The organism is Nonomuraea turcica, from assembly GCF_030718205.1.
Classification (GTDB): domain Bacteria; phylum Actinomycetota; class Actinomycetes; order Streptosporangiales; family Streptosporangiaceae; genus Nonomuraea.
This window is the reverse complement of the sequence record NZ_JAUZQF010000009.1, coordinates 165,566-277,304: the sequence shown is the minus strand read 5'-3', so window position 1 is coordinate 277,304 and position 111,739 is coordinate 165,566. Positions and strand designations below refer to the sequence as shown.

Genomic DNA, 111,739 nt, shown 5'->3' with positions numbered 1-111,739 from the left:
GCAGCAGGTCGATCACCTTGCGCCGGGTCGGGTCGGCGAGCGCCGCCAGGGTGGCGTCCAGATCGTTAACGTCGTTGTTAATATTTGCCTGCTTCCGTTAGGCTGTTGATGCTTAACGATAGCGGCAATTATTGCGGAGGTTCGTACATGAATGTCGAGCTCGGCTACTACACGCTGTCCGTGGTGGACCTGGACCGGGCGGCCGCCTTCTACGGGCCCCTGTTCGGCTGGGAGTTCACCCGCGAGCACGAGACGTACCTGCACGTCACCAACACGGCCGTGCCGATGGGCTTCGTCAGCGGCGGGCCGTCCACGCAGCCGAACCTCTACTTCCACGTGAGCGACATCGACGCGGCCGTCGAGCAGGTGCGCAAGCTGGGCGGCAGCACCGGCGAGGTGTTCGCGAGCAAGTCGGGCCGCGGTTGCTCCTGCACCGACGACCAGGGGACCCAGATCAGCCTCTGGGAGCCCGGCCCCGGCTTCGCGTAGTGCTGGTGGGCTAGGCGGTTGTCGGCCGCTTGGCGTAGTCGGACATGCCACCCGCGAAGTCGTAGACGATGCACTGCTCGTCGCCCACCACCCAGGCGTCGTGTCCCGGCGGGCAGACAAACACCTCTCCCGGGCCGACCTCGGCTTCGCCGCCGTCGTTCATCCGGAGGCGCAGCCGTCCCTGGACCACGAACCCGTTGTGGTGGACCTCGCAGGAGTCCGTGCCCACGATCGGTTTGACCGACTCCGACCAGCGCCAGCCGGGGTCGAACGTGGCCACCCCGAAGGTGAGCCCGCTGAGGTTGCACACTTCCAGGTGGCCCCGCGGGAAGTCGCGGCGTTCGTCGGGCTTGTCGATGCTCTTGACCTCGATCATGACTCCCCCTTCCGTCAGATCCAGTCTTCCACCGCGAATATGCCGCTACAAGGAGCTGACCTGCGCAAACCTCTGATGGCGAGCCCGCCGAGGTTTGCGGTGGACGGTGATGCGCGGGCCGGCGGCGGCCATGATGGAGGCATGGCTTCATGGCAGGAGTTCGAGCGGCAGGCGCCGGAACTGGCGGCGGTGGCGCGCAGGCTGATGGACGGTTACCGGCACAAGGTGCTGGCGACGCTGCGCAAGGACGGATCGCCGCGGGTCAGCGGCATCGAGACGAGCTTCAAGGACGGCGAGCTGTGGACGGGGTCGATGTCGGGCGCGGTCAAGGCGGCCGACCTGCGGCGCGATCCGCGGATGGCGCTGCACGTCACCTCCCGCGACCCGGAGGGCTCCGATCCTTCGACGTGGGAGGGCGACGTCAAACTGGCCGGGCGGGCGGTGGAGATCGCCCGCGCGGACGTGCCGGCGTCGTTCGAGACGCCGGAGCCGGGCTCGCACCTGTTCAGGATCGAGCTGACGGAGGTGGTGTGGACCAGGGTCGAGGCGGACGAGCTCGTCCTGGACACCTGGCGTGAGGGGGTGGGAGTGCGGCAGATCCGCCGCAAGTGATCTACACTGTAAAGGCGTCGGGGCTAGTGCACGGAGAAGCCGCCGTCGACGAAGAGCATCTGGCCGGTGACGAAGGCGCTGGCGTCGCCGGCGAGGAACACCGCCGCTCCGGCGAAGTCCTGCGGCACGCCGTTGCGGCCGACCATGTGGCGGGCGGCGAGGGCTTCGACGCGGCCGGGGATGGCCTGGGCGGGCTCGGTCAGCGGGGTGAGCACGAATCCGGGGATGATCGTGTTGACGCAGACGCCGCGTGCCGACCACGCCTCGGCCTGGGAGCGGGTCAGGCCGGCGAGGGCGGCCTTGGCGGCGCCGTAGACGCCGCTGTCGCCGAAGGCGCTGATGGTCTGCTGGGAGCCGACGTTGATGATGCGGCCCCAGCCGCGTGCGGCCATCTTCGGCCCGAAGTGCTGGCCGAGGAGGTAGGGGGCGGTGAGGTTGACGGCGATGGTCTGCTCGTAGTCGTCGGCGGTGAGCTCGGCCATCGGCTTGCGGATGTTGTTGGCGGCGTCGTTGACGAGGATGTCGATGTCGCCGGCGGTGTCGCAGACCCGCTGGACGTCGTCGCGCTCGCCGAGGTCGGCGCTGATGCGGGTGGCGCTGACGCCGTGTGCGCGCAGCCGGGCGGCGGCCTGGTCGAGCTCGTGCGCTCTGCGGGCGACCAGCACGACCTCGGCGCCGGCCCGGCCGATCGCCTCGGCCATGGCGTAGCCGATGCCGGAGCTGCCGCCGGTGACCAGGGCACGGCGGCCGTGGAGGGAGAACAGCTCCCGTAGGTAGTCGGACACGATCGGAGAAGCTAGCACCCTGCGTGGCCCCGGGAGCGGCCGGGGCTGCGCGGGGTGTGCCGGGTGGTGGTGCGCTGTGCCGCGGGCCGGGCGGGCGCTCGTACAATCGGCACGTCCGAGGGAGAGGCGGGGGGATGGCCACGCGCGAGCGGCCGCGGCGGGTGACGATCGCCGATGTGGCGCGCCACGCCGGGGTGTCCACGACGGCGGTGTCGAAGGTGCTGCGCAGCGCCTATGGGGTCAGCCCGGGCATGCGCGACCGGGTCAAGGCCGCGATCGAGGAGCTCGGTTACCGGCCGCAGGCGGCGGCGCGGGCGATGCGGGGTCGCACGTTCACGATCGGGGTGCTGCTGCCGGATCTGCGTAACCCGTTCTTCCCCGACATTCTGGATGGATTGTCGGAGCAGCTCGCGGGCACCGACTATCAGGCGATCATGGTGCAGGGCGGGCCGGGGACGCAGGCGGAGACGCGGGCGATCGAGGCTCTGGTGGACCGGCAGGTGGACGGCATCCTCATGATCGCGCCGGGGGTGGGGCGGGCGCGGCTGGAGGAGGTGGCCGCGCAGATGCCGATGGTGGTGCTGGGCCCGCACGAGAAGTCGGCGGTGTACGACGCGGTCTACGACGATGACGAGCTGGGCGCGGAGCTGGTCGTGCGACATCTGATCGGGCTGGGGCACCGGCGGATCGCGCACATCGGGAACAAGCCCGCCGCCCGGGGGCGTGGCCGGGTGGCGTTGGAGTCGATCAGGGCGGCGACGTACGAGCGGGTGATGCGTGAGCACGGGCTGGACGCTGAGATCGCGATGGCGCTGACCTCCTATACCGAGGAGGGCGGTTATGAGGGGGCGCGTGAGCTGCTCGGCCGTTCCCCACGCCCGACGGCGATCTTCGCGGGGATGGACCTGGCGGCGTTGGGGGCGCTGCGGGCGTTGCACGAGGCGGGGTTGTCGGTGCCGGCGGATGTGTCGCTGGCCGGTTACGACAACACGCGGCTGGCGGCGGTGTCGACCATCTCGCTGACGAGTGTGGATCAGGATGGGGCGGTCATGGGGCGGACGGCGGGGCGGCTGCTGCTCGAACGCATCGAGGGCCGGACATCGTCGGTGCGTTTCTCGGTGACGCCGACTCTGGTGCCCCGTCGCTCCACGGCCCCTCCTACCCCGGAGGCATAAGGCAGCCGCGCTGTCGCATCTGGCGGGGCGTGTGGCCGCGTGGCGAGGTTTGCGCGCGGGCGCGGGTGGGGAGTATGCTCCAATGCCCACATTGGGCACGAGCTCCACAATCCTCCGGTTAGGAGTATACCACCGAATGGCTAATCGTCAAGATGGTCGCGCGGAAGCTCTTGACACCGAGCAGCGGCGTGTGTCGTGGCTGTACGGGCTGCTCGACGTCACCCGGCAGCGGGCGCAGGCGGCGCTGCGCGAGGTGTACGGCAGGGGCGGCGGCACCCGCCAGGCGATGGTCGAGCGCGAGGCGCTGGCCTCGGAGCAGGCGCGCAGGCTGGCGCAGCTGAACGCGGTCGAGCGGGGGCTGTGTTTCGGCCGCATCGACGACGGCTCGGGCGGCAGCGTCTACATCGGCAGGATCGGGTTGCGTGACGAGCGGCACGAGTCGGTGCTGATCGACTGGCGGGCGCCGGCGGCGCGGCCGTTCTACGTGGCCACGGCCACCGATCCGCGGGGGCTGGTGCGGCGCAGGCACCTGCATCTGAAGGATCGGGTGGTGGTCGGCATCGACGATGAGGTGTTCGACCTGGAGGGGATGAGCGAGGGGGAGCGGCGCACGCTGGTGGGCGAGGCGGCGCTGCTGGCGGCGCTGCGCCGGGGGCGGACGGGCCGGATGGGCGACGTGGTGGCCACCATCCAGACCGAGCAGGACCGGGTGATCCGCGCCTCGTGGCAGGGCGCGCTGGTGGTGCAGGGCGGCCCGGGCACCGGCAAGACGGTGGCGGCGCTGCACCGGGCGGCGTTCCTGCTCTACACCCACCGCGACACGCTGGAGCGGCGCGGCGTGCTGGTGGTGGGCCCCAACGCGATGTTCCTGCGCTACATCGGGCAGGTGCTGCCGGCGCTGGGGGAGACACAGGTCGTGATGACGACGGTCGGGGAGATGTTCCCGGGGGTGCGGGCGGTGGCGGCCGACGGCCCGGCCGCGGCGGTGGTCAAGGGCGACGTGCGGATGGCCGGGGTGGTGGCGCGGGCGCTGGAGCTGCGCCAGCGGGTGCCGGAGGGTGACCTGGTGGTGGAGCTGGACGGGCTGGCGCTGCGGGTGCCGCACGCGGTGTGCGTGCGGCTGCGCCATCGGGCGCGGGCGGTGCGGCTGCCGCACAACATGGCGCGCAAGCTGTACGTCACCGAGATGCTCAAGGAGCTGGCCAGGGCCGAGGCGCGGGCGTTGGAGGAGTCGCTGCACCTGGAGGAGCTGGCCAACGGCGATCCGGAGATGGAGGAGCTAGCCGAGCCCCTCGACCTGGAAGGCGATCTGGACGAGGTGGATCTGGACCTGGCCGCGCGGCGGCTGTGGCAGGAGCCGCAGGTGCGGCGCGCGGTCGACGACCTGTGGCCGGAGCTGACGCCGCAGCGGCTGATCGGCGAGCTGCTGTGCTCGCCGGAGGCGCTGTGGTCGGTGGCGCCGCCGGGCCTGGACTGGCAGACGCTGGTGCGGCCGGCCGGCGCGCCGTGGACGGCCGGGGACGTGCCGTTGCTGGACGAGGCGGCCGAGCTGCTGGGCGAGGACGACTCGGCGCGGCGGGTGGCGGCCAGGCGGGAGGAGGAGGAGCAGGCCGAGCGGCTGCTGTACGCCGATGAGGTGCTGCACAGCACGGGCGTGCTGGAGGAGGGCATCTTCGAGCGGGCCGACGTGCTGGCCGAGCGGCACGCCGACGACGGGGCGGAGCTGACCACGGCGGATCGGGCGGCGGCCGACCGCTCGTGGGCCTATGGGCACGTGATCGTGGACGAGGCGCAGGAGTTGTCGGCGATGGCCTGGCGGATGGTGATGCGGCGGGTGCCGGCCAAGTCGCTGACGGTGGTGGGCGACCTCGCGCAGACGGGATCGGCGGCGGGGGCGCGCTCGTGGGCCGAGGTGCTGGACCCCTACCTGGAGGGCCGGTGGCGGGTGGAGCACCTGAAGGTCAACTACCGCACGCCGGCGGAGATCATGGAGGTCGCGGCGCACGTGCTGCGGGCCTTCGATCCGGGGCAGGAGCCGCCGGAGTCGGTGCGGTCCGGCGAGGCGCGGCCGCGGGCGGTGCGTGTGCCGGTCTCGGGCCTGCCGGCGCTGGTGAAGGAGGAGCTGGCCGCGATCGGCGAGGGCCGGGTCGGCGTGGTGACCTCCGACGCGGTCCATCAGGAGGCGGCGCGGCTGTGGCCGGGCGGGGGCCTGGACGCGCCGGTGGCGGTGCTGACGGTGGAGCAGGCCAAGGGGCTGGAGTTCGACGCGGTCGTGGTGGTGGATCCGGCGGGGATCCTGGCGCAGTCGCCGATGGGCGGGCGGGACCTGTACGTGGCGGTGACGCGGGCGACGCGGCGGCTGACGGTGGCCTATGAGGGCGAGCTGCCGGACGTCCTGTCCCGCCTGGCGTAGAAATCTACAACGTAAAGGCGGTGGGCCGGGCGGCGTTGACCGATCCCTCTGAAACACCCGGCAGCGATGGAGGGGGTTACTGGTCCGGCTCGCTGTCGAGTTTGCCGGCGACGGCCCGGATGGCGCGGGTGGCCTGGTCGAGGTTGCGCAGGGTCTCGGTGTCGAGGTGCTCCATGATGCGGCGCAGCTGGCCGGCGCCGGTGTCGTTGATGTCGGCGACGAGGCTGGTGCCGGCGGTGGTGAGCTCGACGCGGCGGACGCGGCGGTCGTGGGGGTCTTCGCGGCGGCTGACGAGGCCTTGGGCGATGAGCCGGTCAACGATGCCGGTGACGGTGCCGAGACCGACGCCAAGGCCGGCGGCGAGCTCCTGGCCGGAGGCGGAGCCTTCGGCGGACAGCAGCATGATGACCCTGAACTGGCGCATGGTGAGGTTGGAGTCGAAGAGGGACGATCGCTGCTGGGCGAACAGTCGTCCCAGGTCACGTTGTGTTTCGGTGATCCGCCGGATCAGGTCTTCGCGTTCGTCGTTCACTGCCGCCCTCTCGTTCCTGAGAAGGTTATCAGGAATGCTCGGTTGATCTAAATATTCGTACGAGGCGAAGTGTTAGTCTGGGGCGAAACTCTGGAGGGGGAGCCCCTATGACCGCTTTCGCCAGGTTGAGCCTGGTCAACCGGACTCTTGTCGTCTTGGTGGCGTTGGTGGTGAGCGCGTTCGGCGTGTTCACGATTCCGCAGTTGAAGCAGCAGTTGCTTCCGTCGTTGTCGTTCCCCGGCGCTTTCGTGGTGGCGCCGTATCCCGGCGCGTCGCCCGAGATCGTGGAGGAGCAGGTCACCAAGCCGATCGAGGACTCCTTCCAGGGGCTGGAGGGGATGGAGCAGATGACCTCCACCTCCCGGGAGGGCATGGCGTCGATCCAGGTCGCTTTTGCCTACGGCACCGATGTGGAGTCGTCGCTGAACAAGATGCAGCAGGCCGTCAGCAGGGTGACGCTGCCCGACGGGGTGGAGCCGCAGGTGACGGCGGGCAGCACCGACGACCTGCCGGTGCTGGTGCTGGCGGTGGGCGACGGCGGCGATTCGCGGGCGATGGCCGACAAGCTGCGCCGGATCATGGTTCCGGAGTTGCAGGGCGTGGAGGGCGTGCGGGAGGCGGCGGTCACCGGCACCCGCGACGAGGTGGTGACGATCGAGCCGGACGCCGACAAGATGAAGGACAAGGGCGTGTCGGCGGCGCAGATCCCCGACGTGCTGAAGGCGAACGGCACTCCGATCCCGGCGGGCACGCTGACCGACGCGGGCAAGACGCTGACGGTGCAGGTGGGTGCGCGGGTCGACTCGGTGGAGAAGCTGAAGGGCCTCTACCTGACGCCCGCCCAGCCTCAGCAGACGCCGGCCCAGGGTCAGCCTCAGCAGGGTCAGCCTCAGCAGGGTCAGCCTCAGCAGGGTCAGCCTCAGCAGGGCCAAGCGCAGGGTCAGGGCGGGTTGCCGCAGCAGGTGGCGAAGCCCAAGCCGCTCAAGCCGGTCAAACTGGGCGACGTCGCGGAGATCAAGCGGGGGCTGGCCGACGCGACGACGATCACCCGTACGGACGGCACGTCGAGCCTGGGCGTGTCGGTGACGATGATGCCGGACGGCAACGCGGTGACGATCTCGCACGAGATCCGGGAGAAGCTGCCGGAGCTGACCCGGGCGCTGGGCGACAGCTCGGACACGCAGGTGTCGGTGGTGTTCGACCAGGCGCCGTATGTGGAGCAGTCGATCGAGAGCCTGACCACCGAGGGCCTGCTGGGGCTGGCGTTCGCGGTGCTGGTCATCTTGGTGTTCCTGCTGTCGGTGCGCTCGACGCTGGTGACGGCGGTGTCGATTCCGCTGTCGGTGGTGATCGCGCTGATCGTGCTGTGGGCGGGCGACTATTCGCTGAACATGCTGACGCTGGGCGCGCTGACGATCGCGGTGGGCCGGGTCGTGGACGACTCGATCGTGGTGCTGGAGAACATCAAGCGGCATCTCGGCTACGGCGAGGCGCGACTACAGGCGATCTTGACGGCGGTGCGTGAGGTGTCGGGCGCGGTGACGGCCTCGACGCTGACGACGGTGGCGGTGTTCGCGCCGATCGCGATCGTGGGCGGCATGGTGGGCGAGCTGTTCGGCCCGTTCTCGATCACGGTGGCGGTGGCGTTGCTGGCCTCGCTGGTGGTGTCGCTGACGGTGGTGCCGGTGCTGGCGTACTGGTTCCTCAAGACGCCGGAGCTGACGCCCGAGCAGGCGCGTAAGCAGCGGGAGGAGGCCGAGGCCAAGGAGCTGCGCTCGCCGTTGCAGCGGGCCTATCTGCCGGTGTTGCGGTTCGCCACCCGGTTCAAGCTGGTGACGGTGCTCATCGGGGTGGCGGTGTTCGTCGGCACGATGGGGCTGGCCGGGGGCCTGCGGACGAACTTCCTGGACTCCTCGGGGCAGAACACGATCTCGTTGTCGCAGCGGATGCCGGTCGGCACGGACCTGGCCACCACCGACAAGGCCGCCCAGCGGGTCGAGGACGTGCTGGCGGACGTGGAGGCGGTGGAGACGTACCAGGTGAACGTCGGCGGGGGCGGCGGCGGTTTCGGTGGAGGCGGCGGTTTCGGCGGGGGCGGCAGCAGCGCGGACTCGGCCTCGTACTCGGTCACCCTCAAGGACGGCGCCGACACGCCGAAGGTCGAGCAGGAGCTGCGCGACAAGATCGCGGGCCTGTCCGGCGTCGGTGAGGTGACCGTGGGCGGGGGCGGCGGCGGGTTCAACTCCGACACGGTCAGCGTGATCGTGCGCGCGCCCGACATCGAGACGTTGCGTACGGCGAGTGACGAGGTCACGCGGGCGATGGGCGAGGTGTCCGGGCTGCGGGACGTGTCGTCGAACCTGGAGGCCGGGGCGCCGCGGGTCGAGGTCGTGGTCGACCGTGCGGAGGCCGCCGAGCGCGGCCTGTCGGAGGCGCAGATCGGGCAGGCGGTGGCGCAGGCGTTCCGCGGCGCGCCGCTGGGTCAGATCACGCTGGACGGCCGTGCCAGCGATCTGGTGCTGCGGGGCGCGGACGCGCCGGAGGACGTCGAGGCGGTCGAGGATCTGGAGCTGGCCACGGCGGCCGGGACGGTGAAGCTGTCGACGGTGGCCGACGTCAAGGAAGTGGCCGGTCCGACGCAGGTGACCAGGATCGACGGTGAGCGTTCGGCCACCGTCTCGGCCAAGGTCGCCGACGCCGGGAACCTGGGCGCGGTGACGCAGACGCTGACGACGACGCTGGACGGGCTGCAGCTGGGCTCGGGCGCCTCCTATGAGATGGGCGGCGCGTCGGCCGATCAGGCGGACGCGTTCGCCGATCTGGGGCTGGCGATGCTGGCGGCGATCGCGATCGTGTTCATGATCATGGTGGCGACGTTCCGCAGCTTCATCCAGCCGGTGATCCTGCTGGTGTCGATCCCGTTCGCGGCGACGGGCGCGGTCGGGCTGCTGGTGGCCACCGACACGGCGCTGGGCGTGCCGGCGCTGATCGGCATGCTGATGCTGATCGGGATCGTGGTGACGAACGCGATCGTGCTGATCGACCTGATCAACCAGTATCGCGAGCAGGGCATGGGCGTGGTCGAGGCGGTGATCGAGGGCGGCCGGCGGCGGTTGCGTCCGATCCTGATGACGGCGGTGGCCACGATCTGCGCGCTGACGCCGATGGCGCTGGGCGTGACCGGGTCGGGCGGGTTCATCTCGCAGCCGCTGGCGATCGTGGTGATCGGCGGGCTGATCTCCTCGACGCTGCTGACCCTGGTCCTGGTGCCGACGCTGTACACGGTGGTGGAGCGGACGAAGGAGCGGATGCGGCGCACGCCGGCCGCGCCTGCGACCGAGGAGCCGGAGGAGAAGGTTCTCACGCCGGCCACGTGAGTCGTCTCGCGCGCGCCCGCACGGCCTGGTGCCGTGCGGGCGCGCCGCTGACCGTGCTCTGAACGGTCTCTTACCTGGCCGTTCGTAGCGTGGGGCGCATGGATGAGCTCCAGGATCCGGCCGTGACGAGGCGGCGCGCGGTGGCCCGGCTGCGGGTGTGGGCCGCCGCGCGCCGCCCCTATGGGGCGCTGGCGCTGGTAGCCGTCTGCTCCACGGTGGTTCAGCTGGTGTTCACGGCGCGGATCGGGCTGGGCTGGGACGAGAGCGTTTACCTCAGCCAGGTGGCCCGCGGCGTGCCCGCCGCCGAGTTCACCGCGCCGCGCGCCCGCGGGGTTCAGCTGCTGGCCGCGCCCGTCGCCCTCCTCACGCCGTCGGTGACGGCCATCCGCGGGTATCTGAGTGTGCTGTCCGGGATCGCGCTGTTCCTGGCCTACGCGCCGTGGGTCCGGCTGCGGCCGGGGCCGCTCGCGCCGCTGGCCGCCGCGCTGTTCGCCGGGCTGTGGCTGTCGGTGCTGTACGGCAACGAGGCCATGCCGAACATGTGGCTCGCCTACTGCGCTGTCGCCGGGGTGGGCCTGGCCTGCCTGGCCGGCAGGCGCCCCCGGTCCCGGCTGGTCGCGGCCGGGGTGGTGGCGGCGTTCGCCCTGGCGTCACTGCTGCGCCCTTCGGATGCGACCTGGCTGGCGGCGCCGCTGCTCGGGTACGGGATCGTGCGGCGGCGGGCGCGGCTGCTCGCGGCCGTGGCGGCGGGGCTGGCGATCGGCTGGGCGCAATGGATAGGCGAGGCGCTCGTGCGGTTCGGCGGGCCGGTGGCGCGGCTGCGCGCGGCGGGGGCGGAGAACGCGACGGGGTTGCACTTCAGCCTGCCCGATCATCTGCGCGCGCTGAACGGGCCGCTGCTGTGCCGTTTCGGCGTCGAGTGCGGGGGTTACCCACTGGCGCAGATCGCCTGGTTCGCGGCCGTGCCGGTCGTGGCGGGGCTGGGCGTGTGGGCGGCGCGGCGCCGCTCACTCCTGGCGGCCGCGGCCTGCGGCCTGTCGCTCGCTTTCGTCTACCTCTTCACCGTCGGCTATGCCGCTCCGCGTTTCCTGCTGCCCGCCTACGCCCTGCTGGCCCTCCCGGTCGCCGCGGGGGTCGTGTGGTTGTGCCGGCGGCGCGGCACCGCGGTGCTCGCCGTCGCCGCCATGGTGTGCTACTTCGTCCTGCAGGCGAGGTCCGTCGTCGTCCACGGTGGCGCCGTCCACACCGCCCGTGCCGTGAATCCGGCGGTCGCGGCCCGGCTGCAGCAGCTGGGCATGCGCCCGCCGTGTTTCCTGTACGGTCACGACGCCGTGCAGATCGCCTTCCTGGCGCGGTGTGCCGCGCATGGGGTCTTCCGTCATTACGGTGGCCGGTCGTCGGTGCCGTCGTCGATCAGGGCCGCGCTGGCGCGGGGCGACTGGGTGGGCGTCATCACGACCTCCCGCCGGCCGCCGGCCCCGTTCCTGGCGTCCTGGACGGCGGTGGAGCTGCGGCTGGACGGCGGCAAGCGGCGGTACGTGTTCGTGCCGCCGGGACGCTGAGCCTGCGCGCGAGGCGTCGCGGGAGGGTGCATAGACTTGTGCGACGTGACGTCGAAGCCGCGTATCCCGAATGTCCTGGCCACCCGCTATGCCTCGCCGGAGCTGACCCGCCTGTGGTCGCCCGAATACAAGATCGTCGCGGAGCGGCGGTTGTGGCTGGCGGTGCTGCGGGCGCAGGCCGAGCTGGGGATCGCGGTCCCGGAGGGCGCGATCGCCGACTACGACAAGGTGGTCGAGCAGGTCGATCTGGACTCGATCGCGGCGCGGGAGCGCGTCACCCGGCACGACGTCAAGGCCCGCATCGAGGAGTTCAACGCGCTGGCCGGGCACGAGCAGGTGCACAAGGGCATGACCTCGCGGGACCTGACCGAGAACGTCGAGCAGCTGCAGATCCGCGACAGCCTGCTGCTGGTGCGCGACCGGACGGTGGCGCTGCTGGCGCGGCTGGCGACGCTGGCCGAGGAGCACGAGGCGAGCGTGATGGCGGGCCGCTCGCACAACGTGGCGGCGCAGGCCACCACGCTGGGCAAGCGGTTCGCGACGGCCGCCGATGAGCTGCTGGTGGCCTACCGGCGGCTGGAGGAGCTGATCGGCCGCTACCCGCTGCGCGGCATCAAGGGCCCGGTCGGCACCGCCCAGGACATGCTGGACCTGCTGGGCGGTGACCGCGGCAAGCTGGCCGAGCTGGAGGGCCGGGTGGCCGCGCATCTGGGGTTCGCCTCCCGTTTCACCAGCGTCGGGCAGGTCTATCCGCGGTCGCTGGACTTCGAGGTGGTGACCGCGCTGGTGCAGCTGGCGGCGGCGCCGTCGTCGCTGGCCAAGACGATCCGGCTGATGGCCGGGCATGAGCTGGTCACCGAGGGGTTCGCCGAGGGGCAGGTCGGCTCGTCGGCGATGCCGCACAAGATGAACACGCGCTCGTGCGAACGGGTCAACGGCCTGGCCGTGGTGCTGCGCGGCTACGCCTCCATGACGGGGGAGCTGGCGGGCGACCAGTGGAACGAGGGCGACGTGTCGTGCTCGGTGGTGCGGCGGGTGGCGTTGCCGGATGCGTTCTTCGCCTTCGACGGGCTGGTGGAGACGATGCTGACGGTGCTGGAGGAGTTCGGCGCCTTCCCGGCGGTGATCGCCGCCGAGCTGGGCCGCTACCTGCCGTTCCTGGCCACGACGAAGATGCTGATGGCGTCGGTGCGGGCGGGGATGGGCCGCGAGCAGGCGCACGAGCTGATCAAGGAGCACGCGGTGGCGGCGGCGCTGGCGATGCGCTCGCGCGGCGCCGGTAACGCGCTGCTGGACCTGCTGGCCGGCGATGAGCGCTTCCCGCTCGATCGTGCGCAGCTGGAGGCGTTGCTGGCCGACCGGGTGTCGTTCACCGGCGCGGCGGCCGATCAGGTGGAGGCGGTCTCGCAGCAGGTGGGCCAGGTCGTGGCGGCGCATCCTGAGGCGGCGCTCTACCGGCCGGGCGCGATCTTGTGACGCGCGCTTGCGCGGCGTGAGGGCCGGGCGTGTGCCCGCCTGACCCGGCCTCCTGACCTGCCGGTCGCCGCGGGGAAAACCGGGTGTGGTTCGGGCGGCGCTCGTGCACAGTTGTCGGGGTGATGTCCAACTTTGTGCCTGGTATTGAGTTGTCGCGGGACTTCTACCACGAGGTCGTGGCCCCGTTGGTGCCCCGGGTGCCGCACAGTGCGGCATTGATCGGTCCGGGGTCGGAGGTGCTGGCGTTCGACACCGCGCGGTCGGCCGATCATGACTGGGGGCCGCGGGTGCTGGTGTTCACGGCGGCGGCGGACGTGGCCGAGGTGGAGGCCAAGGTCGTGGCGGGCCTGCCGGAGCGTTTCCGCGGGTTGCCGACGGTGTTCGGCTACCACGGCGAGGTGCGGCCCGGGGTGACGGTGACGGAGCCGGGCGCGTGGCTGACGGACATGCTCGGCTTCGACCCGCGGGCCGGGGTGTCGCTGCTGGACTGGTTGTCGGTGCCGTGGCAGCGCCTGGCCGAGGTGACGTGCGGGGAGGTGTTCCACGACGGGCTGGGCGCGCTGGAGGCGGCCAGGGCGGCGTTGCGCTGGTATCCGCAGGACGTGTGGCGGTATGTCCTGGCGTGTCAGTGGCGGCGGATCGCAGAGGAGGAGCCGTTTCCCGGCCGGTGCGGCGAGGTCGGCGATGAGCTGGGCTCGGCCGTGGAGGGGGCGCGGCTGGCGCGGGAGGTGATGCGGTTGGCGCTGCTGCTGCGCCGGCGGTACCCGCCGTATCCCAAATGGCTGGGCAGTGCGCTGGCGCGGCTGCCGGGCTCGGCGGAGCTGGGGGAGTGCCTGGGGGCCGCCGTGGCGGCGCGATCGTGGCGCCAGCGCGAGGAGGGCCTGACGGGGGCGTACGAGCGGGTGGCGGCGTTGCAGAACCGGGTGGCGCTGGCCGAGCGGCTGGATGAGGGGGTGCGGGGGTTTTTCGACCGGCCGTTCCGGGTGATCGGGGGAGACCGGTTCGCCGAGGCGCTGATGGCGTCGGTGTCGGATGCGACCATCAAGGGGTTGCCGGCGGTGGGGTGCGTGGATCAGCTGTCGGATTCGACGGATCTGCTGATGGCCCCCGGGCGTGCCAGGGCGGCGACGGCGGCCGCCCTTGGGCTCACGGCCTAGTGATCTACATTGTAAAGGACCTCGGGCTGGTACGGCATACCGTGAGCTTCTAACAAATCAGCCCACGAGGGCAGCGGCCAGTTCTTCGACGCGGACGCGCCAGGCGGGCAGGGTGGCCGGGTCGCCGGTGCAGGTGAGGATCAGGCGCGCGCCGTGGCCGGTGCCCTGGGTCAGTTCCCAGCGGACGGTGCCGCTCGGGGTGTCGTATTCGAGGATCTTGCCGGTTTCGGTGCGGGTGACGGGGCCTGCCGGGACGCCGGTGGCGGTGAAGGGCGCGGGGGGCGGGTCGCCGAGGGTGGCCTGGTCGCCGTCGAGGTGGTGCCAGACGTCGTCGGCGGGGCGGGTGAGCTGGCGTTCCAGGCGCAGGGTGTCGCCGTCGACGGTGGCGGGGTCGAGGCCGAGGATGTGGATGTAGTCCTCGTGTAGGCGGGCCATGGCGGCGGGGTCGTGCGGGAAGGGGCGGCCGTCGAGGTGGGCGCGCAGGGCGGCGATGCAGGTGTGCCAGCCGGTGGTGAAGCTGGCGGCGCCGTGGCGGTCGGTGAAGGTGTGGGTGAAGGTGAGCAGGGTGCCGGGGCCGTCGGGCTCGAGCTCCCAGCGGAGGTGGTCGTCGCCCCAGGTGTGGGCGAAGACGTGGGGTGGGTCGTGGTGGGTGATGCGGCCGTCGGGGCCGAAGCTGTAGGTGATGCGGTCGCCGTCGATGGTGACCTCGGCGGGAAACCAGGCGGCGAGGTGTTCGGGCTGGGTGATGGCGCGCCAGACCTTGTCGGGTGGGTGGGGGAGGCGGCGTTGCATGCGGACGGTGGTGCGGCCGTCGGGGTGCAGGGTGAGGGTTTCGTTCACTGGTCGTCCTCCATGGTGTCGAGGTGGGCTTCGAGGCGGTCGAGGGTGTGGGTCCAGAGGCGGCGGTAGGGGGTGAGCCAGGCGTCGATTTCGGCGAGGGGGGCGGGGCGGAGTTCGTACCAGCGGCGTTGGGCGTCTTTGCGGACGGTGACGAGGCCGGCTTCGCGCAGGGCGCGCAGGTGTTTGGAGGTGCCGGGCTGGGTGAGGCCGAGGTGGGCGGTGAGTTCGCCGACGAGGCGGGGGCGTTCGAGGAGCAGGTCGAGGATGTGGCGTCGGGCGGGTTCTGCGAGCACGTCGAAGCGCATACCCCGAATATACTCACCGGGTTATATGCCTGCAAGGGCATGTATTAGGGGTGGCGGCGGGCGTTGGCGTGGATGGCCTGGCGCAGGTAGCCGGCCAGGCCGGGGGCGAGGGCGTCGTAGGCGGCGGTGAAGCGAGGGTCGTCGACGTACAGGTCGCCCAGGCGGCGGTGCATGTCGTGGCTGCAGTCGTAGAACCAGCGGGTGATGTGGCCGCGGTGGCGTTCGGCCAGGTCCATGGCGAGCTCGCCGTCGGCGGGCAGTCCGGCCTTGAAGGCGGCGACGAGGTCGCCGCCGATGGCGGCGGCCTCGGCCTTGAGCTCGAGCCAGTCGGCCTTGGTGTAGCCGGCGACGCGGCGGCGGCTTTCGGCGTACTGGGCGGTGTCGCCCCAGCGGCGTTCGACTTCGGCGTCGTGGTCTTCGGGGCGGAAGCCGCCGAAGATCTCGAAACGTTCCTCGGGCGTGAGGGGGAGGTCGAGGGTGCGGGCCTGCATGGCGCGTTCGACGGCGGCGATGACGTGCTGCAGGTGCTGGGCGCGGCGGGTGAGCAGTTCGTGCTGGCGGCGCAGGTGGGTGAGCTCGTCGGTGGCGGGTTCGTCGAGGATGACGGCGATCTCCTCCAGGGGGAAGCCGAGTTCGCGGTAGAGGAGGATGTGCTGCAGGCGGACGAGGTCGGCGTCGGTGTAGCGGCGGTAGCCGGCGCGGGTGCGCTCGCCGGGGGTGAGCAGGCCGATCTCGTCGTAGTGGTGCAGGGTGCGGACGGTGATGCCGGCAAGCCGGGCGACCTGCCCTACGGAGAAGCTCATGTCTCCACTGTGCGGTCTGCCGTTGCGTGAGGGTCAAGCCGGCTGGACTCTCCCTTGGTGGGAGGCCCCATGCTGGGGGTGTGGAAGAGGATCTGCTGCCGATCGGGCAGTTCGCCCGGCTGGGCCGGTTGAGCGTCAAGCAGTTGCGGCACTACGACGAGCTGGGGTTGTTGCGGCCGGCGTATGTGGACGCGGGGACGGGTTACCGGTATTACCGGGCGGCGCAGGCGCGGGAGGCGCTGGCGATCGGGTTGCTGCGGTCGATGGACGTGCCGTTGGCGGTGGTGGCGCAGGTGCTGGCGGGCGGGCCGCAGGCGCTGGCGCCGGTGCGTGCGGAGCTGGAGGCGGAGCTGGCGCGGCGGCGGCGGATGCTGGCGGCGCTGGAGCGGGTGATGGCCGAGGGGTTGCCGTCGGCGCGGGTGCGGCTGGTGGCGGAGCCGCCGCGGCGGGCGGCGGTGGTGCGGGAGGTGGCGCGGGGCCCGGAGGACATCGGGCGGGCCACGTCGGCGGCGGTGCGCCGGGTGCTGCGGTGCCTGCCGGCGGGCAGGGCGGAGGTGCGGCTGATCGGGTTGTTCCCGGTGGAGCTGGGCGAGGTGGTGGAGGTGTCGGTCGCGCTGGTGCTGGGCGATGAGGTGGGCGGATCGGTGGGTGAGGAGCTGGGCGGGGGAGCGGAGGTGCAGGTTCTATTCGGTGGTGTGTTCGCCTGTGCGACGCATGTCGGGCCTTATGAGCAGATTTCGTTGACGGCGCATGCCGTGCTGGCGTGGTGTGCCGAGCGGCGGCATGCGGTGGCTGGTCCGATCCGCGAGGTGTACGTGTCGGATCCGGCGCTCACCTCGCCGGAGGAGCTGACGACGGACGTGATGGTCGCGATGGAGGAGGAGCAATGATCCCTGATCTGGTGACGCATGGTGCGGTGACGCGGTTGTGCGTGTCGGGCGTGGGGGAGCCGGGCGGTGCCGAGCATGGCGCGGCGATCCGGGCGCTGTATGCGGTGGCCGGGCCGATGGGCGGGCCGGGTGGGCCGCTGGAGGGCCTGTGGTGGGTGGAGGACGAGCGGCCGGGGCTGGAGGTGGAGCGGGAGTCGTGGCGCTGGCACCTGCTGCTGCCGCCGGCGGGGCCGGTGGAGGCGGGGGCGCTGGAGCGGGCGCGGGAGGAGGCTCGGGGCTCGGGGGCGGCGGTGGATCGGGTGCAGGTGGTGACGTTCACGGAGGGGTTGTGTGTGGAGGTGGTTCACGAGGGGCCGTTCAGTGAGGAGCATGTGTCGCTGGCGGTGATGGAGGAGTTCATGGCCGGGAAGGGCTTGGTGCCTCACGGGATGCATCACGAGGTGTATCTGACGGCGTTCGACGCTCCGCTTCCGCGGACGGTGTTGCGCCAGCCGGTGCGCGCAGCCGGCTGACGCCGGCGGGTGGAGGGTCGTCTCGGGGTGGGGGCGGCCCTCCACTTACGTACGTGACATAGGTACCTATATGGGGATTTATCACCTCTTTCTGGGGGTGGGTGCGGAGGCACTCTGATGGTGTGACCCGCGAGAAGGCGGGGAGCGAGGGAACCGGAAAGTTCGAGGATTCGCGTCATGTGCCAGCATCTGCCTCCATGCCCGCCCGCCGACGCCGCCGGCCGCGAGGCCGCGCGTCTGGTCGCCTACCACCCCGAGCAGGGATGGGGTCTGCTGTGCAACGGGGTGGTGTTCTTCGACGACACCGGCGAGCTGCTGCCCGATGGGCGCAGCGTCGTGCCCGTACCGGTGCTGACCGCGGCATGAGGCCGCCCACCTCGTCCGGGGCGCCGCTGGCGTCCTGGACGTTGTCCTCCACGGCGCTTTCGGCGCCCGCGGCTCTGGACGCGTGAGGTTCCCCTGCTCACGCGCACAGGGCGGCCCGGTGCGCCGCGCACCGGGCGCACGCGCGCGGCACGGATCCTCCCTCGCGATCCGTGCCGCGCGCCCTGCGGAGGCTGGTCAAGGCGGGGTCGCGGCATGCCCATGGGAGGCAAAAACTTCCTGTGGGTTTTTAGCGTGAACTGCCCCGGAAAACGGCCGGGACATAACCTGGGGGCGACGACGGGGTCACGGCGCCATGGTGACCCGCCAGGCCGCGTCGTGAAAGGCGCCATGACAACGGTGACGAACAGCGCCTCCCGGGGGCAGCACAGCGGCAGCCTCCCGGCCGAGGTGACGAGTTTCGTGGGACGTCGGCAGGAGGTGGCCGAGGTCCGGCAGCTGCTGTCCGTCTCGCGGGCGGTCACGCTGACCGGCGTCGGCGGGGTCGGCAAGACACGCCTGGCGCTGCGCGTCGCCCACGAGGTGCGGCGCGCCTTCCGCGACGGTGTGTGGCTGGTGGAACTGGCCGCGCTGGAGAAGCCGGACATGCTGACCCGGGCCGTGGCCGAGGCACTGGAGATCCTCGACCACAGCACCACGCCGCCGATGCGGGTCCTGACCGACCACCTGCGCGACAAGCAGGCCCTGATGATCCTGGACAACTGCGAGCACGTCGTGGGCGAGTGCGCCGTGCTGGCCGACACCCTGCTGCGCGCCGCACCCGAGCTGCGCATCCTGGCCACCAGCCGGCACGTGCTCGGCATCGCCAGCGAGCACGCGGTGCCGGTGGCGCCGCTGCCGCTGCCCAACGGCAACGGCAACACGCCGCTGGAGACGCTGACGCAGACGGACGCGGTGCAGCTGTTCACCGAGCGGGCCCGTGCCGTGGTGCCCTCGTTCGCCGTCACCGACGACAACCGCGACATCGTCTCCGGCATCATCCGCCGCCTGGACGGCCTGCCCCTGGGCATCGAGCTGGCCGCCGTGCGGCTGCGCGCCCTGTCGGCCAAGCAGCTGCTGGAGCGGCTGGACGACCGGTTCCGGCTGCTGACCGGCGGGTCGCGGGCGGTGCTGCCGCGCCACCAGACGCTGCGCGCCCTGATCGACTGGAGTCACGCCCTATGTTCGGAGGAGGAACGGCTGCTATGGCATCGAGCCTCGGTGTTCGCCGGGAGCCTGGACCTGGAGGGGGCCGAGACGGTCTGCTGCGGGAGCGGCATCGACCGCGAGGACGTCCTCGACCTGGTGATCGGCCTGGTGGACAAGTCCGTCCTGATTCGAGAAGACCATCCGGGCGGCGTCCGCTACCGGATGCTGGAGACACTGCGCCAGTACGGCCACGAGCGGTTGCGCGAGCGCGGCGAGGAGACGCGGCTGCGGCGGCGGCATCGCGCTTATTATCGCGACCTGGCCGGCCGTGCCCGTGCGGAGGTGTTCGGGCCGGAGCAGGTGGCCTGGTTCACCCGGCTGCAGCTGGAGCACGCCAACCTGCGCAGCGCCCTGGACGGCTGGCTGACGACGCCGGCCGATGCCACGACCGGGCTGAGCATGGCCGCCGATCTGCTGTATCACTGGATCACCAGTTATTACCTAGGTGAGGGACGGGCCTGGCTGGAGCGGGGACTGGCCACCGTTTCCTCACCTGACGACGTACGCGGCCGCGCGTTGTGGGCCGGCGGCTGGCTGGCCGTCATCCAGGCCGACCTGCCGGCCGCGCAGGCCATGCTGGAGGAGTGCCGGCGCATCGGCGAGCGCCTGAATGACGAGGCGCTGCTGGGGTACGCCGAGCTGTTCTCCGGCATGGTCGCCATGTGCCAGGAGCGCCCCCGGGACGCGATCGGCTGCTACGAGCGGGCCCTGCACCGCCATCGCGCCACCGGCGACCCGGTCGGGCTGGCCCTGTCGCTCATCCGGCTGTCGCTGGCCCGCTCGTTCCTGGGCCAGTCGCAGGCGGCCATCGCCACGGCCGAGCAGGCCCTGGCGGTGTGCGAGGCCCATGGGGAGGGCTGGCACAAGGCGTACACGATGATGGCGCTGGGGGTGGAGGTGTGGCGTCAGGGGGACCTGCCGCGCGCCACCGAACTGGAGCGCCAGAGCCTGGCGTTCAACCGGTCGCTCGGCGACCAGCTGGGTGTGGGGATCACGATCGAGGTGCTGGCCTGGATCGCCGCCACGCAGGGCCTGTTCGAGCGGGCCGCGCGGCTGCTGGGCGTGCTGGAGAGCGTGTGGAGCCTGGTCGGGGCGCCGCTGTCGGGGTACGGGCATCTGGCCGGTTACCACGACGAGTGCCGGGCGCGTACGCGTCAGGCGCTGGGGGAGGGGGCTTTCGCGGCGGCGGTGCGGCGGGGCGCCCGGCTGCCGTATGAGGAGGCGGTGGCGTACGCGCTGGCCGAGGACAAGCCCGGCGGCGCGGAGGCCAAGGAGGCGCCGGAGGCCAAGGGGGAGCAGGCGCCGCTGACGCGCCGCGAGCGGGAGATCGCTCAGCTGGTGGCGCAGGGGATGACGAACAAGGAGATCGCGGCCTCCCTGGTGATCGCCCAGCGGACCGCGGAGGGCCACATCGAGCACATCCTGACCAAGCTCGGGTTCAGCTCCCGCGCCCAGATCGCGGTATGGGTGGGCGAGCAGGCCCGCGCCGACGACGACGCGGCGTCGTGATCAGGCACCGGTTCCGGCCTGGTGGCAGCATAGGGGGCCGGAACCGGCCATCGGGCGTGCTTGTGGCCCGGGCCGGCTGCCGATCAGTACGGCAGTGCCCGCCCTGACGGGGTCCGCAGGTCCAGGCCGAGCCGGATACGGGGTTTCTTGGTGGTGCGGATCTGAATTCTGCGCACGGTGCGGGTGACTCCCTTTCAACGGTCAGTGCTGCGGCGTCAGGCGCAGCTCGAACCAGACGACGGCGCCGGCGGCGCCCCAGCAGCACGCCAGCCGGTCCAGGTCGGCGCAGGCGGCGCGGGAGGGCCGGACGACGGCGTGGGAGGCGCGCTGCTCGTCGACCTCGCAGCGCAGCAGGCCGTCCTCGGCCGACAACGTCAGCTTGATCTTCTCGGCGCCGCGGGCGAGGGCGTCGGCGACGAGCCGCTCGACCAGCTGCACCGCGGTCCCCGTGGCGGTTTCAGCGGCGGGCACAGCGGCGGGCCCAGTGGTGGGCTCGGCCAGCTGCCAGGCCGACAGCCGGGCGGCGCTCAGGCGGCGCGCGGTGCGCACGGCCGAAGGCCGGGCCGACAGCGTCCAGGTGACGGTGCGCTCCTGTCCGGCCCATCCGGCGCGCAGCGCCAGGTCATGTCCTACGGCCAGCAGGCCGTTCCAGGAGGGCAGACGCCACGCGGGTTTTTCCCGCGACAGGTCGCCTTGAGTGAAGTGCGGCTCGCACATGGTCTCCACGCTGATCCTTTCCCCCGGTTGCGTGAGCATGTGTCCAGCATGCGCACCGCCCCGAAGCAGCCGATACGGGACAAATCCCCATATGGGTACCTAGATGCGGTACGTACGTAGCCCGACCGCGCAAAAACCCCGGCGAGAGCGATGATCCGCCCCCGGCGCCGTCTCTCCCACGCCGAAGGGAAGACCCGGACCTGCGCCGGCTCATCGGGTGCACCATCGTCTCGCTCGAACGGCCACGGCGAAGGACCCGGCGGCGACGTCATGGCGCTGCCGTTCGAGGAGGCGTTCGACGACTACACCGCCGCGCGACTGCGTGCTGCATCGACAAGGTCGCCGTGTCCGGCGCCCTCACCCCGAGCAAGACCGCGCCGTGGCACAACACCCGCATCGTCGCCTCAAGGCCCACACGGCGACCAACGAGCTCAACAGCGGCCCCGGCCAGGGCGACATCCTCATGTTCGGCGGCCACGTGCTCTGGAACGACCCGCCGGCCGGCGGCCTGGTCGACGAACCGCACCTCATGATCGGCGCCGGCGTGCTCGGCGGCCTCTACACGATAACAATACCGGTATTGATATCCCTGGGGTGTAGACTGAGAGCATGGTACGACCTCCACTCACCCCCGAGGAACGCCTGCGCGGCGAGCACCTCGGCCACCTGCTGCGCCAAGCCCGGGGCGAGCGCAGCATCGTCGAGGTCGCCGCCGCCGCCAGCATGTCCGCCGAGACGCTCCGCAAGATCGAAACCGGCCGGATCGCCACCCCCGCGTTCTTCACCATCGCGGCGCTGGCCGACGTGCTCGGCGTGTCCCTCGACCAGCTCGCCACCCGCTCCACCCCCGCACCCACCTGACAACCCGGGGGAGCGGCGGGCACACGGGTGATCCGCCCCCCGCAACGTCCGGGCTCGAGGGATCTACACCAGCGCCAGCTGCGCCACCAGCGGCTCACGCCGCTGCGCCACCACCGGACCGCACCCCATCCCGTACACCCGGCACAACTGGGCGATCTGCCCCGTGATGCGCTGCTCGTAATCGGCCGAGGGCAACCCCGACCGGTCGTACAACTCCTCGTAACGGGCCACCAGCTGCGGATGCGCCTGCCCCAGCCACTCCAGATACCACCCACGCGTGCCCGGCGGCAGCCTGAGCACCACCGGCTCCACCGCCCGCGCCCCCGTCCCCGCGATCCGCCGCACCGTCGCCGCCAGCTGATCGGCCGCGTCACTCAGCAGCGGCAAGACCGGCGCCATCAGCACCCGGCACGCCACCCCGGCCTCCACCAGCGCCGACACCAGCTCCAGCCGGGCCTGCGCCGTCGGCGCGCCCGGCTCCACCGCCCGCCGGATCCGCTCGTCCACGAACGCGATCGACACCGCCACCTGCGCCCCCGCCTGCGCCAGCAGATCGGCGTCACGCAACACCAGGGGCCCCTTGGTGTAGACGGTGAACGGCACCCCCGCCTCGGCCAGCGCCCCGATCACCCCCGGCATCAACCGGTAGGTCTCCTCCGCCGCCTGATAACAGTCACCGCTGACCCCGGCCGCCAGCTCCTCACCGCCCCAGCGCGCCAGATCCGCCCGCAACCGCGTCACCGCGTTCGGCTTCACCACGATCCGCGTCTCGAAATCCCGCCCCGCGTCCAAACCCAGCCGGCGATGCCCCGCGCGGGCGCCACAGCCGCGGCAGGCATGGGCGCATCCACGGTAGGGGGAGACCGCCCACCGCTGCGCGATGCCCGCGACGTGCGGCACCCGCTCGATCATCGTGCGGGCCTGCATCTCCAGGAAATCACCGCGCACCACCGCGCGCCGCTCGATCAGCGGACGATCGTCGGCGGCGTCAACAAGCGAAAGCGCGTCCCAAGCCACACCCTCCAGTGGAACACGTATTCGACTGCGTTTTCAAGCAGTTCGGCTCACCACGCGCCCCAAGGGTGCTGATGCACCGGCGCCGGCCCACCCGCTGCCCACCCGGCGCCCAAGGCCGCGATAAACTGGCACACTCGTACCACTTTCAGTCTGGGGGACACCCATGGCCTGGCTCCTGCTCGCCCTCGCCATCGCCACCGAAGTCCTGGCCACCTCCGCACTCAAACTCAGCAACGGCTTCGCCCACCTCGGCTGGACCCTCCTCGTCGCCGCCGGCTACATCACCTCCTTCACCCTCCTGGCCCACGTACTCAAACTCCACCTCGACATGGGCACCGCCTACGCCGTCTGGTCAGGCGCGGGCACCGCCGCCATCGCCCTCATCGGCGCCGCCTTCATGGGTGAGGCCCTCACCCCCCTCAAGATCGGCGGTATCCTGCTCATCATCGGTGGCGTCGTCGTCCTCAACCTCGCAGGTGGCCATTGAACCCGCAGCCCGACCACCCCGGCCCCGCATCCCACCACGCCACCGGCCAGGCCCGCGGCCGCCGCCGCCGCGCCGCTCTCCTGGCCGCTGCCGTCGACCTGCTCACCGACGGCGGATTCGCCGCCGTCACCCACCGCGCCGTCGCCGAACGCGCCCACCTGCCCCTGGCCGCCACCACCTACTACTTCGCCTCACGCGACCAGCTCCTGGCCGAAGCCTTCGCCCAGCTCGTCACCACCGAACTGGACACCACCCGCGCCTGGATCGCCGACCACGGCCTCCTCGGCCTGCCCGCCCAGGTCGCCGCCGCCGACCGCACCCGCCAGCTCGGCCTGTGGGAGCTGTACGTCCACGCCGGCCGCGACCCCGTCCTCCAGCAGATCGCCCGCCGCTGGAGCGACGGCTGCATCCACCTCATCGCCGACGCCCTCCACCTGCCCGGCACCGACCCCCGCGTCCGCCTCGTCTACACCACCCTCTCGACCCTCTGGCTCGAACACGTCGTCGGACAACGCCCCCTCGACGACGCCGGCACCCTGCTCACCCTCACCATCGAAAACGCCTTGCACCCCCGATGACCCCTCCCTACACTGCCTGCGTGTTCCAGCCCCGCTACCCGATCACCACCGAACGCCTCCTCCTGCGGCCCTTCACCCCAGCCGACCTCGACGCCGTCCACGCCTACGAATCCCGCCCCGACGTCGCCCGCTACCTCTACTGGGAGCCCCGCGACCGCGACAGCTCCCGCACCTTCCTCGACAAGAAGATCACCCGCACCGCTGTGCGCGAGGAAGGCGACGCCCTCGACCTGGCCGTCACCCTGCCCCGCACCGGCGACGTCATCGGCTCGGTCCTGCTCATCTGGACCAGCAAGCAGCACCGCCAAGGCGAGATCGGCTACATCCTCCACCCCGACCACCACGGCCACGGCTACGCCGCAGAAGCCGCCTGCGCCATGCTCCACCTCGGCTTCACCGGCCTCGGCCTGCACCGCATCACCGGCCGCCTCGACGCGCGCAACACCGCCTCCGCCCGCGTCCTGGAAAAACTCCGCATGCGCCGCGAAGCCACCCTCATCGACAACGAATACGTCAAAGGCGAATGGGCCAGCGAAGCCATCTACGCCATCCTCGACACCGAATGGACCGCACAGGCCACATGACCCTCCACCACCTCGCCCTGGCCGCCGACTGGCACGCCGCCCAGCCCGCGGGGGAGTACCGCGTCTCCACCCTCGGCCGCACCCTCGAGCAAGAAGGCTTCATCCACTGCAGCCGCGACCTGGCCCAGCTGCGCGACGTGCACACCGCCCACTACCGCCACGTCACCGCACCGCTGCTCATCCTCGACATCGACCCCACCGGCCTCGACGTCCGCACCGAAAACGGCTACCCCCACCTGTACGGGCCCCTGCCCGTTACGGCCGTCACCGCCGTCCGCCCCTACACCGGCTGAAAACGGGGCACCGCATCACGCGCATCGGCCACAATGACCGGTATGGACACCCGAGCGGCCGCCCAGCGTTTCGCCGACACCTGGCAGCACGCCTGGACCCACCACGACGTCGCCGCCATCACCGCCCTCTACCACGACGACGCCGTGCACACCAGCATGCCGTTCCGGCCCCCGCACCACGGCAAACAGGCCATCGCCGACTACATCGCCTGGTCCTTCACCGGCGAAAGCGAACCCACCGTCACTTTCGCCATCCCCCTCGTCGACGGAGACCGGGCCGCGATCGAATTCCGCGTCCACGCCCGCGACAACGGCCGCCCCACCACCCTGGCCGGCTGCGTCTTCGCCCGCTTCGACCCCGACGGGCTCGCGCTGGAAACCCGCGACTACTGGCACACCACCGACGGCCACGCCTGACCAGGCCCGGCACCGGGGGAGCGGCTCAGTACACCAGCGGTCTTACACACCAGCGGTTTCAGCACATCAAGGGCTCAGCGCACCACCCGCAACGGCGCACCACCAGGCCGCCCACCGGCCACGGCCGGCCGCATCGGCGCAGCCTCCGCACCGGGCACCGGCTCCGGACGCGCCACCTGCCGCGTCTGCTCAGCCGTCTCCGCACGCCGCTCGGCACACCCGCCGGGGCAGTACCCATTGGTCACGATCAGACGGCCCCTCAGTGCCGTATACGACTCCTTACCCGAAGCGGGCACAACCCCTTGACACACCGGGCACAATACCGACTGGCTCCCCACGTGCTGCTCCTCTCGCGGCGCGGATAGCAGAAGCTCCACCTTAAGTCCACAACCGGTGCGAAGGACAGCGAATCAACACAAGGTCAAACCCGCCGTCAGACCAGCCGACCGGCCCCGGCAGTGGCGGCGCGGTGGCGGCGCATGCGGCGAAAGCGCCGCTCAGCACGCCGATCCCGCCCCGCGCCGCCTTCCGTCGGGCCTCGGATCCGGGCGCCCGGGTGTGACGGAAACAACTGTCCCATCAGACGCTGCACCCTCATCCTCCCAGGGAAGCCCCGTCCGGCGCCGACCGCGTCTACTTGACATAATGTCCATTATCAAGCAACGAACGAACCGCCGCATAAACCCCCGAACCGCGGGAAGACGCAGCCCCATGTCACCCCTGGAGATCGCGACCCCGAGCATCATCGCGCTCACGGCCGTCATCACCGCAACCGCGATCTGGCTCATCATCGTCGCCGCACGCCTGACCCAGCGGCCCCGCAACCGCCCCAACCCCAGCGTCGATCTGGTCGATCAGGCCCGCGAGCTCAAAGCCCTCGGCCAGATCCAGGAAGCCGTCTTCCTGGTGCGCGGCGAAACCGGCATGAGCCAGAGCGCCGCCGCGCGCTTCGTCAACCGCCTGTGACGGTCACGGGACGCCCCGTCGCAGGCCTGCTTCCCCGCGGCCCGGGCCGCGGATGTGCTGCGCCCTCGCGCGGTGAGTTCACTCGATGATGGACATTTAGTGCGATACCAGACAGAACGCGGATTCTGTTTGGTATCGCACATATGTAACTTGCTGCCCTCTTTGAGAGGTCCGTCCGCAAGGTTATGGTCCGTGATGAACGGCATCGCCGTGCGGGATCGGGAAACGTACGAGGGCGTCGTGAACGGTCTCGCTCATCATCGGGTCTCCTGCCGCGACAGGTGTGCTGCGGCAAGGGCTCACCCCTCCCCCACGAAAAGTGTCAGGCGAGGCTCCTGACGATGCCAGTGAACAGGCCGGGCAGGCGGCGGGCGGCGGGCACCACCAGCCGGGCCGTGCCGGGGCGGCGCGTGGCCTGCACCAGCGCGCCCGTCAGCAGCCGGTGCGTGCGAGACAGCCGCAGCCACGCGCCGTCGTAGTCCTCGGGCCGGTCCTCGGCCAGGCACCTGACCAGCAGTTCGGCCGAGCGTACGGCCAGGGAGACGCCCTCGCCGGTGAGCGCGTCCACGTAGCCGGCGGCGTCCCCGACGAGCAGGACGCGGCGGGCGCGGCGGGTGCGCACGGCCTGGCGTAGCGGGCCTGCGCCGCGCACGGGGGTGACGGCGGGGCCGCGCAGGCGGCGGTTCAGGGCGGGGAAGCCGCACAGGTGCTCGTCGTAGCCGCGCCGCGCCGAGCTGAGTATGGCGACGCCGATCAGGTCCTCGGCGACGGGGGTGACGTATGCTTCGCCGGCGCTGGACCAGTGGACCTCGACGAAGTCGGTCCATGGTTCGATCCTGTAGTGCCGGCGCTGGCCGTATCTGCGGGGTCCGCGTGCGGGGAGGTCGAGGCCGAGGGAGCGGCGCAGCGGGGAGTGCAGTCCGTCGGCGGCCACCAGCCAGCGGGCTCGCAGCCCTGCGGCCTGTACGCCGTCTTGGTTCTGCTCGACGTGGGTGATCTTGCCGGTGATGGTCTTGACGCCCAGTTCGGCGGCTCGGCGGGCGAGTGCGGCATGGAGCTGCGTGCGGCGTACGCCTAGTCCGGGAGCGGTGGAGAAGGTGGCTCGCACGTCTCGGCGGCCGTCGAGGTAGTGGATGCCGCGGAACGTGCGTCCTTCGATCTGCACTCCCATCGCCTCGAGTGCCGTCACCCCGCCGGGCATGATGCCCTCGCCGCACGCTTTGTCCACGGGGCAGGCGCGGGGTTCGACGATGACCGCCTCCATCCCGGCCAGGGCCGCGTGTACGGCTGTCGCCAGCCCGGCCGGGCCGCCGCCGGCGACGAGCACGTCGATCACGCCGTCACCGCCCCGAGGCGAGGGTGAGAGCCGCGTTCTCACATCGGATCCGCACCACCATCAGCGCGGCGTTGAGCACGGTGAACGCCAGCGCGGTCACCCAGGCCGTGTGCACCAGCGGCAGCGCGAGCCCTTCTGCCGCCACCGCCACGTAATTGGGATGCCGCAGCCACCGGAACCGGTAGGGGCCGCGCGTCACCAGCGGCAGGCCGGGCACCACGATCACCTGCGTGTTCCAGCGCGGCCCGAGCGTGGTGATGCACCACCACCGCAAGGCCTGGGCCGCCACGACGAGGGCGAGCATGGGCCAGCCGATGACGGGAAGGAAGGGCCGCTCCCCCAGCGCCACCTCCAGCGGCGCGCAGACGAGCAGCCCGGTGTGCAGGGCCACCATCCACGGATAGTGGCCCTGGCCGGTCACGACGCCGCCGCGGGCCATGCTCCATGCGGCGTTGCGGCGGGCGAGGACCAGTTCGGCCACGCGTTCCAGGCCGACCAGCACGATGAGCAGCAGATACCAGGTCATGAGTCGGTCACCAGCGGATCAGGACGAGTTCCGAGCAGAAGCCGGGCCCCATGGCGATGATCAGTCCCCAGGTTCCCGGTTCGGGTGGCCGGGTGGTGAGGGTGTCGGCGAGCACGTGCAGGACTGAGGAGGAGGACAGGTTGCCGTGGGCCGCCAGGGAGCGCCAGGTGATGTCGAGTGCGTGCGCGGGCAGGCTGAGCTCGTCGGATACGGCTTGGAGCACTTTCGGCCCGCCGGGATGGCATACCCAGGCCGTCACGTCGCCGGCTGTCACGCCGTGGTCGGCCAGGAAGTGGTGCACGTCGTGGGCCAGGTGCCGCCGGACGAGTGCCGGGACGCTTGCGTCCAGCATCACCCGGAATCCGGTGTCGCCGACCTGCCATCCCATGAGGTGCTCGGAGCCTGGATACAGGTGGCTGCGGGTGGCCACGACGGTGGGACCGGCTGCTCGGCGTGCGCTGCCGCAGGCCACGACGGCGGCGGCGCCGTCGCCGAACAGGGCGCTGGCGACGAGGTTCGCGGGTGAGGAGTCGCCTCGCTGGAGGGTGAGTGAGCATAACTCCACCGATAGCAGCACGGCCACGTGGTCGGGCCAGCCGTGGAGGTAGTCGTGGATTCTGGCGATGCCCGCCGCTCCGGCGACGCAGCCCAGGCCGAAGATGGGGATTCGTTTGACGTCGGGCCGCAGGCCGAGTGCCGCCGCCAGGCGGGCGTCGACGGAGGGTGCGGCGATGCCGGTCACGGACGTGAACATGATCATGTCGACGTCGGTCGGTTTCAGTGCGGCGGCGTCCAGGGCGGCCTTCACACTCTGGAGTCCCAGTTCTTCGGCGACGGAGATGAAGGCGTCGTTGGCTGCGCCGAAGCCGTTGAGCTTGTGGTACTGGTCGATGGGCAGGGCGAGGTTGCGGTAGTCCACCTGGGCGTTGCGGTGCAGGCGGTCGAGGAGGCGCCGGTCGGCGTTGTCGGGCAGGCAGAGGCGGGCGGCCATGTCGGTGAGGTCGGCTTGTGGGTATCGGTGGGGAGGGAAGGCGCAACGGACTGCGGCGATACGGGTCATGCAGTTCTCCCTCGGCTGCCGACAACTCTCGCTCCCCGCACTTTCCCGTCTACATGGTCATTTAAGCCACGCGTGGGGCGTGGGAATTCTCGGCGGCGATCGCCCGGTCTACGATCACTGTGTGACCGACCCTGACCCCGGCCCCGGGGCCGCCGCCGTGGTGGGGCCGGGGCGGCTGGCCGCCGGGCTGGTGCGCGCGTGCCATCCCGGCCCGACCGCGGCCGTGACGGCTCTGGTCACCGCGCTGGCCGTGGCTTCGGGGCGCGACGTGGGCGGGTGTGTGCTGGCGGGTGCGGCCGTGCTGGCGGGGCAGTTGTCGATCGGCTGGTGCAATGACGCGATCGACGCCGGGCGGGACGCGGCGGCCGGGCGGGCGGGCAAGCCTGTCGCGAGTGGCGCGGTGAGCGTGCGTGCCGTCTGGATCGCCGCTGTTGTGGCCCTGGCCTGCTGTGTGCCGTTGTCGCTGGCCTCCGGCTGGTGGGCGGGCGGGCTGCACCTCGTGGGGGTGCTGGCGGCCTGGGGGTACGACGTCGGGCTGAAGGCGACTGTCCTGTCGTGGGCGCCGTACGCCGTGGGGTTCGGTGTGCTGCCGGCCTTCGTGACGCTGGGCCTGCCTGGTGAGCTGTGGCCGGCGTGGTGGGCGGTCGCGGCGGCCGCGCTGCTCGGTGTGGGCGCGCACCTGGCCAACGTGCTGCCGGATATCGCGGGCGACCTGGACAGCGGTGTGCGCGGCTGGCCGCAGCGCATGGGCGCGGCCCGCGTGCGGCTCCTGGTGCCGGTGCCGCTGCTGGCCGCCACGTGCCTGCTCGTTTTCGGGCCCGCAGGTGCCGCCGCCGGCGTGGCGGGCTGGCTGGCCGTGGCCGCCGCCTCGGCTCTGGCGGCCATGGGGTTGCTGCTGGCCGCCAGGTCCGCGCGGGTGCCGTTCGTCACGGCCGTCGCCGTGGCGGGCGTGGATGTGATCCTGCTGGTCGCCGGGGGCGCCTCGCTCACCGCGTGACCCGCATGGCCTCACGCCCCGTTCACCGCCCGGGGCGCAGGGATCGGTGCAGCCACCGCATCCCCACGGCCAGCGCGAGCGGCGCTGGCACGGTCCCGGCCCCGAGCCCCACGTCGACGAGCAGGTCGAACACCTCTTTGCGGCGCGCGGCGGTCTCGATGGCCGCGTCGATGAAACCGGGGTACTGGGCCAGTCTGGCCAGCGCGTCGGTGGTGTGCAGGTGCCGTCCGAGTGCCCCGCGCAGCTTGTCCCGGTACAGGGTCAGCGGATCGCCCGGCGACTCCACGGCCGCCTCGGCCGCCAGCCGCCCGGACAGCAGCGCGTAGTAGATGCCCTCGCCGGTGAGCGGGTTGATCAGCCCGGCGGCGTCGCCGGCGAGCAGGACGCGGCCGGCTCCGGGCGCCGGCCGGCCGGTCGAGAGTGGCAGGTGGTGGGCGCGCAGGTCGCGGGCGGGCCGGTCGGGCAGCAGTTCGGCGAGCCTGCCGTGCAGCACCTGACGTCCGGGTGCCCCTGCCGCGCGCAGCCGGGGCAGGAGCATGCCGAAGCCGACGTTCGCGGTGCCGTCGCCGATGGGGAACGACCACGCGTACGCCGGCCAGCCCGCCTTTTGCATGGCGATGAGCTGGACATCGTCTTCCTCGGGCACGTCGGCGTAGCCGCGTACGGCGATGGCGGTGTGCTTGTCGGCGGGGGCGGCCAGGCCGATCAGGCGGCGCACGACCGAGCCGGCTCCGTCGGCGGCCACCACCGTACGGGCGCGCAGCCGCCCGTCGATGACCACGCCGGACCCGTCGAAGGTGAGATCCTTGACGCGGTGGCGGCGTACCTCGACTCCCCTGGCCTGTGCGGCGGCCACCAGGCGGGCGTCGAACACCCGGCGCGGCACCACGTGATTGGGTCGTGCGGCCTCGGCGGAGACCCGCACCCCGCCTGGCGAGACCACGGTCAGGCGGGGAGTGGGCCGGTAGTCGTCGATGAGCGCGGGCAGCCCGAGCAGGGCCAGTTCGTCGCGTCCGTGGGCGGCGATGCCGTCGCCGCACGGCTTGTCGCGGGGGAAGTCGGCTCTGTCCAGCAGGAGCACGCGCAGTTCCGGGCGTAGTTGCGTGGCCCGCAGCGCCGCCGCCGAGCCTGCCGGTCCCGCTCCCACGATCGCCACGTCCCACATGTCGTCCATGCGAGGTCTGTCCCCATCGGACGTACCGTCGGAAACTGTGGCGAGGGCGGCGGTGGCGGCCAAGGCGACGGTGAGGGCGCCTCGAACAGCTGTGGTGACCATGCCGGCCTTGCGTCGTGTACGGACTCGTGCAGGTGGCGGGATCAGGCGGACTTGGCGGCCCAGGCCAGGGCCAGGCCGCCGAGGAGGGCGGCGGGCTGGTGCGGCGGGAGCAGCACGGCGGCCAGCGCGGCGAGGATGAGCAGGACGCACGCCCCTCGCGAGATGCCGCGGCCTTTCCAGCCGGCGACGGCGAGCGCGGCGAAGCCGAGCCCGCAGAGCACCATCTTGGGGATCAGGCCCGCGAGGGCCAGCAGACCGGGGCTGTCCCACTGGGCGTCGGTGACCGTGCCGGCGACGTCGGCGCCGAACGTCGCCATCGCCCACGCGGCCGCGGCGAGGAACGCGCAGCCCAGACCCGCGGTGACCGTGACCCAGCGGGGCATCGTGGCGGGGCGGGTGAGCGCGGGCAGGGCGAGGGCCAGCGTGACGAAGCCGATCGTGATCAGCACGTTGGCGGTCACGCACAGCGGGCTGCGGACGGCCTCGCGGCCGCTGAGGTCGGACAGCAGGAAGAAGCTGGAGATGTAGGCGGCCGCGCCGGTCGCGCCGATGAGGCCGCCGGCGATGACGGCGAAGTGGGGGGTGAGGACGCGGCTTGATGGGGCTTGCGGGTCGTGCGAGGTCGTGGACATCGGCTTCCTCCGGGAGGGTTGGTGGCGTCGTCAGCCAGAGTGCGCTTCTGCGGCGTGCCGGTCAGCGGCCTGCCGGCTGATCGGGGGGTTCCCCCGGGCGGCGGATCTGCGGGGCGCCTACCGTCGTGCGGGGGAAGGAGGCGCGTCCCCCGCTCGGCGGTATCGTGGCCGGGCTGCCGGGCCGTACCCTGCGATCATGAGTGCGGCGGCGGCGGGCGTGCGGCAGGCGGAGGCGCTGCCGCTGCGGGAGCGGTTGCTGGACCTGCTGCTCGCGCTGGCCCTGGCCGCCTTGACCGTCAGCGATGTCTTCACCTTCGATCCGGCGTCGGCTTTCCCGCAGCCCGAGCCGGATGCCGCGATGGTGGTGACGGCACTGGCGGCGGGGCTGGTGCTCGCGGTGCGCAGGCGGTGGCCGGTGGCCGTGTACGCCGTCACGCTCGCGGCCAACACCTTCGTCGAGTGGCAAGGGCTGGATCCGGGGCTGATCGGCGTGTGCGTGTTGTTCGCCCTGTACGCGGTGGCCGCCTGGCGTCCCGTGCCGGTGTCGCTTGCGTGCCTGGTGGCCGCCTACGCCGCGGCGATCGGGGTCATGGTGGTACGGTCGCCGGACCTGTGGTCGGCGGCGACCGTGCCCGAGTCCGGGTTTTTCGTGGTGGCCTGGGCGCTGGGGTTGTCCGTGCGCCGCTGGCGGCTCGGCCGGCAGGAGGCGCTGGCGCAGGCGGTGGAGGCCGAGCGGAGCCGGGCGCTGGCGGTGGAGCAGGCGGTCTTCGCCGAACGGTTGCGGATCGTCGGCGACCTGCACGACATCGTCTCCCACACGCTGTCGGTCATCACCGTGCAGTCCGCCGTCGCCCGGCACCTGGCCGGCGAGCGGCCGGATCAGGCGGGGCCGGCGCTGTCGGCGATCGAGGAGGCCGGCCGGGCCGCGCTGGAGGATCTGCGGCGCATGCTGGGCCTGCTGCGCGTGCCGTCCCCCGAACTGGACGGGCCGGCCCGTCCCCGTCACGATGGCGCTGCCGTTCCCGGTCGGCGGGAGCGGCTGCTCGACCTGCTGCTCGGGCTGGGGGTGGCCGCGGTGGCGGTGGCCGGCGTGCTCACGAAGGACCCGACCGACACCTACACCTACCGCGAGCCCGACGCGTGGCTGGTGCTGCTCGCACTGGGCGCGGGGCTGCCGCTGACGCTGCGGCGCCGCTTCCCGATGGGCGTGCTGGGCGTGGTGGTGGTGTCGGCCTTCACGATCGCGGCGCTCGGCTGGAACGGCGGGCTGACCCCGTTGTGCATGCTGATCGCGCTGTACACGGTCGCGACCGGACGGCGACGCCCGGTCGCGGTGGCGGGCCTGGCCCTGGTCTACGCCGGGATGGGCGTGCTGGCCCTGCTGCGTGCCCCGTACTTCGACCATCCGCTCGCCCTGGTCACCGTGGCCGCCGTCACCGTCGTGTGGGCGCTCGGCCGGTATGCCAGGCACCGGCGGCTGGCCATGGACCACGCGGTCGAGCTGGCGCTGGAGGCCGAGTGGCGGCAGGCCCGGGAGGCCGAACGGGCGGTCGTGGAGGAGCGGCTGCGCATCGCGCGGGAGCTGCACGACGTGGTCTCGCACACGTTGTCGGTCATCGCCGTCCAGTCCGGTGTCGCCGGGCACCTCATCACCTCCCATCCGGAGCGGGTGGCGCCTGCGCTCACGGCCATCGAGGATGCGGCGCATACCGCCATGGACGATCTGCGCCGCATGCTGCACCTGCTGCAGCCGGACCCGGCGGCGGCCAGCCTCGCGCCGGCGCCGGGGCTGGCGGAGCTGGAGCTGCTGGCCTCGGTGCACCGGGCCTCCCACGGCCCGATCACGCTGGAGATCGACCCGTCGGTGGCGGACGCGCCGCAGAGCCTGCGGCTGACCGTCTACCGGGTGGTGCAGGAAGCACTCACCAATGCCCGTAAGCACGCGCCGGGCAGCGCGGTGACGGTCGGCGTGCGGGCGGCTGAGGGACTCATCGACATTCGGGTCGACGACGACGGACCGGGTTCACCGGTGGGCCGGGGCGGGTTCGGACTGGTGGGGATGGGGGAACGCGTGGCACTGTTCGACGGGACGTTGGAGACGGGGCCGCGGCCGGGCGGCGGCTTCAGCGTCCGTGCCACGCTGTCCGCCGGCAGGGAACGGGTGAGCCCATGACGACGTCGCTGCGGGTCGCGGTGGTCGACGACCAGGAGCTGGTACGGGCCGGATTTGTCGCCCTTCTGGCGGCCACTCCCGATCTGGAGGTCGTCGGCGAGGCAGGGCAGGGTGAGGAGGCGGTTCGGCTGGTCCGGGCCACCCGGCCGGACGTGGTGCTGATGGACGTGCGGATGCCGGTGCTGGACGGCATCGAGGCGACCCGCCGGATCACCGGTGATCCGGCGTGCGCACTGACGAAGATCGTGGTGCTGACGACGTTCGGGCTGGACGAATACGTCTTCGGGGCGTTGCGGGCGGGGGCCGTGGGGTTCCTGCTGAAGGACACGCCGCCGGCCGAGCTGCTGCGGGCGGTGCGGGTGGCTGCTGAGGGGGACGCGCTGCTGTCGCCGTCGATCGCGCGCCGGCTCATCGAGGCGTTCGCGGTCACGCCGCCCGTCGTGGCCGCCGGCCGGGACCTGCCCGGGCTGACCGACAGGGAGGCCGACGTGTTGCGACTCGTCGCTCAGGGGTTGTCCAATGGGGACATCGCCGAGCGGCTGTTCATCGGGGCGGCGACGGTCAAGACGTACGTCAGCAGGCTGCTCACCAAGCTCGATGTCACCACGCGGGTCCATCTGGTGATCCACGCGTACGAGTCCGGACTGGTGACGCCGGGAGACGGACACCGGTCATGACCGAGAGGCGAACCCAGGGCCCCGGCAACCCCGACGACGTGGGGAACGCTGAACGGCGGCCACGGGTCCCCGGTGGCGCCGCCTTGATCGTGCGAGCGTGCTTCATCGCCTTGGCGAGCTCTGGCCGCACCGTGACGACGGGCGTGCCCGACCCGGGTCGGTCTGGCGCCACCCGCCGGCACCGCGTCTGATCACCATGACCGGTGCCCTCGCCACAGGGCGGGCGGCACCGCCGCTTGCCGGCCGGGCCGTTTGCTCCTGCGATCTCATCGGCCATCGGTTTCTGCGGCTGCGGCTATCGGGCCTGCCGGATCGTCCCGGAGCGGCCGGGCGCGTGGGGCGATGATGCCGGCCCTCCTCAGGGGATCTTTTGGGCAAAGCGGGTCAAGTGGGGCTGATCGGGCGGGCTTTTTGCGGTGAAGTGTCAGCAGCAGTGTGTTTTTCGTGTCAGCATCGATGCATGTATGGGCCTTATGGGACTGCCGTAAATGGCCGGGGCCGGTGGGACCGGCCTGCGGCGGCAGGTTAGACCCGTGTGCGTGCCCGTGATCATTGCCCCTCTCCCCCGCTCTCCTGGAAAGAAGTCTGGCGTTGCGTATCTTGCTGCTGTGCTCCTCCTTCAACGGCCTGACTCAGCGCGCGTGGCTGGAGCTGCGCCGGGCCGGTCATGACGTGAGCGTCGAACTGGCCGTCTCGCAGGAGGTGATGGCCGAGGCGGTGGAGCTGGCCAAGCCGGATCTGGTGATCTGCCCGTTCTTGAAGGAGCGGGTGCCGTCGCGGGTGTGGCGGAACGTCCGCACGGTGATCATTCATCCGGGGCCGCCCGGGGATCGAGGTCCGTCGTCGCTGGATTGGGCGATCGCCGAGGCCGAGCCGGAGTGGGGGGTGACGGCGTTGCAGGCGGTGGAGGAGATGGACGCGGGCCCGCTGTGGGGGTATCGGATGTTCGCGATGCCGGCCGGCGACTCCTCGGGGGTGCCGCGCAAGTCGGCGTTGTACAACGGGCCGGTGTCGGATGCGGCGGTGGAGCTGGTCGCGGAGGTGGCGATCAAGGCGGCTGATCCGTCGTTTCGGCCGGCGCCGCTGGATTACCGCTCCCCCGAGGTCCGGGGGCGGTTGCGGCGGGCGATGCGGCATGGCGACCGGGAGTTCGCCTGGGAGGAGCCGGGTGAGGACATCGTGCGGCGGGTGCGGGCGGCCGATGGGTCTCCGGGCGGCCGGGCGGTGTTGTGTGATCTGCCGGTGCGGGTGTTCGACGTGTACCGGGGTCCGGAGCTGGCCGGGGAGCCGGGGCGGGTGGCGGCGCGGCGTGAGGGCGCGGTGCTCGTGCACACCGGGGATGGCACGGTGTGGGTGGGGCACGTGCGGCTGGAGCGGGAGGGCGCGGTGAAGTTGCCGGCCGCGATGGCGCTGGGTGAGCTGGTGGCCGGGGTGCCGGAGCGGCCGGGGTACAGCGAGATCACCTATGACCGCAGTGACGGTGTGGGGGTGGTGAGTTTCGACTTCTACAACGGGGCGATGTCGACGGAGCAGTGCCGGCGGCTGGCGGCGGCGCTGCGGTATGCGGCGGCGCAGGATACGCGGGTGCTGGTGGTGCGGGGTGGGGAGGTGTTCTCCAACGGCGTTCATCTGAACGTGATCGAGGCGGCGCGGCATCCGGAGCTGGAGGCGTGGATGAACATCAACGCGATCAACGCGGTGTGCCGGGAGATCGTGGGGTGTACGCGGCAGCTGGTGGTGACGTCGATCGGCGGTAACGCGGGTGCCGGCGGGGTGATGATGGGGCTGGGCGCCGATCGGGTGGTGGTGCGGGATGCGGTGGTGCTGAACCCGCATTACCGGACGATGGGGTTGTTCGGCAGTGAGTTGTGGACGTATGTGCTGCCGCGGCGGGTGGGGGCCGAGCAGGCGCTGCGGTTGACGCAGGAGGCATTGCCGATTGGGGCGGCGGAGGCGGTGGAGCTGGGGCTGGCCGATCGGATGCTGGGCGGGTCGCGGTTGGAGTTCGAGCGGCGGGTGCTGGAGTATGCCGAGCGGCTGGCGGTGGATCCGTCGTATGATCGGCTGCTGGCGGGGCGCCGGCAGGCGCGGGAGGCTGATGAGCGGCGTAAGCCGCTGGATGCCTACCGGGCTGAGGAGCTGGCGGAGATGAGCCGGGACATGTTCGACGACCGCAGCGGGTTCCGGGCGGCACGGCGGGCGTTCGTGCACAAGGAGCGGCCGGTAGCGACTCCGGCGCATCTGGCGCGTCATCGGGAGTTGTCCGGCGCGTCGGCCCCCGCGGTCGCGGGTGAATCTCATATGTGAGATATGGTCTGCTGTTGTGGCAGATGATTATCTTGTGCGGATCGGCCGGCTGATTCGGGACGCGCGGCAGCATCGGGGTTGGACACAGCTGCAGCTGGCGGATGCGCTGGCGACGTCGCAGAGTGCGGTGAACCGGATCGAGCGCGGTAACCAGAACATCAGTCTTGAGATGATCGCCCGGATCGGTGAGGCGCTCGACAGTGAGATCGTGTCGCTGGGTTATGCCGGTCCGATGCATCTGCGGGTGGTGGGCGGGCGCCGGCTGTCGGGCAGCATCGATGTGAAGACGTCGAAGAACGCGTGCGTGGCGTTGCTGTGCGCGTCGCTGCTGAACTCAGGGCGGACGATCTTGCGGAAGGTGGCGCGGATCGAGGAGGTGTACCGGATCCTGGAGGTGCTCGCGTCGATCGGGGTGCGGGCGCGGTGGATCAACGAGGGCAGCGATCTGGAGATCGTGCCTCCGGCGAGGCTGGAGCTGGAGGCGATGGACACCGAGGCGGCGCGCCGTACCCGGAGCGTGATCATGTTTCTGGGGCCGCTGATGCACCGCACGGAGCGGTTCCAGATCCCGTACGCGGGCGGGTGCGATCTGGGGACGCGGACGGTGCAGCCGCACATGTCGGCGTTGAAGCATTTCGGGCTGGACATCACGGCGACCGGGGGGTTCTATCACGCGCGGGTGGATCGGGGGGTGTCGCCGTCGCGGCCGATCGTGTTGACCGAGCGGGGTGACACGGTGACGGAGAACGCGTTGCTGGCGGCGGCGCGGCATGACGGGGTGACGGTGATCCGCAACGCCTCGTCCAATTACATGGTGCAGGATCTGTGTTTCTTCCTGGAGCAGCTCGGGGTGCGGGTCGAAGGGATCGGCACGACGACGCTGACGGTGCACGGGCAGCCGGTGATCGAGCGGGATGTGGACTACTCCCCCTCTGAGGATCCGGTGGAGGCGATGAGTCTGCTGGCGGCGGCGGTGGTGACGTCGTCGGAGCTGACGATCTGCCGGGTGCCGGTGGAGTTCCTGGAGATCGAGCTGGCGGTTTTGGAGGAGATGGGGCTCGATCACGACCGGGGGCGGGAGTACGCGGCGGCGAACGGGCGTACCCGGCTGGTGGATTTGACGGTGCGGCCGTCGAAGCTGGTCTCCCCCATCGACAAGATTCATCCGATGCCGTTCCCCGGGCTGAACATCGACAATGTGCCGTTCTTCGCGGCGATCGCGGCGGCGGCACAGGGGTCGACGTTGATCCACGACTGGGTGTATGACAACCGGGCGATCTATCTGACGGAGCTGACGCGGCTGGGGGCGTCGGTGAAGTTGCTGGATCCGCATCGGGTGCTGGTGGAGGGGCCGACGCGGTGGCGCAGTGCGGAGATGATGTGCCCGCCGGCGCTGCGGCCGGCGGTGGTGGTGCTGCTGGCGATGATGGCGGGCGAGGGCACGTCGGTGCTGCGGAACGTGTATGTGATCAACCGGGGGTATGAGGATCTGGCGGAGCGGCTGAACGCGTTGGGGGCGCGGATCGAGACGTTCCGCGACATCTGACCCTGCTCCTCCGAGGACATCGCCTGCCCGAGGACGCCGCTCACTCGAGGACGCTGCCTGCCCGAGCACGCTGCCTGCCCGAGCACGCTGCCTACCGGGGTGAGGTTGCTTGCTTGCCGGGGTGGCGTTTTTGTCGGTGCAGGCCGCTACCGTCGTGGCCGGGTTGGTGGCAAGGCGGAGGGGGTGGCCGGGGGTGCGGCCTGCGGAGCTCGAGCGGCTGACGGTGGCCGAGGCGGCGGATCGTTATGTGGAGCTGGTGCGGGCCAGGACGTTGACGGGAGCGCTGTCGCCGTCAACGGCGGAGGTCTATGCGCGGGATGTGGCGACGCTGGTGGAGCTGGCCGGTGCCGGGGTCGTGCTGGACGATCTGACGGGCGAGGACGTGGACGCGGTGTTGCTGGCGTTCGCGCGTAAGCCGGACGGGCGCTCGGCGCGTGCGCGGTCGGCGGGCGGTCCGGCGGCGGGCGGGCGCGCCGGATCCCGGTCCGGGCCGGGATCCGGCGGGGACCCGCAGGCGGAGGGGACCGCCAGGCAAGCGGCGGCAGGACAGTCGGCCTCGGGACAGTCCGCCTCGGGGCAGTCGGCGTCGTCGCAGGCGCGGTTCCGGCGGTCGATCTCGGCGTTGTTCCAGCATGCGACGCTGGCCGGGTGGGTGCAGATCAACCCGATGACGGCCTCGACGGTGACGGCCAAGGAACGGGGCGGGTTGCGGCCGCATCGGCGGGCGTTGACGCGGGAGCAGGCGCAGGGGCTGATCGGGGCGGCGCGTGCGTTGCCGGAGGAGCCGCCGGCGGCGGGCAAACGGCGTGATCAGCGCACGGAGTGGCGTGACGGGCTGATCGTGTTGTTGTTGTCGACGGTGGGGCCGCGGGTGTCGGAGCTGGTGCGGGCCAACGTGGAGGACTTCTTCACCAACGACGGGGTGCGCTATTGGCGGATCTTCGGCAAGGGCGGGCGTACGCGGGATGTGCCGTTGCCGGATGACGTGGCGCGGGTCCTGCAGGTGTATCTGGAGCGGGGGCGGCCAGCGGTGCAGGACAAGGCCTTGTTGTTGTCGTGGCGGGGGCGGCGGCTGGCGCGGGGCGACGTGCAGGCGGTGATCGATCGGGTGCAGGCGCGGGTGGATGCGGATCGGCGGCGGTCGGTGACGCCGCATGGGTTGCGGCATACGACGGCGACGCATTTGCTGGCCGATGCGGTGGACATGGACGCGGTGCGGCGGGTGCTGGGGCACAGCGATCTGTCGACGCTGGGGCGTTACCGTGACGAGCTGCCCGGCGAGCTGGAGGTGGCGATGCGGTCGCATCCGCTGCTGCGCGGTAAGCCGCCGCGCTGACGGCTTCGGCCACGGCGATCACCGCTCCTTACCCGGAGCGAGGTCCTGGCCGGCCTGGACGCTGCCCGGGACTGGATCACTCTCCCGCCCTGTCCGGTCCGGCGGTCTTCGCCGGGCCGGCATCCGAGGTGCTGGCTCAACCCCTGCCGGCCGACCCGGTCAGGGCCAGGCCGGCAACGTGGACCGGCAACGTGGACCGGCAACGTGGACCGGCAACGTGGACCGGCAACGTGGACCGGCAACGTGGACCGGCAACGTGGACCGGCAACGTGGACCGGCAACGTGGACCGGCAACGTGGTCATGGACGGCGGTGCAGGAGCATGCCGGGCCACTCCCCCACGGTGAAGGGTTCGGCACGGGTGAAGCCGCAGCTTTCGTAGTAGGCGACGAGACGGCCGTCATCGCCGGCGTAGCAGTCGACGCGCAGCAGGCCGACACCGAGGCTGCGGGCGTGCTGCGCGGCCCAGTCCAGCAGGGTGCGCCCGACCTGGCGGCCGGCGTGGCGGCGGTCGGTGACCAGGGCCTGGACGTAGAGCTCGGGTTCGGCGGCGGGGGTGACGTAGTCGTGCGCGGAGCCGACGACGACGCAGCCGGCGGGGGTGGCGTCGATGTCGGCGATGCGCATGCCGCCGCTTTCGGCCCAGCTGGTGATCTGCCGGGTGCGGCGCGGGTCGCCGGTGAAGGGCCGGCTGCCCCACTGGCCGGTGCGTCCCCGGGCGGTCAGCCAGGCGACGGCGCCGTCGAACATGGCCAGCACGGCGGGGATGTCGTCGGGTGTGCCTTGACGGATCTTCACGCCGCCACTGTAAGGGGTGGTGCCAGGGCGGACGTGCCGGGGCTCAAGGCCGGCCTGCTCCTGAGAGGCGGACGGAGGGTGAGTGACGCCGCGCCTGGCGGTCACAAACAACAGCGCCCTGACGGGCATGGTGGCGATCGCGATCAGGGCGACTCAGCGGTGCAGGGCAGTCTCATGCTGGACCCGCGACAGTTTCTCGGGATTGCGCACGGCGTAGAGCCCGGTGATGAGGCCGTCGTCGATGCGCACCGCCATGACGGTGTCGGTCTCGCCGCCCCGCCGGAGGAGCAGCGCCGGGTAGCCGTTGACCTGGGCCGGTTGCAGCGACGCCGTGCCGGCGATCCTGCCCAGCACGCCGGCCACCTGATCGGCCCCCACGACGGGCGCCAGCGCGGCCTGCACGACTCCACCGCCGTCGGTCAACAGGACGACGTCGGGGGCGAGGATGTCGAGCAGGCTCTGCAGGTCGCCGGTTTCGACCGCGCGCTGGAACGCCTGCAGCGCATCGCGGGTCTGGGCCGGGGTGACGCTCCCGCGGGGTCGGCGCGCGGCGACGTGGGTCCGTGCCCGGTGGGCGATCTGGCGGACCGCGGCTGGGCTCTTGCCGACGGCGTCGGCGATCTCGTCGTAGTCCAGGTCGAACACCTCGCGCAGCACGAACACCGCCCGCTCGGTCGGGGTGAGCGTCTCCAGCACCAGCAGCATCGCCATCGAGACGCTGTCGGCCAGCTCCACATCCTCGGCCACGTCCGGGGCGGTCAGCAGCGGCTCGGGCAGCCAGGGGCCGACGTAGGACTCCTTGCGCCGGCCGAGCGTGCGCAGCCGTTTCAGCGCCTGCCGGGTGGTGATCTTGACCATGTAGGCGCGCCGGTCCAGCACGGTGGCGTGGTCGATGCCCGCCCACCGCAGCCAGGTCTCCTGCAGGACGTCCTCGGCGTCGGCGGCCGAGCCGAGCAGCTCGTAGGCCACCGTGAACAGCAGGTTGCGGTGGGCGAGGAACACCTCGGTGGCCGCGTCCACAGCGGAGTCGATGCGGATGCTGCCACGAGCGAGGGGCCCGGCTGTGTTCGTCGGTTGCTCGCTGCGTTCGCTCATTGCTGCTTCCTGCCTGTTCGTTCTCGACCGTGCATGCATACGATCCCGGTCCCCTCCGCTTTGTGACACCCGTGATCGGTGATGCACGTCACAGCGCCGCGCTGTCACAGGGCTCGGGTCGCCGGGATCTCTTGCTCGTCAGGACGCCGCGCGAACGACCGCGCGGCAGGCAACTCCACGAAACAGACCGTCCCCGACAGGAGTTTGGTCATGAACGAGCACACCACACAGAAGGTGGCGATGGTCACCGGGGCGAACAAGGGGATCGGCCGCGCGATCGCCGAGCGGCTTGCGGCGATGGGCATGACGGTGGTGATCGGCGCGAGAGATCCGCGGCGCGGCCAGGAGGCCGCTGCGGCGGTGCGCGCGGCGGGCGGTGACGCGCACGCGGTCGCCCTGGACGTCACCGACCTGACCAGCGTGCAGGAGGCCGCCAGGTGGGTCGAGGAGCGCGTGGGCCGCCTTGACGTGCTGGTCAACAACGCGGGTATCACCGGCTCCGGGACGGTCTCGCCGCAAGACGCCTACGATCAGGTCCCCAGCTCGGTCGACCTGGACATGGTCCGGGCGGTGTTCGAGACCAACGTTTTCGGGGTGATCGCGGTGATCAACGCGATGCTGCCGCTGCTGCGGCGCTCGCCGGCGGCGCGCATCGTCAACGTCAGCAGTCACGCCGGGTCGCTGACCCTCACCAGCGACCCGGACGGCCCGTTCGCAGCCCTGCTGCCGTCGGCCGCGTACACGCCGTCGAAGTCCGCGCTGAACGCGCTGACCGTGCAGTACGCCAATGAGCTGCGCAAGGACGGCATCCTCGTCAACGCCGCCGCCCCGGGCTTCGTCGCCACCGACAGCAACAACCACAGCGGGTCCCTCACCCCCGCGCAGGGCGCTGCGGTCGTGGTGCGCTTGGCCACGCTCGGCACCGACGGACCCGCCGCGGGGTTCTTCAGCGAAGACGGCCTGCTGCCCTGGTAGCCTTGCGCAGTCGCACCGCTGCAGCGGCCCTGATCCACGCAGGCCGGCCCCATGAGCCGCGCCTGCGACCTCCACAAGAACCCCGCCTCCCCCACGAGCCGCACTACGTGCACATCGACCTGGGCTCGAGCGACGCCGGGTCAGCCGCTCGGCATCAGGACGCAGGTCAGGTCTGTCGTGGATGAGCAGCGCCGAGGAGGGCGGCGGCGCGGTCGATGGTCTCGCGCGTGTTGGCCTCTGTGGTCAGCTCCCGTGCTTCAGCGAGCGAGAGCCAGCGCAGCGGCGAGTCGGGTTTCTCGGGCCGCACCGCGTCCGGCGTGTCGGTGACCAGCAGGAAGCGCAGGTCGGCATGCTCGTGGGCAGGCTCGTGCGGCGCCGCCGGTACGGGGACGATCACCAGGTGAACGGGACGCCCATCCGGCCACGGCGTCAGATCGGTCAGCCCCGTCTCCTCGGCTCCCTCCCGCAGCGCGATCTGCAACGGGTCGGACTCGCCGGCGTCGGCGTGGCCACCGACCTGAAGCCATGCCTGCTGACGGGCGTGCCAGCGCAGCAGCACGCGCTGGGTGGGCGGATGGACGACAAGCGCGGACGCGGTGAGGTGCAGCGGGGTCCCCCGTCCCCATGGGTCGGGGCCGCCGAGGAGCGCCCGGACCCGCTCGATGTCGGCGGCCTCGATCGCGGTCCGTGGTTCGGGCAGGATCACGGAGGCCTCATGTCCATCTCTCACGAAGATCAGCTTAACGGCGGCAACCCGGGTCAGCCGGTCCATGGGAACGAGCGATCACGCTGGTGCGCCGGCCGAGCCGGAGCAGGCGCCGGTGCGCGGCAGCGGGGGCCGGCCCGGGGGTGCCGGGGTCAGGCCTTGCCGTTGAGGGCGCTGCCCTTCTTCCACTCCTTGAACGACATCTGCCAATAGCCCCAGCCGTTGTTCCATTCCAGTTCGCGGTCGGTGCCGACGACTTCGACGACGTCGCCGCGCTGGACGTTGTCGTAGAACCATTTGGCCTGGTCGGGGCGGGCGTTGATGCAGCCGTGGCTGACGTTGCGCACGCCTTGGGCCCAGACGTTGTTCTTGGCGTGGACGTACTCGCCGGAGTTGGAGATGCGGACGGCGTGGTCGATCATCACGTCGTAGTAGCCGGGGTCGCCCTTCTTGCGGCCGGGGGAGATCATGCGGACGGGGCTGCCACGTTCCATGGTCAGGTGAACGCCGGAGGTGGTGGTGTATTCGCGGGTGGTCGCCATGCCGGCGCTGATGCGCATGGTCTGCACGCGTTTGCCGTCCTGGTAGACGTACATACGCTTGGTGCGGGTGTCGACCTTGCTGATCTGCTTGGCGCCGATCTTGAGAGTGGCGGTGTAGTCCTTGGTGCCGTACAGGCCCTTGCCGCCCTTGATACCGGTGATGTGGGCGTTGAACGTCACCTTCTGGTGGGCGGGCCAGTATTTCGCGGTGCGGTAGATGGCCTTGGTGTCGTCGACCCAGCGCCAGGCGCCTTCGACCGGTTTTTCCGCGTCGACTTCGAGGGCGCGTTCGATGGTGGCCTTGTTGTCGACGGGCTGGTTGAAGGTGACGATGATGGGGGCGCCGACGCCGATGGTCTCGCCCTTGGCGTTGGGGGTCACGTCGATGACCTGCAGGGCGCGCTGCGGTTTGGCCGTGGTGAAGGCGCTGGTGGCGGTGGTGGCGCCGGCCTTGGCGGTGACGGTGTAGCCGGTGGAGGGCTTGAGCGGGGTTTTGGAGACCCATCGGGTCTTGTCGGCGTTGAAGCGGCCCTCGATCTGCTCGTCGCCGGTGGTGACGGCGACGTCCTCGAGGGCGCCGCCGGCGGCGGTGATGACGATCTTCTTGTCGGGGTTGATCTTGGCGCTGCCCTCGGCGGGTGTGATGGTGACGGTGGGTGCCTGGGGGGTGGGCGTGGTGGTGGTTTCCGGTACGCCGGGGTCGGCGGTGGTGGTGGTGCCGCCGTTCGAGCAGGAGGTGGTCAGGGCGGCCGCGGCCAGCAGCGCGACAGTGGCGGCGGCCGGTCTCCTCCATGTGGGCGTAACGTTCAAGATTGTCCTCTCCCCCAGGGCACCAAAGGCACCTCAAAAACCTTAATGCTCCTGCATGTAAGACGACGAATGATTTGGGAGAGTTCGGTCACATTTAGATCACTTGTTGTGGTCAGGCGCAGGTCAACGCGGCGTCAGGCGGTGCGTGAGGCCGGTGTGCCGGCGTCCCGCGCCCTTGGTGCGCACGGCCTGGGCCAGCGCCCGCCGCGAGCCGACGATCACCACGAGCTTCTTGGCGCGGGTGATGGCGGTGTAGAGGAGGTTGCGCTGCAGCATCATCCAGGCGCTGGTGGCCAGCGGGATGACGACGGCGGGGTATTCGCTGCCCTGAGAGCGGTGGATGGACACGGCGTAGGCGTGGGCGAGCTCGTCGAGTTCGTCGAAGGCGTAGTCGACCGGTTCGTCCTCGTCGGTCAGGACGGTGAGCTTGTGCTCGTCGGGCCGGATGTCGGTGACGATGCCGACGGTGCCGTTGAACACCCCGGCCGCGCCTTTGTCGTAGTTGTTGCGCAGCTGGGTGACCTTGTCGCCGACGCGGAAGACGCGGCCGCCGTAGCGGCGTTCGGGCATGCCCTCGACGGCGGGGGTGAGGGCTTCCTGCAGGGCGGCGTTGAGCGCGCCGGCGCCGGCCGCGCCGCGGTGCATGGGGGCCAGGACCTGCACGTCGCGGCGGGGGTCGAGGCGGAAGCGGGCGGGGATGCGGCGGGAGACGACGTCGACGGTCAGGGCGGCGATCTCCTCCGGCTCCTCGCAGGGGAACAGGAAGAAGTCCTTCATGCCCTCCAGGACGGGGTGGCGGCCGGTGTTGACGCGGTGGGCGTTGACGACGACGCCGGACTGCTGGGCCTGGCGGAAGACCTGGGTGAGCCGGACGCGGGGGATGTCGGCGGCGGCCAGCAGGTCTTTGAGGACCTCGCCGGCGCCGACGGACGGCAGCTGGTCGACGTCGCCGACGAACAGCAGGTGCGCGCCCGGGGCGACGGCTTTGACGAGCTTGTTGGCCAGCAGCAGGTCGAGCATGGAGGCCTCGTCGACGACGACCAGGTCGGCGTCCAGGGGGTTGTCGCGGTCGAAGGTGGCGTCTCCGCCGGGCCGCAGCTGCAGCAGCCGGTGGACGGTGGTGGCCTCGTGACCGGTCAGCTCGGCCAGGCGTTTGGCGGCGCGGCCGGTCGGGGCGGCCAGGATGACGCGGGCGCGTTTGGCGCGGGCCAGCAGCACGATGGAGCGTACGGTGAAGCTTTTGCCGCAGCCGGGCCCGCCGGTCAGCACGGCCAGTTTCTCGGTCAGGGCCAGGCGGACGGCCTGGCGCTGCTCGGGGGCGAGCTCGACGCCGCTCTGGCCGTGCAGCCAGGCCTCGGCCTTGGCCCAGTCGACGTCGGCGAAGGCCTTGAGCCGGTCGTGGCCGCTGCGCAGCAGGGTCAGCAGGCCGGAGGCCAGCGACTGCTCGGCGCGGTGGAAGGGCGGCAGGTAGACGGCGGGCACCACGGAGTCTCCGGCGGGGACGGGCTCGCGCACGACGCCTTCCTCGGCGACGAGGTCCTCCAGGCAGGCGGCGACGAGGTCGGCGCCCACGTCGAGGATCTTGACGGCGTCGGCGACCAGGTTGGGGGCCGGCAGGTAGCAGTGGCCGTCGTCGGCGGCCTGCGACAGGGTGTAGCGCAGGCCGGCCTTGACGCGTTCGGGGCTGTCGTGCGGGATGCCGACGGCCTGAGCGATGGTGTCGGCGGTCTTGAACCCGATCCCCCACACGTCGTCGGCCAGCTTGTACGGCTGGGTCCTGACGACGGAGATGGACTGCTCGCCGTACTGCTTGAAGATGCGCACCGCGATCGAGGTGGACACGCCGACGCCCTGCAGGAAGATCATCACCTCTTTGATGATCTTCTGTTCGTCCCAGGCGGCGGCGATCATCTTGGTGCGTTTGGGGCCCAGGCCCGGCACCTCGGTCAGGCGTTCGGGGTGCTGCTCGATGACGTCGAGGGTGGCGGTGCCGAAGTGGTCGACGATCCGCTCGGCCATCTTCGGGCCGATCCCCTTGATGAGGCCGGAGCCGAGGTAGCGGCGGATGCCCTGGACGGTGGCCGGCAGGACGGTGGTGTAAGACCACACCTCGAACTGGCGGCCGTAGCGAGGATGGGAGGTCCAGCGGCCCTGCAGCCGCAGCGACTCCCCCACCTGGGCGCCCAGCAGCGGGCCGACGACGGTCAGCAGCTCGGAGCCGGAGCGTTCGGTGGCGACGCGGGCGATGGTGTAGCCGGTGTCCTCGTTGGCGTAGGTGATGCGTTCGAGGACCGCATCGAAGGATGAAACGAGTGAACCATCCGCGCCCGGCTTCACGCAAACTCCTCTCTCGCCTGCTTTGCCGCAAGAGTAGAGCAGCCAGCGTGAGGCATCTCACGGACAGTCGTTCGCATGCTCGTGCGAAGGTGGGGGTATGACGACCCGCGCCGAAGCACTTGCTGCCGCCGCGGAAGCGCGGGCCCGCCGTGACGCTCTCTCCCCCGAGGAGGCCGCCTGCGCCGCCTATGTCCCCGGGGGCCGCTCAGTTGAAGAACTGGCGGTCATCATCCGCGAGCAACGCCGGAGGGCACGCGTCGCGGTCGCAGTCCGTGAGCGGGCCTAAATCTCGCTGGCAATTTCGCCTGCGAGATGCATGGGGCCTGGCTTACCCGCTCGGGCGCGTCCCTGGCTACCCGGAATTGTCCTGAGGAAGTGACAGGGCACACCGCCGCCGCAGGTCCGGCCAGGGCCGCAAGTCGCTTGCTATCGCCGAGCCGGCGATTCGCCGGACCTGGGAGATTCGCTTGGCGCGCCACGGGACCGTGCCAGTTGAATACGGCCACGTACACCACGGCGGACCAGCAGAAGGGTAGGCGGCGACCCGATGAGGATCACCGGGTCGCCGCCGAGCATGACCATCTAGTCGCCATCCTCTCGGCTATGAGGGCCGGCAGTATTTCGCCATGCCATCGTCGAGTCCTCTCTGCCATCCCAGCATGTAGCCATCGGCGTAACCCTTGCCGTAAGCACCTGGCGGCCAATTTGGCCAACTCGGGATGTCGGCACAGTGCTCCCGGGCGCGTGCCTCTCCTTCTTGGTAGCCTTCCTTGAGTCCCGTGGAGTAGCCCTTTTGGTAAGGAGAATCATCGTCTGATGGCGCTAGCGCCGTCGGTGTGACGTGCGTCTCCGAGATCGGGCTAGCCAAGGTCGGCGCCTCAACGGGCCAGAGCGCGACCGTGGCGAAGAACGCTGTTCCGAGGATGGTTGACCGCGAAGGGTAACGCATATTCGTCTCCTTTCGTCGGACGATGGCACCCTAGAGACGATTAATCAGAGAATAGGCGAGGATTTTTGTCCCCATAGATAAACAAGAAAAGCGCTAGCGATAACGTCGGACGCCCATTCGGCTCACGGTGTCTAGATGCCTTCTCTTCCACTCTATGACATGGCTACCGACAATTCTCAAGCCTTCTCAATTCAAAATCTGCGCCATCCCTATCAAACGACTCTCGAGCTCGTATGCCTCGCGCTGGGCCCGCTGCTCGCCCAGCAGGGCGGTGCGCTCTGCTTCACGCTGTTGGACCGGCCACGGGGCGACGAGTTGCTCGGCGAAGGTGATCCACGCGGATAGGCGGTGCCGGATCCAGCCGGGCAGCGAGCGCGGGTCGTGTGTGTGGATCCATGGAGTTCCGTCCGGCCGGTGGTCGAGGGCATGCCGGATATCGCTGATGGTCGCGCCGAGGTCAACGCGGCCCGCAGAACCGAGCGCAGGTGCCGGGCAGAGATCCGGCGGAACAGCGGCAGTTCACGGATCAGCCTTTCGCACGCTGCGAGCCGATCTCTCTTGGTGACCGGCGTGACGGTCGCTGGCCACTCACGGGCCGGTGTCGAGGGTGGGGCGGGCTGTCTTGCGCGCGCGTTACGGGGAGTCTCATCACCTACAGGAGTAGGTGAGGGCTTGGGGGTGAACGATCTTTCCACAGCGGGCTGACCTGCAGGAAGGTCGGGCACCAGCTCCAGGTGCGGGCGGGTCGGCACGGTCTCGCAGGGCCATGGAAGCTCCTCCGCGCTCACGGGCGTGACCGTCGCCGCCGCTCACCGTGAGCGGCTTCATCCGCTCGTAGCCCAGGCACGACGAAAGGCCCGGTCATCCTCGCGTGGAGGATGACCGGGCCCTTTGTTCCTGTGGTGCCGCCTCTGAAGACTGGTAGGTGACGGGGTTTGATGCGATGAAGGAGCGGGGCCTCCGCTCCCCCGTGACGGCTCGTGAGCGTTGAGAGACGCTCGGGTCACCACAACCATTCGTCCCTCGACGGACGAGAGGAGGCCCTGATGAGCACAGCGTACGACGGTCAGCAGTACGTTGGTATCGACCTGCATCGGCGCAGGTCGGTCATCGTGCGGATGACCGAGGACGGGCGCAAGCTGGCGTGCGTGCGGATCGACAACGATCCGGTCGCGCTGGAGCGGGAGATCGTCAAGGCCGGGGTCGCGCCCAAGGTGGTGCTGGAGGCCACGTACGGCTGGTACTGGGCGGCCGACGTGCTGGAGGAGGCCGGAGCCGAGGTGCACCTGGCCCACCCACTCGGGGTCAAGGCGTTCTCCTACCGGCGGGTCAAGAACGACGAACGCGACGCGGCCGACCTGGCCGACCTGCTGCGCATGGGACGCCTGCCCGAGGCCTGGATCGCCCCACCCGACGTGCGAGAGCTACGCGAGCTGGTGCGTTACAGGGCCAAGCTCGTCCAGCAGCGCACCAGCTGCAAGGACCAGCTCCACGCGGTGCTGGGCAAGCTCGGGCTGCACCCCAAGGTCAGCGATCTGTTCGGCGTCGGCGGCCGGACCTGGCTGGCCGGCCAGCAGATCCAGGGCGCCTACCGCATCCGGATCGACTCGTTACTGGCACACATCGCCCTGCTGGACGTCGAGATCGACGCCATGCAGGCCCAGGCCGGGCGGCGGCTGGCCGACCACGCCGGGTACCGGGAAATCCTCCGGCTCAAAGGCGTGGGCCCGGTCCTGGCCGCGATCTTCGCCGCGGAGATCGGCGACGCGCGCCGCTTCCGCCGTGCCGAGCAGCTGGTCTCCTGGGCCGGGCTGACCCCCAAACACCACGAGTCCGACACCAAGGTGGTCCGTGGCCGGATCACCAAGCAGGGCTCGAAGCTGGTGCGCTGGGCTGCCGTGGAGGCCATCCAGCACGCCGATACCTCCACTTCCTACGGCGCGCTGCGCGCCACGATTCTCAACCGCCGCGGAAGCGACTTCAAAGGCGTCGCCAAGGTCGCCGCGGCCCGTGAACTGCTCACCCTGGTCTACTACGGGCTGCGCGATGGCCACATCCGCTGCCTGGATCGCCCCAGCGCGAAGGCCGGCGCGTGAGCAGGCCGGACGCGACCGGGCACGAGGTCGGGAGAGCCATGCCCCCCACACGCGCGAAGGCCAGCGCTTGATTGACCCTGCCCGGTCACGGCGTCTGGCTTCATGCACGCGTCCCACGACCGCTGCGAAGGGATGGCCCGGCAGCCGGCCCGACCGGCTCGCCCACACCCCCCAAGTGGGTGACGCGAAGCCACAGCCGCACAACTCCATAAAGACCGTCCCGGCCCTCCCCACGATCGCCGGGCTCAAGCGGCGGCCTCAAGACCGTTCGTCCTCGCTCCGCTGCGGGCGCTCCGCCTTGACCCCACCGCCCAGCCCAGCCATGCCCAAATCAGGCCGGAACCCCAGGAAACGGACATCAGAGACGGGTTGACCAGCCCCGCTCCTTCAGGGATGGCTCTCGACGTAACGTCAGCCTATGGATGAGCAGCACGAGGCGATAGAGGCCGTGCTGAAGCCCGTCCGGGAAGCCTTCCGCGCGCTTGACGGCCACCTGACGTTGGACGAGGCACGCGTCGCCATCCGCAAACTGCACACCGCGACGGAGCAGGCCGACGACGATCTGCGCGAGATCAAGCTCGCGGCCCTGCCGCGATTCTCACCGCCGGGCTGACGGCCATGGCTGGGTGCAGTGATGTAACAGCGCTGCAACCAACGCTGATGGGCTCTACATGGGCGAGGTGGAAAAGCCAGACAAGGATCGGCAGGTGAGCGTCCGCAGGATCCGGCGGCCTTTCCGGAGCTGCGGCTGATGAGAATCGGCACAGCGCTGGCGCTGGTGACTGGAGCTGCTGTGGTGCTCCTGACCGTGGTCATCATCGGCGGACCGGAACGCCACTGGCCCCGACCCGCACGTCGCACTTCGCCGCCCTGCGTCTTGCTGCGTGATGAGCCCATGCCGGGTGTCTGCCCGTGAGCAACCTCGATCCGACCCCCGGCAAGACACGTCCCGTGCCTGACCATATCGACGATCTCAGACGCTGTTGTGCGGACTCTTGGGAACCCGGACTTCAGCCTCTCTGCTTTGCCGTGTCGCCAATCCACCCACGAGGAGCAAATGATCCAGTGATCTGAAGTCCGCCACCTAGCCCCGGGTCGGAGGAACCACCCGTATCCCGAAACCATACGAGCCGATCGCGCCGGCGATCCCCAGGAAGAGCAAACTGTAATGCTCCTGGCCCCGAGCGGTGGTGATGCCTCCCAGATCGAGCAACGACCCCGTAGACCAGCCCAGGTCATTCAGGAGCCCGCCGACCGTGCGTTTGGCCTCGGCGTCATCCCCTGAGAGGAAGAGCGTGCTCGGGCCCTCCAACGAGTCAGGCGCGCCCATGAGCCGTGCGTCGATGGTACAGAGAGTCTTGACCACCATCGTGTCCGGAAACGTTCGCTGGATTTCCTCACCGAGGCTCTCTCCAGGATGGGAGAGCGCGCCGTCCTCCGTGAAACCAACCGACACGTCGAGCAGCACCTTCCCCGCCAGGGCCGGGGCACCTATCTCGGCGAGCAGCGGCACGGACGCTGTGCCGGGTGTCGCGTTGACCACCACCTCCGCACCCACGACGGCTGAGGGCGGGTCCACGATCGATACGTCCTCTCCCAGCGCAGCCGCCAGTTCCTCCCGCAATTCGGTGTCGGCCGACCGCCGCGATCCCAGGACGACGTCATGGCCCGCACCGGCCCAGCAGACGGCCAGTGCCCGTCCTACGTTGCCCGTTCCAAGAATTCCGATCTTCATGGCATTGACCCTATGGCGGTCTCGCCCGCCGCCGCCTCCCACCACAGCCGGGTATGCCATACGCCATTGGTCGTAGGACCTTGCACACGGCGCAAAACCACCCGCTGGAGCGAACCTGCCCTCCCCCACACCCGCCTGGCGCCGCTGTCTACCCGACAACATCCGCCCGTTGCGCGATACGAAATCGCAGACTGTCACACAATTGGCGCTGACAAGTGTGTGACAGGAGTGCAGCAACACCCTCCAACTAGGGGGTCAGCCCACATAAGCCCAAAACCCACATTGAGTGGATCTTGAAGGGTTCATTCAGCCGTCGGTTTCGCAGCCGGGCGTGTCGAGTAGCCGGTGTTCATCTGTCGAACCCTGCCAGGCACATTGTGCGTGGACCGTTTATGGCTTGTCGTCACGGCGTGTTGAAACCACCGGGAGTGTTCGAGCCGGAACGTCTCAGCCGACAAACGGTGGCATGGGCAGAGAGTCGCCTGGCCGGTGTCCGACCAGGCGCTCAGCGTTTCGGTGCTTACGATTGGCACAGGCCAGGTGGCAGAACACCCGAGAATCGATGAAGCCGACGCCTTGTCCGTCTTCTCAGCGTAGATCCCGGCTCGCCCAGCCCAGTGCGGCGAGTGTGGGCGGCAGCATGGCCAGCCACCCGTGGTGCACGATCTCCCAGTTCTCCTCTTCCGGATAGAGCCACGGCCAGTAGGGTCCCCGCAGAACCAGGCTCACCGAGACGATCACTAGTAAACCGCCCATGCCCGCGAGGGCGGCTGCCTTTCCTTGGTGCATGCGCCCGGCTATCGATGCCGTCAGCAGGCCGATCGCGATGCACACCGCTGCCTCCACCGCCATCCCCGCCACCTTGAGCTGTCCGCCCTCGGGCAGCCGGGCTACAGCGATGGCGCACGCGATCCCCCATATCAGCCCCGTGGTAAGGCCTCCGAGGCCGCAGCGCAGCCACTGGCGGAGCCAGCGGGGCACCGGGGCCGCGCCCGTGCTCGCGGTCATCTCGTCGATCACGGCGAATCCGGCGGCGGCGCCCAGCATCACTCCCATCATCCTGAGCAGGGTGAAAGCGGTCCCGACGCCTAACGCAGAACCGGCCTCGATCACCAAGGCCATGACCACAGCAAGGATCCCGGTGACCGCGAGAGGAAGCCAGTCGATCGCCCGCGCGATCGGCCTGATCAGCTGGATCACGAGCATGGTTGCCCCTTCACCGGCTCGGCGGGGAACTCGAGGCGCAGGCCCAGCAGCGGAAGCGCCTGCTCGACCGTCGTGCCGGGCTTCAGCAGCGTGTCCCAGTGCGTCCAGATTCGTTGCCGGGCATCGGGCGTGGCGAGCAGTCTGCGGGCGTACCTCAGCTCGGCCGTGCCGTACCGGACCATGCCCAGCGGTGACTGCACCGACAGGAAGACGGAGGAACCAATCTGGATCTCCCGGTCTTCGGGCGGAGCCAGCGCAACGGCCTGGCCGAGCAGCCACAGACCCACCAGTGCCCTGCTTTGGCCCTGGAGGTCGCAGCCCGCCCTCGGCGGTCGCAGTCCCAGCACAGAGCGGATGAGCTGAGAGGCGAGCACGGCCCGGTAGGTGTTCTCGGCTCCAGCCCGTCCCCACATCATGAACGTGCGGATGGGCGGCTCCTCATCGCCGTCCGCGCTGAACCATGTGTCGGTGAATTGCCGCACGGCCGGCAGCCGGTCACGCTCCGCCGGGGGCAGCGCCTGCGCCACGGGGTTCACCGCCGATACCCAAGACGGGATCCAGGCGACGTAGTCCGGGAAGGCGCAGTAGGTGACGGCGCCGTGCCTTTCGCATCGCCGCGCGTCCCGCCCGAAATAACGTTCCCGGACCTGGGCGTCCATGTCGTCGAGCAACGCGGCCGGATTTTCCTGCATGGTCTCGAACCGGTGGTTGATCTCCTCTCCCGGAGCGGCGGCGGTCGCGGCCGCCCCCGTGGGCACCGCAACCGCCGCAGCAGTCAGGGCCGCGACCAGCCGCACCGGCCTGGCCCCGTGCCGCAGCAGGGCCAGGGCCCCGAAGAGAGCGACGGAAGCGAGGAGGTAGATGGCGTGCAACGCCGATGGGCGTTGTGGCCAGTCGGGCCCGTGGAAGAGCACGACCGGCAGGAACCAGCTCCCGTAACCGCTCTGCTGACTGTTTATCCAGGTGAATGCGCCGATCAGGAAGGCTATTACGGGAACGGCGACCAGCCAGGGAGTCCACCTGCCGAGCATCGCGCCGAGGGCCGCGGCGAAGGGCACGGCCAGCACCCCGCCCAGCGCCTCGTAGGGGTCGAATACGCCTGCTGTCGGGCCCATCGCGAAACGCGCCAGCAAGTAGCCGATCATCAATGGCAGCGCGATCCCGGCTCCGACCATCACGGCCGCCAAAGTCGCGGCTTTGGTCCGCTCCGCGGCGTGACCGGACAGCGCGCCGAGCGTCTCGGGCATGCCGCCCCGGGTGTCCCGGGACGTCGCAAGGTTGGCTGTGAGCATCATGGCCACCGCCAGGAGCAGCATTGCGCCCGACGTGCTCGTCGGATCGACGCTCATGTCGGGCAGCCACTGCCAGGTCGCGATGAGCCGCAACCCCAGGCAGAGCGCGGCGGCACCCCATGGGATGGGGCTGCGTATGAGCCTGAGGACCTCGAACAGGAACAATGATCGGAAGATCATGTCGCCGCCTCGACCGGCTCACCGAGCAGCAGCAGGTAACCGTCCTCGACGGTCGGCGCGGCGGGCGCCGCGTCCGGCGGCCCGGCTCCCAGGCTCCGGTAGCGGCCGTCCGCGGTCCGCCAGAACAGGCGAGAGTCCAGGGGAGACGCGTCGGAGACCCACACCTGGCCGGACGCGACAGTGGCGAGCTCACCGGGGGTCCCCTGAAACACCACGCGCCCCCGATTCATCACGATCACGCGCTCGCACAGGGCCGCGACGTCCTCGGTCTGGTGGGTGGACAGCAGCACCGTACGGTTCTCGCCGAGCCGGGAGACCAGCGCCCGGAACCGCATGCGCTGCTCGGGGTCCAAGCCGACCGTGGGCTCATCGAGGATGAGCAGGTCGGGCTGGCCAAGTAGCGCCTGGGCCAGGGCCAGCCGCTGTTTCATGCCACCGGACAGCTTGCGCACCTTCGTCCTGGCGCGGTCGGCCAGGTCGACCTCCGCAAGGACCCGGCGCACCTCTCGGTGGCGTTCACGCCGGTCCGTCAGCTCCTTCAGGATCGCCACGTAGTCGACCAGTTCGAAGAGCGTGAAGTGAGGGTAGAAGCCCGGGTCCTGCGGGAGGTAACCCAGGCGGCGGCGCAGTTCGGTCCGCTGGCCCCGGTCCGCAGGATCCAGACCGAGAGCGCGCACCTGGCCACCGTCGGGAGCCAGCGTGGTCGCCAGGCTCCGCAACAGCGTGGTCTTGCCTGCACCGTTGGGGCCGAGCAGCCCAGTCACCCCTCGGCCGAACTCCAGGGTGAGGCCGTCGAGCACGACGTACCGGCCATATTTCTTGGTCAGGCCGCGAACGGTCACGGTCGGGTCCATTTGGGTTCTCCTGAGTCGAAGCGAGCACGCCGCAGGTAGATGAGAGGGATGAGGATCAGCGCGGCCGCGCCGTACAGAGCCTGGGCTGCAGGTGAGAAGGGCGTCAGCACGTCACCGGTGAGCTTGGTGGAGGCCAGTACGGCGCCGAACCAGGCGGCGGTCAGCGCGGCAGCTGAGATCAGCGGCGGGAATCGGGTCGACATGGCCAGGGTGGCCGCGGTGAGCGCGAGAGCGGGCAGTAGCCACGCCGCCGTCAGCCCCCGCGGGCCGGGCAGCAGCGGCGTCGCTATTCCCGTCAACACGATCGCGGTTACCAGCACAGCGACGGCGCGCAACAACAGGGCCCTGACACCTCCCATGGGAGTGGCGGCCTGCAGTTCGTGGACGGGATCAACCCGGGGCCCGTAGGCGACGGCGATGCCTGCCAGCGGCAGCACGGGCGCGAGCACGAGGAAGGGCACCAGTCCGTCGAAGACGGCCTGAGGATCACGGCTGACCAAGTGGGCGGCGGCCACGGCGAAGGCTGTCACCGCAGTGACCGCCAGCAGCCACCCCCGGGCAAGAGCAGGGGTGGCCGCGAGAAACGTGGCCACGTGCTCGGGGACACCGAACCGACGCAGAAGCCGCGCCACAGGTCGCGGCCGGGGCCGGTCCACCAGGTCCTCGATCCTCGCCCAGCTCTCGGCGAGCCACTCCCGCTCGTACGGCACCCCCGCGCGGCAGCGTTCACACCGGGCGAGGTGGCTCTCCACCGACATCACCTGAACCGGTTCGAGATAGCCGCTCACGTACTGCTCGATCAGCTCTTCGGGCAGGTGCCATGGCGCGTTCATGCGAGATACCCCCTGAGCTGTGCCTTGGCCCGCATAACGCGGGTCTTCACGGTTCCCTCGGGGACGCCGAGGAGCAGGGCGGCCTCACGTACGGTGAGGCCGTCGAGGACGGTGGCCTGGATGGCCGCGCGCAGGTCCGGCGACAGCCTGGCCAGCGCGGCGCCCAGGTTGCCGTGCTCCACGCCGACCAAGACCGCGTCCTCGGCCGACTCGGTGATCAGGTGTGCGGCGGTCGGTCGTGCGCCTGATCGGTGGCTCCCCGCTGCGTGCGAGTCATCGAGCGCGGCGACGGGCTGGGTGGCGCCGCTGCGGCGCAGCGCGGAAATCAGCCTGCGGATCGCGATCGTCCAGATCCACGCCGCTGCCTCGCCTTCCGACGAGCGGTAGCGATGCGCGTCGCGCCAGACGGCAACGAAGGTGTCCTGAATCGCGTCGTCCACGAGATCGAAGTCGGCGCACCGGCGGGCCAGCCGTACCCGCAGCCAGGGCGCGTGCCGCTGGTGCAGGAGCTTCAGCGCCTCCACCTGGTCGGCCGCAACGGCCGCGAGAAGCTCGGCATCGTTACTGTGGGGACCGACCGCGGGTGGTTCGCGGCGGCGTGTAAAGAATGAGCGCACATTCCGATCTATCGCAAGATCCGGCGTGTCTGGTTCCGTGATGGCAGAAATATCTCGACTCCGGGAGGCACCCGCCACCAGTCGCGAGCGGCTTCCAGGCCTGGCTGCCCGCTGGAGCAGGGTCTTCAAGAAACCGTCGTTTCTTGAAGATCGCTCAGGTCTGGCTCCAGAAGGCCGGAATGCCTTCAATAACTCGTTTCAACAACCTGGGTGATTCAACAACCCCGAACACCGTTTCTTGAGTAGATCGAAGACGTGACGAGCTCTCTGGAACTACCCGACGACCCGCTCGGCATCTTCCCCGCCCTCCGCTCGGAGATCCTCATCGGCTACGCCCGGGTCTCGACCCGCGACCAGAACCTCGACCGGCAACTCGACGCCCTGGTCAAGGCGGGCTGCCGCCGCGTCTTCGCCGACAAGAAGTCTGGCAAGACCGCGCTGCGCCCGGAACTGAAGGCATGCCACGCCTTCCTGTCCGCAGGCGACACTCTGGCCGTCGCCTCCCTGGACCGCTACGGGCGGTCCCTCCAAGACCTCATCACCATGGTGGGTGAGCTGCGCAAGCGCGAGATCGGGTTCACCTCGCTGCACGAGAGCCTGGACACCACCACCCCGGCGGCCGGCTCATCTTCCACGTGTTCGCCGCGCTGGCCGAGTTCATCCGTGAACTCATCGTCGCCGGCACCCACGAGGGCCTGGCCGCCGCCCGGGCCCGCGGCCGCACCGGCGGGCGGCCCACCGTGGCCACCCCTGACCTCATCCGCGCCGCCCGTGATCTGCTGCCCGACCCCGGACGGTCGGTCACCTCGATCGCCAAGCTGCTGGGCGTGTCGGTCGGCACGCTCTACAACCACATCCCCGACCTGCAGCAGCTGCGGGCGGCCGAGCTGCCTACCTCCCCGCAGGACCGCCCGGCGCCCGGGGCCGGCACGTCGTGAGCGCGGTCCCCGTATGGTGGTCTACGCCGCCTCGGCCAGGGTGGTGAAGTCGATCTCGGGCAGGTCGGGGTCGAAGTCGTCGGGGCGCAGTCGCAGCACGTCGGTGGCGTATACGCCGAACCGGCTAATGTGTGCGGTCAGGTAGGGCGACAGCTGCGCGACGTCCTCGGCGCTGATCTCCCAGCCCTCGGCCAACAGCTGGCGCATCACCTCCATCATGTCCAGCGCCGTATGGAAGATCACGCAGTTGGCCAGCAGGGAGTTGAATTTGATCATCTTCTCCTGCTCGGCCGGGTCGTTGTCGGCGATGACGCCGTCGTTGCCGAAGCGCAGCCAAGCGGAGAACCCGTTGAACCCCTCGACCTTGTTGGTGACCGCGGTGATGCGCCGCCGCAGCGCGGGGTCGGCCAGGAAGCGCAGCAGCGCGACGGTGCGCACGCTGCGGCCGACCTCCCGGAATGCCTTGTAGATCTCGTTCTTGCGGGAGTGGGAGCCGAGCCGGCGCAGCAGGGTTACGGAGTTGAGCCTGCCCTCGCGGATGGAGATCGCCACCCGCATGAGGTCGGGCCACATCTTCTCCACCAGGTCCCAATCGATCACATTACGGGCGCCGCTCTCGCTCCGGAACAGGGCGTCGATGTGGTGGTAGGTGACCTGGTCGGCGTGCTGGAAGAAAGTTAGGCCTTTCCAGTTGCGAATCCGCGGCATCAGATCGAACCCGAACAGATGCGCCAGCGTGAAGACAGGGAACGATTGGCCCTGGGTATCGGCGTGCACCGTCTTGGGCTGGACCTCGGAGGCGTTGGCCAGCAGCCCGTCGATGATGTAGATCGCCTCCCACGCCCCACAGGGCACAAATCTGGAAAACAGGGCAATATAGTTATCCGATACATAATGGTAGGCAATGCCACCAAAGCCCCCATATCGGATCGACGTCTCGGCGAGCAGATTATCGATGTAGGTGTCGACCCGCGTGCCGTCGGTGCCCACGCTGCTGCCATCACCCCACGCCTTGACCACGTCCAGCTGGGCGAAGGCGTTGACCACGTCGGTGATCGCCTTGTTCAGCTTGGCCAGGCTGATGTGCCGGTTCTTGGCCAGCGAGATCTCGTGCGCGGTGATCCCCTCGATGTGCCGGGCGGCCTCGGCCGGGCCCATGTTCGACCCGCAGGCGAACGTGGTCAGCACGTAGCGGTCCTGCGGCTTCTTCAGCTTCGGATCATGGCCGGAGGCGGACCCGAAATGCCGGTGCCAGCCCAGCCGGTACGCGGTGCGTGAGACGATCTCGATCAGCGTGCGTTCGGGCATCCGCGCCTTGATCTCCGCCCCCAGCTTGGCCGCCGCCGCGGTGGTGCCGAGCCCGGCCTGCCGTTTGAGCGTCGGAGTGCCGTCCTTGGCGAACGTCAAGTCCTCATTCTCGGCGTAGCCCGCGTCCAGGTGCTCGGCGGCCTGGCGATGGCGATCCTTCAACTCGGCCACGAACTCGGCCGCGCTCGCCGGCAGGCCCGCCTCGGCGCAGTAGGCCGCCAGCAGGGGCCGGCACTGATCGAAGCTCAGCAGGTGCGAGCTCCAGTCGCCGTACTCCGCCGCCCCGGCCACCGCGATGTCGCCGGTGCGTAACTCCTCGGCCAGATAAGCGAACACCATCGCCTCGAAGTGCCGTTTGACCAGCATGCCCGGATGCTTGCGGTCCCGGATCGCGCGTAGCCAGTTGGCCGAGGCGAACCCCAGATCCAGGTCGCGGCCATCCGCGCTCCGAGCGGGAATGAAATCCCGAGTCTTGCCCCAGTAGGTCAGGGCGTGCTCCAGCGCGTCCAGCACGCTGCGGTCGGCCGAGGTCGCCTTGAACCGCAACACGCCGGCCAGGGCGAGCATGGTGGGCCGGTCGGCCTTGAAGAACTGCTGGATGAGCAGCTCATGGTTGTCGTGCTGGTAGGCCGTCACTCCTCGATGTCGGCCAGCTGCGCGCTCGCGCCGCCGGCTCGCTCCACCACCTGGCGGACCGACCCCATCCCCGCGGCCTGCATCCGCACCGCCTTGACCAGCACCTCGACCGCAGCCTCCAAACCGGCCCGCTGATCCGGCCGCGTAGGGTCCCGCCCGCCTCACCGCCCGCCGCGCTGGTGGCCGCAGTGCCTGCATCCGCGCCTGCGTCACCGGCTGGGCCGGTCAGCGCGGACAGGGCCATCATCACCATCTGCGCGGCCGCGGCCGCCTCGACCGGACCGCCCGGCACCAAGCCCTGCAGCACCCCCCGGTAGGTGAGGATCAAGCTCTCCACCACCTGCCGCTGCCGCAGGTGGATCTCCTCCAGTTTGGCCTTGGCCTTCTTGTTCGTGGCCGCCATCCGCTTGCACAACATCTCGGCGAGATCATCACGCGCCTGCGCCTGGGCGGTGTGCACCAGGCACACCAGCAGCGCGACCCGCTTGGCGTCGACGGTGTAGGCCCGGGCCAGCACATCAGCGTCGGCCGCATCGGCCTCCCCGGCGAAATCGGCGATCTTCGATGCGGCGATGCCCTCCAGCACCGCCTCGGTGTCACACAATCCCTCCACCCACGCCAGGTGGGCGGCCTGCTCCCTGAACTTCGACCAGCTCGCCCGCCGCGCCGGCTTCTTCAACCGGTCCAGATCACTCTTACCGTCCGGCCCGACCACCAGCAACGCCTCGATCCGCTCGCGGTCCCGGGCGCTCAGCCGCCGCCAGATCGTCTGGAAGATCTGGCCGTTGACCTGACCGCGAATCGTCGACTCCATGGCATCCAGCGTCGAGAACGCCGGCAGCTCCAGTCGTGCCTGGGCCAGCCGCTCCAACGCCACGTTGATCAGATCCGGCGGATGGTTCTTCACCCACGCCGCCCGGGTCATCGCCTTGGCCGCGATCTTGCGAGCCTTGCCCGGCGCGTAGGCCACCCCCTCCCGGCGCCGCACCAGCACTCGATGCGACTCCGCCGTACGCGGCGAGGCATACACCGGCGCCACGTCCTCGCCCAGCTCCAGGCGCCGTCGTACGTGCTCCACCACCACGGGCGGCACCTCACGGGCCTTGGCGAAACGGCCCAGCCGCTGAAAGCACTTCAGCGCGAGCGTCAACGCCAGCAGGTGCTCATCGGTGTCGGTCTTCTCCCGCGCCCACGCCATCTCCTCCTGCGAGGGGGAGTAGAAGAGGTACAACTCGCGGGTCATCATCAAGCGCGGGAACACCCGATAGGCGGTCCGCTCGACCGACGTCACCGCACGTGCCTCCCGGCTCAACCCGCCAACGGACGAGCCACACCGTAGCGAGACGATCCCCATCCTCGACAGACGAAGAAGATCACAGCTTCATCAACCCACCCGGCTCACCCACTCAAGATCCACTCAATGTGGGTTTTGGGCTTATGTGGGCTGACCTCCGTAGACGGTGGCGCGGCCGACGGAGAAGACCTCCATGAGCTCGGCGATGGTGTACGCGCCGGTGCCGTGCATCCGGAGGAGTTCGACCTGTTGCCGGTGGGTGAGCTTGGGCTGTCGGCCCTTGAGCCTGCCGCGGGAGCGGGCGATGGCCATGCCCTCACGGGTGCGCATCTTGAGCAGGTCGGCTTCGAACTCGGCGAAGACCGCCAGCATGTTGAAGAACATCTTGGACATGGGGTCGCTGGGATCGTAGATGCTGCCGCCCAGCGAGAGACGCACACCGCGGGTGACCAGGGTGTCGCCGATGTCGCGGGCGTCGGGCACCGAGCGGGCGAGCCGGTCGAGTTTTGGGACGACCAGGGTGTCGCCGGAGCGGACGGCCGCCAGGGCCTGGTCGAGGCCGGGCCGGGCCCGGTTGGTGCCGGTCAGGCCCTTGTCGAGGTAGATCCGGTCGTCGGCGACGCCGAGGCCGGTGAGGATCTCGCGCTGGGCGGTGAGATCTTGGGCGACGGTCGAGCATCTGGCGTAGCCGATGAGTTCTCCCACTCGCCAACCGTACCGTTTAGCCCCTCATCACCGGACAATTTTGCGGACTACCTATCTGAGACAACGATTAGGAGCGCTGGAACTGCGGGCCGGTGATCGCCGCGCCTGGCCGAGTAGGTGTCCGGTTGGGGATCCCCTTACGGAACAGCCGAGGGTGACCATCACAACACGCGCCAGAGGAAGGCGTTGCAGGCCAAGTCCCGCCACCTGCATCTGGCCGGCCTCGGACGCTACGTCCGCCTTGGCCAGGAGACCTCCGCGCGCCTGACCGCCGATCGCAGGAATACCGGCGAGTCCCCCTGTAGCTGGGAGTTCGGCTCTGGCTGAGCGAAGCAGGCGGCGAAGGTCGCGGTCAGAGCATCCAAGGCCGAGGTGTAGGCGTGGTCGGGGGGACGGCCGTAGCCGATGATGACGCCCTGGCAGGTGGAGGGCAGTTCGCTGCGCTCCGACAGGTATCCGAGGGCGAGTCCGTGGGCCTGCGCGGCGGTTCGGATGTCGGTCTCGGTGGCGCCGTCCGGCGGGAGGAGGGCCAGGGCGTGCAGGCCGGCGGCGATGCCGGTCAGCGCAATCGGAAGGCCTGCGAGGTGATGGCGGAGCTGGTCCCGGCGACGGAGGTACCGCTGGCGGGACGTGCGGATGTGACGGTCGTAGACGTGGCGGATGATCAGGTCGGTCAGGGTCAGCTGGCCAAGGTGCTCGGTGTGGTGGTCGGTGTGCAGTCTGGCGTCGGCGACCGGGGCGATCAGGCAGGGCGGCAGGACCATCCAGCCGATCCGCAGCGCCGGGCCGAGTGTCTTGGACGTTGTGCCCAGATAGGCCACATGGTCGGGGGCGGCGCCCTGCAGCGCGCCGACAGGCTTGCGGTCGTAGCGGAATTCGGCGTCGTAATCGTTCTCGACGATCAGGCCACCGGACGAGCGCGCCCAGTCCAGCAAGGCACGCCGCCGGTCGGGGTGGAGGATCCGCCCGGTCGGGTACTGGTGGGCCGGGGTGACCTCCACCGCTTCCGCGCCGAGGCCGCCGAGGAGGTCGGTACGGGCGCCGAGATCGTCGACCGGTAGCGGGATCACCCGTGCGCCGGTGCGGCGAACCGCCTCGCGGTGCATCGGGACACCCGGGTCCTCCATCGCGAACGTCCCGCCGATGACCGCGGCGAGCAGCGTCAGTCCCTGCAGGTACCCGTTGGTGATCAAGATCGAGTCTGGGTGGGCCGACACGCCGCGGGCCCGTCCCAGGTATCCGGCAAGCGCGGCCCGCAGCTCCGGGCGGCCCCGCGGATCGCCGTAGCCGAAGGCGTCAGCCGGAGCCGATCCCAGGGCGCGCCGCGATGACTCGAGCCACGCCGCCACCGGGAACGCCGACGCGTCCGCGCTCCCCGGACGCAGATCGTGCCGCGGCTGCTCCGCCGCCGGCGTGGCGGAGGGCACCGGCGTGACCTGCGGTTGCAGCGCCACCACGGTGCCCGAACCCTGCCGCGCGGCCAGGTACCCTTCGGCGATCAGCTGGTCGTAGGCCGCACGCACCGTGCCCCGCGCCAGCCCCAGATCCTCCGCGAGGCGGCGGGTCGCCGGCAGCCGTGTCCCGGTCGCCAGGCGCCCCGACCGCACCGCCTCCCGCAGCGCCCGCTCCAGCCCTGTCCGCCGCCCCTCGGCGACGTCCAGTTCCAGATGTAGATCCATCCCCGGATTGGGCCACTCCTCCGCCATAAAATTGGATCTTACCAGCGGCCCAATCGTGTCCTTAGGGTCGTCCGGGTGACCACGGTTCGACCTCCGCGGGCCGTCTCCCGCAAGACCGTCCGGCTACTCGCGACGGCCTATGGGCTGACGATCGCGAACCTCTACTACTGCCAGCCCTTACTGCCGGAGATAGCCCGATCCCTTGGCCCGCACGCCGCGGACCACTTGGTCGCCGTCGGTCAGCTCGGCTACGCCCTCGCCCTGATCCTCATCGTCCCACTCGGTGACATCGCCCCCCGCCGTCCCTTCTTGGCGGTCCTGCTCTGCTGCGACGCCGCGGCCCTGGCCCTGGCCCTGACCGCCACCGCCCCCACCGCCGGCCTCCTCCTGGCAGCCGGGGCACTCATCGGGCTCACCGCTGCCGCCGTCGTCAACACCCTCATCCCCTACGCCGCCGCCCTGGCCGCACCCGACGAACGCGGACGCGCGATAGGGACGATGCTCACCGGTGGCCTCACCGGCGTTCTGCTGTCCCGTACGGTCGCGGGTCTGGTCTCGCAGGTCGCCGGCTGGAGGGCCCTGTTCGCGGGGGCGGCGGTCGTCACCCTGCTCCTGGCCGTCGTCCTCACCCGCGTCATGCCGCTCGCCCCGCCCGACCTGGCTCTCCCTTACAGGGCCCAGCTACGCGCCACCGTCCGGCTGGCGGCCACCCACCGTCTGCTGCGACGGCGTTCCTTCATCGGGGCCTGTTCCTTCGCCGCCTTCGGCGTGTTCTGGTCGACGGCCGCCTTCCGCCTCTCCGAACCTCCCTACGAGTACGGCCCTGCCCAGATCGGATTGCTGGCCCTGGCCGGCGCCGCCGGAGCAGTCGTAGCCCGCCCTCTCGGCCGCACCGCCGACCGAGCGGACCGCGTTCGGCTCACCAGGGCGACACTGGCCCTCGGCGCCGTGTCCTTCGCCGCCCTGTGGGTCGGCGGACACCACGTCGCCTGGCTCCTTATCGGGCTCCTGGCCATGGACACCGCCGTCAACGCCGTCCACCTGCTGAACATGAGCGTCGTCTACGGCATCGACGACGCCCGCGCCCGCCTCGCCTCGGTCTACATGACCGTCTACACCCTCGGCGGCGTCGCCGGCGCGGCCGTCGGCCCCTCTGCCTACGCGGTCGGCGGCTGGAGCGCGACCTGCCTCCTCGGCGCCGCATTCCTCGCGATCGCCCTCGTCCTGACGTTCACCCGAACGGAGAACCCATGAAACCCCAGCTGGTCATCTTCGACAACGACGGCGTCCTCGTCGACAGCGAACCCACCGCACACCGCGTACTGTCCGAATACCTGACGGAACTGGGCTTCCCCTTCACCCTGGAAGAGTCCTACCGGTGCTTCCTCGGCAACGCCGCCCGCAACACCCACACGGTCGTCGCCGACCGATACGGCGGCACGCTCCCCGCCGACTTCACCGCACGCTGCCACGAGCGGGTCTTCACCGCCTTCAAGCAAGGACTGGACGCCGTCCAGGGCGCTTCCACCGTCCTGACCGACCTGCGGCGCCGTGGCATCCCCTACTGCCTGGCATCCTCCTCCGACCACGCCTGGATCGACCTCACCCTTGACCGGACGGGCCTGCGCCCCCTGCTGCCGCCCGCCGTGGTCTTCAGCGCCCAGGACGTCGGCGGCGTCGGCAAACCCGCCCCCGACCTTTTCCTCCATGCCGCCGCCGCGTTCGGCACCGACCCGCGCGACTGCCTGGTCGTCGAGGACAGCCCCAACGGCGTGCGCGCCGCGAAAGCCGCTGGCATGCCCGTCGTCGGCTACACCGCCCTGACCCCTGCGAGCAGGCTCACCGGAGCCACATCCCTTATCACGCACCTGACTGGGATCCTCGACCACCTAGACCACCTCGACCACGACCGTTGAACCGAGGCCACAGACATCCACACCAGTCAGCAACTGAACACCCCGCCGAGCCTCGAGGGAGCTATCTGGCGGCTTTCCACGTCTACCGCGGCGATCCCGAGATCGAGACGCGACTCCATATCGAGCATGACCCCGACGCGATCCGAAAGGAAGATCGCGGTACCTGCCTTCTGGCGTCAGGGACAGGCACCACGAGATGATCATCCTATGGCAGATGTGATTTTCTTCGATCTGGACGGCACCCTGGTCGATCATCGAAGCGCGGTCTTGGAAACGATCGACCAGATCGTCCAGGCCGCGCCGAACGCGACGGCTCCACCGGAAGAACTGGTGACGTTGTGGTGGACGCTGGAGGGGCGGCACATGCGGGAATACCTGGCCGGTCAGTGCTCCTTCGCTGAGCACCACCGACGCAGGCTCCGTTCCTTCCTGCCGATGCTCGGCGAGCCGGTTCCGGAAAGTCCCGGCCTTCTGGACGCCTGGATCGCCGAGCGCTACCTCACCGTGTTCGAGGAGTCCTGGCGGTGCTATCCCGATGTCCAGCCCTGCCTGGAGACCCTGAGACGGCTTCCCCGAGGACCGCGTCTGGCCGTTCTCACCAACGGGGACCCCGAGCAGCAGCGCGCCAAGCTCGCCCGCTTCGGCCTCCTCGAATACTTCGAAGCCGTCCTGACCCCGACCGAGCTCGGTGTGGCCAAGCCCGTCGCCTACGCCACCGCCTGCCGGTGGATGCGGACGGACCCCGCGCAGGCGGTCAACGTGGGCGACATGCTGGAAAGCGATGTAAACGCGGCCGCCCTCGCCGGGCTCACCGGCATCTGGCTGGACCGCGGCATCGACTTCATCACCGGTGGACCATCGCCGACGGCAGACGAGACGGTGTTCCGCATCGAACGGCTCACCGACCTCCCTGACCACCTATCACGCACGAACGCCTGACCGGCTCTCACAGCCGTCGTAAGTGAGCGACCCGGGTCAACGCCCTCCCCCGGTGCACGCATCAGCTGGTCCAAGAATCATGGCCAGGTTTCAACTACCGTGGCTCGGCTCATCAGTGCAGGTGATCCCAGGCCGGCCGTGTCGGCGACGGGTGAAGAATCGATGCCATGAAGCCCTGAAAGTCACAGACAGCGACCTCGGAAACGTGATCGCGTCCGAGGCTGTCGCAGAACTCTCACAGATGGTCATTTCTGAGAACACGATCGGTAGCCATCATCACGCAGAGCTACTTTGGGGCTCATCGCATGAACCCGAGTGGTGGGCCTGGTCGACGGCCTGGCGGTCGCGGGCGGCGGCCTGGACCAGGCGTGCGTGGCGGCGCTGGGCCGCGCGGCGGTCGCTCACCCGCAGCACGGGCGCCAGGGCCTCCCAAGTGACGCCAGCGTCGCGAGCAGCGGCGATGAGCGCGGGCTCGACGTCGGCCAGCCAGTCACGCGGTCCGCTCGACCGACGTCACCGCACGTGCCTCCCGGCTCAACCCGCCAACGGACGAGACACACCGTAGCTAGACGAATACGCGCACAAAAGACGAAGAAGATCACAGCTTCAACAAGCCACCCGCTCACCCCTCCAAGATCATCCCAATGTGGGTTTTGGGCTTATGTGGGCTAACCCCCAACTAGAAGCATCCCCGTGATCAAGGGGATGCCTCTGTTTGAACTACTTCGCCAACAGCGTCCCTCCGAAGAGGTGGACGGGGGCTCACATATGTCCAGCGGCGGCCCGTTGACCCGGGCCGCGCGAAGGGCGCCGCCTCACGACGACGCAGTCTCGCGCTCGCCCGGATCGGCTCCGGGCGCGAGACGATCACGATCCTAGCGCTGATCCATAGGGAGGTCGGGCCGGGCGGTGTGCTTGGCGACGTACCCGGACACGTACGTGATCAGGCCAGGCAGCAGCGGAATCGACAGGGACTCCAGCCAGTCGGGCAGGAACGCGATCAGGTCGAGGTCGGCGTTGACGGTCTGCAGAACGGTCAGGACCGCGAGCAGGCCGAGGTAGGAGCCCGCGGTGGCCGCAGTGACCTTCCGCTCGACCTTGGGCTTGCCGTAGCTGATGGGCTCTCCGTGCATGGGTTTCCCTCCAACAAGGGTGCGGACATGCGAACGCGCCCGCCCAAGCTGAGCAGACGCCATGGTGTCGGTTCGGTTAGTTGCTCTCGTCGATTCAGCGGGGTCACGGCCGTTGAGGGAGCCGGGGGTTGCCACAGCGTGCGGCCGACCCGCTCGGCGTCCTGGGCGAGGACCGGAACGGCGTCACGGAACCCACTAGGCAGCGACCTGTGCCGCTTCTACGCTCCGATCATGGCGGACATCAGCTACTTCGAGGCGTGGGGCATGTGGCTGGACGGCAGGTCCACGCTCGGAAACGATCTGCTCGGCCTGCCGATGATCTGGTGGGGGCGGGCGGGGAAGATCCTTTCCTTTATGAGTGGCGCCGCGATCGTCGTCGAGCTCGTCAGTCCGGAGACGTTCATGCGCTATGGGAAGCGGTTAGAGCGCATACTTGACATCAGCGTGTGGCGGGTTCCGGTAGTGGTGTTTGCTGCTGGCTTGATCGCAGGGCTCCTGACTCCGCCGCTCACCTTCGACGCGCCCAGCCTTCTTGCCAACTTAGCCGGGTGGGTGATCGCGATGGTGGGCGTGTGGTTCCTGGTCATCATGTATCACTGGCTGATGAGTCCACAGCGGGCGACCATCATGCGCTGGGTCGCCCTCAGCCTGCTTCTGATCGGCTTCCACTTCGACCTGCTCGCCTCCTAGGCAACCACTGACTGGGCGGACACGCACTCGCCGGTCATGCGAGCGGTTTTCATGACCAGGTGATGTCCCACGTCTCCTCATCGATGACGCCGGTCGGCTTCACCCCGACCTTCTCCTGGTAGCCGGCGCATACCGCCTTCGACTGCGGGCCATAAACGCCGTCGACGTCGATCGTCCAGCCGCGCTTGCGCAGCTTGTGCTGCCAGGCGTGCACGTCGTTGCCCTGCATGTACGGGTCGGTGAGCTTGATGACGCGGCCGGGCCAGACGGGGACGCTGTCCTTGTAGACGAGCCGGATGGGCTTCTCCACCGGCTCGTCCGGCCGCGGAGCTCCCGCCCGGACCCACGCATACAGCGGCCCGCCGGGGCAGGAGGTGGCGTAGCCGTCGCGGTGGCCCTTGATCTCGTTACCGGCGTCGCCCTTGTCGCGCAGGTACTCGATCGCGTCCCGCAGCGCGTGCAGCATGGCGTCGTTCGGCTTGGTGAACCCGGAGTCGCCGACCAACGCCAGCACCGCGTAATGCTGGCTGTTCAGACCCGGGCCGTTCGCGGCGGGCACGCGGTGCGCGCCGCGGCCGATGAACACGTACGAGTGCGGACAGCAGATCAGGTTGTAGCCGATGTCGATGTACTTCTCGCCCCGGCCGCCCGACATGTGCATCTGCTGGATCTGGTGGACGAGCTGCACGCACAGCTTGTGCTTCTTCGGCCCGGCGATGTCCGCGGGGATGGGCCCGCCGGTGTAGTGGATCTTCACGCCGCGCGTGGAAGAGACGTGCGTGTAGTCGCCCGGTCGGAGGCGCGGCGTTCCAGGCGGCGCGCGAAACCTGCTCCAAGGGGTCACCTCTCTTGAGGGTTGGAGGTTGAGCCACTCGGCCACGGTCAGGCCGAACACATGGGCGGGAATGTAGATCGGGAGGACGGCGGGCACGAGCAGCACGCCGTCCTGGCACGGGAACACCGTGCCAATGGGATGGGAGGGCAAGGGGGGGTGGTCAGCCTCGCGTGAGCTGGATGAGCGCGATGACCGTGCCCGCCACCAGTAGCAGCACGGTGACGACGGCGATGATCTGCTTGGTGCGGTCGGACAGCTGCGTGGTCGTCACGGCCGACTTCTCGACCTCGGCCAGCCGAGCCTGCAACTGCTCGACCTGCTTGGCCAGCTCGGCGTGCTTGTCATCGAGCTGGTCGAGCCGCTGCAAGATGAGCCGGTGCTGCTGTTCGTTCGCTCGAACCCCAGCTCGACCGCGCCGCGCAGCTCGGCCAGCGCCAGCGCCAGGTTCGGAGTCTCATCCACCGGCCACCGTCCACGGCTTGCGGCCCATCCACGTCGCCGGCGGTTTGAGCGCGTACGACGGCGTGGCAGGACCGGTCTTGTTGCTGCGGTGCCACTCCACCGACAGGCGGCGGGCCTGCACGCGGGCCGGGTCCAGCCTCGATCAGGTCCCTAACGAGGCTGGACCCGAACGCGATGTCCGGGCCCCTGCTCGTCGCGCCGCTCAGGTCATGAAGACGCCTGTAGAAGCCACGACGCTAGCCCGGTTTTCCGCACATACGTGATCTTCAGCTCAGCCGTGCATCCGCTTGCCCAAGGCGGTCTCGAAGGCACGCATCGTCCGCACGATCGTGGCGCGTTCGGCCGGCGTGAGGTCGGCCAGGACCTCGGCCCACGTCAGCGCGCTGCCCGCCAGCCACTCGCGGATCGGCTCGACGTACTGCGGTGCGATCGCGACGACCCGCCGTCGCCGGTCGACATCGTCCTCTTCCCGCGTCAGGACACCGCGGCGAGACAGGTCACCCACCATGAGGCTGACGGTCGTCGGAGCGATCTCCAGCCGCTCCGCCAGCTGGCTCACCGTGAGAGAACCGTCGTACTGCAGGTAGGCCAGCAGTGACAGGTGGCGGGGCGCGAGATCGAGCGTCCGCAGCGCCTCCGGGACGGGCAGCCGCTTGGCTCTCCCGACGATCCTGGGCATCAGCAGCAGCATGGATCGCACCGCCTGGTCGGTGGTCATGCCGTCCGCGTTGTTGACCATCTGGCACCTCGCCAATTACCTTTGACATCAAAGCTAATTTGAGAATAAACAGGAGATCTACGATGCCACATCTGACGGTCCGAGTCCTGGAGCCGCAGCTCCAGGGCAACGAATCGGCCCTCATCGCCGCGCTGACCGACGCGGTGGTCGACGTATACGGCGAGTGGGCGCGCGACATCGCGGTCATCCACCTCGACGGCGTACCCGCCGGACGGTGGGGCCTGCGGGGCAAGCCGGTCGACGAGGCCCCACCCGCGATCATGTTCGGTATCCGCGAGGCGGCGTTCACCCGTCCCGACAGCGGCGAGCTCGTTGCCAAGCTCGTGCGAACTGTCACCGACTCCGTCGCCGACGTCCTCGGAGCGCACTTGCGCGACACCATCACGGTCGAGCTCGTCGCCACCCCGGCCGGCCGCACTGCGATCGGAGGTGTGATCGTCGACAGCTAGCCCCGTTTCCGCACGTGAGTGATCTTCAGCGGAGATCTCGTGGGTCGATGTCGAGGAGATCCAGGAGGCGGAGTTGGAGGTCTGAGGGTTGCGGGATGGTCGGGGGTGACTGGCCGGTGCCCGGGATGAGCCGGATACCGGCCAGGGCGTCGAGGATGAGCATGCCGGTGGGGATGGCGGGTCGGCCTGCGTACAGACCTGCGACTTTGGTCGCGCCTCGTGCGTCCAGAGCCTGGCGGACCTGGCGTTCGATCAGGCAGAAGATGAGCAGGGCCAGGCAGATGACGGTGATCAGCGCGTTGATGCGGCGATTGTTCTTCAGATACAGGTTGGTGACGGCCAGCGGTCCTTTAAACGCGGCGTGGCGGCGTTCGACGGCTTCTTGGCCTTTGTAGTGACGCAGTTACCTGTTCGGCGTCGGCGCTCTGGGTGGGCAGGTTGGTCAGCAGGGCGTACCAGCCGTCGGTGGCGGCTTCGGCGTCAAGCGCGGCCTGGTCGAAGTGCCAGGCCAGGGTGGGTTTGCCGGTGACCGCGTCGGTGCCGGTGACCGCGGTCAGATAGGCGCTCACGCGCCGGGCGCGGCCGATGGCGGTGACACGGTCGGCGACCGCCTGCTGATCGGGGTAGTGGCGGCTGCCCAGACCGCGTTCCAGCCGGGCCAGATCCTCGCGGGCGCGCTCCAGCTTCTTGGCCCGGGCGGTGGCGGCCGCCTGAGCGCGGGCCGAGGAATGCACGAAGACCCTGCGTAAGTCCAGGACAGGGTCCTTCTTGCGCGGCCCGGCCAGTGTCATGACGTCTTCGGCCACATGCCAGACACCGCGTTGCCCGGCTGGCTGACCCGCATCGCGGGCGGCGGCATAGTCCACCTTGGTCGCATCAGCCAGGTCGAGGCCGGCCAGCACCTCGGCGGGGCCGTAGGTTTTGGAGGCCGGAGCGATGAAAGCGACGTGCTCGGCGCTCATCGCGGCCAAATTCGCATACGAGATCAGCTTGGAGTCACCGATCATCAGCATCGGTTGCGGGCCGGCCAGCTTCGGCAGCGCCTGCATCGCCGGAATGACCTGACTCACCTCGCCGGCTCCGCCGTCGTAGGCGCGGTGGAAGACCGGGACGGCGCCGTCGGCGGCCACGGCGAGGCCGGCCTGAATCTGTTTGAGATCCGGCCGGCGATCCTTGGGATGGCCGAACTTCGGCGCGGGCGCGGCGGGGTCGGCCTGCTCGCAGTCGCCATGCAACGAGATCGAGGTCAAGTCCCAGTGCAGGCGCCTCACGTCGATGCCGAACGCCTCGATCGCGGCCAGTCCGACCGATCCGGCCAGGTGGTCCAGATGCGGCGCGATCGCGTCCAGCGCCCGGCCGATCCGGTCATCGTTGAGCAGCTCCGGCTCCACCCGAAGGCCTCACCCACCGCCCACGCCCGCGCCCACTCTTGCACGTGCACCAGCGGGGCCAGCGAGGTCAGCCGGTTGGCCACCAGCACCTCGATCACCTGGCCATGGGTCCACTCGGCCACATCCCGCACCGGACAGGCCGCATCGACCAGCTCCCGGATCCGCAACCGGGAGCAGAACCCGGCCACCACCGGTAACGCCCCGAGCATCTTCTCGATACTGGCCTGACCCCGCTGCGCACGTTGTCTCACGAGCCCAAGGTCATACCGCGCCGACCAGCCGAGATCAACACCAGCATCCGCTTGATCCTCAACTACCTCAACGTGCGGAAAACAGGGCTAGCGCCCCGATCACGCGGAAAGACTCCTCCTGCCGGGAAAGTCTTTCCGCTGCGAGGCGTCGAGGGTCAGCCGCAGTGCTCCCAGGGGCTCTCCCACCACTGGTCGCCGTAGGAGCCGCCCCACATGATGCACTTGCCCGGCGCATAGGCCTTGACCGGGCCGGCGTAATAGCGGTAGTAATTCGCGTCCACCTGCCCCGGCGAGCCGTACGCCTGCACCATCGCACGCACCCAGGCAGTATTGCCCCTCGCTCCCGTCTTCCATGTCACCACGCAGTTGGTGCTGCCGTTGTAGAGCAGGTAGGTGGTGGCGCTGGAGCCGAAGGCGTGGCTGTCGATCACATGGTAGCTGCCGCCGCCGCAGGCCTCGATGGGCGAGGACGCTGCCATGGCCGGACCGCTCAAAGTGACGGACGCTGCCAGCGTGGCCGCCATGCCGAGAGCGAGGGCCGCACTTCGCTTGATATTGCCCACGTGGGGGTGCCTCCTCATTATCTTCACTGTGGTGATCACAATAGGGGCAACGCCGTACGGCGCCGAGCGATCAGCACATGAACACCTGTCACCGATCAAGAGGGCGACCGTGGACACTGGCACGCTGACTCCGCGGGACTGCCAGGAGGAGGCCCCTCGCAGGAAATGGGTGTCCGCGTCCGGCTCGAAAAGGCTCACAGATAGGCGCGGGCGAGCTCGGATTTCGAGCTTGGACGCCGCGGTGGTGGAGGTGGCTGTCGAGGTGACGAGTACCGTGCGGGAGTGCGGGTCGCCGACCGCTACCGATGGGGTCAAGTGCAACCAGCGGAACGCCGACCCGGGGTCGCTACCCCACAGAGATTGATCTTTATGGGGTGGCGCCATGAAGGCCAGAGCCTTACTCGATCGCGGCGGTGACCAGGTCGGAGGGGTCGTCCTCCAGCCGGTCCCGCGCTTCCAGGTAGATGTCCGTCGTTGCCGAGTTCGCGTGCCCAAGCGCGGCCTGGATCTTCTTCACGCCGACGCCCGATTCCTAACTGGTAGAGAGCATTGTTCGAACCCTGCGAGTGCCTCAGCCTGACGAACGGACCGAGCTGACGCTTGTCCTCGTCGCTGCTTGTTCTTGCTGCATCTGACGCAGCATCTCGTCGTCGAGTGCAACCGAATTGAGTGCCTCATTGTGTCGTCTGGTGCAACCGACGTGATGTCATCGCAGGTCACCAGCCGAGCGCTATCAGCGCCTTCCCGCTCTATGACGCCAGGGCCCCACGTTGGATCGCAGGCAGCCGCCATTCGCGGATCTTGCCGAATGATGCGCTCGATGCAACTCCGCCCATTTCTGCCAGCATCGCGAACGTATGCCGGAGTTGGTGGGGGTGTAGGCCCTCGATTCCGGCCTGCCGCCCGATGCGTTCCACCAGCTCGTACACGTCCTTGCGGTCCAGCCGCTGCCCCGAGCCGGACGCGAACAGCGGCCCGTCCAGGTGCTCCACCGCCAGCCCGGTCCGCTCCGCCCGGTCGGTCAGGTAGCAGTCGATCGCGTGCGCCGCCGCTGGCGGGACCTTGCGCGTCTTCGGCTTGCTGCCCTTGGCGACGATCCGCAGTGTGCGGTGGCCGCGCTCGTACCCGAGATCGGACAGCTGCGCGGCCAGGGCCTCGGTGACGCGGACGCCGGTCTCCATGAGCAGCCGGATCAGCGCCGCGGTGCGGAGCCGCTCGCGGCCGTGGTCGTGGTCGGCCGCGAGCAGCACGTCGCGGGCCTCGGCGCGGGTTAACGCCACGGTCTCCGAGTGCTGCCGGTCCACCTTCGGCCGCCGTACCCGCTCGAACGGGTTGAACTCGGCCGCCGCCTCCTCCACCAGGTAGCTGTACCAGGACGACACCGTGGCGAGCCGCCGCGCGAGCGTCTTGGCGGGGAGCGGCTTGCCGGCCTTTAGGTCGAGCCACCGCTTGTAAACGTCGCCGTGCGGCCGCCGTACCTCCAGGATGTCGAGCTCGTGGGCTTCGCAGAACGCGAACCACATCTCGATGTCCCGCCGGTAGGCGTCGCGGGTGTTGGCCGACCCGTACGACAGTAGCCACGCCCGGGTGAAGTCGCGGACGTACCCGGTCAAGGTGGGCGGGAACGCGGGCGTGCCGGCATGGGTGGGGATCAGCCCGGTCGTCACGGCGAGTCCTCCCCGAAGTAGTGCTCTGGGCGGTAGTCGGCGACGACCACTCCCCTGCGCCGGATCTGCACCGCCTCGACCTCGATGTCCACGCGCATGAGATGCGCCTTGGCCATGAACTCGGCGACTTGGCGCACGGGGAGCGAGCAGACAATGGCCCAGCCTCGAGTGCCGTCCTCATGTTCTGCCAGGACCGCGACCTCATATAGGTCCTCGCGGGACTCGGGTGTTCCGGGGGTGGGGAGGTGGGCAGACGTGAACGTCTGGGACCGCGCCGGCATGTGCAGGTCGCCGGGGTCGCTCATGATCAGTCGCTCTCAGAGAGGAATGGAATGATGATCACCATATACCCCCATAACCGGGATTATGAGGGGTTCTTGGTGATCATGACCCGAGCTCGAATCCGAACCTAGCCCGAACCCAGAGCCGCCAGATCGCAACTTGATGAACCCGTGCGCCCTCCTACGCCCGCCGCGATCCAATTGCAGCGTGAGTGAACACCCTCCTCCCGCGAACGGTCGCCAGCCTCATCGCCGCCGCCAGGTATCCCCAACCGCAGTTGCAATCGCGGCCACCGTCCTTGGGCTCCTCGCCAACCTCGCGACCAGCACGATCTCGCTGGACGTGAGCCCCGCTACCATGTGGCTGATCACGCTCGGCCTCCTCGCCATCGGCATCGTCATCACGTGGCGAGTAAGAGTCCGCGAGCACAGAGCCCCGACAAGCGCTCCCGATCAGGGCGAGTTGCTCCAATTACGTGTCCAGCGCGTATCGGACGCGTTCGACCACGCCAACAACGCGTTCGCCGATGCCACCACCCTCATGGAAGAACTCCGGCAAGAACTCGCCACTCAAGAAGCCGCCCACCGCCAGCTCGTCGCCGAGGCAGAACACCAACGCACTCTCATCAACATGGACCGCGCCGAAGCCGAAGCCGTCCAAGCCATCATCCTCAGCCACACCCAGACCGACGCCCGCCGGCAACGCGTCCGCGAATGGTCGTTCTTCGGTGCCGGCCTCCTCCTGGCAGTCCCCATCAACATCCTGTCCGACCTCATCGGACCGAAGTAACCCCAGACGGCCGCGCCCCCCGATTGCACCACCGCGCCCGCACCTCACGCTCCACCTGGAGCATCTGATCGAGGCGCACCACCCGCCTGCCCCTCGGTCAGCGTGTGGTGCTGCGACCGGCGCGCTGGATTCTTCGGCCGCCGCACCTTCCTCCTGCTGGCGTAGGCGACGATGGGTTCCGACACTCACGTCGAAGTCGGCAGCGATCTCGGCGATCGGGTCACCGGCCGCGTACGGCTTCAGGAACGCCTCGATCTCCTGCGTGGTGAGTGGCTCGCCCAGCTCGTCACTCATGCCCGGGATCATACGCAGCGGCTGGCCCGGACCGTAGCGGTTGGCCACTGGCCGTCGAGTCACGCGGCGCGCCCCGAGGGCCAGCGTGCGTGAATGTGCAATGACGGTGCGCTCGGCGACAATGACATGCCCCCCGACGTGACGCATCGTGGCATTACGTGTTCGCACATCCGAATCGAAATGAAGGGGAAAGGATGAATGCGCTTGCCCGCAAGGCGATCGCGGTGAGTGCCGCAGCACTTGTGGCGGTTGCGCCGTTCACTGTCTCGCCGAGCCCGGCCGGCGCCTCAGAACAGGCCTGTGGCGCCAACCTTCCCGCCAACCCTAAGCGCTACTTCTATGCTGAGGGGAACTGTGCGATCTTCGGACGTCCCGGTCTCTGGCGCACGTTCACCTGGAGGGTGCTCGGCAATCGCAACGCAGTCCTCCAGGTGCAGACCTACAACACCCGCGGTCAGCCGTACTGGGTAAACTGCGGGTCGTGGCATGGAGGACGCTGCCGCGTTCCGATCGGGGACAACCTCTTCAAGCCCGATTTCCGGGCCTGGAACTGGGCTGGGTTCTCCCACATCCACGTCAGTTACTAACCGGGCCGCAGCCTGTCCGCAGGCACGCAAGGTCTTAAGGTCTCCACAGCACGGTGATCAAAGATCACTTTGTGGGGATGGACGATGCCTTCTCATGAGCTGGGCGATCAGGGTTCGAGACCCGGCTGCGCTCTCAAGAGGGCCCGGCCGATCCTCATCGCGAGGGTGGCCGGGCCTTTTGCCTGTTACGGCTACCGCGAGGTTTACTCTTCGCGCAGGCGGGCGTCGACGGTTGCGTCCACGGGGGACCTCCAGAAACGGGGAGGAGGGGCACAAGAAAGGGCGCGAGCCGTGATGGATAACGGCGCACGGCCATCCAGGCGAACCCAGTCGGCCACACCAATCAGGATTGGCTGGTCGTTGTCAAACGTTCGTCCCCGAAGCGTCACTTTGCACTGAGGAATCGCAAGAGTGGCCTGTGCCTGGGCATTTCGGGAACGAGCACCGATCAGCACGCGCCAGCCGCCCAGTTCCGCTGCGACCATAAGGCAAACCAGCTCTGGTCGGTTCGGCGCTGACCGCGTGGTCGTCGGCGAGTTCTGCACACGCCCGGCTGCTTCGATCCCGCGGCGGTGGTCATCATGCCGGCGCTCGACGTGGCACACGGCGGCTCAATGTCGCGTAAGACACCGGCTATGCGAGCGCGGCCTCGTCGGCCGCCGTGTCCGCGTCCGTCCAGACGTCGGCGGGGGCGTGGGCCAGGTGCCAGCGCACCGAGTCGGCCACGCGTTCGGCGGGGTCGCCGGCAGTCCAGCCGAGCAAGGACTGGGCTCGGGTGACCGAGACCAGCAGGTGCTGGGCCTGCGCCCCGGACAGAGCCAGGTCGTGCGGCAGGGCGCGATCGGGCACCTGGACCAGCTCGGCCGATGAACCGGCGGCCGAAAGGATCTGGCGAAACCACGTGCCGATCGTCGCCGTGCTGGTCTCGCCGAGGTTGATCGCCTGCCCGGCGACCGCCCTGTTGTCGAGCGCGGCCAGGACGCCGGTGGCCACGTCGTCGACATGGCAGCGCGTCCACAGCAGGTTGGCCGCGCCGATGGGGATGCGGGCTCGCCCGGCGCGCACGCGGCGCAAGATCGGCTCCTCGCGGCGCTGCCAGTCGTAGGGTCCGTAGATGAGCGGAAGCCGCAGCACGACCGCGCCCCGCGGCAGCCAGCGCTCCTCGACATCGAGTTTGTCGTAGTCATCGGGCACGTCGGGATGACCGGCACCCCGGTAGGGGTAGCGGTCGCGGCGCAGGGGCGAGTCCTCGGTCAAGGGGAGCGGCGACAGTTCGCGGCCGCAGCGCAGGCCGGTGTAGGCCTCGTAGACGTCCTGGCTTGACAGCACCACCGTGGGCACCTCCGGCAGGACGGGGAGCACGGCATCGACGTCGGCTGCGGTGAACGCACAGGTGTCGACCACCGCGTCGGGGGCGAACTCCTTGATCCGCGCTGCGTGCCGTGCCAGGTCGCGACGCTCGCCGTACAGGTGCTCGCCCGGCACGGCGGGGGAAGATCGGGGGGAGCCGCGGTGAGCCAGCAGGATCGCGTCATCGCGCTGCACAAGCCGTTCGGCCACGTGCCGGCCGAGGAACCAGGTGCCGCCGAGGAGAAGGACACGCATGCTTCCAGCATGCCCGGCCCAGCGAGGTCTGCACGTGAGCGTGCACGGGAGGGCAAGGAGCACCCGGCCGTGCCGGCCGCACAGCGCCGCGCATGCGCCCGCATCCGCCGCGAGAAGGGTCGCCGATGGGCGGCTGGGCCTGGACGAGTGCAGCCTGAAAGTCCAGCCCCCGTGAGCACGCACGACGCACATACTACGGTGGGAGGCGTGTCCGGGTTCTCGGTGAGAGACTTCTATGATGAGCTGGCCGCCGACTACCACCTGGTCTACCCGGACTGGGATGCGAGCATGGCACGCCAGGCCAAGGCGCTGGACGGGCTCATCCGTCCGCGTCTCGGGGCAGGACCGCACCTGGTTCTGGACTGCTCCTGCGGAATCGGCACCCAGTCGATCGGGCTTGCTCTGGCCGGATACAAGGTCGTCGGCAGCGACCTGAGCCCCGTCGCCGCCGCCCGCGCCGCTGTCGAAGCCGCGGCCCGCGGCACCAGTCTTCCAACAGCTGCGGCGGACATGCGCTCACTTCCCTTCACAACATCCGCTTTCGACGTCGTCCTGTGTGCCGACAACTCACTCCCGCATCTGCTTTCCCCGCAAGATCTTCAGACAGCCCTTCTGGGCATGCGACGGGTACTCCGGGACGACGGACTGCTGGTGATCACTGTCCGGGCCTACGACGAGGCCCGCCGGACCCACCCCACGGCGTCACGTCCCCAGGTGTCTCAGACCCCCGACGGCCAGGTGATCACCCTCCAGCTGTGGCACTGGCACGAAGACGGCGAGCGCTACACCCTGGAACACGTCCAGCTCCTGCCCGCCGGAAGCACCTGGGATGTCCGCGTGCGCCGTACCACCTACTGGGCGCTGACCCGCCGGCAATTGACGGATTCCGTGGCCGACGCCGGCTTCACCGGCATCAGCTGGCACACCCCGGCCACCAGCGGGTTCTTTCAGCCCGTGCTCACCGCACAGCGTGTCCCTCCCCACCGCAGCGCCACGGGCAGTGACACTCCCACCAGTCCGGAACAGCCAACGAATCACTGACGCCCCGGCAAGATGGTGAACGTTCCCGCCTCAGCATGGAGTGCAGGGGTTCATTCGCCTGGGCATCCAGCGGCGTCGAGGTTGCCGGGGTCGAAGTGCAAGGGCGCGTAGTGTTCGGCAAAGAGCCTGGCCACCAGCTCTCCGCGGCTGGAGACGCCGACCTTCTCGAAGATCGCCTTGATGTAGTCGCGGATCGTGTGCGCGGACAGCCTGAGCCGGCCGGCGATCTCGGCGGTCGCGGCGCCCTGGGCGATGAGCTGGGTGATCTCCTGCTCGCGAGGGGAGAGCTCGTAGGCCTGAACGATGATCGGCGCGATCTCCGCCGCCTTCGCAGGCTCGATCACGAGCGCCAGGTCGCCAGGCCGGCCGTCGGGGTTCCGCAGGCATGATGCGTGGCAGACAACCCACTGGCCGGTCACAGGAGAGCGCAGCCTGGCCCGGGCGATGCCGCGCTCGCGTGCCTCGGCGATGGCCCGGGCCTGCATGAGCGTCCCGAAGACCACCATCGGCGGCGTGGCGGCATCGGGTGCTTCCAGCACACCGGGTGCAGCCAGGCGGGGTGGGTCGACAAAGCAATCCCCGCGCACCTCTTCGAGCCAGCCGTGGGCGGCATCGTTGCTGGAGATCAGCACACCGTCGGAGCTGAAGAGCATCAGGCCGGGCTCGTGGCCCTCGCCGGGAACGAGCGGGCGCGCGGGCCGTTGCGCGTGTACGCGGATCGCCTCCGCCAGCGGCGTCGACAGGCTGGCGGCCAGTTCGATCTCGTGGGTGTCGAACGCGGGCCGTCCCTGCTCGCGGAGGAGGGCGACGTACCCCCAGGCGCCGTGACCGGCACGGAGCACTACGCGCAGCTCGTCGCCGAACCCCCAGGGCCGGACGAACTCGAGGTAGCGGGCGCTGCGGGCGGGACGGTCGCGGGTTGCGGCCCGCAGCGCGGCGGCAGGGACGGGCGCACGAGCCAGATCCCGGAACAGGTTGACGTCCTGGGTCAGGAACTCGCGCTCCCAGTACGCCATGCACACGTCGGGGTCGCGGCTGCACACGCTCTCCGCTCGGCTGGGCGCGGTCGGCAGTCCAGTCGCCGGATCGGTGGCGAACCAACCCGACCCGTCATACGGAATCAGTCGGCGCAGGTGCCGGGAGGCGACGCGGAACAGCTCGGCGATGCTCTCGGCCGCGGCGGCGTGCTTGAGCAGCAACGCATGGTGATCGGCAGTGGTCGCATTCCAACTCCCGTTCATCCCTCCACTATGGCCAGGCCCGCACGAGGGCGCCAACCCCCCGAATGAGGGGGTGCCGGTCGGCCAGGACCCCGCAATCGCGGTCTCCATCGCCCCACCGCAGCGTGGCCAGACTGATGCCTTCCCCTAGCCAAGGCAGGCACACTATGACGAACTCTCGCATCCTTCCCATCCTCGCGCTCGGCCTCGTGGCGCTCGCCGCAAGCCCCGCCACGGCCTCCGCGGTGACACAGGACCGGCCCGCGCCCGGAGTGGGTCGGCAGATCGCCGAGGTCCGCAAGGCCACGGTCCGCTTCCACTCGGTGGAGGCGGCGCGCAAGGCCGGCTACCGCCCGGCCGGCGCCTGCACCCACAACCCGGACGGCACCGGCGCGATGGGCTACCACTACGCCCACCCGAGACTGTCCGCCGACCCGGCGATCGACCTGCGCCGGCCGGAGCTGCTGCTGTACGAGCGGCGCGACGGGCGGCTGCGTCTGATCGGGGTCGAGTACTACCGCACCGACGCCGACCAGGACCCAGGCACCGACACCGACCGGCCGCATCTGTTCGGGCGCGCGTTCGACGGCCCGATGGCCGGGCACGAACCCGGCCAGCCGGTCCACTACGACCTGCACGCGTGGGTCTGGAAGCGCAACCCGGCCGGCACGTTCGCGCAGTGGAATCGGCGGGTGAGCTGCCCATGAGCACCACGCCGACCCACACGACGCTGCGCCGTGCCCTGCCGGGACGGTTCCTGCTGCCCGGGGACGCGGGCTGGGACGCCGCCCGCCAGGCCTGGAACCTGGCCGCCGACCAGCAACCCGTCGCCGTGGCCGTCCCCACCACGCCGAAGGAGGTGGCCGCCGTGGTGACCGCGGCGCGTGAGCGCGGCCTGCGCATCACCGCGCAGACCACCGGCCACGCCGCGGCCGCCCTCACCGACCTGCACGACACGGTGCTGCTCAAGACCGCCGACCTGAACGGCGTCCACATCGACCCGCAGGCTCGCAGAGCACGCATCGGAGCAGGAACGTTGTGGATCGAAGTCGCGGAGCCGGCCGCCGAGCACGGCCTGGCCGCCCTGGCCGGCTCCTCACCCGACGTCGGCGTCGCCGGCTACACGCTGGGCGGCGGGCTCAGCTGGCTGGCCCGCAAACACGGCCTGGCCTGCAACAGGCTGCTGGCCGCCGAGGCGGTCACGGCCGACGGCGACCTCATCCGCGCCGACCACGGCCACGAGCCCGATCTGTTCTGGGCGCTGCGCGGCGGCGGCGGGAGCTTCGCCGTGGTCACCGCGCTGGAATTCGAGCTCCTGCCGATCCCGCGCATCTACGCCGGCGGCCTGTTCTGGCCGTGGGAACGCGCCGGCGAGGTGCTGCACGCCTGGAACACCTGGCAGGCCACCGCCCCCGAGGAGATCACCTCCTCCGCCCGCATCCTGCACCTTCCGGAGCCCGCCCCACCCCTGCCCGGACGCTCCGTGGTCAACATCGACGCCGCCGTGCTCGGCGACCAGAGCGTCGGCGAGCAGGTGCTCGCCCCGCTGCGTGCGCTTGCGCCCGGCCTGGACACCTTCGCCATGGTGGCGCCCGCAGCGCTCAGCCGGCTGCACCTGGACCCCGAGCAGCCCGTCCCCGTGATCAGCGATCACCGGCTGTTCGGCGAGCTGCCGCCGGCCGGGATCGACGCGCTGGTGCAGGCGGCGGGGCCCGGCTCCGGATCCTGCCTGGTGACGGTGGAGGTGCGCCAACTCGGCGCAGCGCTGGCCCGCCCCACACCCGGCGGCGGGGCGCTGACCTCGATCGACGCCACGTTCGCCCTGATCGCCGGCGGCATTGCCGACCGGCCCGAGACCGGCGCCGCCGTGGCCGAGGACCTGGAGCGGCTCACCGGCGCCATGCGCCCGTGGGACACCGGCCGCCGTTATCTGAACTTCGCCGAAGGCCCGGCCGAGGCCTCAACCCTGTTCCCGCCGGAAACCTACCAGCGGCTACGACACGTCAAAGCGCAGGTCGACCCCGGCGACATCATCCGCTCCAACCACCCCATCCCCCCGACGCCATGACACCGGCCCCGCCTGCCGAGGCCGCGCTCGGCCTCGCGCTCGCCACCCTGGTGACCGAGCTCGACGCACCGGCCGCGCGCCGCCGGGCCCACCGGCGGCAGATCTACCGCTACATCGAGCGGCATCTCGGCGATGCGCACCTGTCACCCCAGTCGATCGCCGCCGCGCACCACATCTCACTGCGGCAGCTGTACAAGCTGTTCGCCGAGGAACAGCAACCGGTGGCCGAGTGGATCAGGACGCGGCGGCTGCAGCGCTGCCGCCGCGACCTGGCCGACCCCACACTGGCCGCCCGCCCGGTCGCCGCGATCGCCGCCCGCTGGGGCTTTGCCAGCGCCACCCACTTCAACCGCCTCTTCAAACACGCCTACGGCATGCCACCCGGCCAATACCGGCTCATGCACGCCCAGCAGACGGCTGCGCGCCACCTGCTCCTGCTGCTCGTCTGAGCCCAGGACCTGGGCTGGCGGCGTGACACTGGGCCTGTTCGGCGGGGCGGCCTTCGCCGTCGTCGCATGGGTGGGTGGTCGAGCTACGGGTGCGTACGCCGCTGGTGCACATGCGCATGCTCACCCAGGCCGGGCCTTGAGCACCGGATGGTCGCTCACCTCGATCGCCAAGCTGCTGGGCGAGCATGCCCCCATGGTCGTATACGCCGCCTCGGCCAGGGTGGTGAAGTCGATCTCGGGCAGGTCGGGGTCGAAGTCGTCGGGGCGCAGCCGCAGCACGTCGGTGGTGTACAGGCCGAACGGCTGATGTGCGCGGTCAGGTAGGGCGAGAGCTCCTCGGCGCCGCCCTGTTCGCCTATGCGCGGACGCTGCGTGGCCGTGCCCGACATCGTCCGCAAACTGGTCATCCCCGCCGGCAAGAACAAGGGCCAGCATCCTTCTATGGCCAGGGTCTACCGGGTGCTGGCCGGGCCGGGTCGACGTAGGACGGGTCGGTGACGGTCGTCATCGCGGTCCACTCCTCGAAAAGTGGGGATCACTGGCGGAGAAGGCCTCAGCCGGTTGCGGCTTTCACCGTGGGCGCGGCTGTGGGGTGGGCCGCGGGACCGGATGAAGGCTCCGGTGGCTCCGGTCATGCCGGTCCTGGCGGCAGGCCGAGTTCCTTGCGGATGGCTGGGGCGACTTCGGTAGCCAGCAGTTGGAGGGAGTCGCCCACCATGTCCGCTGGCATGCCGCCGAAGTCGATCTGTCCCATGAACCGGTCGATGCCGAACAGCTCGCGTTCGGTGAGGATCTTGTCGATGACTTCCTGGGGGCTCCCGGTCATCAGCGCGCCGAAGGGGCCGGCGATGGCCGGGAACTGTTCAGGGCTGACCAGCCAGCCGCGTCCGCCGGGGGTCTTGGGGCGCAGGTACTCGCGGTAGTAGGGGTAGAGGTCGGCGCGGGCGCCCTGGGAGGTCTTGCCGACGTAGAAGTGGCTGGTGACGCCGAGGCGCAGGGTTTCGGGGGCGTAGCCGGCGGCCTGGCCGGCGGCGCGGTAGTGCTCGATCAGCGGGCGGGCGCTGCGGATGTCGCCGCCGATGAGGCCGAGGACCATGGGCAGGCCCAGGCGGGCGGCGCGTTCGGCGCTTGCGGGGGTGCCGCCGACGCCCAGCCACAGCGGTAGCCGTGCCTGCTGGGGGCGGGGCGGGACGGGCAGGTGGTTCAGGGCGGGGCGGTGGCGGCCGGACCAGGTGACGAATTCGCTGTCGCGGATGGCGAGCAGCAGGTCGAGTTTCTCGGCGAACACCTCGTCGTAGTCGGCGGGGTTGATGCCGAACAGGGTGAAGGCGTCGAGGAAGGCGCTGCGTCCGGCGATGATCTCGGCGCGTCCGTTGCTGAGGTGGTCCAGGGAGGCGAAGTCCTGGTGCAGGCGGACCGGGTCCAGGGTGGACAGGACCGACACGGCGCTGGTGAGCCTGATGCGGGTGGTGGCCTGGGCGATGGCGGCGAGCGGGATGGCGGGGTTGGCGACGGAGAAGTCGGGGCTGTGGTGCTCGCCGAGGGCGAAGACGTCCAGTCCGGCCTGGTCGGCGGCGATGGCGTAGGAGACGATCTCGCGGGTGCGCCGGGCGGTGTTGTGGAGCGTGCCGGTGGCGGGGTCGGTCTGCAGGTCGGACAGGGACAGGATGCCGAGTTCCACGGGGCTGGCTCCTTACGGGCGGGGACGGCGCCGGCCCGTAAGGACCGGCGCACGCGGTCAGTTGCTGATGGCGGGCATGGCCCGCCGGTAGCGGGTGTCGGTGAGCTGCGAGACGAGGAAGGCGGCGATGTCGGCGCGGCTCATCGCGGAGCCGACCTTGTCGTGGCCGAGGAAGCCGGAGCGGATGCGGCCGGTGGCGGGCTTGTTGGTGGGGTTGGTGATGCGGGCGATGGTGTAGTCGAGGCCGGAGCCGGTGACGGCCTCGGTCATACCCGTCAGTTCGGCCAGCGCGTTGGGGAACATCAGCCGGGCCATGATGGGCAGGACCTTGTGTTTCCAGTGCGGCTGGTCGCGCGGGTCGGCCAGCGACGGCGTGGCCAGGCCGATGAAGCGGGACACCTGCTCGGCTCGCATGGCCTGAACGATGGTGCGGGTGCCATCGGTCAGCGGGGTGCCGGTGGCCGACCGTTTCAGGGACGGGCCGAGCGCGCTGATCACCGTGTCCGCGCCCGCGACCGCCTGCCGGACAGCGGCCGTATCGGAGAGCTGCCCGGCGATGACGATCAGGTTCGGGTGGGTGAGGGTGAGCTTGGCCGGGGGGCGAACCAGGGCGGTGACCTGGTGGCCGGCGTCCAGGAGCTGCTGGATGAGCAGGCGGCCGATGCCGCCGGTCGCGCCGAAGACGGTAACACGCATGAGACGGATGGCTCCTCGCGGCAGAGACGGGGTCAGCGGCGCGGGGTCAGAAGCTGTAGGGGCCGAAGCGGCCCCAGGCGACGAACGCGGCCAGCAGGAACAGGACCGCGTTGAAGGCGATCGCGCCGGGCTCCTTGCGGCGGGCGTGGGTGAGTGCGGCCAGCACCATCACCACGGCCAGGCCGGTGGCGGCCAGCGGGGTCAGGATCGGGGCGATGCCAGTGAGCGCGGGCAGGATCAGCCCGAGCGCGCCGGCCAGCTCGGCGATGCCGATGAGGCGGACGGTGCCGGCCGAGAAATCCTCTACCCACGGCAGCTTGGGGGCGAGCTTGTCCTTGGGCTGGGTGGACTTCATCACTCCGGCCATGCCGAACATGACGGCCAGGACGGCCTGCACGATCCACAGGACGACGTTCATCGAAAGATCTCCTTGATGGTAGGGGGTGAGAGGGAGCCCGGCGCGCGGTGCTCCCGCCTGGCGGGGGTGCGGCCGGCCACCTCAGCCGTTGAAGACGAGCTCGGGCTGGTCGCGGCGCTCGTACAGGTCCCAGTACAGGGGGGCGATCTGCTCGGGTGTGGCGGTCGGGATGCCCTCGGGGCCGCCCTCGCCGATCCACGCGGTGATCGCCACGTGCGCGGCGTACACGCCGCTGCCGGCCAGTTCGTTGTGCAGGTTGAGCACCCAGTTGCGCAGCGCCGCGGCGGCGGCGTTGACGTTGCCGAGCATGGGCACGGGGTGCACCGAGCCGCCGCCGGTGGTGAACAGCAGCGTGCCGGCGCCGGCCTCGCGCATGGCGGGCAGCACCGCGTGGGCGGCGGTCAGCGCGCCGTAGACGTTGTATTCGATCTGCGGCTGCAGGTTGTCCACCGTCACCTCGCTGGGTACGGCCATGGTGAGGCCGGGCACCGGCGAGTGCGGCGCCGGGGAGTACTCCAGCACGTCGATGCCGCCGAAGCGGTCGGCTGCCGCGTCGAGGGCGGCGGACAGGGACGGGCGGTCCAGCACGTCGGCGGGGAACGCGGCGGCCGTGACCTCCTCTGCTTCGAGCTGGGCGACCAGGCTGTCCAGCTTGTCCTTGGTACGGGCGATCAGAGCGACGTCGAAGCCGCGGCTGCCGAAGGTGCGGGCGATGGCCAGGCCCATGCCGGGACCGGCGCCGACGATGGCAATGGTGGGCACGATCAGATCTCCTTCATCGTGATGGACGGGGTTGGGCAGGGTCAGGAGCAGGTGATGGCGAGCTTGCCGAGCGCGCCTGCGCCGAAGGCGGCGAACGCCTGCGGGGCCTGCTCCAGCGGGTAAGTGGCGGTGACCGGGACGCGCAGCGCGCCCGAGGCGGCCTGGGTGGCCAGGGCGGTCAGGGTCTGCGGGTTGGTGTCGGCCATGATCGTGTGGACGGTGACGCCGGAACCCTCGACGGCATCGGCGGTCAGCCCGAGGGTGGAGGCGAGGCGGCCGCCCGGACGCAGCAGGCTCGCGAGCTGAACGCCGTCACCCGCCAGGTGCAGCACGGCGTCCACCCCTTCCGGGGCGAGCGCGCGTACCTGAGCCGGCACGTCGCCGCTGTAGTCGACGAGGTCGAGTTTGGCGTCGGTGAGGCCGGTGACGAAGTCGGCCTCGGCGCCGGGGCGGGCGGTGGCGATGACGCGGGCGCCGCGGGCGGCGGCGAGCTGCACGGCCAGCGCGCCCACCCCGCCGGTGGCGCCGGAGATCAGCACGGTCTCGCCGTCGGCCGGGGCGACGGCGTTGATGCTGTCCAGCGCCGCGGTGCCGACCAGGCCCAGCGCACCCGCCTCCTGAACGCCCAGGCCGTCGGGGATGGGGGCGATGCCGTAGCCGGCGGGCACGGTGACGTACTGGGCCAGCGACCCGGTGCCCAGGAACGGCTTCATCACCACGCCGAAGACCGCCTGCCCGACCGTGAAGCCCTCGACGCCTTCGCCGAGCGCCTCAACGGTGCCGGCGAAGTCCTTGCCCACCACCAGCGGGAAGCGGTGCTCCATCGCCCCTTGCAGGTAGCCGGCCGCGGTGGCGGCGTCGAAGCCGTTGATCGAGGAGACGGCCACTTTCACCAGCACCTCCTCGGCCTCTGGCTGCGGGGTGGGGACGTCGGCCACGGCCGGGGTCTCGGGGACGGAGTTCAGCGTTACGGCACGCATGAGCTGCACCTTTCGAAAGTGGAACGGGTTACCCGATTTGTGCTGCCCAGCGTAACAACAGAACTGGGTAGGTTGTTCCACTTGGGTAGAGTGGAAGGCATGGATCTTTCCGCAGACTCCCCCGAGCCTTCGGGCGAGCAGCCCGGACCGGGACTGCGCGCCGACGCCGAACGCAACCGCGAACGCATCCTGGCCGCCGCCCGCCGCCTGTACGCCAGCCACGGCCTCGGCGTCTCCATGGCCTGCATTGCCCGCGAAGCAGGCGTCGGCAAGGCCACCCTGTCGCGCCGCTTCGCCACCCCCGACGAACTCATCAACGCCGTCTTCGCCGACCGCATGGACGCCTACGCCACCGCCACCGCCCAGGCCCTCGCCGACCCCGACCCCTGGCACGGCTTCACCGGCTACGTCCAGGCCGTCTGCGCCATGCAGGCCGCCGACCGCGGCTTCGCCGACGTACTGGCCATGACCTTCCCCGCCGCCAAAGCCCTGGAAGCCCGCCGCACCGAGGCCTACAACGGATTCCTCGAACTCATCGCCCGCGCCAAGGCCGGCGGCCACCTGCGGGAGGACTTCACCGACCAGGACATGGTCATCCTGCTGATGGCCAACGCCGGCGTCATCGCCGCCACTGCAGGCGCCGCACCCGACACCTGGCGCCGCCTGGTCGGCCAGATGCTGCGCGCCTGGGCCACCCCTGGCACCGACCTGCCCCGGCTGGAGCAGGCCCCCGCGCCCACCGCCCTGTATCGCGCCATGGTCCGGCTCGCCCGCCCGGCGGGTGACAGTGGTGGGGCCAGGGAGCAAGCAACGGAGCGTGCGGGCGGCCGTTGAGGCGGCCCTGCGGGGAGACCGGGCCGGGTTCCGGCGCTTGGAGGGTTTGGCAAGAACGCTGTCAACGCGCCACAAGGCGCTGCCGACGCATCGCACACCGGCGCAGCGGTGCCGGTGACGCCGGACTCAAGACTTGCGTCGCCGCCATGGCGTACCTGGCGGCGACCACGATGATCGCAGGGCCCTGTCCCCCGCCGGCGCTGCGCGCCGATCACTTCACCTCGCTGTTCCTCTCGGGCGGCCTGCCGGAAAGTGCCCGGCCTGCGCGAGGATCCGGACAAGGCCCGGCACCGCCGCGTCCAGCATTTCGCCTTCGCCTACACCACCCTCGACGATCTGCTCGGCACCTACGTACGCCTCAAGGCCCAGGGCATCGGCCCGGTGCTGTGCACGGACGCCGGCGCCCAGACCGCGTTCTACTACACCGACCCCGACGGCAACAGCGTCGAGCTCCACGTCGACAACTACGGCGACAGCTGGACCTCCATGGAGCACATGCGCCACTCCCCCGACTTCGCCGCCAAGCCCATCGGCCACTTCATCGACCCGGACAAGCTGCTGGAAGCCCGGCAGGCCGGGGCATCCCCCTCGGAGCTGAGCAAGCGTGCATGGCGCGACGAGTTCGCACCGGCCGAGCCGTATGACCCACGGGTCCTTCTCTGACTCCCGGTCGGAGCGCGACCGCGGCCGGCGTACCGCCGGCCGAGATCAGGGCGATATTCGACGCCGATCCTGACCGGTTCGCCGCCGCATTCCTCGACGTTGAACGGTGCCTCGCCGACCGGATCGACGATCTGATCGCGCGGCGTGACCCGCCGCAGACGAAGGGCCCCGGCATCCTCGGAGTGAGGATGCCGGGGCCGAAAGCGATGCCACACGTGGCTGACTGGTGGAGACCTCGGTCACGGAGGACTGAGGCAAGGGTTCTCCACCAGGCAGGCGTGATCAGCGACGATCGACGGTCTCGCAGTCGCCGGAAACCTGCGGATCGGTCAGGTCAACGCGGATGATGTCGTTGCCGGTACCGCAGCTCAGGTCTGGCTTGTCGGCCTTGGAGCCGTCGGCTCCGGCGGCCTCCGTGGCCCAGATCTCGTCGTCGTTGTCGCCGCCGCGCAGCGCGTCAGCGCCCTCACGGCCGACGATCCAGTTTTTGTTGGAGTTGCCTCGCAGCGAGTCGTCGAAGTCGCTGCCGAGCAGGTTCTCCACGGTCGTGCCGATGTTGTCGTGGTCCTTGTTCAGGCGGCCGTCGTCAGCCTGGTCGTCCATGTCGACCAGCACACCGGAGGTGCTGAGTCCGAAGTCGGCCGTGTCGACGTCGTCACCGCCGTTGAAGGTGACGTTGGTACCGGTGGAGGTGGAGGCGCCGAAGTAGGTGTCGCGGCCCTCGCCGCCCTCGATCCGGGTGGTGAGCGACGTGTCCACCCGAACCTCGTCGGGGCCGCCGCCGGTCATCAACTTGATGACCTTGATCGGCGTACTGACCTCGCAGACGACCTTATTGGAAGATCCATTCCGGCGGCACCCCGTGCCGGGTTCAATCCCCGTGCCGGTGGTGTCTTCCAGGGTTACGATCCTCCCGGCGCTTAAGCTGACCAGCTTGATCTTGTTCGCGAAGTCGCTGCCCTCGTAGTAGAGGTCGTTGATGCTGGTGACGTAGGCCGTGGGAGTGGCGGCGTGGCTGGGGGTGGCCAGGGCGCCGGCCAGCGCGGCGGCGGCGAGGGTCGGCAGCGCCAGTCGAGCCAGGTGCTTGGTGATACGCATGGTGCCTATCCTTTGATTGTGGTGGAAATTGCCGATGGATCTCCGTTATGGGACGAAAAGCTCCATCGACCGTTCGCGACCATTCAAAAGGCACTCAAGCGTTCCTCAATACGTCAAACGGCACACAGGTTATGTGCTGTGCCACACTGCGCATAAGCCCCCCATAGCCTCAAGGTCCCGGCACCGGATTCCCTATGAGGTGGAGGTTCTGAGTCTTCTGCTCCCTCCAATGCGGTGCCGGCCGGTCGCTGGACCGCCGCGTCGTCAGTGCCAAGGCCTGCGGTTCAGGCACTCTTGATGAGCTGGCCTTTGTTCGCGCTGGTTGCCCTTCTGTGTCGGTGATCCAGGATGACGCCAGCCATTTCGCCGACGGAACACCTTGTCTCCTGCCGGCGCAGGCCTCGACGCAGAGACTCCGGCGGGATGTCTCTCCCGCGACGTGACGAAAGGCTCGTCCGCCAAGATCGCATGAGGGCCACGATGCCCATGTCCTGGTAAGCGCGGTCATGAGTGGCTTTTACGTATTGAATTCGCCGTCAAATCTCGGCGAAAATGAAGAATATATCATAGTTTGTCATGCTTTGGGTGTTAACGTCGGCATTGAGGATTCTGGTACCAATCGACGGGGGGAAATGATGGCCGGAATGCCTGGCTTCGAGGATGGAGGGGGCTGCAGACGCCGCCGCTGGTGGCGTCGCCGTCGCTGCCGCCGCCGTCGGCGCTGGTGGGGCCCCTGGAGACATGACTGGGATTGGTGAGTGAGCCAAGCCCATGAGCCGCGGGTTGCGACGGTCTCCGCCGCGCGTGTGGTTTCTCACCCGTTGGTGGCTGCGCTCCGCGAAGTCGCCGCAATCCGCCTGAAGTTGAGTACATCACCCGGCAAAGTGATGTCCACGTGCGAATGGAGCACGTTCTCGACCTGTCTCAGCGGCCTACGGACTCCAAGCAACTCCTCCACGAGACCGACACCTCGCTCGCGGCCTGATGGCAACGCGAACGACTGCTGCGGGACCACGCCGCCGGCGGCCTACGACGGGTTGCTTGCCGAAAGCGGCCGCCAGGGCGCTCGCCGGCCGGGGGAGTGCGTCGTGGACGGCCCCGGCGTGACCGGCCGGATCATGCCGGCCATAACGGTGTGCGATGTTCCTTGTGATGAGTGTTACATTTTCTAGCGCGTAAACGCGCGGGCGGCGCATACTCAAGGCCATGCCAAATGATCAACCGATCGGCCGGCGAGGGCTGCTGCGCGCCGGTCTTGTCGTGGGAGGCCTGTTCGCCGGGACGGCCGCTGCGGGCACCGCCGTCCATGCTCAGAGCGTTCCGTCCTCGAGCGGGACCACCACGTCGGACAAGCGTCCCGCCACACCCGATGCGGCCTGGGCGAGACTGCGTGAAGGCAACCGCCGCTGGGTGGCCGGCACCTCCACACACCCGCACCAGGACGCGGCGCGGCGGGCGGAGGTGGCGCAGAAGCAGGACCCGTTCGCGGTCGTCTTCTCGTGCATCGACTCGCGGGTGGCGCCCGAGCTCGTCTTCGACACCGGATTGGGTGACCTGTTCGTGCTGCGCACCGCCGGGCAGACCATCGACCCGCTCGTCACGGGCTCGGCGGAGTACGGCCCCGCCGAACTGGGCACCCCGCTCGTCGTCGTACTCGGCCACCAGCGCTGCGGCGCCGTCACGGCCGCCGCCGAGTCGCTGCACGACCACAAGAAGCTGCCGGGAGAGCTGAGCACCATCGCCTCATCGCTGCGCTCGTCCTACAAACGCTCGGGCGGCGACGTCGACAAGATGATCCGCATCCACACCATCGACGTGGTGAACCAGCTCAAGAAGGACAGGCTGTTCACCCCGCGTCTGGCCAAGGGGCAGCTCAAGGTGATCGGCGCCTACTACTCGATCGACACCGGCGAGGTCAGCCGCCTCGCCTGAGCCCGGCGCAGTGGGCAGCGCTCGCGCCGGGTCGCCGACCCTCAAGGATGTTCACCGGCCATGAGCGTGACTTTCGCTCTGCCGTCAGCGGCCGATCTTGTCCAGCTCGATGAGGTCCTCCTCGGAGAGCGAGAGTCCCGCGCCCGCAACGTTCTCGCGTAGGTGCGCCACCGACGAGGTGCCGGGGATCAGCAAGATGTTCGGCGACCGCTGCAGCAGCCAGGCCAGGGCGACCGACATCGGCGTCGCGTCCAGCCGGGAGGCCACGGCCGTGAGCGCCGAGGACTGCAGCGGGCTGAAGCCGCCGAGCGGGAAGAAGGGCACGTAGGCGATGCCCTGCTCGGCGAGCTCATCGATCAGCTCGTCGTCCTGGCGGTGGGCGAGGTTGTACATGTTCTGCACACACACGATCGGCGCCATCGCCTGTGCCTCGGCGACCTGTTCCGCCGTCGCGTTGCTCACGCCCAGGTGCCGGATCAGGCCCTGCCGCTGGAGTTCGACGAGTGTGTCGAACGCCTCGGCGAGCGAGCCGGGCTGGGGACCCTGGGCGTCGCCGAGGCGGAGGTTGACCACCTCCAGCGTCTCGAGGCCGAGGTTTTCCAGGTTCTCCTGGACGGCCCGGCGCAGGTCTTCGGGCCGCCTGGCCGGGGGCCAGCCTCCCTCCTGGTCCCGGGTCGCGCCGACCTTGGTCACGATGTGCAGCGAGTCCGGGTACGGGTGCAGCGCTTCGCGGATCAGCTGGTTGGTGAAGCGTGGCCCGTAGGCGTCGGCGGTGTCGATGTGGGTGATGCCGAGGGCGACGGCCTCGCGGAGAACGGCGAGTGCGCCGTCGCGGTCGGCAGGCGGGCCCATGACCCAGGGGCCGGCGAGCTGCATAGCGCCGTAGCCGAACCGGGTAACGGTCAGATCGCCCAGGGTCCAGGTGCCGCCGGGAAGCGAAGCGGAGAGCGTGCTCATACTGTGCCTTTCGTGTTGAGCTCAGGGGTAGTGCCTGACAGCGCCTTGCACCATCATTGGTTTGTAGCTTCCTAAACGGAAGTAGGCACTTCGGAGTGTGTAAGGCATCCGCAGGTGAGAGGAGTGGTCGATGGCAACGAAGACGGCAGCCCAGCAGAGGGCACAGGCCAAGGTGGAGTACGACGCCTTCCTGGCGGCCTGCCCCAGTCGCAAACTGCTCGACCGGATCTCCGACAAATGGGTCACGCTGATCCTGGCCGCGCTCGGCAGCTCGCACCAGCCAGGCACTGACTGCGCCGGCGAGCCGCGGGCGATGCGCTACTCGGAGCTGCTGCGCCTGCTGGCCGGCGTCAGCCAGAAGATGCTCACCCAGACGCTGCGCTCCCTGGAGCGCGACGGCCTGGTGACCCGCACAGTGACGCCGACCGTGCCCGTCACGGTCTCCTACGAGCTGACCGATCTCGGCCTGTCACTGTACGAAATGATGCGCGGCCTCAAGGCCTGGGCCGAGGTGCACATGGACGAGGTGATCGCCAACCGCGAGACCTACGACACCCGCGTCACCTGAGAGAGCACTACGAGGATGGGGAACACGCCGGCCGACGCTTGGCCAGGACCGCCTGTTCCTGCGGTGAGCCGGCCGGACGGCATCAGCCGGCAGGGGTGACCAAGCAGAACTCGTTGCCTTCGGGGTCCGACATGACCTGGAAGGAGCCCTGGTCGTCACAGACGGTCTCGCCGATCCGGGCGGCGCCCAGCCGCAGGGCGTGGGCGATGGCCGGCTCGATCGCGTCCACCACGATGTCCAGATGGAGCCGGTTCTTGCCGGCCTTGTCTTCTGCCACGGGCTGGAACGCCAGCCGCGCGCTGCCGGGCGGTTCGACGTGGGACCAGCCCCGGGCACGATCCACGGGGTCGCCGCCGAGCAGGGCCGCCCAGAAGCGAACCAACTGGTGCGGATTCCGGCAGTCAACCACGATCTGGTTGAGGTGCGCTCGCATGACGGTCAGGGTAACGGGCCACCTCACCCTGGGCGAGCCATGATCGACGCTCTCCTGCGCTCACGGCCTCCCGATGCCGGCCCGAGTCCAGCGTGTGCCGATGAGTTATGGCAGGGCGGGCAGTCCACCTCCTGAAGACGATGTCCAGGAGGTCACGTGGGTTCCGTGGTGCTGTACAAGAGCATGTCCTTGGACGGGTTCGTCGCCGGTCCGCACGTCGGCGCCGAGCATCCGATGGGCGAGGGCGGCATGCGGCTGCACGAGTGGATGTTCACCGAGCGGCCCGATCCGCGCGACACGGAGATCATCGCCGCGATCACGGCCTCGGTGGGCGCGGTCGTCGTCGGCCGGCGGACGTTCGACGTCGGTCTGCCCCATTGGCAGGACACGCCGTTCCCGGTGCCGACCTTCGTGCTCACCCACCAGGCCCGTGACGAGCTGGCCATGAAAAGCGCGACCTTCACCTTCATCACCGACGGCATCGCCAGCAGCATCGAGTCCGCACAGGACGCAGCCGGCGACAAGGAGGTGATCGTCATGGGCGCGCAGACCGGGCGGCAGTTCCTGCGCGCCGGGCTGGTGAACGAGCTGCAGATCACCTTGGTGCCGGTCATGCTGGGCGGCGGCACCCGACTGCTGGAGGACCTGAGCCCCATCGAACTGGAGCGCACGCGGGTGATCGCCTCCGATGCGGTCACCCACTTACGGTTCCGGGTTGCCAGGTAGGCGGGGCCAGGGCCGGGGGAAGGGGTGCGCGGGGGCGCGGCGTGCAGCACACTGCCCTCAAGGGGCCGGCAGGCGGGCGGGAGGCGGCGATGGCCAAAGGCGCGCTCATCGTGATGCTGGCGGTCCTGCTGGCCACCCGCTGCGGCGGCCCGCCCGCCCCGCGCCCGCCCGCGCAGGCCGCGGTCCCCACCCCCACGCCGTCTCCCACCAGCGGCTGCCAGGCCGCCCAGCCGCTGCGGCCCGGCAGCCACACCCTCACCCACGGCGGGCAGCAGCGCCGCTTCCTGCTGTCGGTGCCCGACGGCACCGGCCCCCACCCGGTCCTGCTCGACCTGCACGGCCTCGGCTCCTCGGCCCGCCAGCAGAGCACCTACAGCCGGCTGGCCGCCGAAGGCTCGCTGCGCGGCTACATCGTGGCCACCCCGCAGGCCGCCGAGGGCCGCATGGGCTGGACGCTGCCCCACACCGGCGGCCCCGACGACACCGGATTCATGACCGCGCTGCTGGACCGGCTCGAGCAGCGGCTGTGCGTCGACTCGCGGCGCGAGTTCGCCGCCGGCATGTCGTACGGCGCCGGCATGGCCGCGGGCCTGGTGTGCGCCCTGGACGGCCGCCTGGCCGGGATCGCCGCCGTGGCCGGGCTCAACATCGTGCCCCCCTGCGACCGGCCCCGCCCCACGACGATCATCGCCTTCCACGGCACCGCCGACCGCATCGTCCCCTACCGCGGCGGCCACCCGTTCCGCGACGCCACCGGCGACCTGCGCGCCCTGGCCCAGCTCGTGGTGCTGGCGCCGGTCGAGCAGGTCATGGACGGCTGGGCCAAGGCGCACAGCTGCGCCGGCCGCACCAGCAGCGGCCTGAGCGAGCACGTACGGCTGCGCGGCTGGAAATCCTGCCCCGGCGGGGCCACACTGCGCCTGTACACGGTCGACGGGGGCGGCCACACCTGGCCCGGCCCCATCGAGGTGCCCAGGCTCGGCGTCACCGCCCGCGACCTGGACGCCACCGCGCTCATCCTCGACACCTTCGACCGCACCCCTTCCCGGTGACCCGCCCGACAATGGAGAGTCCATGGACGACGTACGCGTCACAATCGAAGCCGTGCCCCGCGCCGGGCTGACCGAGCAGCGGCTGCGCCAGGCGATCGCCGAGCATCCCGAGGCGTTATCGGCGCTGGAGGTGGCCGAACCGGACAGGCTCACCGTCGCCTTCGCCCCCGGTCTCGGCCACGACCCCGGCGAGAACGCGCCGTTCCAGGCGAGCGTGTTCGACCCGGTCGGCAACCGCGCCGTCGAGCTGCGCGGCACCCTGGACCGGCCCGAACGCGCCGACCTTCGGCCCAGCGCCTGGCGGCCCCAGCCCAGCCGCGCCGAACTCGTGACCGCCGCCGCGATCCTGCGCGCCGACCCCCGCTTCCCCGCCGGCGACGACGTCGTGGTCTACCGGCCCATGCCGCCGCTGGCCGACGCCGAAAACCTCGACGGCACCACCGTGCGCCGCCCCACGCTCGGGGTGTACACGCCGGGCGAGCCGACCGGGCTGCGCCACCGCATCGTCGCCGTCGACCTGGTCAACCGCGTGGTCGACTGGACCCCGGAGGGGGTCAACGTGCGCATGCACCACGACTGCGACAACAGCGTCCCCGAAGGCGTCGACTCCCTGGTCGACCGCGGCGGCCCCGACCAGGTACGCGTGCGCGTCCACCGCGGCGCCACCGAGTTGTGGAACCTGCTGGTGGTGCGGCCGCGCGCCTCGGCGCCGCAGAACCCCGGCCTGGGCGGCGGCGTCGAGCTGCGCGAGGTCCGCTACCGCGGCCGGCTCCTGCTGCGCCAGGCCCACCTGCCCATCCTCAACGTCGAATACGAGGAGGGCACGACCTTCCGCGACGACGTCGCCTTCGAAACCCGCTTCTCGGCCACCGGCTCCGACCCGGTCGGGTGGGGGTGGCGGCTGTGCACCAGCAGCCCCCGTACCATCCTGGAGCGCCCCGGCACCGACGCCGGCAACTTCCAGGGCGTCGCCTTCCACCACGACGGCGAGGAACTGCGCATCGTCAGTGAGATCGCCGCAGGCTGGTACCGCTACGCCAGCGACTGGCGGCTCGGCGACAACGGCGACATCAGCCCGCGCTTCGGATTCGCCGCCACCCGCAACCCCATGACATGCCTGGTGCACCGCCACCACGCCTACTGGCGGCTCGACTTCGACATCGAAGGCGCCGGCAACGACGTCGTCGAACAGATCGACGACACCGGCTCGATCATCCCCGAACCCGTCCCGATCATCCGCGAGACCTCCCGCCGGCGCCGCCCTGCCGATGCCCGGGCCCGCTACTGGCAGGTACGCGACAAGGCGTCCGGCCGCGGCTTCCAGATCCATCCGGGCGAGTTCGACGGCACCGCCGACGCCTACGGCGTGTCCGACCTGTGGTTCCTGCGCCACCACCCGCGCGAGCTCGACGACGGCAACCCCGGCCCCCGCGACCGCGCCGCGATCAACCGCTGGCTCAACGGCGAGAACATCAACGGCGCCAACGTCGTCGTCTGGTACGCCGGCCACTACTACCACGACCAGGCCCACCCCCAGCCCCACCAGGGCGAGCTGATCGGGCCGCGGCTGGTGCTGATCTGACCGGAGCGGCAGGCGCCGATCCAGCGGCTACTCTTGTCGCTCATGAGTCAGGTGGGACACGCGACGGCCCGCGCCCTGCTGCGCAGACTGGCCGTCGAACAGGCCGAATGCAGGGTGCCGTCGCTGACGGCCGCGATCGTGCGCGACGGGCGGACGGCGTGGTTCGGCGGCCGGGGGCGCGTCGGCGACGCACCCCCGACCGCCGCCACCCAATACCGGCTCGGCTCCATCACCAAATCCATGGTCGCCGTGGTCGTCATGCGGCTACGCGACGAAGGAGCGCTGGCCCTGACCGACCCCCTGGACGCGCACCTGCCCGGCGCCCCGCACGGCCACCTGACCATCGCCCAGCTGCTGTCGCACACCGGCGGGCTGACCGCCGAACCCCCCACCGCCTGGTGGGAACGCACCCCCGGCATCCCCGCCGCCGACCTGCTCAAGCGCCTGGGCCCCGGCGAGCTCAAACACCGGCCGGGACGCCGCTTCCACTACTCCAACGTCGGCTTCGCCCTGCTCGGCGAGCTCGTCGCCCACCTGCGCGGCACCACCTGGCTGCAAGCCGTCCACGGCGAGGTGCTCGCCCCGCTCGGCATGAACGACACCACCGCCCGCCCCCGCGCCCCGCACGCCACGGGCTACGCGGTGCACCCGTGGGCCGACGTCGTGCTCGCCGAGCCGGAGCACGACGCCGACGCCATGAGCCCGGCAGGGCAGCTGTGGTCGACCCCGCACGACCTGGCCCGCTGGGCGGCGTTCCTGGGCGGCGACACCGGCGGCGTGCTGTGCGGCGACACGCTGGCCGAGATGCGCGAACCGGTCGGCGTCGACGACGGCGACACCTGGACCGGCGGGTTCGGGCTCGGCCTGCAACTGTCCAGGGACGGCGGCCGGCGCCTGGCCGGGCACAGCGGATCCATGCCCGGGTTCCTGGCCACCGTGTGGGCGGACGCGGCCGAAGGGGTCGGGGTGCTGTTCATGGCCAACACCACCTCGGGGCTCAGCGGCCGGCTACTCACCGACCTGCTCGACATCCTGGAGGAGTACGAGCCGCGGCTGCCCGACGAATGGCGTCCCGTGCCGACCGACCCGGAGCTGCTCGCGCTGACGGGGCTGTGGCATTGGGGGCCCAAGCCGTACACGCTGCGGCTGCTGCCCGAGCGGGGCCTGTCACTGGAGCCGGTCGGCGGGGCCGGGCGGGCCTCGCGGTTCGTCCCCCAGCCGGACGGGACCTGGCGGGGGCTGGACGGCTACTACGCCGGGGAGACGCTGCGGGTGGCGGCCGACCATCTCGACCTCAACACGTTCATCTTCACCCGCGAGCCGTACGACCCGGCGGCGCCGGTGCCGGGCGGGGTGACCGGCTGGCACGCCTGACCGCCCGCCGGACAGACTAGGCACCTCCGCCGTTTGCCTCGGTGTGAGCTTTAGAAGGTGCGCTCAGCGACCTTTACTCGCTGGCCGGCCTCCAACGCGGCGCGCAATTTGTCGGCCGGCAGCGGCGCGGCGGGGGCCTGGAGCATGCGCTCGACCGGCACGTCGGGGTCGGCGAGGTAGATCTGGGTGTAGGCGCCGGACTCGGGCTCGAAGCGCCAGCTCTCGGCCAGGGCTCCGGCATCGACGGTGTCGAAGCCGAGCCGCTCGATCAGCTCCGCTGCCCGAGCCTTCGCGCCGGGGTCATCGCCGGCGATGGGCAGGGCGCTGCGGTCCGGGGCCCCGGCGGGCCGGGCGAGCTGGGGGATGTGGTGGGCCAGGATGTTGTTGAAGGCCTTGACCAGCAGAGCGCCGGGCAAGAGCTGCTGGGCCAGCTCGGTCGTGGTCATCTTTTCGGAGTCGAGTTCGGCGATGCGGCCGTCGCGGGAGGGGTAGTAGTTGCCGGTGTCCAGCACGGTCCGGCCCCGCAGCAGCTCAGCAGGCACGGAGCTGTAGGCGCTCAGCGGGATGCTGAGCAAGGTCGCCTCACCAGCGCGGGCAGCCTCCTCCACGGTGCCTGCCACGGCTCGCGGCCCCAGCTCCTCGACCAGGCCGGCCAGGCTCTGCGGGCCGCGCGAGTTGGCGATCACCACGTCGATGTCCGCCGCCACCGCCAGCCGCGCCACCGCCGACCCGATGTTTCCGCTTCCGATGATTCCCAGAGTCGACATCGCGATTCCTCCCTCTATGTTGTGGCCGCCCCGAGCCAATACCCGTGAACGCATGGGCCACCCTGGCCACGTTAAGACATCACCCCAGTGGGGCCCGAGCTGTGACCACAGGGCCCCGCCTCGGGAGGCGCCATTCCAGAGGATTGTTGAACGATGCTACAATCCTCTTGAAGTTGCCAATACGCTCGGCCCGCAGAAGGACGCTCCTTGACCAGCGACGACAACCGCCAGACCCCCTCCGCCGAAGAGGCGGTGCGTGCCTGCGCGATCCGGGCCAAGCAGAGCTGCGCGACCCTCCACAACGCGACGGACACGGCCATCGACACCGCGCTGCGCGCCATGGCGGAACGGTTGCGGGCAGCGCGGGACACTCTCACGTCCGCCAACGAAGAAGACCTCGCCGCAGCCGTGTCCGCCGGGATGTCACCCGCCCTGCAGGACCGGCTGCGGTTGACCGGCCCACGACTGGAGAGCATGGCCGCAGAGCTGCGCACGCTGGCGGACGTGGCGCACGAGCCTCGCGACAAGGCCCTCGAAGAGCGCTCGGACGGCCTCACCCTGCTGGAACGCCGCAGGCCGGTCGGCGTCATCGGCGCGAACTTCGAAGCACGCCCGAACGTCACCCTCGACATCGCCTCCCAGTTCCTCAAATCACGCAACGCAGGCGTGCTCCGCACCGGTTCGGCCGCCCTCCGCTCGTCCCGGGCCATCGTGGACCAGGTGATCGCACCAGCCCTCGGCGAAGCCGGCCTCGATCCGGACGCCATCCAGCTGGTTCCCAGCGAAGACCGCTCGGCGGCGTACGCACTGGTGTCCCTGCCCGAGCTCATTCCGCTGGTCATCCTGCGCGGCAGCGGAGACAGCACCCGCGACCTCGGCCGCGAGGCCGCCCGACACGGCGTGCGTACTCTTGCCCATGCCGACGGCGGCGGGGTCCTGTACGTGGACTCGGCCGCCGACGACAAGGCCGTGCACCAGCTGATCGCCGACAGCCTGGACCGGCTGGGCGTGTGCAACCGGCTCAATCTGCTGCTCATCGACCGATCCGTGTACGACGAGCGGCTCCCCGGCATTCTCCAGGTCCTGGACCGCCTCGGCATCACCGTCTCCCTGCCCCCGCACACCCACCCCCGCGGGTATGAGTGGTCGCTCGACCCGAAGCGTGCGGCCACCGTGACGGTCGACGCCGCCGACGGCCCGCTGCACGCGGCTCGGATCGCCAATGAAGAGACATCTGGGCTGGCCGCCGCCATCGCGACCGAGGACCCGGCCGCCGCCGCGCAGTTCATCGACGCCTATGCCGGCTCCGGGGTCTTCTGGAACTCCACCACACGCCTCCTCGACGGCTTCAAGCTGCTGCGGCTGCCGGAAACCGGCATCAACATCGACCGGGTGCCCGGCCCACGCGGTCCGGTGAGCTTCCGCGACCTGTATCTGCGGCAGTACGTGGTCGTGCCCAGCGGCCGCTTCACGCCCTGACCGGAACAAGACTTTGGGAGGGAGGCATCTTCGTGCTCTGGAGCGCTCAGCGGCTCAGGCGGTCGCCAGTTTCCGGATGCGCGGATGGTTCTCCAGCGCCCACCGCACGGTCTTCGGCGGGCGCCCGAGCAGGGTTTCCAGCTGGTCGGTGACGCCGCGGTACCCTCCGCCGCCCATCAGCCGGGTCAGGGTCTTCAGGTGCTCCGCAGTGTGCGGAAACGCGGCCAGGGCGCTGTCCACGTAGGTCTCGTTCCAGGTTTCGACCTCTACGGGAACGTAAGTGACCTGGCGTCCCAGCACGGCCCCGAAGTCCTCCGCGAACCCGTGCATGTCCTTCAGCTCCGGACCGTTGAGCTCGTAGGACTTCGAGATGTGCGGCGCCGGGTCGGCCAGGATCTTCGCGCACACCTCCGCCACGTCGTACCCCGCGATGGGCGCGAGCCGGTGGTGGCCGAAGGGCAGGCGCAGTTCACCGTTGCTCAGCGGCTCCAGCGCCAGCCAGGTCATCAGGGGGTTTTCGACGAACATGGCCGCCCGCACGTTGACGGTCGGGAGGCCGGACCACTCCAGCACCCGCTCGGCGACCCAGTGGGCCCGCTGCTGCGGCGACCAGTCCGCGATGAGCCCGCCGAGCCATGAACGCCGTTCTTCGTCCGGTGCGGTCATCTTCTCGAACGTCATGAACGACTGCTCGTACTCGGAGATGTTGACGAAGACCTCGATGCCGCCCTGGGCCCGCGCCGCCGCGGCCGTCAGCGCGACGGCGTCGGTGTAGTACGGCGACAGGCTCATGCTGAAGTAGATGCGTCGGCAGCCCTTCAGCGCGGCGGTCACGTCGGCGATGTTGAGCAGGTCACCGACGAAGACCTCGGCCCCGGCCTGGCGGAGCGCGTGCGCGCGTTCGTCGTCCCGCCGCACGAACGCGCGCACCGGGTGCCCTTGGTCAAGCAGCATCTCGACCATTGTTCTGCTCACACCGCCGATCTCGCCGGCGGCACCGGTGATCAGGATGGGATTGCGCTCTGGCATCGATGTGTCCTCTGTCTGGTTAGGGTGGGTCAGCGGGTTCCGCGTAGTGTCATCGGGGCGCCGGGCCGTCGATGCGGGCGAGGAAGTCGAGGAGGGCGGCGTTGACTTCGGCGGGACGCTCCTGCTGCGTCCAATGCCCGCAATCCGGCAGCACCACCGGGCCGTGCAGGTGAGGCGCGACAGCGCTCAGCGGGTTGCCCGGCCCGCCCTGGCCACGCAAAAGCTCGCTCAGCGAGCTGCCCCCGTCCGGGCCACGCAACGAGGTGACCATGTCACGGTCTCCCACCACGTACAGCGCGGGGACGTCGATCCCGCGCCCCCGGAAAGGCGCGAGCAGCTCGTTGTTGCGTTCGATGTTGCGGTACCAGTTGAAGGCTCCGGTGAAGGCCTGCTCGCCGTGCAGGGCGAAGTCCTCGGCGTAGGCCTGGATGTCCTCCTCCGTCAGCCAGGCCGGCAGAGCGGGCGACTGCGGCATGATGTCCAGCAGGCCCAGACCGTTGGGTATGACCAGCGGGCGGGGCTCCCTGCCGAGCGGATTGTCGCCTGAGGCGCCGACCAGGAGACGGCGGAAGGAGTCCGGGATGTCCTTGGCGAACTCCGCGTCAGCGACTCCCGGCTCTTGGAAGTAAACCTGGTAGAAGCCCTCGCCGTATTGGGTTCGGGTGATCGAGGGCGGGACCATCCCGCCGGGCAGGATCGGCGGAATGCTGAGCCCGGCCACCGCGCGGACCTTGTCCGGGCGCAGCATCGCCGCGGTCCAGGCCACCGGTGCGCCCCAGTCGTGGCCCACGACGACCGCCTGCTCCTCCCCCAGCTCCTCGATCAAGGCGATCACGTCGCCGACAAGGTGGAGCAGGGTGTAGGACGTGACGTCCGGCGGCTGCTCGCTGCGGGCGTAGCCGCGCTGGTCAGGGGCGACGACGCGGTATCCGGCCGCCGCCAGCGGCCCGAACTGGTGACGCCAGGAGTACCAGCTCTCCGGCCAGCCGTGCAGCAGCAGGACCAGCGGCCCCTCCCCCTGCTCGGCGATGTGCAGCCGGACCCCGTTCACGTCGACGAAGCGGTGGGTGAGCGAGCTTTCCACAAGGACCTCCTTGAGGTCGGTGAGTGCGTGCTACTTCTTCAGCTGGGCGTACATGGCTTCGAGGTCAGCGGACAGCTGCGACTTGATCCAGCGGGTGGTGTCGTCGGCCAGCACCTCGTGTGCCCCTGCCTCGATGCCGTCGAGCGCGGCCACGGCGACATCGCGGGGGTCGGACTTGGGCGCGTCGATACCCGACGTCATATCGGTGTCCACGTAGGCCACGTGGAGCCCGGTCACCGCGATGCCGCGCGGCTGCAACTCCAGGCGCAAGGAATTGGTCTGCGACCACAGGGCGGCCTTGGAGGCGCTGTAGGGCGTGCCGTCGGCCAGCCAGGACAGCGCGGAGTGGACGTTGAGGATGTGGCCCCCGCCGTTGCGCTCGATGATCGGCGCGAAAGCCCGGGTGGCCAGCAGCGGCCCGTAGAAGTTGGTCTCCAGATCTCGGCGCACTTCTTCCATCGGGGAGCCGAGGTACGAAGCGCGGACGGAGGCGCCGGCGTTGTTGATGAGGATGGTGACGTCCTGGGCCTGCTCGGCGGCGGCCACCACGGATGCCGGGTCGGTGACCTCGAGGGCCAGCGGGACGGCATCGGGGTTCGTCACCGTGCGCGGGTCACGGGCCGTGGCGTACACCTTGGCGGCACCGCGCGCGTAGAGCTCCTCGACCAGCACCTTGCCGATGCCCCGGCCGCCTCCGGTGACGAAGACGTTGGCGCCCTTGATTGCTGTCATGACTGCCTCCACAACGAGAAACCGATCGGTTTCCTCCACCGTAAACCGATCGGTTTCATCATGCAAATTCAGTTGGGCCATCACCATGTGAGTTTCAAAACAGAACCAAGGAGGTCAGCTGACCCTTCGAGGATGGAGACGTTGCCGAGCCCGAGGAGGACCTGGGCTCGGGGGGAGGTGGGATCGCGGGTGAGGACTCGAACGAGTACTTCTTGTCGGCGACAAGAGCGCGGACGATGGGCATCCCTTGAGCCCCTGTGCCGCCGATGACGAAGATGGTGGAGGTGGTGTGAGAAGACATGGCTTTTACTCCAGAAGTTAAGTACGCACGCGATCAGTACGCGATGAGCGCGGCGTGTTCGAGACGGATCTCTGTATCAGCTTGGCGATCAACGGCACCGACTGACGCTGCGCCGATGGCCCGTGGGTCGCGGGCGGTCGCGCAGACCTTGGCGGCTCCACACTCGTAGGGGGCCCCCATCAGTGCCTTCCCGATGCCGCGACTGCCCCTGTCACGACGGCGAACGCGTCTTTGATGCTGGTATGGGCGCTTCAATCGGAAACCGATCGGTTTCCGACAGCGTACACCGACCGGTTTCCAGACGGCAAGCGCCCGGTATCCGGGTCTTCAAAGTTGAGCGGTGCGGACGCGGTTGATGCCCTCGCTCGGATCACCGGCGACAGGCCGTTCCACTTGTCCACGCGCCGCTGGACCGACCAGGAGCTGGCCGCCGGTCGGAGCTGATCCAACGGCTCACCGCCGAGGTCTGCGAATTATGCGGTTCCATGGCGCAAGACCCTCGTCGTCTGCCGCGTATGCCATGAGGGCATCCACGCCGGACGTCCACACGCATGCCAGGATGAGCACTGGAGAGCCAGCTGCTACGAAAGCGGGCACGGCTGGTTCCGAGGGGGCCATCGGAAAAGGACCAGGTCAACTGAGGCCGGCTCTGCCCAGGCGGCCGCGTTCATCCATGCCCGTGCCGACCTGGCGTCATCCGGCCGGGGCGACTGGTTCGGGGCGAGTGAGCCGGCGCGGCGTCGGGCTGTCCGGGTCCGCGGTCGGCAGGGGTGGGCACGCGCAGCAGCTTGGCCAGGCGGCCGACCTTGGTGAAGAGGCCGGTGTGATAGGTCCCCGCGACCGGGAGGGTTTGTGAGATTGCGGGCCCCTTTGCGTCGGCCTGCTTCCTTGGTCTACGGCCGTCCTGGCGTCCTCGTCGAGTCTGTGGGGGCGTGCTCCCAGCGTTCGGCGAGGAGGGCGGGAGTGGGTGCGGTCCCGGGCAGTTGAGGGTGACCGGAGCGCAGGCCGTCGAGAGCGATGGCGATCGTGCGCTTTCGGGCGTTGTGGGCTGCGTCGGTCAGGTCGGTGCGGCCCTGCCGGTCGAGTTGTTCGATCAGGGGGGACTTGCCGAGTTGTTCGATCAGGAGCGAGATGTCCATGGCCGTGGCGTCCGGTCTGAGCACTCCGGCGGCGTGCGCGCGGGCCACCAGCGCTCGCATCAGCTCATCGGACCTGGTGAACTTGGCCGCCATTTCGTCGGTGACGGCGATCGTGCCGGCCAGCGGCCCGAGGGAGCCGCCGCTGAACTCGATGCAGGCGCTGATGTAGTGAGCGAGCCCTTCCCAAGGGTCGTTGTGTCGCAGGCCGCGTTCGGCGGCCTGGATCCACTGGTCGAGTGAGAGCGCGCACAGGTGCTGGAAGAGCTCGTCTTTGGAACGGTAGCGGCGGTAGAGGCTGGCGATGCCGACTCCGGCGCGTGCGGCGATCGTCGCCACCGATGCATGCGCTCCGTCCACGGCCAGGACTTTCTTGGCGGCCTCCAGGAGGGCCTGGTCGTTGCGTTCGGCTTCTGCGTGCCGGGGAGCTCTGCGGGCCATGCGCTCACTGTATCCGCTTTGCGAAGCGATTCACTCCGTTATAGGTTAAGTCCAAACGAAGCGAATCTATCCGTTTAGAGGAGTGTCATGCGCGCCGTCGTCATGGAAGAGTTCGGAGGGCCGGAGGTCCTGTGGATACGGCACGTCGAAGATCCCGTGCCAGAGCCGGGGCAGGTGCTCGTCGCGGTGGCGTACGCGAGTATCACGTTCGTCGAGACGCAGGTGCGCTCGGGCAACGGGCCGTTCGGCAGGCCCGCGCTACCCCGCATACCCGGCAATGGCGTGGGCGGCCGCATCGTCGCCGTCGGAGCAGACGTGGACCCGGCCCTGATGGGAACAGTCGTGGTCACCACCACCGGCGGCGAGGGCGGTTACGCCGAGCTGGCGCTGGCTCGGGCCCAGGACGCGGTTCCGGTTCCCGCGGGTCTGGAACTCAAGGATGCGGTCGCGCTGCTGGCCGATGGGCGTACGGCGCTGCTGCTCTACCGGCAGGCGGAGATCAAGCCGTCGGAGCGGGTTCTAGTGGAGGCTGCGGGAGGGGGTGTCGGCAGCCTGCTGGTGCAACTCGCCGCCGCCGCGGATGCCCACGTGATCGGCGCTGCGCGAGGCGTCGGCAAGGCCGGGCTGGTCACCTCACTGGGCGCGGCCGCCTATGTCGACTACTCCCGGCCTGACTGGCTGGATCGGGTGGCGGAGGCGACCGGCGGCGCCGGACTCGATCTCGTCTTCGACGGGGTCGGCGGCCGGATCGCCACCGAGGCGATCGCAGCGCTACGCGACGGCGGACGCGTGAGCATCTACGGAATGGCCGGCGGCGCCGACGCCGAACTCGACGAAGGCGAACTCCGGGCACGCTCCATCGGCGTCATCGGCCTCACCACCGCACCGAACCCGGCCCAAACCCGTGCTCTCATCGTCGACGCGCTGAACCTCGCGGCCGACGGGAAGCTGCGTCCGGTCATCGGCCAGACTTTTCCGCTCGAGGCGGCGGCCGCCGCGCACCGGGCGATCGAGGCCCGGACCACCATCGGCAAGACCCTACTCATCCCCGCCGGCAATGCCCGCGGCTGAGATCGGATTTCCATGGCCCACAAGCCCCCTGCCAGAGCCGGAGTGCGGGAGTGGACCGCCCTGGCGGTCCTGGGCGTCCCCGCCGTGCTGGTCATGATGAACATGTCCGTGCTCTATCTGGCGCTGCCAAGCCTGAGCGCCGATCTGGAGCCCGACGGCCCCCAACTGCTGTGGATCACCGATATCTACGGCTTCATGGTCGCCGGATCACTGGTCACGATGGGTACGCTCGGCGACCGTCTTGGGCACCGCCGGATCCTGCTGGTCGGCGCCGTCGCGTTCACCGGCGCATCTGTTGCCGCCGCATACACCCCCAGCGCCGGCACGCTCATCGCAGCACGGGCGATCCAGGGAGTCGCCGCCGCCGCTCTGGCGCCGTCCTCGCTGGCGCTGATCCGCGCCCTGTTCCTCGACGTCCGGCAGCGCACCCTGGCCATCACGATCTGGATGATGGCTTTCATGGGCGGTGGTGCGCTCGGCCCGCTGGTCGGCGGTGTGCTGCTGCAATCCTTCTGGTGGGGGTCGGTGTTCCTGCTCGCCATTCCCGCTATGGCCCTGCTGCTGGTCACCGGCCCCAGCCTGATCCCTGAATCCCGCGCTTCGGCTTCCGGGCGGCTGGACACGGTCAGCGTGGTCCTGTCGCTGCTGACTCCTCTGACGATCGTGTTCGGCATCAAGGATCTCGCCGTCCACGGCTTCGCCCTGCCGTCCGCTGGTGTCCTGGTCGCGGGCCTGATGATCGGCGTGGTATTCGTACGCCGCCAGTGGCGGCTGTCCAACCCGCTCTTGGACCTGGGATTGTTCCGTTTCCCTGCCTTCGCCGTATCCGTCACAGGCATGGTGCTGGTCGGCATCGTGCTGTTCGGGACCAGCCTGCTCACCTCGCAATACCTGCAACTGGTGCTCGGCTTCTCTCCGTTGGAGGCCGGTCTATGGCAGCTGCCCACCGCGGTCACCGGTACCGTCGTGGCCCTGGTGGTCTCCAGCCTCACCGAGCGAATCCGCCCAGTCGTCCTCATGAGCGCCGGAGCCGCGTTCGCCGTCATCGGTCCCATCCTGCTCACCCAGGTGGACAGAAACCCCGTCATCCTGGTGTCCGGCTCCGTACTCCTCTTCGCCGGGCTGACCCCGTTCATGGCCCTGGGAACCAACCTGGTCCTCCGCGCGGCACCGCCCGAACGCGCCGGGGCCGCCTCAGCGATCTCCGAGACCGGCGCCGAACTCGGCGGCGCGCTCGGCATCGCCGTGCTCGGCAGCATCGCCACCGGCGTCTACGGCAACTACATGATCGGCCACACGCCCGACGGCGTCCCTGCCAAGGTCGCCGAAGCCGCCCGCGAGACGTTGCCCGCCGCGCTCCAGGCAGCCCAGCAACTCCCCGAAAGCCTCGGCATCCCCTTGGCCCAGACCGCCCGGGACGCGTTCGCCCACAGCCTCCACGTGCACGCGCTCATCACGATCCCCCTGCTCATCGCGCTCGCCCTGCTGACCCTGACCCTGCGGCGCGCAACACGGCCGCAACCACCTAGCCAGCCCGAACAGGCCACGACGCCCACCCCAGCGCTCGACTGAAAGGACCGAACGATCATGCAAGTCGAGGTCTACTTCGACGTCCTGTGCCCCTGGTGCTACATCGGCAAGAGAAGACTGGCCACCGCCCTGAAGGGCCGAAACGATGTGAACGTCGTCTGGCGCAGTTTCGAACTCGATCCGTACGGAAGCCCCATCCCCGGCCTGACAGCGGCGCAGGTGATCGCCACCTACCAGAACGACCCAGCCCGAGCGAGCGCCCGGGTGGCCCACATCCAAGCGCTCGGCGCAGCCGAGGAACTGGAACTCAACCTGCACCAGGCCCGGCCCGTCAACTCCTTCGATGCTCACCGCCTGATCCACCTGGCCGCCACCTGCGGCCTGGCCGACGCCGTTCTGGAACATCTCCTTCACGGCTATCACACCATGGGCCGTAACATCGCCGACCCGGACGTTCTCCAAGCACTCGGCGTCGAGGCCGGACTTGATCGCGCCCAGGTAGGTGAACTCTTGACCGGCGACGCGTTCACCGCTGAAGTCCGAGCCGATGAACGCCGCGCCACCCAGAGGGGAATCCGAGGCGTGCCTGCACTCGTCATTGACGGAGCCCCGCCAGTCTCGGCCGTTCAGGAACCTGCCGTTCTGACAAGCCTCCTCGAACGCGCGACACGCTTCTGAGCCGCAAGCTGCCGCCTTCGCCACTTTGGTCTGGCCACCCCCAGACCATCGAGATCCGCGTCTCGTTCATGTCGGGCCGCGACAACGCCCTCCCCCGTGTCAAGCGCGTCGCCCGATACGGCTCGTTCGAAGCGACATTCGATTCCGAAGGTCCCGCCAACGCCGACCAGCTCACCTTCGACGCGGCCATCATGGCCTGGGTTCTCAGGGATGGTGCGGGTCAGGGGCGTCCCATCGACGTCGGCGAATTGCTGTGCGAGGTGGCTGGGCTCCTCGCAACGGCCGGGCCTGGCCCGGTACGACCGGTGGCGGAACTCGGTCACGGGCAGGTGTGGCCGGTGGTGCATGATCGGGTGTCTCTGCCCATCTATTCCGCCTTGCGCGGCCTCGGCGCTTGCTGCGCTTTCATCCGGCCGGAACCACCGGCAGGACGACGCGGGACGGCCGGGCGGGGTCGTGGAAGACCTGCTGCCGGGCCACAACGCCACCCCACCTGAGGGTCCGCGCTCCGCGCTCCGGGATGCCCCGCCACAGCGGGCCATCCCCCAAAGGGGGACCGCCCTGGCCTGAACTGAACGCCGAGGCTTTCTACGGACCTTCGGTAACCGTCGCTCTCCTCGTACGTCCACGGCTCCCACTGGCCCCCGAGTAGGAAACGTCCGGTGAACCGGGGTTACTGTCACATCCGTTGACAGCCTGGTCCATGATTGGCTCGGATCCTCGCTTGGCGTACGGCGGGAAGGTGTGACGAGTCGATCTATGAGGAGGGGTGGTCTGATGGCGTTGACGGCGTTGAACCCTGAACAGCGCCCGAAGCGCTGCTGGAGGTCCACTCCTGGACCGGCTGCCTGAACGCTTTCACCCACGTCTCCGACGAAGCGCCCTCCCGCCGCGAGGACATGATCAAGTCGATCGCCGCTGTCCTGGTAGCCCAGTCCATGAATGTCGGGATCTGACCCATGGTCAACGACACCGAGCCCGCGCTCGCCCTGGACCGGCTGTTCTGGGCCGAGCAGAACTACATCCGGGCCGCGACCCTCACCGCGGCGAACACGACCCTGGTCGACTACCACTCCAGCCTGGAACTCGTGCAGGCCTGGGGCGGCGGCGAACTCGCCTCCGCCGACGGGCTGCGGTTCGTGGTCCCGGTCAAGACCATCAACGCCGGGCCGAACACCAAGTACTTCGGCAAGGGCGCCAAGGGCGTGACCTGCTACAACTTCACCTCCGACCAGTTCTCCGGGTTTCACGGCATCGTCATCCCCGGCACCCCCAAGGACTGGTACTACCTCCTGGAAGGGCTTCTGGAGCAGGAAACGTCCCTGCAACCGACCGAGATCGCCTCCGACACCGCGGGCGCCTCGGAGATCGCGTTCGGGATCTTCCGGCTGCTGGGATTCCAGTTCTCCCCACGCCTGGCCGATGTCGGCAGCGCCACCCTGTACCGGGCCGACCCCGCCGCCTTCTACGAACGCCTCGACCCACTGATCAAGAGCCGCGTCAACCTCGACCTCATCAACGATCACTGGGACGAACTGCTGCGGGTCGCGGGGGCGCTGCGGACCAACGCGGTCCGGCCGGCCGAGCTGTTCCGCTACTTCGCCGGCGGCGGCACCCCGACCCCGATCGGCCGCGCCCTCATGGAGCTAGGCAAACTCGACCGCTCCACCTACCTGGCCTCCTACTTCGACGACGAACTCCTACGCCGCCGCGTCAACACCCAGCTCAACCGCCAAGAAGCCCGCCACACCCTCGCCCGCAAGATCTTCCACGGCCAGAAGGGCGAACTCCGCCAAAAATACAAAGAAGGCCAGGAAGATCAACTAGGCGCGGTTTCATGACCAATGTCTGTATTTTGTGGAACACGATCTACACGGCGCGGGCCTTGGAAGCACTCCGGGCCGAAGGCAGGAAGATCTCGGCCGCCGACATCGCCCGACTTGGCCCCCCGGGGTTCGATCACCTGAACTTCCTGGGACGCTACAGCTTCTCCCTGCCCGATGCCGTACGCGACGGCAACCTCTGGCCGCTCCGTACACCTCCGCCCGGCGAGTAAGGTCCCGCCGAAGCGGAAGGCCTCGGTCGGTTCAGGGTTCGATCTCGCCTGGACCGGCCCAGCTCGTCGGCGCCGCAGCGCGGGTCAGGGCGCCAGTGTTCTGCCGGTGGTCTTGGAGTTCGTGGGGCCGAGCGATCGTAAGAATGTGATGCTTCATCCCCTCGCGTTGGCGGCCAGCGCCTCTGCCAGGTCTTCCAGACGGCCATCGGAGCCCGGCGCCCTGGACGGTGGGCCGATGGTGAACAGCCGGATGCCCGCCATCCGCGCTGCCTGCGAACCCACGGCGATCATGTTGCGGTGGCACAGCATCACTTCGGCACGGCTGTCCACGAGCAGTCGCATGATCTCATCAGCCGTCATCAGAGGGCTCACCTGCACGACCTCCGCTCCTGCGGCAAGGATGGCGTGGCGGACGTGGTGAGACCTCTTCACGCCGGGACACAACAGGGCGATTCGGTCGCCACGACCTGGGCTGATTTTTCTCACGGCCGCGGCCAATGCGCGCACCCGGCGCCGGGCTCCAGGGGTCATGGTCTCCGCCGGCGGAGTCAGAC

General features: G+C 69.9%; 110 protein-coding genes and 5 pseudogenes (2 of these 115 cut by a window edge). 56 read left to right on the top strand and 59 right to left on the bottom strand.

Annotated features, from left to right (window positions below; genetic code table 11):
- Positions 1–49 carry the start of an ArsR/SmtB family transcription factor gene (locus Q9G87_RS24550; protein WP_305918932.1) on the bottom strand. It extends 266 nt beyond the left edge of the window, so 49 of the gene's 315 nt are visible here — the first part of the coding sequence; it begins with the start codon at positions 47–49; its stop codon lies off the left edge, out of view.
- A gap of 98 nt (positions 50–147) precedes the next feature.
- On the opposite strand from Q9G87_RS24550, the gene Q9G87_RS24545 reads away from it, so the two are divergent.
- The gene (locus tag Q9G87_RS24545) at positions 148–489 is read left to right on the top strand and encodes a VOC family protein (RefSeq protein WP_305918795.1); all 342 of its coding nucleotides are present in this window, start codon (positions 148–150) and stop codon (positions 487–489) included.
- Between the two features lie 10 nt (positions 490–499).
- Here the strand turns inward: Q9G87_RS24545 and Q9G87_RS24540 are convergent, their stop codons facing one another.
- Positions 500–865 (bottom strand): cupin domain-containing protein, encoded by a 366-nt coding sequence (locus Q9G87_RS24540; RefSeq protein WP_305918794.1) that lies wholly within the window; start codon positions 863–865, stop codon positions 500–502.
- Positions 866–1,006: 141 nt separating this feature from the next.
- Here Q9G87_RS24540 and Q9G87_RS24535 point away from each other — a divergent pair, with 141 nt between their 5' ends.
- The gene (locus Q9G87_RS24535) at positions 1,007–1,477 is read left to right on the top strand and encodes a pyridoxamine 5'-phosphate oxidase family protein (protein ID WP_305918793.1); all 471 of its coding nucleotides are present in this window, start codon (positions 1,007–1,009) and stop codon (positions 1,475–1,477) included.
- A 23-nt stretch (positions 1,478–1,500) separates the two neighbouring features.
- Here Q9G87_RS24535 and Q9G87_RS24530 read toward each other — a convergent pair whose 3' ends face one another.
- Positions 1,501–2,262: an SDR family NAD(P)-dependent oxidoreductase gene (locus Q9G87_RS24530; RefSeq protein WP_305918792.1), complete on the bottom strand. Its 762-nt coding sequence runs from the start codon at positions 2,260–2,262 to the stop codon at positions 1,501–1,503.
- A gap of 134 nt (positions 2,263–2,396) precedes the next feature.
- Here Q9G87_RS24530 and Q9G87_RS24525 point away from each other — a divergent pair, with 134 nt between their 5' ends.
- Both Q9G87_RS24525 and Q9G87_RS24520 read left to right on the top strand, forming a co-directional pair.
- Positions 2,397–3,437: a LacI family DNA-binding transcriptional regulator gene (locus Q9G87_RS24525; RefSeq protein ID WP_305918791.1), complete on the top strand. Its 1,041-nt coding sequence runs from the start codon at positions 2,397–2,399 to the stop codon at positions 3,435–3,437.
- A gap of 136 nt (positions 3,438–3,573) precedes the next feature.
- Positions 3,574–5,850 carry a HelD family protein gene (locus Q9G87_RS24520; protein ID WP_305918790.1) on the top strand — a complete coding sequence of 759 codons (2,277 nt, stop codon included), beginning with the start codon at positions 3,574–3,576 and terminating at the stop codon, positions 5,848–5,850.
- 76 nt (positions 5,851–5,926) lie between these two features.
- On the opposite strand, the gene Q9G87_RS24515 is transcribed toward Q9G87_RS24520, so the two are convergent.
- On the bottom strand, positions 5,927–6,382 hold the full coding sequence (locus Q9G87_RS24515) for a MarR family winged helix-turn-helix transcriptional regulator (protein WP_305918789.1): 456 nt from the start codon (positions 6,380–6,382) through the stop codon (positions 5,927–5,929).
- 107 nt (positions 6,383–6,489) lie between these two features.
- On the opposite strand from Q9G87_RS24515, the gene Q9G87_RS24510 reads away from it, so the two are divergent.
- The 4 genes from Q9G87_RS24510 to Q9G87_RS24495 all read left to right on the top strand — a co-directional run bounded on the left by Q9G87_RS24510 (position 6,490) and on the right by Q9G87_RS24495 (position 13,954).
- Positions 6,490–9,759 carry an efflux RND transporter permease subunit gene (locus Q9G87_RS24510; protein ID WP_305918788.1) on the top strand — a complete coding sequence of 1,090 codons (3,270 nt, stop codon included), beginning with the start codon at positions 6,490–6,492 and terminating at the stop codon, positions 9,757–9,759.
- Between the two features lie 98 nt (positions 9,760–9,857).
- On the top strand, positions 9,858–11,321 hold the full coding sequence (locus tag Q9G87_RS24505) for a hypothetical protein (protein ID WP_305918787.1): 1,464 nt from the start codon (positions 9,858–9,860) through the stop codon (positions 11,319–11,321).
- A gap of 45 nt (positions 11,322–11,366) precedes the next feature.
- On the top strand, positions 11,367–12,797 hold the full coding sequence (gene purB, locus Q9G87_RS24500; protein WP_305918786.1) for an adenylosuccinate lyase: 1,431 nt from the start codon (positions 11,367–11,369) through the stop codon (positions 12,795–12,797).
- 122 nt (positions 12,798–12,919) lie between these two features.
- Entirely contained in the window at positions 12,920–13,954 is a 1,035-nt protein-coding gene (locus Q9G87_RS24495) for a DUF4037 domain-containing protein (protein ID WP_305918931.1), read from the top strand.
- Between the two features lie 57 nt (positions 13,955–14,011).
- On the opposite strand, the gene Q9G87_RS24490 is transcribed toward Q9G87_RS24495, so the two are convergent.
- The 3 genes from Q9G87_RS24490 to Q9G87_RS24480 are packed head-to-tail and all read right to left on the bottom strand — an operon-like array spanning position 14,012 to position 15,902.
- Positions 14,012–14,794: an SRPBCC domain-containing protein gene (locus tag Q9G87_RS24490; protein WP_305918785.1), complete on the bottom strand. Its 783-nt coding sequence runs from the start codon at positions 14,792–14,794 to the stop codon at positions 14,012–14,014.
- Positions 14,791–15,099, bottom strand: a complete 309-nt coding sequence (locus tag Q9G87_RS24485; RefSeq protein WP_305918784.1) for an ArsR/SmtB family transcription factor — start codon at positions 15,097–15,099, stop codon at positions 14,791–14,793. Before Q9G87_RS24485 ends, Q9G87_RS24490 begins: the two co-directional genes overlap by 4 nt.
- 44 nt (positions 15,100–15,143) lie before the next feature.
- Complete coding sequence (locus Q9G87_RS24480; protein ID WP_305918783.1) at positions 15,144–15,902, bottom strand: MerR family transcriptional regulator; 759 nt, start codon at positions 15,900–15,902, stop codon at positions 15,144–15,146.
- A gap of 80 nt (positions 15,903–15,982) precedes the next feature.
- On the opposite strand from Q9G87_RS24480, the gene Q9G87_RS24475 reads away from it, so the two are divergent.
- From Q9G87_RS24475 to Q9G87_RS24460, 4 genes are all read left to right on the top strand, one after another.
- Positions 15,983–16,792 carry a MerR family transcriptional regulator gene (locus Q9G87_RS24475; protein WP_305918782.1) on the top strand — a complete coding sequence of 270 codons (810 nt, stop codon included), beginning with the start codon at positions 15,983–15,985 and terminating at the stop codon, positions 16,790–16,792.
- The gene (locus Q9G87_RS24470; RefSeq protein WP_305918781.1) at positions 16,789–17,304 is read left to right on the top strand and encodes a hypothetical protein; all 516 of its coding nucleotides are present in this window, start codon (positions 16,789–16,791) and stop codon (positions 17,302–17,304) included. Before Q9G87_RS24475 ends, Q9G87_RS24470 begins: the two co-directional genes overlap by 4 nt.
- Positions 17,305–17,481: 177 nt before the next feature.
- Positions 17,482–17,670, top strand: a complete 189-nt coding sequence (locus Q9G87_RS24465) for a DUF5999 family protein (protein ID WP_305918780.1) — start codon at positions 17,482–17,484, stop codon at positions 17,668–17,670.
- 348 nt (positions 17,671–18,018) lie between these two features.
- Positions 18,019–20,385 carry an ATP-binding protein gene (locus Q9G87_RS24460; RefSeq protein ID WP_305918779.1) on the top strand — a complete coding sequence of 789 codons (2,367 nt, stop codon included), beginning with the start codon at positions 18,019–18,021 and terminating at the stop codon, positions 20,383–20,385.
- 201 nt (positions 20,386–20,586) lie between these two features.
- Here Q9G87_RS24460 and Q9G87_RS24455 read toward each other — a convergent pair whose 3' ends face one another.
- Positions 20,587–21,141: a hypothetical protein gene (locus tag Q9G87_RS24455; RefSeq protein ID WP_305918778.1), complete on the bottom strand. Its 555-nt coding sequence runs from the start codon at positions 21,139–21,141 to the stop codon at positions 20,587–20,589.
- A gap of 570 nt (positions 21,142–21,711) precedes the next feature.
- Between Q9G87_RS24455 and Q9G87_RS24450 the strand changes: the two genes are divergently transcribed.
- Positions 21,712–21,963 carry a helix-turn-helix domain-containing protein gene (locus tag Q9G87_RS24450; RefSeq protein ID WP_305918777.1) on the top strand — a complete coding sequence of 84 codons (252 nt, stop codon included), beginning with the start codon at positions 21,712–21,714 and terminating at the stop codon, positions 21,961–21,963.
- 63 nt (positions 21,964–22,026) lie between these two features.
- Here Q9G87_RS24450 and Q9G87_RS24445 read toward each other — a convergent pair whose 3' ends face one another.
- Complete coding sequence (locus tag Q9G87_RS24445) at positions 22,027–22,980, bottom strand: radical SAM protein (RefSeq protein WP_305918776.1); 954 nt, start codon at positions 22,978–22,980, stop codon at positions 22,027–22,029.
- Positions 22,981–23,143: 163 nt separating this feature from the next.
- Between Q9G87_RS24445 and Q9G87_RS24440 the strand changes: the two genes are divergently transcribed.
- The 6 genes from Q9G87_RS24440 (at position 23,144) to Q9G87_RS24415 (ending at position 26,305) form a co-directional block, all read left to right on the top strand.
- Positions 23,144–23,467, top strand: a complete 324-nt coding sequence (locus Q9G87_RS24440; protein WP_305918775.1) for a DMT family transporter — start codon at positions 23,144–23,146, stop codon at positions 23,465–23,467.
- A complete protein-coding gene (locus Q9G87_RS24435) occupies positions 23,464–24,045 on the top strand; it encodes a TetR/AcrR family transcriptional regulator (RefSeq protein ID WP_305918774.1) in 582 nt (193 codons plus the stop codon). Before Q9G87_RS24440 ends, Q9G87_RS24435 begins: the two co-directional genes overlap by 4 nt.
- 20 nt (positions 24,046–24,065) lie before the next feature.
- The gene (locus Q9G87_RS24430) at positions 24,066–24,629 is read left to right on the top strand and encodes a GNAT family N-acetyltransferase (protein ID WP_305918773.1); all 564 of its coding nucleotides are present in this window, start codon (positions 24,066–24,068) and stop codon (positions 24,627–24,629) included.
- Entirely contained in the window at positions 24,626–24,922 is a 297-nt protein-coding gene (locus Q9G87_RS24425; RefSeq protein ID WP_305918772.1) for a DUF952 domain-containing protein, read from the top strand. The genes Q9G87_RS24430 and Q9G87_RS24425 overlap by 4 nt, the downstream gene beginning before the upstream one ends.
- A gap of 42 nt (positions 24,923–24,964) precedes the next feature.
- On the top strand, positions 24,965–25,339 hold the full coding sequence (locus Q9G87_RS24420) for a nuclear transport factor 2 family protein (RefSeq protein ID WP_305918771.1): 375 nt from the start codon (positions 24,965–24,967) through the stop codon (positions 25,337–25,339).
- A 645-nt stretch (positions 25,340–25,984) separates the two neighbouring features.
- Positions 25,985–26,305: a hypothetical protein gene (locus Q9G87_RS24415; protein WP_305918770.1), complete on the top strand. Its 321-nt coding sequence runs from the start codon at positions 25,985–25,987 to the stop codon at positions 26,303–26,305.
- A gap of 322 nt (positions 26,306–26,627) precedes the next feature.
- Here the strand turns inward: Q9G87_RS24415 and Q9G87_RS24410 are convergent, their stop codons facing one another.
- From Q9G87_RS24410 to Q9G87_RS24395, 4 genes and pseudogenes are all read right to left on the bottom strand, one after another.
- Positions 26,628–27,641 carry an NAD(P)/FAD-dependent oxidoreductase gene (locus Q9G87_RS24410; RefSeq protein WP_305918769.1) on the bottom strand — a complete coding sequence of 338 codons (1,014 nt, stop codon included), beginning with the start codon at positions 27,639–27,641 and terminating at the stop codon, positions 26,628–26,630.
- Between the two features lie 4 nt (positions 27,642–27,645).
- On the bottom strand, positions 27,646–28,167 hold the full coding sequence (locus Q9G87_RS24405) for an isoprenylcysteine carboxyl methyltransferase family protein (RefSeq protein WP_305918768.1): 522 nt from the start codon (positions 28,165–28,167) through the stop codon (positions 27,646–27,648).
- 7 nt (positions 28,168–28,174) lie between these two features.
- Positions 28,175–28,597 carry a 3-oxoacyl-[acyl-carrier-protein] synthase III C-terminal domain-containing protein gene (locus tag Q9G87_RS24400; protein WP_305918930.1) on the bottom strand — a complete coding sequence of 141 codons (423 nt, stop codon included), beginning with the start codon at positions 28,595–28,597 and terminating at the stop codon, positions 28,175–28,177.
- Between the two features lie 45 nt (positions 28,598–28,642).
- Positions 28,643–29,236, bottom strand: a pseudogene (locus tag Q9G87_RS24395) (type III polyketide synthase); the annotation flags it as partial.
- A gap of 112 nt (positions 29,237–29,348) precedes the next feature.
- Between Q9G87_RS24395 and Q9G87_RS24390 the strand changes: the two are divergent.
- Entirely contained in the window at positions 29,349–30,224 is an 876-nt protein-coding gene (locus Q9G87_RS24390) for a UbiA family prenyltransferase (RefSeq protein WP_305918767.1), read from the top strand.
- 22 nt (positions 30,225–30,246) lie between these two features.
- Here the strand turns inward: Q9G87_RS24390 and Q9G87_RS24385 are convergent, their stop codons facing one another.
- Together Q9G87_RS24385 and Q9G87_RS24380 are read right to left on the bottom strand one after the other, a co-directional pair.
- Positions 30,247–31,398, bottom strand: coding sequence for an NAD(P)/FAD-dependent oxidoreductase (locus tag Q9G87_RS24385; RefSeq protein ID WP_305918766.1), 1,152 nt, complete (start codon positions 31,396–31,398; stop codon positions 30,247–30,249).
- Between the two features lie 143 nt (positions 31,399–31,541).
- On the bottom strand, positions 31,542–32,132 hold the full coding sequence (locus Q9G87_RS24380; RefSeq protein ID WP_305918765.1) for a hypothetical protein: 591 nt from the start codon (positions 32,130–32,132) through the stop codon (positions 31,542–31,544).
- A gap of 196 nt (positions 32,133–32,328) precedes the next feature.
- Here Q9G87_RS24380 and Q9G87_RS24375 point away from each other — a divergent pair, with 196 nt between their 5' ends.
- The 5 genes from Q9G87_RS24375 to Q9G87_RS24355 all read left to right on the top strand — a co-directional run bounded on the left by Q9G87_RS24375 (position 32,329) and on the right by Q9G87_RS24355 (position 40,171).
- On the top strand, positions 32,329–34,305 hold the full coding sequence (locus tag Q9G87_RS24375) for a sensor histidine kinase (RefSeq protein ID WP_305918764.1): 1,977 nt from the start codon (positions 32,329–32,331) through the stop codon (positions 34,303–34,305).
- The gene (locus Q9G87_RS24370; protein ID WP_305918763.1) at positions 34,302–34,982 is read left to right on the top strand and encodes a response regulator; all 681 of its coding nucleotides are present in this window, start codon (positions 34,302–34,304) and stop codon (positions 34,980–34,982) included. Before Q9G87_RS24375 ends, Q9G87_RS24370 begins: the two co-directional genes overlap by 4 nt.
- Before the next feature lie 591 nt (positions 34,983–35,573).
- Positions 35,574–37,289 carry an enoyl-CoA hydratase-related protein gene (locus Q9G87_RS24365; RefSeq protein ID WP_305918762.1) on the top strand — a complete coding sequence of 572 codons (1,716 nt, stop codon included), beginning with the start codon at positions 35,574–35,576 and terminating at the stop codon, positions 37,287–37,289.
- A 16-nt stretch (positions 37,290–37,305) separates the two neighbouring features.
- Complete coding sequence (locus Q9G87_RS24360) at positions 37,306–38,835, top strand: helix-turn-helix domain-containing protein (protein ID WP_305918761.1); 1,530 nt, start codon at positions 37,306–37,308, stop codon at positions 38,833–38,835.
- Between the two features lie 193 nt (positions 38,836–39,028).
- Entirely contained in the window at positions 39,029–40,171 is a 1,143-nt protein-coding gene (locus tag Q9G87_RS24355) for a tyrosine-type recombinase/integrase (RefSeq protein WP_305918760.1), read from the top strand.
- Between the two features lie 299 nt (positions 40,172–40,470).
- Here the strand turns inward: Q9G87_RS24355 and Q9G87_RS24350 are convergent, their stop codons facing one another.
- Positions 40,471–40,968, bottom strand: a complete 498-nt coding sequence (locus Q9G87_RS24350; RefSeq protein WP_305918759.1) for a GNAT family N-acetyltransferase — start codon at positions 40,966–40,968, stop codon at positions 40,471–40,473.
- A gap of 153 nt (positions 40,969–41,121) precedes the next feature.
- Positions 41,122–42,063, bottom strand: coding sequence for an RNA polymerase sigma-70 factor (locus tag Q9G87_RS24345; protein ID WP_305918758.1), 942 nt, complete (start codon positions 42,061–42,063; stop codon positions 41,122–41,124).
- A gap of 210 nt (positions 42,064–42,273) precedes the next feature.
- Here Q9G87_RS24345 and Q9G87_RS24340 point away from each other — a divergent pair, with 210 nt between their 5' ends.
- A complete protein-coding gene (locus Q9G87_RS24340) occupies positions 42,274–43,038 on the top strand; it encodes an SDR family oxidoreductase (protein ID WP_305918757.1) in 765 nt (254 codons plus the stop codon).
- Positions 43,039–43,204: 166 nt separating this feature from the next.
- On the opposite strand, the gene Q9G87_RS24335 is transcribed toward Q9G87_RS24340, so the two are convergent.
- The 3 genes from Q9G87_RS24335 to recD2 form a co-directional block, all read right to left on the bottom strand.
- On the bottom strand, positions 43,205–43,768 hold the full coding sequence (locus Q9G87_RS24335; RefSeq protein ID WP_305918756.1) for an NUDIX hydrolase: 564 nt from the start codon (positions 43,766–43,768) through the stop codon (positions 43,205–43,207).
- Positions 43,769–43,896: 128 nt separating this feature from the next.
- Positions 43,897–45,096: a L,D-transpeptidase gene (locus Q9G87_RS24330; protein ID WP_305918755.1), complete on the bottom strand. Its 1,200-nt coding sequence runs from the start codon at positions 45,094–45,096 to the stop codon at positions 43,897–43,899.
- Positions 45,097–45,219: 123 nt separating this feature from the next.
- Positions 45,220–47,433, bottom strand: a complete 2,214-nt coding sequence (gene recD2, locus Q9G87_RS24325) for an SF1B family DNA helicase RecD2 (RefSeq protein WP_305918754.1) — start codon at positions 47,431–47,433, stop codon at positions 45,220–45,222.
- A gap of 1,108 nt (positions 47,434–48,541) precedes the next feature.
- Between recD2 and Q9G87_RS24320 the strand changes: the two genes are divergently transcribed.
- From Q9G87_RS24320 to Q9G87_RS24310, 3 genes are all read left to right on the top strand, one after another.
- The gene (locus Q9G87_RS24320; protein ID WP_305918753.1) at positions 48,542–48,727 is read left to right on the top strand and encodes a hypothetical protein; all 186 of its coding nucleotides are present in this window, start codon (positions 48,542–48,544) and stop codon (positions 48,725–48,727) included.
- A 701-nt stretch (positions 48,728–49,428) separates the two neighbouring features.
- Positions 49,429–50,478, top strand: a complete 1,050-nt coding sequence (locus Q9G87_RS24315; protein ID WP_305918752.1) for an IS110 family RNA-guided transposase — start codon at positions 49,429–49,431, stop codon at positions 50,476–50,478.
- A 418-nt stretch (positions 50,479–50,896) separates the two neighbouring features.
- On the top strand, positions 50,897–51,091 hold the full coding sequence (locus Q9G87_RS24310) for a hypothetical protein (RefSeq protein WP_305918751.1): 195 nt from the start codon (positions 50,897–50,899) through the stop codon (positions 51,089–51,091).
- Between the two features lie 471 nt (positions 51,092–51,562).
- Here Q9G87_RS24310 and Q9G87_RS24305 read toward each other — a convergent pair whose 3' ends face one another.
- The 6 genes from Q9G87_RS24305 to Q9G87_RS24280 all read right to left on the bottom strand — a co-directional run bounded on the left by Q9G87_RS24305 (position 51,563) and on the right by Q9G87_RS24280 (position 57,195).
- Positions 51,563–52,213, bottom strand: a complete 651-nt coding sequence (locus tag Q9G87_RS24305) for an NADPH-dependent F420 reductase (protein ID WP_305918750.1) — start codon at positions 52,211–52,213, stop codon at positions 51,563–51,565.
- Positions 52,214–52,801: 588 nt separating this feature from the next.
- Positions 52,802–53,419: a hypothetical protein gene (locus Q9G87_RS24300; RefSeq protein ID WP_305918749.1), complete on the bottom strand. Its 618-nt coding sequence runs from the start codon at positions 53,417–53,419 to the stop codon at positions 52,802–52,804.
- Positions 53,410–54,891 (bottom strand): hypothetical protein, encoded by a 1,482-nt coding sequence (locus Q9G87_RS24295; protein ID WP_305918748.1) that lies wholly within the window; start codon positions 54,889–54,891, stop codon positions 53,410–53,412. Before Q9G87_RS24295 ends, Q9G87_RS24300 begins: the two co-directional genes overlap by 10 nt.
- Positions 54,888–55,745 (bottom strand): ABC transporter ATP-binding protein, encoded by an 858-nt coding sequence (locus Q9G87_RS24290; protein ID WP_305918747.1) that lies wholly within the window; start codon positions 55,743–55,745, stop codon positions 54,888–54,890. Before Q9G87_RS24290 ends, Q9G87_RS24295 begins: the two co-directional genes overlap by 4 nt.
- Positions 55,730–56,578 (bottom strand): cupin domain-containing protein, encoded by an 849-nt coding sequence (locus Q9G87_RS24285; protein ID WP_305918746.1) that lies wholly within the window; start codon positions 56,576–56,578, stop codon positions 55,730–55,732. The genes Q9G87_RS24290 and Q9G87_RS24285 overlap by 16 nt, the downstream gene beginning before the upstream one ends.
- Positions 56,575–57,195 (bottom strand): RNA polymerase sigma factor, encoded by a 621-nt coding sequence (locus Q9G87_RS24280; protein ID WP_305918745.1) that lies wholly within the window; start codon positions 57,193–57,195, stop codon positions 56,575–56,577. Before Q9G87_RS24280 ends, Q9G87_RS24285 begins: the two co-directional genes overlap by 4 nt.
- A 255-nt stretch (positions 57,196–57,450) precedes the next feature.
- Between Q9G87_RS24280 and Q9G87_RS60765 the strand changes: the two are divergent.
- Positions 57,451–58,133: pseudogene (locus Q9G87_RS60765) on the top strand (recombinase family protein).
- 21 nt (positions 58,134–58,154) lie between these two features.
- Here the strand turns inward: Q9G87_RS60765 and Q9G87_RS24265 are convergent.
- From Q9G87_RS24265 to pdxR, 4 genes and pseudogenes are all read right to left on the bottom strand, one after another.
- Positions 58,155–60,124, bottom strand: a pseudogene (locus Q9G87_RS24265) (transposase); the annotation flags it as partial.
- 776 nt (positions 60,125–60,900) lie between these two features.
- A pseudogene (locus Q9G87_RS61365) lies at positions 60,901–61,431 on the bottom strand (DUF4158 domain-containing protein); the annotation flags it as partial.
- 81 nt (positions 61,432–61,512) lie between these two features.
- Positions 61,513–62,076 (bottom strand): recombinase family protein, encoded by a 564-nt coding sequence (locus tag Q9G87_RS24255; protein ID WP_305918742.1) that lies wholly within the window; start codon positions 62,074–62,076, stop codon positions 61,513–61,515.
- A gap of 230 nt (positions 62,077–62,306) precedes the next feature.
- Entirely contained in the window at positions 62,307–63,755 is a 1,449-nt protein-coding gene (pdxR, locus tag Q9G87_RS24250; RefSeq protein WP_305918741.1) for a MocR-like pyridoxine biosynthesis transcription factor PdxR, read from the bottom strand.
- Between the two features lie 75 nt (positions 63,756–63,830).
- Here pdxR and Q9G87_RS24245 point away from each other — a divergent pair, with 75 nt between their 5' ends.
- From Q9G87_RS24245 to Q9G87_RS24235, 3 genes are all read left to right on the top strand, one after another.
- Positions 63,831–65,009: an MFS transporter gene (locus Q9G87_RS24245; protein WP_305918740.1), complete on the top strand. Its 1,179-nt coding sequence runs from the start codon at positions 63,831–63,833 to the stop codon at positions 65,007–65,009.
- Complete coding sequence (locus Q9G87_RS24240) at positions 65,006–65,671, top strand: HAD family hydrolase (RefSeq protein ID WP_305918739.1); 666 nt, start codon at positions 65,006–65,008, stop codon at positions 65,669–65,671. Before Q9G87_RS24245 ends, Q9G87_RS24240 begins: the two co-directional genes overlap by 4 nt.
- 207 nt (positions 65,672–65,878) lie before the next feature.
- The gene (locus Q9G87_RS24235) at positions 65,879–66,610 is read left to right on the top strand and encodes an HAD family hydrolase (protein WP_305918738.1); all 732 of its coding nucleotides are present in this window, start codon (positions 65,879–65,881) and stop codon (positions 66,608–66,610) included.
- 875 nt (positions 66,611–67,485) lie between these two features.
- On the opposite strand, the gene Q9G87_RS24230 is transcribed toward Q9G87_RS24235, so the two are convergent.
- Entirely contained in the window at positions 67,486–67,743 is a 258-nt protein-coding gene (locus Q9G87_RS24230; RefSeq protein WP_305918737.1) for a hypothetical protein, read from the bottom strand.
- 231 nt (positions 67,744–67,974) lie between these two features.
- Here Q9G87_RS24230 and Q9G87_RS24225 point away from each other — a divergent pair, with 231 nt between their 5' ends.
- Positions 67,975–68,433 carry a hypothetical protein gene (locus Q9G87_RS24225; protein WP_305918736.1) on the top strand — a complete coding sequence of 153 codons (459 nt, stop codon included), beginning with the start codon at positions 67,975–67,977 and terminating at the stop codon, positions 68,431–68,433.
- Positions 68,434–68,482: 49 nt separating this feature from the next.
- Here the strand turns inward: Q9G87_RS24225 and Q9G87_RS24220 are convergent, their stop codons facing one another.
- The 4 genes from Q9G87_RS24220 to Q9G87_RS24205 form a co-directional block, all read right to left on the bottom strand.
- Positions 68,483–69,394, bottom strand: coding sequence for a peptidoglycan recognition protein family protein (locus Q9G87_RS24220; protein WP_305918735.1), 912 nt, complete (start codon positions 69,392–69,394; stop codon positions 68,483–68,485).
- 34 nt (positions 69,395–69,428) lie between these two features.
- The gene (locus Q9G87_RS24215; RefSeq protein WP_305918734.1) at positions 69,429–69,635 is read right to left on the bottom strand and encodes a hypothetical protein; all 207 of its coding nucleotides are present in this window, start codon (positions 69,633–69,635) and stop codon (positions 69,429–69,431) included.
- Positions 69,636–69,722: 87 nt separating this feature from the next.
- Complete coding sequence (locus tag Q9G87_RS24210; RefSeq protein ID WP_305918733.1) at positions 69,723–69,851, bottom strand: hypothetical protein; 129 nt, start codon at positions 69,849–69,851, stop codon at positions 69,723–69,725.
- 150 nt (positions 69,852–70,001) lie between these two features.
- Entirely contained in the window at positions 70,002–70,469 is a 468-nt protein-coding gene (locus Q9G87_RS24205; RefSeq protein ID WP_305918732.1) for a MarR family transcriptional regulator, read from the bottom strand.
- A 62-nt stretch (positions 70,470–70,531) separates the two neighbouring features.
- Between Q9G87_RS24205 and Q9G87_RS24200 the strand changes: the two genes are divergently transcribed.
- The gene (locus tag Q9G87_RS24200) at positions 70,532–70,918 is read left to right on the top strand and encodes a tautomerase family protein (RefSeq protein ID WP_305918731.1); all 387 of its coding nucleotides are present in this window, start codon (positions 70,532–70,534) and stop codon (positions 70,916–70,918) included.
- Between the two features lie 25 nt (positions 70,919–70,943).
- Here Q9G87_RS24200 and Q9G87_RS24195 read toward each other — a convergent pair whose 3' ends face one another.
- The 6 genes from Q9G87_RS24195 to Q9G87_RS24170 form a co-directional block, all read right to left on the bottom strand.
- Positions 70,944–71,081, bottom strand: a complete 138-nt coding sequence (locus Q9G87_RS24195; protein ID WP_305918730.1) for a hypothetical protein — start codon at positions 71,079–71,081, stop codon at positions 70,944–70,946.
- Between the two features lie 187 nt (positions 71,082–71,268).
- Positions 71,269–72,246, bottom strand: a complete 978-nt coding sequence (locus Q9G87_RS24190; RefSeq protein ID WP_452449944.1) for an IS1634 family transposase — start codon at positions 72,244–72,246, stop codon at positions 71,269–71,271.
- Positions 72,186–72,560 (bottom strand): DUF4277 domain-containing protein, encoded by a 375-nt coding sequence (locus Q9G87_RS24185; RefSeq protein WP_305918729.1) that lies wholly within the window; start codon positions 72,558–72,560, stop codon positions 72,186–72,188. Before Q9G87_RS24185 ends, Q9G87_RS24190 begins: the two co-directional genes overlap by 61 nt.
- Before the next feature lie 155 nt (positions 72,561–72,715).
- A complete protein-coding gene (locus Q9G87_RS24180; RefSeq protein WP_305918728.1) occupies positions 72,716–73,123 on the bottom strand; it encodes a hypothetical protein in 408 nt (135 codons plus the stop codon).
- Positions 73,124–73,872: 749 nt separating this feature from the next.
- On the bottom strand, positions 73,873–74,790 hold the full coding sequence (locus Q9G87_RS24175; protein WP_305918727.1) for a tyrosine-type recombinase/integrase: 918 nt from the start codon (positions 74,788–74,790) through the stop codon (positions 73,873–73,875).
- On the bottom strand, positions 74,787–75,095 hold the full coding sequence (locus Q9G87_RS24170; protein WP_305918726.1) for a hypothetical protein: 309 nt from the start codon (positions 75,093–75,095) through the stop codon (positions 74,787–74,789). Before Q9G87_RS24170 ends, Q9G87_RS24175 begins: the two co-directional genes overlap by 4 nt.
- Positions 75,096–75,279: 184 nt before the next feature.
- On the opposite strand from Q9G87_RS24170, the gene Q9G87_RS24165 reads away from it, so the two are divergent.
- The 3 genes from Q9G87_RS24165 (at position 75,280) to Q9G87_RS60760 (ending at position 77,260) form a co-directional block, all read left to right on the top strand.
- The gene (locus Q9G87_RS24165; RefSeq protein ID WP_305918725.1) at positions 75,280–75,861 is read left to right on the top strand and encodes a hypothetical protein; all 582 of its coding nucleotides are present in this window, start codon (positions 75,280–75,282) and stop codon (positions 75,859–75,861) included.
- Between the two features lie 488 nt (positions 75,862–76,349).
- Positions 76,350–76,742, top strand: a complete 393-nt coding sequence (locus Q9G87_RS24160; protein ID WP_305918724.1) for a hypothetical protein — start codon at positions 76,350–76,352, stop codon at positions 76,740–76,742.
- Positions 76,743–77,056: 314 nt separating this feature from the next.
- Positions 77,057–77,260, top strand: coding sequence for an RICIN domain-containing protein (locus Q9G87_RS60760; protein WP_371825818.1), 204 nt, complete (start codon positions 77,057–77,059; stop codon positions 77,258–77,260).
- A gap of 115 nt (positions 77,261–77,375) precedes the next feature.
- Here the strand turns inward: Q9G87_RS60760 and Q9G87_RS24155 are convergent, their stop codons facing one another.
- Positions 77,376–78,347: an NAD-dependent epimerase/dehydratase family protein gene (locus Q9G87_RS24155; RefSeq protein ID WP_305918723.1), complete on the bottom strand. Its 972-nt coding sequence runs from the start codon at positions 78,345–78,347 to the stop codon at positions 77,376–77,378.
- 207 nt (positions 78,348–78,554) lie between these two features.
- On the opposite strand from Q9G87_RS24155, the gene Q9G87_RS24150 reads away from it, so the two are divergent.
- Positions 78,555–79,388 (top strand): class I SAM-dependent methyltransferase, encoded by an 834-nt coding sequence (locus Q9G87_RS24150; protein WP_305918722.1) that lies wholly within the window; start codon positions 78,555–78,557, stop codon positions 79,386–79,388.
- A 50-nt stretch (positions 79,389–79,438) separates the two neighbouring features.
- On the opposite strand, the gene Q9G87_RS24145 is transcribed toward Q9G87_RS24150, so the two are convergent.
- Complete coding sequence (locus Q9G87_RS24145) at positions 79,439–80,629, bottom strand: helix-turn-helix transcriptional regulator (protein ID WP_305918721.1); 1,191 nt, start codon at positions 80,627–80,629, stop codon at positions 79,439–79,441.
- Between the two features lie 146 nt (positions 80,630–80,775).
- Between Q9G87_RS24145 and Q9G87_RS24140 the strand changes: the two genes are divergently transcribed.
- The 3 genes from Q9G87_RS24140 to Q9G87_RS24130 are packed head-to-tail and all read left to right on the top strand — an operon-like array spanning position 80,776 to position 83,125.
- Positions 80,776–81,315, top strand: coding sequence for a hypothetical protein (locus Q9G87_RS24140; protein ID WP_305918720.1), 540 nt, complete (start codon positions 80,776–80,778; stop codon positions 81,313–81,315).
- Complete coding sequence (locus Q9G87_RS24135; protein WP_305918719.1) at positions 81,312–82,676, top strand: FAD-binding oxidoreductase; 1,365 nt, start codon at positions 81,312–81,314, stop codon at positions 82,674–82,676. The genes Q9G87_RS24140 and Q9G87_RS24135 overlap by 4 nt, the downstream gene beginning before the upstream one ends.
- Positions 82,673–83,125, top strand: a complete 453-nt coding sequence (locus Q9G87_RS24130) for a helix-turn-helix domain-containing protein (protein WP_305918718.1) — start codon at positions 82,673–82,675, stop codon at positions 83,123–83,125. Before Q9G87_RS24135 ends, Q9G87_RS24130 begins: the two co-directional genes overlap by 4 nt.
- Positions 83,126–83,245: 120 nt before the next feature.
- Here Q9G87_RS24130 and Q9G87_RS24125 read toward each other — a convergent pair whose 3' ends face one another.
- The 6 genes from Q9G87_RS24125 to Q9G87_RS24100 all read right to left on the bottom strand — a co-directional run bounded on the left by Q9G87_RS24125 (position 83,246) and on the right by Q9G87_RS24100 (position 87,662).
- Entirely contained in the window at positions 83,246–83,404 is a 159-nt protein-coding gene (locus Q9G87_RS24125) for a hypothetical protein (protein WP_305918717.1), read from the bottom strand.
- Positions 83,405–83,756: 352 nt separating this feature from the next.
- Positions 83,757–84,806, bottom strand: coding sequence for an LLM class flavin-dependent oxidoreductase (locus Q9G87_RS24120; RefSeq protein ID WP_305918716.1), 1,050 nt, complete (start codon positions 84,804–84,806; stop codon positions 83,757–83,759).
- Positions 84,807–84,863: 57 nt separating this feature from the next.
- Positions 84,864–85,502 carry an NAD(P)-dependent oxidoreductase gene (locus Q9G87_RS24115; protein ID WP_305918715.1) on the bottom strand — a complete coding sequence of 213 codons (639 nt, stop codon included), beginning with the start codon at positions 85,500–85,502 and terminating at the stop codon, positions 84,864–84,866.
- 46 nt (positions 85,503–85,548) lie between these two features.
- A complete protein-coding gene (locus tag Q9G87_RS24110; protein ID WP_305918714.1) occupies positions 85,549–85,920 on the bottom strand; it encodes a DoxX family protein in 372 nt (123 codons plus the stop codon).
- Between the two features lie 81 nt (positions 85,921–86,001).
- Positions 86,002–86,682: an SDR family NAD(P)-dependent oxidoreductase gene (locus tag Q9G87_RS24105; RefSeq protein WP_305918713.1), complete on the bottom strand. Its 681-nt coding sequence runs from the start codon at positions 86,680–86,682 to the stop codon at positions 86,002–86,004.
- A gap of 41 nt (positions 86,683–86,723) precedes the next feature.
- Positions 86,724–87,662 (bottom strand): NADP-dependent oxidoreductase, encoded by a 939-nt coding sequence (locus Q9G87_RS24100; RefSeq protein WP_305918712.1) that lies wholly within the window; start codon positions 87,660–87,662, stop codon positions 86,724–86,726.
- A gap of 99 nt (positions 87,663–87,761) precedes the next feature.
- Between Q9G87_RS24100 and Q9G87_RS24095 the strand changes: the two genes are divergently transcribed.
- Together Q9G87_RS24095 and Q9G87_RS24090 are read left to right on the top strand one after the other, a co-directional pair.
- Positions 87,762–88,496, top strand: a complete 735-nt coding sequence (locus Q9G87_RS24095; RefSeq protein ID WP_305918711.1) for a TetR/AcrR family transcriptional regulator — start codon at positions 87,762–87,764, stop codon at positions 88,494–88,496.
- Between the two features lie 252 nt (positions 88,497–88,748).
- Positions 88,749–89,159 (top strand): VOC family protein, encoded by a 411-nt coding sequence (locus Q9G87_RS24090; RefSeq protein WP_305918710.1) that lies wholly within the window; start codon positions 88,749–88,751, stop codon positions 89,157–89,159.
- 282 nt (positions 89,160–89,441) lie between these two features.
- Here the strand turns inward: Q9G87_RS24090 and Q9G87_RS24085 are convergent, their stop codons facing one another.
- Entirely contained in the window at positions 89,442–90,257 is an 816-nt protein-coding gene (locus Q9G87_RS24085; protein ID WP_305918709.1) for a hypothetical protein, read from the bottom strand.
- A 1,206-nt stretch (positions 90,258–91,463) separates the two neighbouring features.
- Between Q9G87_RS24085 and Q9G87_RS24080 the strand changes: the two genes are divergently transcribed.
- Positions 91,464–92,189: a carbonic anhydrase gene (locus Q9G87_RS24080; protein ID WP_305918708.1), complete on the top strand. Its 726-nt coding sequence runs from the start codon at positions 91,464–91,466 to the stop codon at positions 92,187–92,189.
- Positions 92,190–92,273: 84 nt separating this feature from the next.
- Here the strand turns inward: Q9G87_RS24080 and Q9G87_RS24075 are convergent, their stop codons facing one another.
- The gene (locus tag Q9G87_RS24075) at positions 92,274–93,146 is read right to left on the bottom strand and encodes an aldo/keto reductase family oxidoreductase (protein WP_305918707.1); all 873 of its coding nucleotides are present in this window, start codon (positions 93,144–93,146) and stop codon (positions 92,274–92,276) included.
- A gap of 130 nt (positions 93,147–93,276) precedes the next feature.
- Here Q9G87_RS24075 and Q9G87_RS24070 point away from each other — a divergent pair, with 130 nt between their 5' ends.
- Positions 93,277–93,714, top strand: a complete 438-nt coding sequence (locus Q9G87_RS24070) for a winged helix-turn-helix transcriptional regulator (RefSeq protein ID WP_305918706.1) — start codon at positions 93,277–93,279, stop codon at positions 93,712–93,714.
- Positions 93,715–93,796: 82 nt separating this feature from the next.
- On the opposite strand, the gene Q9G87_RS24065 is transcribed toward Q9G87_RS24070, so the two are convergent.
- Entirely contained in the window at positions 93,797–94,147 is a 351-nt protein-coding gene (locus Q9G87_RS24065) for a VOC family protein (protein WP_305918705.1), read from the bottom strand.
- 156 nt (positions 94,148–94,303) lie between these two features.
- On the opposite strand from Q9G87_RS24065, the gene Q9G87_RS24060 reads away from it, so the two are divergent.
- The 4 genes from Q9G87_RS24060 to Q9G87_RS24045 are packed head-to-tail and all read left to right on the top strand — an operon-like array spanning position 94,304 to position 98,881.
- The gene (locus tag Q9G87_RS24060) at positions 94,304–94,873 is read left to right on the top strand and encodes a dihydrofolate reductase family protein (RefSeq protein ID WP_305918704.1); all 570 of its coding nucleotides are present in this window, start codon (positions 94,304–94,306) and stop codon (positions 94,871–94,873) included.
- 41 nt (positions 94,874–94,914) lie between these two features.
- Complete coding sequence (locus Q9G87_RS24055) at positions 94,915–95,925, top strand: alpha/beta hydrolase family esterase (RefSeq protein WP_305918703.1); 1,011 nt, start codon at positions 94,915–94,917, stop codon at positions 95,923–95,925.
- 22 nt (positions 95,926–95,947) lie between these two features.
- On the top strand, positions 95,948–97,507 hold the full coding sequence (locus Q9G87_RS24050; protein WP_305918702.1) for a hypothetical protein: 1,560 nt from the start codon (positions 95,948–95,950) through the stop codon (positions 97,505–97,507).
- Positions 97,508–97,549: 42 nt separating this feature from the next.
- A complete protein-coding gene (locus Q9G87_RS24045) occupies positions 97,550–98,881 on the top strand; it encodes a serine hydrolase domain-containing protein (protein WP_305918701.1) in 1,332 nt (443 codons plus the stop codon).
- 50 nt (positions 98,882–98,931) lie between these two features.
- On the opposite strand, the gene Q9G87_RS24040 is transcribed toward Q9G87_RS24045, so the two are convergent.
- The gene (locus tag Q9G87_RS24040) at positions 98,932–99,648 is read right to left on the bottom strand and encodes an NADPH-dependent F420 reductase (protein WP_305918700.1); all 717 of its coding nucleotides are present in this window, start codon (positions 99,646–99,648) and stop codon (positions 98,932–98,934) included.
- 207 nt (positions 99,649–99,855) lie between these two features.
- Here Q9G87_RS24040 and Q9G87_RS24035 point away from each other — a divergent pair, with 207 nt between their 5' ends.
- Positions 99,856–101,127: an aldehyde dehydrogenase family protein gene (locus tag Q9G87_RS24035; protein ID WP_305918699.1), complete on the top strand. Its 1,272-nt coding sequence runs from the start codon at positions 99,856–99,858 to the stop codon at positions 101,125–101,127.
- 54 nt (positions 101,128–101,181) lie between these two features.
- Here Q9G87_RS24035 and Q9G87_RS24030 read toward each other — a convergent pair whose 3' ends face one another.
- From Q9G87_RS24030 to Q9G87_RS24015, 4 genes are all read right to left on the bottom strand, one after another.
- Positions 101,182–102,156 carry an NmrA family NAD(P)-binding protein gene (locus tag Q9G87_RS24030; protein WP_305918698.1) on the bottom strand — a complete coding sequence of 325 codons (975 nt, stop codon included), beginning with the start codon at positions 102,154–102,156 and terminating at the stop codon, positions 101,182–101,184.
- 49 nt (positions 102,157–102,205) lie between these two features.
- Positions 102,206–103,240: an alpha/beta fold hydrolase gene (locus Q9G87_RS24025; RefSeq protein ID WP_305918697.1), complete on the bottom strand. Its 1,035-nt coding sequence runs from the start codon at positions 103,238–103,240 to the stop codon at positions 102,206–102,208.
- 30 nt (positions 103,241–103,270) lie between these two features.
- Positions 103,271–103,972 carry an SDR family oxidoreductase gene (locus Q9G87_RS24020; RefSeq protein ID WP_305918696.1) on the bottom strand — a complete coding sequence of 234 codons (702 nt, stop codon included), beginning with the start codon at positions 103,970–103,972 and terminating at the stop codon, positions 103,271–103,273.
- A 1,194-nt stretch (positions 103,973–105,166) separates the two neighbouring features.
- The gene (locus Q9G87_RS24015; protein ID WP_305918695.1) at positions 105,167–105,850 is read right to left on the bottom strand and encodes a TetR/AcrR family transcriptional regulator; all 684 of its coding nucleotides are present in this window, start codon (positions 105,848–105,850) and stop codon (positions 105,167–105,169) included.
- An 87-nt stretch (positions 105,851–105,937) separates the two neighbouring features.
- Here Q9G87_RS24015 and Q9G87_RS24010 point away from each other — a divergent pair, with 87 nt between their 5' ends.
- The 5 genes and pseudogenes from Q9G87_RS24010 to Q9G87_RS60755 all read left to right on the top strand — a co-directional run bounded on the left by Q9G87_RS24010 (position 105,938) and on the right by Q9G87_RS60755 (position 111,185).
- A complete protein-coding gene (locus Q9G87_RS24010; RefSeq protein WP_305918694.1) occupies positions 105,938–106,921 on the top strand; it encodes a zinc-binding dehydrogenase in 984 nt (327 codons plus the stop codon).
- Between the two features lie 12 nt (positions 106,922–106,933).
- Positions 106,934–108,493: an MFS transporter gene (locus Q9G87_RS24005; protein ID WP_305918693.1), complete on the top strand. Its 1,560-nt coding sequence runs from the start codon at positions 106,934–106,936 to the stop codon at positions 108,491–108,493.
- A 15-nt stretch (positions 108,494–108,508) separates the two neighbouring features.
- Positions 108,509–109,129 carry a DsbA family oxidoreductase gene (locus Q9G87_RS24000; protein ID WP_305918692.1) on the top strand — a complete coding sequence of 207 codons (621 nt, stop codon included), beginning with the start codon at positions 108,509–108,511 and terminating at the stop codon, positions 109,127–109,129.
- Positions 109,130–109,947: 818 nt separating this feature from the next.
- A pseudogene (locus Q9G87_RS23995) lies at positions 109,948–110,970 on the top strand (transposase).
- Complete coding sequence (locus tag Q9G87_RS60755) at positions 110,967–111,185, top strand: Tn3 family transposase (RefSeq protein WP_371825812.1); 219 nt, start codon at positions 110,967–110,969, stop codon at positions 111,183–111,185. Before Q9G87_RS23995 ends, Q9G87_RS60755 begins: the two are co-directional and overlap by 4 nt.
- A gap of 153 nt (positions 111,186–111,338) precedes the next feature.
- On the opposite strand, the gene Q9G87_RS23990 is transcribed toward Q9G87_RS60755, so the two are convergent.
- A complete protein-coding gene (locus Q9G87_RS23990) occupies positions 111,339–111,692 on the bottom strand; it encodes an AMP-binding protein (protein WP_305918691.1) in 354 nt (117 codons plus the stop codon).
- A gap of 41 nt (positions 111,693–111,733) precedes the next feature.
- Positions 111,734–111,739, bottom strand: the end of a protein-coding gene (locus Q9G87_RS23985; RefSeq protein ID WP_305918690.1) for a thiolase family protein. It continues 1,173 nt past the right edge of the window; only the last 6 of its 1,179 coding nucleotides appear in the window; its start codon lies beyond the right edge, outside the window; the stop codon is at positions 111,734–111,736.

Coding starts and splice junctions, on each gene's coding strand:
- Q9G87_RS24290 (WP_305918747.1), bottom strand. CDS start 55,745: ATGGACCCGACCGTGACCGTTCGCGGCCTGACCAAGAAATATGGCCGG.
- Q9G87_RS24525 (WP_305918791.1), top strand. CDS start 2,397: ATGGCCACGCGCGAGCGGCCGCGGCGGGTGACGATCGCCGATGTGGCG.
- Q9G87_RS24345 (WP_305918758.1), bottom strand. CDS start 42,063: ATGAGCGAACGCAGCGAGCAACCGACGAACACAGCCGGGCCCCTCGCT.
- Q9G87_RS24135 (WP_305918719.1), top strand. CDS start 81,312: ATGAGCACCACGCCGACCCACACGACGCTGCGCCGTGCCCTGCCGGGA.
- Q9G87_RS24235 (WP_305918738.1), top strand. CDS start 65,879: ATGGCAGATGTGATTTTCTTCGATCTGGACGGCACCCTGGTCGATCAT.
- Q9G87_RS24010 (WP_305918694.1), top strand. CDS start 105,938: ATGCGCGCCGTCGTCATGGAAGAGTTCGGAGGGCCGGAGGTCCTGTGG.
- Q9G87_RS24115 (WP_305918715.1), bottom strand. CDS start 85,502: ATGCGTGTTACCGTCTTCGGCGCGACCGGCGGCATCGGCCGCCTGCTC.
- Q9G87_RS24460 (WP_305918779.1), top strand. CDS start 18,019: ATGACAACGGTGACGAACAGCGCCTCCCGGGGGCAGCACAGCGGCAGC.
- Q9G87_RS24080 (WP_305918708.1), top strand. CDS start 91,464: ATGCCAAATGATCAACCGATCGGCCGGCGAGGGCTGCTGCGCGCCGGT.
- Q9G87_RS24485 (WP_305918784.1), bottom strand. CDS start 15,099: ATGCGCTTCGACGTGCTCGCAGAACCCGCCCGACGCCACATCCTCGAC.
- Q9G87_RS24075 (WP_305918707.1), bottom strand. CDS start 93,146: ATGAGCACGCTCTCCGCTTCGCTTCCCGGCGGCACCTGGACCCTGGGC.
- Q9G87_RS24385 (WP_305918766.1), bottom strand. CDS start 31,398: ATGGACGACATGTGGGACGTGGCGATCGTGGGAGCGGGACCGGCAGGC.
- Q9G87_RS24015 (WP_305918695.1), bottom strand. CDS start 105,850: ATGGCCCGCAGAGCTCCCCGGCACGCAGAAGCCGAACGCAACGACCAG.
- Q9G87_RS24100 (WP_305918712.1), bottom strand. CDS start 87,662: ATGCGTGCCGTAACGCTGAACTCCGTCCCCGAGACCCCGGCCGTGGCC.
- Q9G87_RS24465 (WP_305918780.1), top strand. CDS start 17,482: ATGTGCCAGCATCTGCCTCCATGCCCGCCCGCCGACGCCGCCGGCCGC.
- Q9G87_RS24050 (WP_305918702.1), top strand. CDS start 95,948: ATGGACGACGTACGCGTCACAATCGAAGCCGTGCCCCGCGCCGGGCTG.
- Q9G87_RS24425 (WP_305918772.1), top strand. CDS start 24,626: ATGACCCTCCACCACCTCGCCCTGGCCGCCGACTGGCACGCCGCCCAG.
- Q9G87_RS24440 (WP_305918775.1), top strand. CDS start 23,144: ATGGCCTGGCTCCTGCTCGCCCTCGCCATCGCCACCGAAGTCCTGGCC.
- Q9G87_RS24320 (WP_305918753.1), top strand. CDS start 48,542: ATGGCTACCGACAATTCTCAAGCCTTCTCAATTCAAAATCTGCGCCAT.
- Q9G87_RS24225 (WP_305918736.1), top strand. CDS start 67,975: ATGGCGGACATCAGCTACTTCGAGGCGTGGGGCATGTGGCTGGACGGC.
- Q9G87_RS24310 (WP_305918751.1), top strand. CDS start 50,897: ATGGATGAGCAGCACGAGGCGATAGAGGCCGTGCTGAAGCCCGTCCGG.
- Q9G87_RS24020 (WP_305918696.1), bottom strand. CDS start 103,972: ATGACAGCAATCAAGGGCGCCAACGTCTTCGTCACCGGAGGCGGCCGG.
- pdxR (WP_305918741.1), bottom strand. CDS start 63,755: ATGGATCTACATCTGGAACTGGACGTCGCCGAGGGGCGGCGGACAGGG.
- Q9G87_RS60755 (WP_371825812.1), top strand. CDS start 110,967: ATGACCAATGTCTGTATTTTGTGGAACACGATCTACACGGCGCGGGCC.
- Q9G87_RS24205 (WP_305918732.1), bottom strand. CDS start 70,469: ATGGTCAACAACGCGGACGGCATGACCACCGACCAGGCGGTGCGATCC.
- Q9G87_RS24160 (WP_305918724.1), top strand. CDS start 76,350: ATGAATGCGCTTGCCCGCAAGGCGATCGCGGTGAGTGCCGCAGCACTT.
- Q9G87_RS24535 (WP_305918793.1), top strand. CDS start 1,007: ATGGCTTCATGGCAGGAGTTCGAGCGGCAGGCGCCGGAACTGGCGGCG.
- Q9G87_RS24315 (WP_305918752.1), top strand. CDS start 49,429: ATGAGCACAGCGTACGACGGTCAGCAGTACGTTGGTATCGACCTGCAT.
- Q9G87_RS24450 (WP_305918777.1), top strand. CDS start 21,712: ATGGTACGACCTCCACTCACCCCCGAGGAACGCCTGCGCGGCGAGCAC.
- Q9G87_RS24095 (WP_305918711.1), top strand. CDS start 87,762: ATGGATCTTTCCGCAGACTCCCCCGAGCCTTCGGGCGAGCAGCCCGGA.
- Q9G87_RS24130 (WP_305918718.1), top strand. CDS start 82,673: ATGACACCGGCCCCGCCTGCCGAGGCCGCGCTCGGCCTCGCGCTCGCC.
- Q9G87_RS24140 (WP_305918720.1), top strand. CDS start 80,776: ATGACGAACTCTCGCATCCTTCCCATCCTCGCGCTCGGCCTCGTGGCG.
- Q9G87_RS24455 (WP_305918778.1), bottom strand. CDS start 21,141: ATGCTCACGCAACCGGGGGAAAGGATCAGCGTGGAGACCATGTGCGAG.
- Q9G87_RS24415 (WP_305918770.1), top strand. CDS start 25,985: ATGTCCATTATCAAGCAACGAACGAACCGCCGCATAAACCCCCGAACC.
- Q9G87_RS24510 (WP_305918788.1), top strand. CDS start 6,490: ATGACCGCTTTCGCCAGGTTGAGCCTGGTCAACCGGACTCTTGTCGTC.
- Q9G87_RS24375 (WP_305918764.1), top strand. CDS start 32,329: ATGAGTGCGGCGGCGGCGGGCGTGCGGCAGGCGGAGGCGCTGCCGCTG.
- Q9G87_RS24195 (WP_305918730.1), bottom strand. CDS start 71,081: ATGCTCATCCTCGACGCCCTGGCCGGTATCCGGCTCATCCCGGGCACC.
- Q9G87_RS24005 (WP_305918693.1), top strand. CDS start 106,934: ATGGCCCACAAGCCCCCTGCCAGAGCCGGAGTGCGGGAGTGGACCGCC.
- Q9G87_RS24545 (WP_305918795.1), top strand. CDS start 148: ATGAATGTCGAGCTCGGCTACTACACGCTGTCCGTGGTGGACCTGGAC.
- Q9G87_RS24380 (WP_305918765.1), bottom strand. CDS start 32,132: ATGTCCACGACCTCGCACGACCCGCAAGCCCCATCAAGCCGCGTCCTC.
- Q9G87_RS24110 (WP_305918714.1), bottom strand. CDS start 85,920: ATGAACGTCGTCCTGTGGATCGTGCAGGCCGTCCTGGCCGTCATGTTC.
- Q9G87_RS24470 (WP_305918781.1), top strand. CDS start 16,789: ATGATCCCTGATCTGGTGACGCATGGTGCGGTGACGCGGTTGTGCGTG.
- Q9G87_RS24540 (WP_305918794.1), bottom strand. CDS start 865: ATGATCGAGGTCAAGAGCATCGACAAGCCCGACGAACGCCGCGACTTC.
- Q9G87_RS24495 (WP_305918931.1), top strand. CDS start 12,920: ATGTCCAACTTTGTGCCTGGTATTGAGTTGTCGCGGGACTTCTACCAC.
- Q9G87_RS24070 (WP_305918706.1), top strand. CDS start 93,277: ATGGCAACGAAGACGGCAGCCCAGCAGAGGGCACAGGCCAAGGTGGAG.
- Q9G87_RS24285 (WP_305918746.1), bottom strand. CDS start 56,578: ATGAACGCGCCATGGCACCTGCCCGAAGAGCTGATCGAGCAGTACGTG.
- Q9G87_RS24370 (WP_305918763.1), top strand. CDS start 34,302: ATGACGACGTCGCTGCGGGTCGCGGTGGTCGACGACCAGGAGCTGGTA.
- Q9G87_RS24145 (WP_305918721.1), bottom strand. CDS start 80,629: ATGAACGGGAGTTGGAATGCGACCACTGCCGATCACCATGCGTTGCTG.
- Q9G87_RS24305 (WP_305918750.1), bottom strand. CDS start 52,213: ATGAAGATCGGAATTCTTGGAACGGGCAACGTAGGACGGGCACTGGCC.
- Q9G87_RS24240 (WP_305918739.1), top strand. CDS start 65,006: ATGAAACCCCAGCTGGTCATCTTCGACAACGACGGCGTCCTCGTCGAC.
- Q9G87_RS24085 (WP_305918709.1), bottom strand. CDS start 90,257: ATGCGTATCACCAAGCACCTGGCTCGACTGGCGCTGCCGACCCTCGCC.
- Q9G87_RS24200 (WP_305918731.1), top strand. CDS start 70,532: ATGCCACATCTGACGGTCCGAGTCCTGGAGCCGCAGCTCCAGGGCAAC.
- Q9G87_RS24295 (WP_305918748.1), bottom strand. CDS start 54,891: ATGATCTTCCGATCATTGTTCCTGTTCGAGGTCCTCAGGCTCATACGC.
- Q9G87_RS24520 (WP_305918790.1), top strand. CDS start 3,574: ATGGCTAATCGTCAAGATGGTCGCGCGGAAGCTCTTGACACCGAGCAG.
- Q9G87_RS24480 (WP_305918783.1), bottom strand. CDS start 15,902: ATGAGCTTCTCCGTAGGGCAGGTCGCCCGGCTTGCCGGCATCACCGTC.
- Q9G87_RS24340 (WP_305918757.1), top strand. CDS start 42,274: ATGAACGAGCACACCACACAGAAGGTGGCGATGGTCACCGGGGCGAAC.
- Q9G87_RS24420 (WP_305918771.1), top strand. CDS start 24,965: ATGGACACCCGAGCGGCCGCCCAGCGTTTCGCCGACACCTGGCAGCAC.
- Q9G87_RS24300 (WP_305918749.1), bottom strand. CDS start 53,419: ATGCTCGTGATCCAGCTGATCAGGCCGATCGCGCGGGCGATCGACTGG.
- Q9G87_RS24045 (WP_305918701.1), top strand. CDS start 97,550: ATGAGTCAGGTGGGACACGCGACGGCCCGCGCCCTGCTGCGCAGACTG.
- Q9G87_RS24170 (WP_305918726.1), bottom strand. CDS start 75,095: ATGAGCGACCCCGGCGACCTGCACATGCCGGCGCGGTCCCAGACGTTC.
- Q9G87_RS24065 (WP_305918705.1), bottom strand. CDS start 94,147: ATGCGAGCGCACCTCAACCAGATCGTGGTTGACTGCCGGAATCCGCAC.
- Q9G87_RS24040 (WP_305918700.1), bottom strand. CDS start 99,648: ATGTCGACTCTGGGAATCATCGGAAGCGGAAACATCGGGTCGGCGGTG.
- Q9G87_RS24155 (WP_305918723.1), bottom strand. CDS start 78,347: ATGCGTGTCCTTCTCCTCGGCGGCACCTGGTTCCTCGGCCGGCACGTG.
- Q9G87_RS24405 (WP_305918768.1), bottom strand. CDS start 28,167: ATGACCTGGTATCTGCTGCTCATCGTGCTGGTCGGCCTGGAACGCGTG.
- Q9G87_RS24230 (WP_305918737.1), bottom strand. CDS start 67,743: ATGCACGGAGAGCCCATCAGCTACGGCAAGCCCAAGGTCGAGCGGAAG.
- Q9G87_RS24030 (WP_305918698.1), bottom strand. CDS start 102,156: ATGCCAGAGCGCAATCCCATCCTGATCACCGGTGCCGCCGGCGAGATC.
- Q9G87_RS24505 (WP_305918787.1), top strand. CDS start 9,858: ATGGATGAGCTCCAGGATCCGGCCGTGACGAGGCGGCGCGCGGTGGCC.
- Q9G87_RS24000 (WP_305918692.1), top strand. CDS start 108,509: ATGCAAGTCGAGGTCTACTTCGACGTCCTGTGCCCCTGGTGCTACATC.